This window comes from Streptomyces sp. NBC_01264, from assembly GCF_026340675.1.
Classification (GTDB): Bacteria; Actinomycetota; Actinomycetes; order Streptomycetales; family Streptomycetaceae; genus Streptomyces.
The window spans coordinates 575,377-688,416 of record NZ_JAPEOX010000001.1; the positions used below are offsets into that span (position 1 = coordinate 575,377).

Here is a 113,040-nt window from a genome sequence, read left to right on the forward strand (position 1 = left end):
AACTCCTCTTTTCCTTGACGTGAGTTGGCGCTACGGTCTGGCCCCAACCAGTGGGAGCGAATCCATCGGTCGGCGCGCCGTCACCAGCGCGCCCTCGCTGCGAGGACTCGCTCATGCGACACCCCCCACGCACGTCCGCGCTGCTCACAACGGCAGCGCTCGCGATGGTGAGCTGTTCGCTCGCCGTCACGGGTACGGCCGCAGGGAGCCGCGGCCTCACCCGCCCGCACGATGACCCACTCGGTCGTCGGCCAAGGGGCCGGCGGCTTCCAGGGTTCGGTCACGTCACCGACAACGCCTCCGCGCTGAACGGCTGGAACCTCCGCTTCGGCTTCCCGTCCGGCCGGACCGCCGGTCGGGGATGGGAAACGAAGTGATCCCGGACGGGGCCGGCCGTCACCGCCGTGAACGAGAGCCGGAACGCCACGCTCGGCGCAGGTGCGAGCGTGACCACGGGCTTCATCGCCTCGTGGTCGAGCGTCAGTACGGCGCCCGACGCGTTCACGCTCAACGGAGCCGCCTGCACGTCGGACTCCGGGCCGGGGCCCGATCCGACACACACCCCCACACCCACCGACCCGGTCTCCGGGGCGCGAACCACACCGACACCGTCAAGGGACTGGCCGACCGGGTGCGCGCGCACGGCATGCCCCCGGTCGTCGAACCGCACTGGACGTACGGCCAGTACACCGGCAACTCCACGGGGTGCGCCGACGCGCACGCCTCCTGCCGGAAGCCGATGCCGGACGCCCGGTAAGCCCCCGCGCTCTGGACCTCGCACGCGTTCGCCGACCACGTCCGCAACTCCGGGCCGGCCCTGATCGCTTCCCACGACGGCACCCCCACCGCATTCGGCACCGGGCTGCGCGACCGTCTGCGCGCCCTGAACTGAAAGGCATTCCACGAAATGAGCCGCACACCAGCACTCGCCACGACTCCCCGCACCACCTCCCGTACCACCAGGCGCACCGCCCTGTTGGCGGCCATCGGCCTCGTCACCGCCGCCGGCGCGACGGCCACCGTGTTCGGCACCTCCGCAGGCGCGGCCACCGCGGGCTGCAAGGTCGAGTACCAGATCACCAACCAGTGGAACACCGGGTTCGGCGCCCACGTGATCCTCACCAACACCGGTGACCCGGTGACCTCCTGGACCCTGGAGTGGTCCTACGCGAACGATCAGCAGGTCACCCAGGGCTGGAACGCCACGATCACCCAGTCCGGGGCGGCCGTGACCGCCAAGAGTCTCTCCTACAACGGGAGCCTGGCCACGGACGGTTCGACCTCCTTCGGCTTCAACGGCGCGCACGGCGGGACGAACTCCGTGCCCGCGACCTTCAAGCTCAACGGCGTCACCTGCAACGGCGCGACCGACCCGACCCAGCCCCCGACCACTCCCCCGACGACACCGCCCACCACCCCGCCACCGTCGGGCGGCAAGGCCGACAACCCGTACGCCGGCGCCAAGGTGTACGTGAACCCCGAGTGGTCCGCCAAGGCCGCCGCCGAGCCGGGCGGCACCAAGGTGTCGAACCAGCCCACCGGTGTCTGGCTGGACCGCACCGCCGCCATCGCGGGTACGAGCGGCTCGATGGGTCTGCGCGCCCACCTGGACGCGGCGCTGGCCCAGAAGGGCGGCGGCGAGCTCGTCGTCCAGCTGGTGATCTACAACCTGCCCGGCCGGGACTGCGCCGCGCTCGCCTCCAACGGCGAGCTGGGCCCGACGGAGATCGACAAGTACAAGACGCAGTACATCGACCCGATCGCCGCCATCCTCGCCGACAGCAAGTACGCGGGGCTGCGGATCGTCACCACCGTCGAGATCGACTCGCTGCCGAACCTGGTCACCAACGTCACCGGGCGCCCGACGGCCACGGCCAACTGCGACGTGATGAAGGCCAACGGCAACTACGTCAAGGGGGTCGGTTACGCGCTGAACAAGCTGGGTTCGATCGCCAACGTCTACAACTACGTGGACGCGGGCCACCACGGCTGGCTCGGCTGGGACGACAACTTCGGCGCCTCCGCGGACATGTTCAAGCAGGCGGCGACCGCCGAGGGCTCCACGCTCGCCAAGGTCCACGGCTTCATCGTGAACACGGCCAACTACAGCGCACTGAAGGAGGATCACTTCAAGATCGAGGACTCCGTCAACGGCACCTCCGTACGCCAGTCGAAGTGGGTCGACTGGAACCGGTACACGGACGAGCTCTCGTACGCCCAGGCCATGCGGACCAAGCTGGTGTCCCTGGGCTTCGACGCGAACCTCGGCATGCTGATCGACACCTCCCGCAACGGCTGGGGCGGCACGGCGCGACCGACCGGACCCGGTGCGCCGACCAGCGTGGACACCTACGTCAACGGCGGCCGCTACGACCGGCGCGTCCACCTCGGCAACTGGTGCAACCAGTCGGGCGCCGGCCTCGGCGAGCGGCCGCAGGCCGCCCCGGCGGCGGGCATCGACGCCTATGTGTGGATCAAGCCGCCAGGCGAGTCGGACGGGGCGAGCAAGGAGATCCCGAACGACGAGGGCAAGGGCTTCGACCGCATGTGCGACCCGACGTACACGGGCAACGCGCGCAACGGCAACAGCATGTCGGGGTCCCTCCCGAACGCGCCGCTGTCGGGCCAGTGGTTCTCGGCGCAGTTCCAGGAGCTCATGAAGAACGCCCACCCGGCACTGTGACCCACCCCAGGTGAGCCGCCCACCCCGCTGAGGGGCCGCCGGAGCCGTACGGGAACCAGAGGGCTCCGTACGGCTCCGGCCGCGGCCCGCTCACGGGAGCCTGCGCCCAGGTGGGCGAACTCCTCACAGGGCTCGTGACCGGCACCCGGAAACGGTCGTTGTCCGGCAATGAAGAAGATCATGACCACTGCCGTGCTGGTGGCGTCCGCCCTGAGCCTGGCCGCCCAGGCACAGGCCGCTTCCACGCCGATGCCCGACTTCCTGAACCAGTCCGCCGCGACCGCCCTGCAGTCCGTCGACGCCGGGACGACCGTCGAGATGACGGACCTCAGCGGATCCCAGCGTCCCGTGCAGTGGCCCGCGCAGTGGAAGGTGTGCACCCAGACCCCGGCCGCGGGCGAGGCCATGACCGACAAGGTCAGCCTCGGTGTGGTCAAGGCGACCGAGGACTGCCCCGCGTAGGGGGTGCTCCCGTTCGCAGGCCGGAAGAAGGGGAGCCCGGAAGGCGGGACGGGCTCAGGAGGAGTCCCGCACGATCAGTTCCGTCGGCAGGACCCTGCGCGACTCCTCGCCCCTCCCCGCGTCCGGCGCGGAACCGGCCGCGGATCCCTCCCCGATCCTCCGGAGCAGCAGCCGGGTCATCGTGCGGCCCATCTCCTCGATCGGCTGGCGCACGCTCGTCAGGGGCGGATCCATCAGGCGGGCCACCGCGGAGTCGTCGACCCCCACGAGGGCCACGTCCTCGGGGATGCGCCGGCCCGCCTCGCGCAGCACCCCGCGCGCACCGGCCGCCATCACGTCGGAGGCGGCGAAGACGGCGTCCAGGGCGGGGGCGCGCTCCAGGAGCTCGCGCATCGCCAGCCGGCCGCCCTCCTCGGTGAAGTCCGCGGTCGCCACCAGGGACTCGTCGGGCCGGATCCCGGCCTCGGCGAGCCCCGCACGGTAGCCGCCCAGACGGGCGCGGGCCACGTACATGTCCAGCGGCCCGCTGATGGTGGCGATCCTGCTCCGGCCCCGCCCCACCAGGTGGGCGACGGCCGCCCGTCCCGCGCCGATGTTGTCGGAGTCCACGTAGGCGACGGGCTCGGCCTCCGAGCGCCGCCCGTTCATGACGACCGGCAGTCCCAGCTGCGCGATCCGGTCCGGCAGCGGGTCGTCGCCGTGGACGGACGCCAGCAGGACCCCGTCGACCCGCTGGGCGGCCAGGTAGTCCTCGAACCGCCGGCGCTCGGCCTCGGTCCGTACCAGAGTGAGCAGCAACTGCTTGTCCGCTTCGGCAAGTTCGGCGCTGACCCCGCGGATCAGGTCGAGGAAGTACGGCTCCGAGAACAGCCTGGCCTCGGTCTCCGGGATGACGAGCGCGACCGCGTCAGTCCGACTCCCGGCCAGGGCCCTGGCCGCCTGATTGGGTACGTACCCCAGCTCGGCCACGGCGCGGGCGACCGCTTCCCTGGCCTGCTCGCTCACCCGCGGCGAGCCGTTGATCACCCGGGAGACCGTGCCCCGGCCGACACCGGCCAGGGCCGCGACTTCTTCCAGGGTGGGCCTGCCGTTCTGCCGTCCGCTCACGGTGCTCGAACTCCCCTCGTGCGCTGTCGCGCTCCGGGCCGGTGCGTGCCGGCCGGGCGCGGCTGATCAGGTAGGAAGCGGATCCCGCCCCCATCTCGCGCGGAACACGTTACGCCGCTCCGGCGCACGCAAGGATCACATGGGAGCGCTCCCACACTACTCATGATCCCGCCCCGATGCCATGGCCACCTTCAGAACCCGACGAGGCGGCACCGGAAAGCGGGGGAAGGGACGCACCGAACGCCCTCATGTCACCAATTCGCGTTCATCTCTTGACACCCGCACCCAGCAAGCAGGAACCTTCCGGCAACGACGTGGGAGCGCTCCCATCCCCGGATGCGAGAACGAGCTCCACATCAGGTCCTGGCAGGGCCCTCGCCGAGCCGCGAACAGCCCGCCGGACCTCCTGGCGCACAACGAGCACCACCTTGGACGAGGAGAGTGGAATGCGCACTTCCAGCAGCAGACACGGTCGCGGACACCGCATCGCGGTCAACGCGGTCGCCGCGATCGCCGTCGTGGCGACCGGTACGGCCTTGCTCACCGGCTGCGGCAGCGACGGTGACGACGACGGCAAGGGCGCCGGCGCGGCGGGCGGCGAACAGATCACGCTGCGGATCGGGACCTTCGGATCCTTCGGCTACGACGACGCGACCGGGGCCAAGCTCTACGCCGAGTACACGAAGGCGCACCCGAACATCAAGATCGAGGAGTCGAACGTCGCCGACGGGCAGAAGTACTGGGACACCCTCAAGCTGCGCCTTTCCCGCGACAGCGGTCTCGCGGACATCCAGGCCCTGGAGGTGGGCTACATCGCGGAGGCCACCGGTCCCGCCATGGCGGACAAGTGGACCGACCTCGGCAAGACGGGCGGCGCGGACCTCGGCGCGTTCCTCGACTGGAAGGTCAAGCAGGCCACCACGGGCGACGGCAAGGTCATCGGCCTCGGCACGGACATCGGCCCGATGGCCATCTGCTACAACAAGGACCTCTTCGCCCAGGCCAAGCTCCCGACGGACCGCGCCGAGGTCGGCAAGCTCTGGGCGGGCGACTGGGCGAAGTTCATCGAGACGGGCGAGACGTACAAGGAGAACGCCCCGGCCGGGACCGCCTTCCACGACTCCGCCAGCGGCCTGTTCAACGCGGTGATCTCCAGCCAGCCGGTGCAGTACGCCGACACCAAGGGCGAGCTGGACTACGAGAACAGCCCGGGCGTGAAGAAGGCGTGGGACACCGCCGTGGCGGCGGCGAAGGGCGAACTGACGGGCAAGCTGCGGCAGTTCGACGAGAAGGGCACCTGGAACGCGGCCTTCAAGAACGCGAAGTTCGCCACCGTCGCCTGCCCCAGCTGGATGACGGGCATCATCAAGGACCAGGCGGGCCCGGAGAACCAGGGGAAGTGGGACATCGCCGCGCCGCCCGTGGCCGGCAACTGGGGCGGCTCGTTCCTGGCCGTGCCGAAGTCGGGCAAGCACGCCAAGGAGGCCGCCGAGCTCGCCGCCTGGCTCACCGCGCCGGCGCAGCACGCCAAGGTCTTCGGCGTGAACGGCAACATCCCTTCCACCAAGGACACGCTCACCTCGGCGGCCGTCCAGGACGCCAAGCTGCCGTACTTCGGTGACACCCCGGTCGGCAAGATCTACTCGGAGGCCGCTGCCGGCATCACGCCCGCCCCGATCAGCCGCTGGGACGGCCAGGTGAAGACCTTCCTCACCGACAACGGCATCCTCGACGTCGAGCAGCGCGGCACCGACCCGGCGAAGGCCTGGGACAACGTCAAGAAGCTGGTCGACGACAAGATCGATCAGTAGCGGGCCCGCCCGCGGCCCGTCGCCGCCTGCGGGCGGCGGGCCCCGACCCCGTCCGCATCCCCGTGGACACCGAGCCGTACCCACCACCCGTACGCATCTCCCCGTACGCACCACCCGTACGCACCGACCCGGAAGGACGCCCCCGTGGCCACCTCCGTACGGGCGACGCGCGGCGGCTCCCCGCCGCCCGCCGGCCTGCGCAGCACGCTCCACCGCCTGGACCTGAAGGCCGTCCCCTACGTCTTCGTCGCCCCCTTCTTCCTCACCTTCGCGGCCTTCGGCCTCTTCCCCCTCGTCTACACGGGCTGGCTCTCCCTCCACCGGGTCGAACTCGGCGGCAGCGCGCAGTGGAAGGGGCTGGAGAACTACGGTGCCCTGGCGACCAGCGAGTTCTTCTGGAACGCGCTCGCGAACACCTTCACCATCGGCGTGATCTCCACCGTTCCCCAGCTGCTGATGGCCCTCGGCCTCGCGCACCTGCTCAACTACCGGCTTCGCGGCCGGGGCTTCTTCCGCGTCGCGGTCCTCGCCCCGTACGCCACCTCGATCGCGGCGGCGACGCTCGTCTTCGCCCAGCTCTTCAACACCGACTACGGGCTGATCAACACGGTCCTGGGCTGGGCCGGCTTCGAGCCGGTCGCCTGGGAGTCCTCCAAGTGGCCCGCTCAGATCGCGATTTCCACGATCGTGACCTGGCGCTGGACGGGCTACAACGCACTCATCTACCTGGCGGCGATGCAGGCCGTACCGCAGGACCTGTACGAGGCCGCCGCGCTGGACGGGGCCTCGCGCCTGCGCCAGTTCCTCAGCGTCACCATCCCCTCCATCCGTCCGACGATCCTGTTCACCGTCATCGTCTCCACCAACGGTTCCACCCAGCTCTTCGGCGAGCCCATGCTCTTCGGCGGCAGCGTCGGCATCAGCGGGGGCAGCGGGAACCAGTTCCAGACGCTCAGCCTGCTCATGTACGAGAAGGGGTGGGTGACCGGCGCGCTGGGCCAGGCCTCCGCCATCGCCTGGGTCATGCTCCTGCTCCTGCTGCTCATCGGCGGCGTCCACACGCTGATCACCCGCTCGCACCACAAGCGCAAGAAGTCGGGGAGCTGAGCTCATGGCGCGCACGCTCGACACGCCCACACCCACCCCTACGCCCACGCCCGTACGGACGGCCACGGCCGCCGCCCCGGCGCCCCGCCGCGGGCTGCTGCGCCAGTCGGCCGGCCGTCAGCACCACGCGGGACCGCTGACGTACGTCCTCCTCGGCCTGGCGGCCCTCGTCTCCCTCTTCCCGCTGTACTGGAACCTCGTGGCCGCCTCCCACAGGGGCGAGCGCGTGGTCGAGGCTCCGGCCCCGCTGCTGCCCGGCCCCCGGCTCTTCGACAACCTCGCCTTCGCCTGGAACCAGGTGGACATGGGCGAGGCACTGGTCAACACGACCGTCGTGGCCGGGCTCGTGTCCCTGTCCACCGTCCTGTTCTCCACCCTGGCCGGCTTCGCCTTCGCCAAGCTGCCCTTCAAGGGCCGGGGCGCCCTGCTGGCACTGGTGGTGGCGACCATGACGATCCCGCCGCAGCTCAGCGTGATCCCGCTCTATCAGATCATCACCGGTCTCGGCTGGGTCGATCAGCTCCAGTCGGTCGTCCTGCCCTCGCTGGTCGCCGCCTTCGGCGTGTTCTTCATGCGCCAGTACCTCATCGAGGCACTGCCGGTGGAGCTGGTGGAGGCGGCCCGGATGGACGGCGCGCACAGCCTGCGCATCATCTGGCACGTGGTGTTCCCCGTGGCCCGGCCCGCGATGGCGGTCCTCGGGATGCTCGTCTTCGTCCAGGCCTGGAACGACTTCTTCTGGCCGTTCATCGCGCTGACCCCGGACGGGAATCCGACCCTCCAGGTCGCCCTGGCCGGTCTCGGGGCGGGAGCCCACACGGTCGACCAGGCCGTCGTGCTGACCGGCGCGCTCATCTCCACGCTGCCGCTGCTCCTGGTCTTCGCCGTGCTCGGCAAGCACATCGTGGGCGGGATCACGGCCGGCGCCGTCAAGAACTGACCGGCCGCACCACCTCATCCGGCACCATCATCGAGACCTGCGTTGGGAGCGCTCTCCTATGACCGCGTCCGAGACCCGGCCGCTCACCGCCGTCCGCTCTTTCCCGTCCGGCTTCCTCTGGGGCACGGCCACCGCCGCGTACCAGATCGAGGGCGCCGCCCGTGAAGGCGGCCGGACCCCGTCCATCTGGGACACCTTCTCGCACACCCCCGGCAAGGTCTTCGAAGGCCATACCGGTGACGTGGCGGTGGACCACTACCACCGCTTCCCCGAAGACGTCCGGCTGATGTCCGAACTCGGCCTGGGCGCCTACCGGTTCTCCGTCTCCTGGTCGCGCGTCCAGCCGACCGGACGGGGCCCGGCGGTCCAGAAGGGCCTGGACTTCTACCGCCGGCTCGTCGACGAGCTGCTCGCCGCCGGTGTCACCCCCGCCCTGACCCTCTACCACTGGGACCTCCCCCAGGAGCTGGAGGACGCGGGGGGCTGGCCGGAGCGCGCGACGGCCGAGCGCTTCGCCGAGTACGCGGGCCTGGTGGCCGACGCACTCGGGGACCGGGTGAAGCACTGGATCACCCTCAACGAGCCCTGGTGCAGCGCGTTCCTCGGCTACGCCTCCGGTGTGCACGCCCCGGGCCGGACCGACCCGGTCGCCGCCCTGCGTGCCGCCCACCACCTCAATCTCGGTCACGGCCGCGCCGTCCAGGCCCTGCGGGCGGCGTTGCCCCGGGACGCTCAGGTCGCGGTCTCCCTCAACCTCCATGAGGTGCGTCCCCTGACGCCCTCGGCCGGTGACCGGGAGGCGGCCCGGCGCATCGACGCCGTCGGCAACCGGATCTGGCTGGGCCCGATGCTGGAGGGCGCCTATCCCGAGGACCTGCTCGCCGACACCGCGGGCCTGACCGACTGGTCCTTCGTCCGCGACGGTGACACCGCCACGGTGCACCAGCCCCTGGACCTGCTCGCCGTGAACTACTACACCCCGACGGTCGTCTCGCGGGCGGCGCGGGGGGAGAGCGTGCCGCAGGACGACGGGCACGGCAACAGCGAGCACTCGCCGTGGCCGGGCGCGGAGGGCGTGGCCTTCCACCGGGCTCCGGGGGAACGTACGGCGATGGGCTGGCCGGTCGACGCGAGCGCCCTGTACGAGCTGCTGACCCGGACCGCCGCCCGGTATCCCGGGCTGCCGCTCGTGGTCAGCGAGAACGGAGCGGCGTACGAGGACGAGGTCGGGCCGGACGGCACGGTGCACGATCCGCTGCGCGCCGCCTACATCCACGCCCACCTCGACGCCGTGCACCGGGCGATCGCCGACGGGGTGGACGTGCGCGGCTACTTCCTCTGGTCGCTGCTCGACAACTTCGAGTGGTCGTACGGGTACGCGAAGCGGTTCGGGGCGATCCACGTCGACTACGAGACCCTGGAGCGCACACCCAAATCGAGTGCGCGCTGGTACGCCCGCGTGGCACGGACCGGGGAGCTGCGCGCCCCGTCGGAGTCGTAGGGGGAACGTGGACCGTCCGGCGCCGGAGTACCCCGGTCAGGCGGGCGGCGCGATGGACCGGCCTCGTAAGGAGCGGTGCATCAGGAGCCCGTAGAGGGAGGCCGACACCACGATGCCGACGGGCAGCGAGAGGTCCACGCCGCCCAGGGCCCGGGCGACGGGGCCCGTGTACAGGGTGTCCACGCAGAGGGCGGATGCCGCGATGCCCGCCGTCAGGGCCAGGGCGCCCGCCAGGTTGACGCCCCCGGTGTACCAGAAGGGGCTGCCCGGGCTCTCGTCGGTGAGCGCGGGACCGTCGTAGCGGCAGCCCCGCAGCAGGATGTCGGTCGCGTAGACGGCCGTGCTGGGTCCGAGCACGACGACGGTCAGCTGGAGGAGGTTGCCGACCGTGTCGAGGAAGTTGGAGACGAGGAGCGCGTACAGGGTCACCGCGACCCCGAGCGCTCCGTCGACGAGGACCCCCAGGGAGCGCCGGACGTGGACGCCGGCGGCCTGGAGGGCGAGGCCCGAGCTGTAGGCGGTCATGGCGTTGTTGGCGATCGTGCCGAGCACGATCGCCAACAGGAACACGGGTGAGAACCAGGCGGGCAGGATGCCCTCCAGTCCGGCCTGCGGTTCGGTCATGTCCAGGACGGTCGCGGCGAGGGCGCCCAGTGAGGTGAGGAGGACTCCGGGCAGGAACCCGCCGAGCGCGGTCCAGCCCGCGACGGCCCACGGGGAGGCATCGCGCGGCAGGTAGCGGGAGAAGTCCGCGCTGTTGGTGTACGAGAGCGGGCCCGAGGCGATGAGGGTGAGGCCGGCCGCGAGGGTGGCCCAGAGGGCGACTCCCGTCAGCGGTCGCGCGGGCTGGTGGCCGAGGTCGGCGCGGGTGCACACGTAACCGGCGACGACGGCGAAGGTGACCGTGAGGGCGAGCGCGATCGGGGGGTAGAGCTTCACCATGGTGGCGTGCCCGTAGACGCCGATGGCCAGGGTGAGGGCGGCGATGACCACGACGACGGCGACCTTGACACCGCTGTTCGTGTCGATGCCCGCCTTCTCCACGAGGACGAAGGCGGCGAACGCGGCGGCGGCCAGGTTGAGGGCGATGTAGCAGATGCAGAGCAGCCAGCCGTTGACCGCGATGTTCACCCGGTTGCCGCGGACTCCGTACATCGCCCGAGCGATCACCTCGCTCGGGGTGCCCGAGGCCGGTCCCGAGGCGGCCAGCAGGCCGATCGGCGCCCAGAACAGGCTGCCCAGCACGATGACCGCGACGGCCTGACCCAGGCTCAGGCCCATGAGGATCAGGGCGCCGCCGACCACCATGCTCAGGTAGTTGACGTTCGCCGCGGCCCAGACGGGGAAGAGCTCACGGGCCCGGCCGTGGCGTTCCCGGTCGGGGACGTGGTCGATGCCGTGGGCCTCGATCCGGCCGGGCCGGTCCGTATCCGTGCCCGTTCCCGTGCCCGTGCCCTTGTCCGTACCGGTTCCGGTGCCCGGATCCCTGGATGCCATGGAGCCCTCCGTCTGCGGTCGTACCCACCTGCGATCTTCACGCACCCGGCGAGGGGCGGCGTGCGACGACATCGGCGCACTCGGACGCACTCGGACCGCGGGCGCCCTACGGAGGCCGCACGGAGGGCAGTTGTCGCCTCCGGGTACGGTTTCGGTATGGACGCATACGCAACGAATTCGACATCCGGCGACGCGATCCCGGCAGAGCTGATCAAGGACACCGCGCGGGTGCACCTGGAGAAGCTGGGCGGTGGAGGGCTGTCCCTGGACTCGGTCGCGCAGGACTGCGGCCGTACCGCCGCCGAGGTGCGGGCCCTCTTCCCGCACCGGGACGATCTGCTGACCGCCCTGGTCATCGATGCCTACGACGCGTCCGGCGCCGCCATGGAGCGGGCCCACGAGGAAGCCGTCGGCGTCGGCGCACCTGCGGGTGTACGGCTGCTCGCGGTCACGCGCGCGCTGCGCCGGTGGTCCTTCGGCCACCCCGCCGAGTTCACGCTGATCTACGGATCGCCCGTACCCGGTTACCACGCCCCGCAGGACACCGTCCTGCCCGCCTCGCGCACGCCCGGCGTCCTCGCCCGCATCGTGGGCGCGGCGCTGGAGGGCGGCGAACTGACCCCGCCCCGGCGGACGGTGCCCGGGCCGCCGCTGCTGCTGCCGGCCGCCGTGGAGGCCTTCGGCGGCTTGCCCCCGGAGCCGTTCTCGGACGTCATCGAGCGCGGGATCGTGCTGTGGAGCAGCCTGATCGGGCTCCTGGTGTTCCAGGTCTTCAGCCGCACCCACGACAGCGTCCGCGACGAGGCCGCGTTCTTCGACTACGCCGTCGCCGTGGCGGCCGAAAGCATCGGGCTCGTGGTCCCCCTGGACGGGGACGCCCGCTGAGGACCGGAAGGACGTGACGGGGGGCTCCGACGGAGCGACCCGCGGAGGAGCTTGACGGGGGCTCGGGCAGGGGCTCGGGCAGGGGGCCTTGGCCAGGGCTTTCACGGGCGGGTTACCGTGTCCCTTCATCCGAGGGGGAACACCGATGTCGCACCACACTGGGTGGGGTCACCACCCGAGCCATCCCGTACCGCCGCAGTGGGGAGGTGGCTGGATGCCACCCCCCGCACCTCAGCCGGGGGTCATACCCTTGCGCCCGCTCGATACGGGCGCGGTGCTGAGCGGGGCCTTCGGGACCTTCCGGCGGTACTGGAAGCCCCTGATCGGCGTCATGGCCGCCGTACAGGGGATCGGGATCCTGCTCGTGGCCGCCGCCTTCGCCATCACCTTCTGGGCCACCTACGACCGCTTCTCGGCCCTCTTCGATCTCGGCCCGGGGGAAAGCCCCGAAGGGTCGGACGTGGCCGCCCTCTTCTTGTCCTTCATCCCGGCGGGCGTGGTCCTGCTCGTCACGACGATCGTGGGCGCCGCGATGTTCAGCGCGCTGTGCCCCGCGTTGATCCAGGAGGCGGTGCTCGGCCGCACCGTGACCTTCGGCTCGCTGTGGCGCCGCAGCTGGTCACGGCTGCCGGCGGTGCTCGGCACCGTACTGCTCACCGCGCTGGCCGCGGGCGGGCCGGCGATCCTGCTCTACGCCATCTGCGTCCCGCTGATCATCGTGTCCGCGGACCTGGACGGCTCCGGCCCGCCGGCCGCCTTCTTCCTGCTCCTGCTGGGCACGTTCCTGTTCGCCCCCTTCACGGTCTGGCTCATGACCCGGTTCAGCCTCGCTCCCGCCGCGGCGGTGTGCGAGGGACTCGGCCCCGTCGCGGCCCTGCGGCGCTCTTCGCGCCTGGTCCGCGACGGCTGGTGGAGGGTGTTCGGCATTTCGCTGCTCGGTTACGTCGTGGCGATGGCCGTGGGGTACGCCATCCAGATGCCGTTCAGCTTCGTCGGCGTGTTCGGACTCTTCCCGACCCTGCCGGGGGCGGGTGATCCCGCTCCGGAGCCCAGCGCCCTGGTCTTCGGGTTCGCGATCTACGCCGCGACCACGATGCTCGGCGGGTTCGTCAGCGCGCTGTTCCAGTACAGCTTCCCGCAATTGGTCATCGCCCTGATCTACGTCGACCAGCGGATGCGCAAGGAGAACCTCGCGGCGGCGCTCATCGCCACCGCCTTCCCCGCGCCGTCGGAGACATCGGCGACGGAGCCGGAGAACAGGCCGGAGGTCGGGCCCGGGACCGTGCCCGGGACGGGAAACGCGGCGGACCCCGAGCAGAGCTGAGGAGACCGCGGGCCGGGTGGGCGGGCTCGCGCCTACAATGCTCGAATGATCTTCATTGTGGTCAAATTCCCCGTCAAGTCCGAGTACGTCGAGCAGTGGCCCGAGCTGGTCGCGGAGTTCACGCGGGCCACCCGGGCCGAGTCCGGCAACCTGTGGTTCGAGTGGTCCCGGAGCCTGGAGGAGCCGGACACCTATGTCCTGGTCGAGGCGTTCCAGGACGATGCCGCGGAAGCGCACGTCACGTCCGCGCACTTCCGCAAGGCCCTGGAGACCATGCGCCCGCTGGTCACCCGGACACCGGAGATCGTCAGCACCACCATCGAGGGCGCGACCGGCTGGAGCCGGATGGGCGAGCTCCAGGTCGACTGACGGCCGGGTGCGCGTGCAACACGTTCAACAGGGGCACCCCTTCCCCACCGTTGCCCCCGGACCGTGCAGCCGGTTGATGGATCCGGGAGTGGCGGCACCCTGGCGTCAGCAAGACGCCTGGACAGCCGTACCCCGTTCACCCTTTGGGGCGACATCCCGATGGCCCATCGGCCGTAACGTTTCTCCCGTCATGCTCCTGAGCTGCGGCGATGACGCCGAACCAGATGTCCAGCACATCCGTTCCCCTTCGACTCCGCACCCGCCTTGATCTTGACCCGCCCTACAGTCGTGCCGCTCCCCCGAGATCCCTCCTGAGAGACGTGCGTGACTTCCCTCCTGCCTTGCTCAGAAGACCAGTTGACGCCCCCGGCCACCCGCCCCGCCGCTCCCGCGGCGGTGCTGGAGGGGATCGCCGGTTACGTTCCGCCCCGGGTGGTCGCCAACGCCGGGCTCCCCACGGCATGGGGCGTCGACGACGCCTGGGTGCACCGCCGCACCGGAATCCGCGAGCGGCGCCGGGCCGATCCCGGCGTGTCCACCGGCGAGCTCGCCCTGGAAGCCGGGCGCCGCGCCCTGGCCGTGGCGGGCGGCGCTCCGGTGGACACCGTGCTCGTGGCCACCTCCACCCCGGACCGGCCCATGCCGGCCATGGCCCCGCAGCTGGCCACCCGTCTGGGCCTGGGTGGCGCGGCGGCCTGGGACGTGAACGCAGCCTGCAGCGGCTTCCTGTACGGGCTGGCCACCGCCGCCGGCGCCCTGCTCTCCGGCTGCGCCGACCGGGTGCTGCTCGTGGCGGCCGACCTGTACTCGACCCTCCTGGACCCCGAGGACCGCTCGGCCGGCATCGTCTTCGGCGACGGCGCGGGCGCCGTCGTGCTCCGCCGGGGCCGCGCCGGCGAACCGGGGAGCATCCTGGCCTTCGACCTCGGTAGCGACGGCTCGGGCGACGAACTGATCGAGGTGCGCGGCGGCGGGGCCCGGGAGCGCTCCGCCCCGGAGGCCCACGGCCCCGGCGACCGGCACTTCCGCATGCGGGGGCGCGAGGTCTTCCAGCACGCGGTGACCCGGATGACCCAGTCCTCGCAGACCGTACTGAAGCACGCGGGCTGGTCGCCCGAGGACGTGGACCGGTTCTGCGCCCATCAGGCCAACGCCCGCATCGTGAAGGCCGTCGGGGAGCGCCTGCCCGTCCCCGGTCCGCGCCGGGTGACCAACATCGAGCGGGTCGGCAACACCGGCGCCGCGTCCATCCCGCTCGCCCTGGCCGACGCCGCCTCGCGCGGCGAACTGCACGCCGGGGAAAGGGTGCTGCTCACCACCTTCGGCGCCGGGCTCACCTGGGGGTCGGCCGCCGTGCTCTGGCCACGGCTGGAGCGTGCGGTGCCCGGCATCGAACCGGCGCCCTGAGGTCCCTCCCCGCACCACCGGGCTCTCCCCACGGCCCCGGCACCCCCACCGCGTTCGCCACCCACACCGGAGCGGGGCCGCTTCTCGCTGCCCGCTCGCGATCACCACCCGTCCCGGAAGGACACATCGCCATGCCCCCGGTCCAGACCGTCCTCACCACCGTGCTCACCGAGAAGTTCGAGGTCTCCCCCGAGAGCGTCCTGCCCGACGCCACCCTGGAAAGCCTGGACCTCGACTCGCTCGCCCTCGCCGAACTGGCCCTCGCCCTCCAGGAGGAGCTCGGCGTGAAGGTCGAGGAGCACGAGGCCGCCAAGCGCACCACCATCGCCGAGCTCGTGGCCGTGCTCCACTCCAAGCGGACCGGACAGGACGCCCTGTGACGGGCTCCCCGCGACGCAGCGCCGTCGCCGTCACCGGCCTGGGGCTGATCACTCCGGCCGGGTTCGGCCGCGAGGACAGCTGGGCCGGCGTGCTCCGGGGCCGCTCCACCGCGCAGACCGATCCCGAGCTGAAGGACTGCCCGGTCGACATCTCCTGCCGGATCCCCGCCTTCGCCCCCGACCAGGGGCGCATCGGCGGCCGCAAGGCCTGGCGGATGGGCCGCTTCACGCAGCTCGCGGTCCTGGCGGCCCGCGAGGCCGTGGCCGACGCGGGACTCGACCCCGCCTCCTGGGACGGGGCGCGGGTGGCCGTGGTGATCGGCTCGGGACTGGCCGGCGCCGCCCATCTGGAAACCCAGACCCTGCGCCACCACCAGGGCGGACCCGACCTGGTCTCCCCCTCCCTCATCCCGATGCTCATCCCGAACATGGCCGCCGGCGAGGTGTCGGCCGACCTCGGTGCCCACGGCCCCTCCCTGGCCACCGAGACGGCCTGTTCCTCCGGAGCTACCGCCCTGGCCGTCGCCCGGGACCTGCTGCTCTCCGGGGCCTGCGACATCGCGATCGCCGGCGGCTCGGAGGCCGCCGTGACCCCGGTGGTCACCACCGGGTTCGCCCGGATGGGCGCCCTGTCCGGGCGGGTGGACCAGCCGGCGCTGGCCTCCAGGCCGTTCGCGGCGGACCGGGACGGCTTCGTCATCGCCGAGGGAGCCGCAGTGCTCGTACTGGAGCGGCCGGCGGACGCGGCGGCCCGCGGACGGCGCGGATACGCGCACCTCGCCGGGGCCGGCCTCACCTCGGACGCACACCATCCGACGGCGCCGTCGCCCGGCGGGGAGTACGCCGAGGCGGCCCTGCGGGCAGCGCTCGCCGAGGCCGGGCTGTCCCCGGCCGACGTCGACCACGTCAACGCCCACGGCACCTCCACCCCCCTCAACGACCGCACCGAGGCCGAGCTCATCGCACGCGTCCTGCCGCACGGCCCCAGCGTGACCGCCCCCAAGGGGGTGCTCGGCCACACCCTCGGCGCCGCCGGCGCCGTGGATGCCGCGCTCACCGCGCTCGCCATCCGGGACTCCCGGGTGCCGCCGATCGCCAATCTCACGGCGGGCGGCTCCGGTTGCGGCTCCGGCTCGCCCTATGACATCGACTGCGTGACCGGCACCGCGCGCGAGCAGCGGGTCACCGCCGCCGTCAGTCACTCCTTCGGCTTCGGCGGGCACAACGTGGTGCTCCTCCTCACCGCGCCCTGACCGCGGCCGTCCCCCACCAGCAGAAGAAGAGCTCCGTACCCTTGGCCGTTCACAGTGCCGTCGTCCACGCCACCGTCCACGTACCGGAGGGACGCCAGAGCGTCTCCGCGGTCGAGGACCGCTTCCGGGCGGGCAGCCCGGGCATCCCGATGTCCCGGGGTGTGCTCCAGCACATGTACGGGCTGGCCCAGCGCACGGTGGCCCCGCCCGAGGAGCAGCCCTCCGACCTGGCGGTGCACGCAGCCCGCAGTCTGCTGGAGGAGAGCAGCACCCCGGTCCGGACGGTGGACCTGCTGCTGTACGCCGGCATCCTCGCCGATATGGAGGAACCGGCCACCGCCCATGTGGTGGCGGCCAAACTCGGCCTGGACTGCCCGGTGTTCGACTTGAAGAACGCCTGCAACGGCGTACTGAACGCGCTGGAGGTGGCCGACGCCTTCATCCGGACCGGACAGTACCGGCGGGTGCTGATCACCAGCGCCGAGGTCAGCACCCGCGAGAGCCGCTGGAGCGTCACCGACCCGGACGAGCTGCTGGGCGCCCTGCCGAGCCTGAGCACCGGCGACATGGGCTCGGCGGTGCTGGTCTGCGCGAGCACCCGGCCCGGGATCCTCGGGAGCCGGTTCTTCGCCAACTCCTGGGGCTGGCAGGCGGCGACGCTGCCCAATCCGTACGCGAACCACCGCACGATGGGCCGCCTGGAGATCGACTCGGCCCGGCTCGTGGCCTCCTTCGACGGGATGCCGGCCAAAGTGCGCGGCGCGGTGCGCGAACTCGGTGTGAACGTCGAGGACTTCGACCTCGTCTGCGTGCACCAGCCGTCCGTGCCCTTCACCCGGGTGGCCTGCGGCTGGGTGGGCGTGGACCCCTCGCGGATCCTGTCCACCTTCCCGGCGCACGGCAACGTCGCGACCAACACCATCCCTCTGCAGCTCGCCACCGCTCTGAACTCGGACCGGCTCCACCCGGGCGACCTGGTGGGCATGTTCGGGTTCGCGAGCGGCGCGAGCGCCGGCGTCGTCGTCTGCCGGTGGTGAGCCCGATGACCACCGAACCTCCCGGACCTCCCGAACCTCCCGTACGCATCACCCCGTTGCCGCCCGAGCGGTGGACTCCCGCGCTGCGCGGGCTGCTGGCCGGATCCGCCAAGGACGGGCCGGGCCGGGTGAACCTCTTCGGCACCCTCGCCCACCATCCCGGTCTCGCCCACGCCTGGCTCTCCCTCGCCCGGGTCCTGACCCATGAGGGGACCTTGTCCAGCCGTCAGCGGGAGCTGGTCGTACTGCGCACCGCGCACCGCCGCGGCGGGTCCTTCGTGTTCGACCGGCACCGCGCGGTCGCCGCGGACGCCGGGCTGGACTCCCGGGAGGTGGCGGCGATGACCGCGCCTCTTGCCGAACACCCTTGGTCCGAGGCCGATCTGGCCCTGCTGGAGGCATCCGACGCGCTCGCGGCCGGTGAGCCGCTGGCGCAGCCGCTGTGGGACCGGCTCGCGGGCGGACTGCGCCCCGACCAGCTGATCGAACTGCTGATCCTCGCCGGGCAGTGCGCCACCATGTGCGCCACGCTCGGCGCCCTCCACACCCCGCCCGACGGCGGCCGACCCCCCTCCGGATGAGATCCGCCACCATGACCGTCACCACCACGCCGACCGCGGCCGCCACCACCACCTCCGGGAGCCCGGCCGCGGCCCCGCTCCCCCTGCCCGCCCCCTACGGCTCCTGCCCCTACGACCCGCCGCCCGGCTACACGCAGGCCGCTGCGGGGGCGGCCGTCAGCCGCGCCGAGCTCCCCGACGGCGCCCCCTGCTGGCTCGTGACGGGCCACCAGGAGGTGCGGGCGGTGCTCGCCGACGCCCGTTTCAGCGCCGACGCACGCACCCCCGGATTCCCCTTCCTCTCCCCCGGCCAGCGTCAACTGGCCACCGCTCAGCCCAGTTTCATCCGGATGGACGACCCGGAGCACGCCCGGCTGCGCCGGATGGTCGCCAAGGACTTCCTGACCCGCCGGGTCCAGGAACTACGCCCGGCCGTCGAGGAGGTGGTCGAGGCGGCCGTCGAGGCCATGACCGCCGACGGCCGGCGCAGCGCCGACCTCGTCGCGGACTTCGCGCTGCCCGTCCCGTCCCTGGTCATCTGCCTGATGCTCGGGGTCCCGTACGAGGACCACGCGCTGTTCCAGTCGCTCAGCCGGACCCTGCTCGACAACACCACCGACCCCGGCCGGGCCTCCGGGGCCCACCGCGAGCTGATGGGCTATCTGGCCGGGCTGGCCGAGCGGAAGCGGCGGGATCCCGGGGACGACATCCTCAGCCGGCTCGCCGTACGGCCCGACCTGACCCCTCGGGAAACGGCCTCGCTCGGCTTCATGCTCCTGATCACCGGCCACGAGAGCACCACCAACATGGCGGCGCTCAGTGTCCTGGCCCTGCTGCGCCACCCCGAGCAGGCCGCCCGGCTGCGGGCCGAACCGGCCCTGATCCCCGGGGCGGTGGAGGAACTGCTGCGCTACCTCACGATCATCCACCTCGGCCTCGGCCGCGCCGCCACCGAGGACGTCACGGTCGGCGGAGCGCCGATCCGCGCCGGGGACGGGGTGATCTGCATGCTGTCCACCGCCAACCGGCAACCGGAGCTCTTCGGCCCCCCGGCCACCACGGCGGAGGGCGCCGCGGCCTGCCCCGCCGAGCTGGACGTGACCCGGGACGCGGCCCGCCGGCACGTGGCCTTCGGTCACGGTCCGCACCAGTGCCTGGGCCACACCCTGGCGCGGGTCGAGCTCCAGATCATGCTGGAGGCCGTCCTGCGCAAGCTCCCGGGCCTGTGCCTGGCCGTACCCGAGGACCGGCTCGTGTTCCAACGGGACACCATCGTCTACGGCTTGAGGGAGCTTCCCGTCATCTGGTGACCTTCGCGGACTGGTTCGTGTGCGAGTTGACTATTCCCGCGTCCGCAGAGAACCGAACGGGCCCGCCCGGCGTGATACCCCACACGCAACACGCAATTGCATGCACACGAACGCGGGGGAACACGGGTGGGATTCATCAGGAGGGCCCGAACGGCGGTGCTCGCCGCAGCGGTGACGGGGACGCTGATCGCGGGCACAGTGTCGGCCGGCGCCGCGCAGGCACCGGCCGCAGGCACCACCGCACAGGACGGCAAGGGGGCTCCGGCCGGGGGCCGGGCGAAGAAGGAAGCGAGGCCGTCGGCGACGGTGACCCTGGTCACCGGCGACCGGGTCGTCGTCAAGGGCGACGGCAGCGTCGAGCAGCTGCTGCGCGGCGCGGGCCGTGAGGGGATCGCCTTCTCGGTGCGCCGCGAGGGCGCGTACACGTACGTCATTCCACAGGACGCCCTGCGACTGGTCGCCGACGGGGTGCTCGACCGGCGCCTGTTCGACGTCGCCGGGCTGGTCAGGGACGGGTACGACGACGCGCACCGCACCACGCTGCCCCTGATCGCCGGGTACCGGCGCGACGCCTCGGGGGCCAAGACCTTCGGGGCCGCCGGCGACACACTGGCGGCGGTCGCCCGCGACCGTCGCGAACTGCCCGCGGTGGCGGGCGAGGCGTTCAACGCGCCGAAGGCCGACGCCGCGGCCCTCTGGACGGCGGTCACCGGCCGGAAGGACGCCCGCATGCTGGGCTCCGCGCCCGTACCGCCGGTCGCGCACCTGTGGCTGGACGGCAAGGTGAGCGCCACCTTGGACAAGAGCGTGCCGCAGATAGGCGCGCCCGCCATGTGGAAGGCGGGCTTCACCGGCAAGGGCGTCAAGGTGGCGGTCCTGGACACGGGGGTCGACGAGACGCACCCCGACCTCAAGGGCGTCGAGACCCTGCAGAAGAACTTCAGCAGTTCGCCCGACTCCAAGGACCGGTACGGGCACGGTACGCACGTGGCCTCCACGATCGCCGGGTCGGGCGCGCGGTCGGGCGGCCTCTACAAGGGCGTGGCACCCGGTGTGCAGCTCCTGGACGGCAAGGTCCTCGGCGACGACGGCTTCGGCTCCGACTCCGAGATCATCAGCGGTATGCAGTGGGCCGTGGACCAGGGTGCGACGGTCGTCAACATGAGCCTGGGCGCTCCCGACGAGCCCGGCGTCGACCCCAAGGAGGAAGCGGTCGCCCAGCTCTCCGGCAAGGCGCTGTTCGTGGTGGCCGCCGGGAACGAGGGCGACAAGGCCCGCACGTTGCGGTCGCCCGGCAGCGCCACCGCGGCGCTCACCGTCGGCGCCGTGGACAAGCAGGACCAGCTCGCGGAGTTCTCCAGCCGGGGTCCGACCGCCGATGGACTGGCCAAGCCGGACATCACCGCCCCGGGCGTCGGCATCACCGCCGCCGCGAGCACGCAGGGCACCGATCCCGCTCCCTCCGAGGGGTACGTCGGCATGTCGGGCACCTCTATGGCCACCCCGCACGTCGCGGGCGCCGCGGCCCTGGTCAAGCAGCAGCACCCGACCTGGAGCCCGGCCCGGCTCAAGGCCCTGCTGACCGCCTCGGCCACGCCCAACCCGAAGAACAACGCCTACCAGCAGGGCGCGGGCCGCGTCGACCTGGTCCGGGCCGGCAAGGCCGTCGTCACGTCCACCCCCGGTTCCCTCGCCTTCGGTACGCAGCTCTGGCCGCACGCCGACGACAAGCCGGTGTCGAAGTCGGTCACCTACCGCAACCACGGGACCAAGCCGGTCACCCTGAAGCTGACCACGGCGGGCACCGACCCGTCCGGACGTCCGGCCCCGGCCGGGATGTTCACCGTCAAGGACGCCCAGCTCACCGTCCCCGCCGGGGGCTCCGCGACGACCACCGTCACCGCCGACACCCGCAAGGGCACGGTCGACGGCGCCTTCGGCGGCACCGTACTGGCCGCCGGGGACGGACAGGAAGTGCGCACCGGTCTCGTGGTCGAGCGCGAGGTGGAGTCCTACGACGTCACCTTGAGGCACCTGGACGTCAAGGGCGGGAGCCCGGCGACCTACTACACCACGGTCACCAGGCTCGGCACGGGCTCGGAGGGCCGCTTCGAGGTCCCGTACGACCCGAGCGGCACGGTCGTCCAGCGGCTGCCCAAGGGCGAATACCTGCTGGAGGGCGTCGTCTGGGGCCCGGACTCCACCCTGGGCTTCTTCGTCCAGCCGCTGCTGAAGCTCACCGGGAAGACCACGGTCACCTTCGACTCCCGCAAGGCCAAGCCGTTCGCCGTCACCCCGCCGGACCCGTCCGCGAAGCTGGTGAGTGCCTACACCGGGTTCTACGACGAGGCCGCGAACGTGTCCGACATGTGGTCCACCGACGGGGCGACGAAGATCCTCACTCAGCACCTGGGCCCGGCCACGCCCACGCTGCACGGGCAGTACAACGGCCTGTGGAAGACGCCGGGGGCCGCGGGCAAGAACATCGACTACCGGCTCGCCTTCAACCGTACGGGCACCTGGTTCGACGGGCTCGACCGCAAGCTGACCCTGGCCGACGTCGCCGAGGTGAAGCTCGGGTTCGGTGCCTCGGTCGCCGGGGCGAAGGGCCTGGTCCACGCCACGCCGACGGATTCCGGCGGCTACACCTCCGGAATCCAGGACCCCGCCCAGCAGAGCCTGCCGTACGCGAGCACCCAGTACGTGAGCGCCGGCGGAGGGATGCTCTGGACCTGGGTCGCTTCACAGGTCGACTCCCAGGGGGAGGCGCGCGCCATCTACACGCATGAGTCCCGGTCGTACCAGCCGGGACGGCGCTACACCTTGAACTTCAACACCGGTGTGGTCGGACCCGATCTGAAGGACGGGCAGTACCGGTACCAGGAGGCGACGCGGTACGGCGACTACCTGGACTTCAATGTCGGGCTGTTCAACGACGGCGCCGGCCACGAAGGATATTCCCTCACCACCGGCGGCTTCACCCGGCTGGAGTCCGGCGGCAAGATCATCGTCGAAACTCCGCCGGACGGCTGGCTGAGCGCCAAGGTACCGGCCGGCAAGGCGACGTACCGGCTGACCAAGGAGGCGACCCGCTCCACCAAGGACACCGCGACCAGCACGAAGGTGAGCGCGGTCTGGACGTTCACCTCGGCCCGTCCGGCCACGGACGAACCCGTGGCGCTGCCGCTGTCCACGGTGCGGCTGTCGCCGAAGCTGAGCCTGAACGGGACCGCGCCGGCGGGCGGCGCGCTGAAGGTGCCGCTGGTGCTGGGCGGGGCTGCCGCGAAGGACGGGCAGGTCGCCTCGCTGGCGGTCAGGGTCTCCTACGACGGGGGCAAGACCTGGCAGCTCCTCGCGGTGGCGACGGACGCGCAGGGCGCGCGTTCGGTGACCGTGAAGCACCCGGCGTCGGCCAAGGCGGCGTCGTTCCGGGTGGACCTGAAGGACAAGGCCGGCAACACGGTGCGGGAGACGATCACGAACGCCTACCTGCTCGCTCCCTGACCCGTCGCGTCCCGTACGAGGCTCCGGCCCGGCCCCGCATCCCGCGGGTGCCGGGCCGGACCCGTTCGTGTCACGGCGTGGTGGCGGAGCCCGGTTCGGGCAGCCAGTCGCGGGCCGGGTCGTACTCCAGCCAGCGGCTGCGCCCCGCCTCCGCGGCGAAGGCCTCCAGCAGCGTGTCGAGCAAAGGGTGCCCGCCGTCACCGCGACCACCGTCACCGCGCCACAGCAGCGACCAGGCGTAGAGGGGGGTGGGATCCACCAGCGGAACGGACCGGATGCCCGGGATCCGCGGGAGCGGCGCGTCGGCGGGCATCAGCGCGAAGCGGCGTACGTCCCCGGACAGGCCCGCCAGGAAGTGGTCCGCTCCCAGGTTCGGGCCCTCGGCGTGCTCGCGGACGGCGAACCGCTCGGCGAAGCGGTGCAGGAAGTCCAGCCGGTCGAGGGCGCCCGGGGTCCACAGCACACTGCCCGCCAACTGCCCTGGCCTCAGGGCGGCTTCCCCCGCCAGGGGATGATCCGCGCCGAGGACCACGTCCACCGGCTCCAGCCGCACCAGGCGGTGCGTCAGCCCTTCGGGCAGGGGCGGGTGGACCCGGCCGAAGGCCGCGTCGGTCTCCCCGTGGAGCAGCCCGGCGGCCACAGAAGGCAGATCGCGTCCGTGCCCCCGCTCCAGGGCCGGTTCGGGGGCGTGCGCGGTCAGTTGGGCCAGGGTCCGCATCGGTGCGTACAGGTGGCCCCATACGTCGACCCGTAGCGGCCGCCGTTCCTCCCGTACGGCGGCCAGGGCCCGGTCGGCGGCGGCCAGGGCGCCCCGGGCCGGCTCCAGGAAGCGCCGGCCGGCCTCGGTGAGCCGTACGCCGTGGCCGCCCCGGTCGAACAGCTCGGCCCCGAGCGCCGACTCCAGGCGGGCGATCCGCTTCGACAGGGCCTGCTGGGAGATCGACAGGGTCGTGGCCGCACGCCCGAAGTGCATTTCCTGGGCGGTCAGTACGAAGGCACGCGCCTGTGCGAGGTCCAGATCCACGTCGTTCACCTTAGGCGACAACCGTTGGTTGTCGGCTGGGCGCGGGCGTTGTTGGACGGTCCGCGGGCGCTGCCGCTTCCATGATCCGCATGCAGAGACTGATTCCCACAGGCGATCCGGCGCGTCCGGTGGAGTTCGCCGACGATGCCCAGCCCGTCCCGGCCGTGGACGAGGCCCTGGTCCGGGTGGAGGCGTTCGCGCCGAACCGTGGCGAGACCTTCCTGCTGGAGGACCCGCGGCCGGGGCTGGTTCCCGGGAAGGACGTCGCCGGGCTCGTGGTGCAGGCGGCGGCCGACGGGTCGGGGCCCTCGGTCGGCGCCCGCGTCGTCGGCCATCCGCCGCGGGGCGGCTGGGCGGAGTACGTCGCCGTGCCCACTCACTCCCTGGCCGTACTCCCCGACGGCCTCGACTCCGTCCGGGCCGCGGCCCTGCCGCTGGCCGGCATCACGGCCCTGCGACTGCTGCGCACGGCCGGAAGCGTGGCGGGCCGCCGCGTCCTGCTGACCGGTGCGGCGGGCGGCGTGGGCCACTACGTGACCGAACTCGCCGCCGCCTCCGGGGCGGAGGTCACCGCCGTGACCGCCACCGCTTCGCGCGGCGAGCGGCTGCTCGCGCTGGGAGCGGCCGCCGTCGTGCGCGATGTCGCGGAAGCCCGCGGCCCCTTCGACCTGGTGCTGGAGTCCACCGGCGGCGCCGCCATGCCGCGGGCGCTGGCCCGGCTGGCCGCCGGCGGCACGCTGATCTGGTTCGGCCAGGCGAGCCGGACACCGGTCACGCTGGACTTCTTCGATTTCTTCGCCGGTCCGGAAGGTGCCTCGATCCGGCACTTCCACTACGCCGGAGCCCCGTACGGCGAGGATCTGGCGACCCTGGTCCGGCTGGTGGACCAAGGGCGGCTGCATCCGGAGATCGGCCGGGTCGAGGACTGGGCACGGACCTCCCGTACCCTCGTCGACCTGCGGGAGCGCCGGATCCGCGGCAAGGCCGTCCTGACGACGGGAGCGGCCCGATGAGCGCGTCCGACCTCACTTCCGACCTCGGTCCCGCCTATACCTCCGCGTTCGCCGCCGCGCGACTGACCCGGGCCACCGGGGCCGGGCTCGATCCGCACGCGTACCTGCGCGCCGCGGAAGGGGCCTCCTCCCCCGGTGACTGGAGCGAATCGCTGATCCGCACCGCCCTGCAGTACGTCGACCGCGCACGGCGGGCGGCCGCGTCCGGGGCGCGGGTCTCGGCGGGCGCGTACGAGCAGGCGGCGGCGAGATGGTTCCACTTCGCCACCCTGGCTCCGCGCACCTCCGCGTCCACGGCCACCCGCCACGCACACGCCGCGGCGGAGGCGGACGCCGCCATGGGCCGCGCCCTGGCCCTGCTCGATCCCGGAGCCCGCCGCATCGACGGCCCCTCCTTCACCGGCCGGCTGCGCGGCCCCGCCGACGCACCGTCCACCGTGATCGTCGTCCCCGGACTGGACTCCGGCAAGGAGGAGTTCCACCGGGTCACCGCGGCCCTGCTGCGCAGGGGTTCGGCCGTGTTCGGCATGGACGGCCCGGGACAGGGGGCGCTCGCGGCCACCACGACGCTGCGCGCCGACTACGACCAGGTGATCGGCCAGGTCATCGACGCCCTCTCCCTCGACCGGGTCGGCCTCATCGGCCTCAGCCTGGGCGGCTACTACGTCGCCCGGAGCGCCGCCCTGGACCCACGGGTGGCAGCCGCGGCGGTGGTCAGCGGCCCCCACCGGATCGACTGGGATGCCTTGCCACCGCCGCTGTCGGAGCTGATCGCCCGGCGCGCCGGAGGAGCCACCGCGGCACGCGAGTTCATCGCTCAGGTCGACTTGTCGTCACTCGCGCCGCGCATCGGCTGCCCGCTCCTGGTGGTGGACGGCGGCCGGGACATCGTCCCGGGCGTCACCAACGGAGCCGAACTGGTGCGCCGGGCACCGAACGGCGAGTACCTCCTGGTCCCCGAGGGCGACCACCTCCTCGGCAACGCCCAACCCGACTGGCTCCCCGCCACCACGGACTGGCTCACCAGGGCCCTCACGGCCGGCTCGGCCACGTAGGCCGGCGCGACCGGCCCGGCGGGGGGGCGCTGTCAGGCCTCGGCGCGCAGGTCGGTCAGCTCGTCCGCGATCGCCTTGCGCAGCGGGTCGTGCCGGGGGCCCAGGGCGAACTGTGCGTCGGCCCAGTGGGCGCCGGGGTAGAGCCACACCGGCATGCCCACCAGGTCGGCCGGCTCCCACTCGAACCGTGGCCATACGTGGGCGTGCAGGAAGCCGTCGGTGTTGCCCAGGATTTCCAGGTTGACCCGCCGGAAGGCGGGATCCAAGCGGCGGGACGCCCGCTCGACGGCCTCTCCGAGGTGGTCCATGTCGGACAGGAAGGCCAGCCGTTTCGCCCTGGGCAGGTCGGACAGCCTCTCGACCTTGGGGTCGTCCGCCAGGAGCACCGAGTAGCCTGGCAGGAACTGCACGTCGCCGATCACGGCGAACCCCGCGGTCAAGCGCCTGAGCACCGTGGGGTTCTCGCCGCGCAGCGCGCTTCCGATCCGGTCCGTCCGCCAGTCATGAGTCATGGCCCGAGGCTAACGGGCGTCACGCGCGTCGTGATCGTGGGGGACGCCGGTCCCGCCGACCGGACCGGACCTCCGGCCAGCGGGACCTCGTACGCGGGTCAGGAAATGGTCATGAACCGGGCCGTGCTCGGTACTCCCTCCGCGTTCAGGGCGAAGAGCATGTAGGTCCCCGGCAGGACGACGCCGGGGTCGGCGGGCAGGGACACCGTGTACGTACCCGTTCCCGTGGCCGTGGAGGCGAGGGGGATCCGGCGCTGGTCGTTGTCGGTGGAGTGGGTCGCGGCCGCGGCCCGCATCAGGACGAAGGACGCGGCCGGGGTGGAGGTGGAGAGCGTCAGGGAGGTTCCGGGGTCGGTCGTGGAGGGTACGGTGCCCGTGATCTCGGGGCGTGGTTTCGGCGATCCGTCCGGGTTGAGCAGGTACGGCGGGGTGAAGACGGCACCGTCGGCGTGGTTGGTGGCGCAGTCGCCGCACAGGCCTCCGCCGCCGGAGAAGACCCGGCCGTCCGGCAACAGGTTGGCCACGCTGTGGTAGTTGCGCGGGACGGCCATGGTGGCGAGCGGGGTGAAGGCGCCCGTCGCGGGGTCCCACAGTTCGGGGGTCAGGACCGAGGTCGCGTCGCTGAAGGGGACCGGATAGCCCTGTCCGCCGAAGACGATCACCTTGCCGTCGGGCAGCACCACGCTGTTGGCGAAGGCCCTGGCGTACTCCATGTCCCCGGTGCGGGCGGTTTCGACCTGGGTCCCGGCGATGCTCACGGTGTAGGCGCGACGTGTGGCGGGGGTGTTCTGGTAGGCGGGCGAGCCGCCGAGGGTGAGGAGTTTGCCGATGTCGTAGGCGACGGCGTTGCCCGTCATGGCGTCGGCGCTGTCGGCCCGGTTGCCGGCGGGGGTGATGCTGCCCGTACCGGTGGTCGAGATCCAGTTCATCTGCTTGCTCGGGCCCAGTTGGAGCACCTTGCCGCCCGAAGTGGCGTGCAGCCACATGTGGTTGTCGGCGCGGTAGGGCCCGGCCGGGTCGGCCGTGGAGGCCTGGAGGGCGGGGACTCCCGGGAGCCCGCGCCAGGTCCGGGTGTCCGGCGACCAGGCCTCGGCGGCCTTGTCGCCCGCGGGTCCGCTCCAGGATCCGCCCAGGACGAAGGCCTCGCCGGTGGAGAGCAGCGTCATGGACTGGTAGCCGCGGGGGATGTTCATGTTCCCGGTGGCGGACCAGTCGTCGGTGGCGGGGTCGTAGATGCTGGCCTTCTCCGCGTTGCTGCCCCCGGTGACCAGCACGCGGCCGTCGGCCAGCATGGCTATGCCGGGGCAGAACATGTCGTGCCCGGTGTTGTCGATGCGGCGCTGGGTGACCTTGCCCGTCTTCAGGTCGAGGATCGCCGTCTGGGTGTAGCCGTTGCTGCCGCCGAAGCGGTCCACCGCGTACGCGGACCAGGCCAGGAGTTTGTCCCCCGGCAGGACGGCGGTGGCCACGGGGACCAGGGGGAACCCGGTGATCCGGCCCCAGGATCCGTGGACGGCGGGGGCGGCCGGCCCGCTCAGGCGGATCTCGGCGGCGGAGGTCCAGGGGCCGCGGGCTCCGGCCTCGGTGGTCACGGTCAGCCGTACGAACCGGGCGTTCGCGGTACGGGTGAAGGTGGCGGTCTTGACGGTGTCGTCGTCGCGCCAGGTGCCCGCGGCCACCGGTGTGCCGAAGGCGGCCCCGTCGGTGCTGGTGGTGACGGTGTACGCGCCCGCCCGGCCGTTGGGGCCGTTCGTGCGGGGGTGGTAGACGAGCGCGGAGACCGCGGCCGTGCGGTGCATGTCGATGGTGATGGTGTGCGGCAAGGGGGCCGGGGTGCCGGACCACTTGCTGTGCCAGAGGGTGCCCGTGTCACCGTCGAGGACGTGGGCGGCGCGGCCGTTCTCGCTGCCCGTCTCCTCGTCGCTCGCCGCGGCCGTCCATCCCGTCCGGGCCAGGTCCACGGTGGCCTCCGGGGTACCGGGGTCGCCCAGCAGGTTGATCTCGGCGGCGGAGGTCCACGGGCCGCGGCCGCCGGCCTCGGTGAGCGCGGTCAGCCGTACGAACCGGGCCCCCTGCGGGGCGAACCCGAGCGTCTTGGCGCTGCCGTCGTCCGCGAGCGTGCCGCTCGCGACCGGGGCCGGCCAGTTCACTCCGTCCGCGCTGACACTGAGGGTGTACTCGCCCACGCGCCCGTTGGCCCCGTTGGTACGAGGGGTGTAGACGAGCGCCGAGACGACCGCCGTACGGTGCATGTCGACGGTGATGCTGTGCGGCAAGGGGGCCGGGGTGCCCGACCACTTGCTGTGCCAGAGGGTGCCCGTGTCACCGTCGAGGACGTGGGCGGCGCGGCCGTTCTCGCCGACCGTCTCCTCGTCGCTCGCCGCGGCCGTCCATCCCGTCCGGTCGAGGACGGGGGCCGTCGGCTCCATCGCGTTCGCCGGCGCGACGCCGTGGTGCGGCGACTGCTGCGGCGCCTGCTCGCCGAGGGGCGCGGGGGTGGGGGTCGGGCTCGCGACCCCGAGCCACGGCGTGAAGCCGATCAGCAAGGCGCCGAGTCCGAAGGCGATGAGCAGCCGGGATCTGCGGAGTGCGCGGGCTGAGGCGAGGAAGCGCCTGGACTGCAATCTGACCTCCTGGGGCGAACCGGTATGCCCCACGGAAGATAGGTCAGTACGTCAGCAACTCACCCAAAGCAGAGAGTAGTTGACGCAAAAACGCAGCCAACGGCGCGATCCTGCGGGCAAGGGCGGAAAGCCCTCTAGAGCGGCACCGCACCGTCGGCGGCGAAGGGGCCGCCGTGGCCCGGGACGATCAGGTCCGCCGCGGCGAGCACCCGCAGCCGGGAGGCGCGCAATACCTCGCGGTCCGGGGCCACCGGGTCGTCGGCGGGGCCCTGCGCGTGCCACCACAGGTCGCCGGCGAACGCCACCACGCCGGAGTCCGTTCCGGCCAGCAGGGTGATGTCCTCGTGGCTGTGCCCCGGGGTACGGATCAGGCGCAGGGAGGGGGTGAGTTCGTAGCCCTCGGCGTCCCGGTTCGTCCACTGGTCCCCCTGGTACTCGACCTTGTGGTCGTGCACCCGGGCCCGGGCGAACAGGCCCACGTTCATGGTGTTGTCCGGGTGGTGGTGGCTGAGCACCACGTCGGTGATGTCCTCGGCGCCGAGGCCCAGTTCCGCGAGCGGGCCGAGGATGTCCGCGTGGCTCGCCACCATGCCCGGGTCGAAGATGAAGTGCCGGCCGGCGTCGGCCACGTAGGAAACGGTGGCGGCGACCCCGGGGCCGGTGGAGCCGACGTAGCCGGTGGTGAGGATCTTGTAGACGGCGCTGCGGCCGAGCGGCGCGTCGGTGCGGAGGTCCTGTCCGGTGGCCGTGGTGTCCGCCGCGATGTCTGTCTTCGTGTTCGTCATGGCTGCAATCCTTCCGCGTCGGAGAGGGGCGTACGAGTGGCACACCTGCCAGTGATCGCAGGATTCGTGCCAAACGTGGCAGACTGCCCCCGTGCCCCCTTTCACGACCGTCGCCGCGTACGTCCCGCCGGGTGCCGGCATGCTCGCCGTGGGGATCGTCAGCGAGGTCTTCGGCCCGCACGGACAGGGGCTGCCCGGCTTCGACTTCGCCCTGTGCGCCGAGCGGCCCGGACCGGTCCCCACCGACATCGGCGTACCGCTCGCGATCGAGCACGGCCTCGACCGGCTGGCCGCCGCCGATCTGGTGATCGCCCTGCCGGGGGCGGCTTTCCGTACACCGCCCGGTCCGGCGGTACTCGACGCGCTGGTCGCCGCCCACGGGGGCGGCTCCGTGCTCGCGGCCCACTGCGTCGGCACCTTCGCGCTCGCCGAGGCCGGGCTGCTCGACGGCCTGCGGGCCACCACGCACTGGCGGTTCGCCGAGCTGCTGGCCGACCGCCATCCGGGCGTCGCCGTCGAACCGGACGCCCTGTACATCGACGAGGGCAGGATCGTCACGGGCGCCGGAGCCGCCGCCGGCTTCGATCTGTGCCTGCACCTGCTGCGGCGGGAGCACGGGGCGACGATGGCCAATGCCGTCGCCCGGGACATGGTGCTGCCCTCGCACCGCGACGGCGGGCAGGCCCAGTACCTCGGCGCGCCCGTCCCCGAGGACTGCCGCGACGAGCGGCTCTCCGAGGTGCTCGCCTGGGCCCGCGACCACCTCCACGAACCGCTGCCCGTCACGGAACTGGCCCGCCGCGCCGTGATGAGCAAGCGCTCCTTCGCCCGCCGGTTCACCGCCGCGACCGGCACCACCCCGCACGCCTGGCTACGGAACCTGCGGCTGAGCAGCGCGGAGGAGCTCCTGGAGAGCACGGACCTGCCCGTCGAGGAGATCGCCCGGCGGGTCGGCTACGGCAGCGCGGCGGTCCTGCGCGAACAGTTCGTGCGGCGCAGGGGAGTTCCGCCCCGCTCTTACCGCCGCTCCTTCACGAGCACGCCCTAGCCCTGCTCTCCGGGGCCCGGGCCCCGGTGCACCCCTGTCCTATGATCGCTCCCGTGACCTCCGCGCTGATCCTCATCGACCTGATGCCCCGCATCATCGGGATGCCCGTCGCCCCGCACTCCGGTGACGAGGTGCTGGCCCGCTGCCTCCGGCTGGCCGAGGCCTTCAGGGCGGACGGGCGTCCGGTGGTGCTCGTACGGGTGGAGCGGCCGGGCGTTGCGGAGCAGCCGCCGGGCAGCGGCTTCGCCGACGGGCTGGTACGGGCGGGCGACGTCCTGATCGTCAAGCGGACCGTCGGGGCCTTCCACGGCACCGGGCTGGACGAGCGGCTGCGCGGCCTGGGCGTGGACACGGTGGTGCTCGCCGGGCTGGTCACCACGATGGGGGTCGAGTCCACGGCGCGGGCCGCGAGCGACCACGGCTACGAGCTGGAGTTCGTGGCCGACGCCATGTCCGGCTTCGCCGCCGACGAGCACGAGTTCGCCGTGGAGCGGATCTTCCCCCGGTTCGGGGACGTCCACGAGACGGCCGACTACATCTGATCACCATGAACGACCTGAACGAAGAGACCCGTCCCGCGACCGTTCGCGTGTTCATCGCCCTCGCCCCGCCCGACGACGCGAAGGAGGAACTCGCGCGCGAGCTGGGGCCCGCCTACGCCGCGTACCCGCACATGCGGTGGAACCGCATCGAGGACTGGCACATCACCCTGGCGTTCCTCGGCGAACTGCCGGTCGAGTCCGTCCCGCCGCTGCGGCCGCCGCTCGCGGAGCTCGCGGCGGCGCGCGGTCCCGTACGCCTGGCCCTGAGCGGGGGCGGTCAGTTCGGCGAGCGGGTGCTGTGGAGCGGGATCGACGGGGACCTCGACGGGCTGCACCGGCTCGCCGCCGATGTCCGGGCCGTGGTCAAGGAGTGCGGCATCCTCTTCGAGGACCGGCCGCTGCGACCTCACCTGACGCTGGCCCGCGCCCCCCGCAACGACGCCTCCTCGGCGGTGGAGGCCGCCGCCGGACTCACCGGGTTCGCCGGCCGGCGCTGGCGGACGGAGCGCCTGCACCTGGTCGGGAGCAACATCGGCCGGGGGCCGGGGCCGATCCACTACCGCGACATCGAAGCGTGGGACCTCGGAGGCGGAGAAGTATCTCCTTGACGCTAAGTCACTTAGCGCTAAGCTACTTCCCGACAATCCAATCGGGGGAGAGATCGACGTGGTCAAGGGCATGCGCGAGGAACGGGGGGCGGGCGAACGCTCGCTGCTCCTCGGGGTGGGCATCAGCTCGATCGGGATCGGGCTGTACATCCCCTTCTCGCTCGTCTTCTTCCACCACGTCACCGGCCTCTCCTTCGCCCTCGTCGGCATCGTGCTGACGGCGACCGGCCTGGCCGGGCTCGCGGTCATGCCGCTCGCCGGCTCGGCCGTCGACCGGTTCGGGGCCAGGAAGGCCAACCTGCTGCTCTACGCGGTCCGGGCCCTCGGCTTCGCCCTCTACCCGTTCGCCGGGTCGCTCCCCGCCTTCGCGGCCGTCGCCCTCATCACGGCCCTCGCCGACCGCTCCTTCCCCGTCGTCCAGCAGTCGCTCATCGGGGAAGTGGCCCGGGGCGGCGCCCGCGACCGGCTCCAGGCCTCCATCCGGGCCCTGCAGAACGCGGGCATGGGCGCCGGCGCCCTGGTCGTCTCCGGGGTCCTGGCCCTGTGGGGCACGGACGGGTTCACCTACACCGCCTGGGGCAACGCGGCCGCCTTCGCGCTCGCCGGACTGCTCGTCAGCCGCGTGAAGCCGGTACGGGAGCACGCACACGGCGAACCCGGCGCGGGCGGCGGCTCGGGTGGCGGCGCATCCGGCCCGGCCAGGCGTCCCCCTGCGGGCTACCGGATGGTGCTCGCCGACCGGCCCTTCCTGGGCCTGACCGCGGCCAACTTCCTGACCGCGCTCGGATACTCGGCGCTGTCCGTGCTCTTCCCGCTCTACATCAGCACCTGGCTGCACGGACCCGACTCGCTCACCGGTGCGGCCTTCACCGTCAACACCGCGCTCTGCGCCGGGGTCGGCGTCCTGATCGCGAGCCGGGTCCGCCGTTCCGGAGCCCGCCGCACCCGCGCCGCGGCCCTCGGGGCGCTGCTGTTCGCCGCCGCCTTCGTGGGGCAGATCGTGCTCGGCACGGTCCGGCCCGGACAGACCGCGACGCTGGTCACCCTCCTGGGCATCGTGGTGGTCTACACGGTCGGCGAACTGATCCACAGCCCCTCGGGCGGCGCCCTGTCGGTCTCGGCGGCGCCCGAGGCCGTACGCGGCCGTTACCTCGCCACGTACCAGCTGTCGTACTCCCTGGCCACGGCGCTGGCCCCGTCCCTCTTCACAGGGCTGCTCGCACTCGACGGGCGCCTGCCCTGGGCCTTCCTGACCGTCGCCGCGCTGGGCGCCGCGCTCGCCCTGACCCGGCTGGAGCGCCACCTCCCGGCGGAGGCGGTGCACACCGCGCGGCCGGTGCCGGTGGCGGCTGCGGCATCGGCCGCCGCACCGGGAGCGTCCACCCGTGAGGCCGCCGCGACGGCGACCGCCTGAAAGGCGTGATCAGGCGGGCTGCCACAGCTCGATCCGGTTGCCCTCGGGATCGGTGACCCAGCCGAACCGGCCGACGCCGTCCATGTCCTGGGTCTCGGGCGCGACGTCCGCCCCCGTGGCGCGCAGCTGCGTAAGCATCGCGTCCAGGTCGCGGACCCGGAAGTTGAGCATGGTCTGCTGGGCGGGGGACCCGAAGTAGTCGGTCCCGGACTCGAACGGCGCGAACACCGTCGGCCCGGCTCCCTGACGCCACAGACCGTGCTCGTCCGAGTCCAGCCCCAGGCAGTCCCGGTACCAGGCGCCCAGGGCCGCCGGATCCGCGGCCCGCATGAAATAGCCACCGATTCCCAGCACACGTTCCATACCGCGATCCTGCCAGGACGCCGCCGGAATCCCTTGCCGAGCACGCCCGGCACCGCGGGGTTCGTTCCGGTCCCGGCTTCGGGGACCGGCAGGGGCCCGGCATCCCGGACTCAGCCCCGCCCCGGACCGGCCGTCAGGGTCGTGTGGAAGCGGTAGCGGTCGGCGCGGTAGACGACGTGGTTGTACTCGCAGGGGCGGTCGTGCTGGTCGTAGGTGAGCTGCTCGATGTGCAGTACGGGAGCGCCCTCGTGCAGGTCGAGCAGGGGGGCCTCGTCCGGTGGGACGAGGGCCGAGTGGACGGTGTAGCTCGCGCGGGTGGGGACGACGCCGCGCTCGGTGAGCTCGGTGTACAGCGAGGCGGTGGTGTAGTCGGGGCCGCCGATGCCCGGGGCGCGCTCGGCGGGGACAAGGGTGACGGAGTGGCACATGACCGCGTCGTCGAAGAGGCGCACCCGGTCGAGCTCGAAGATCTGCGCCCCCGGCAGGACCTGAAGGGTTTCCGCCTCTTCGAAGTCCGCCGGGCGAAGCCTGGCGGCGATCACGCGGGCGGTCGGGGTGAACCCGAGCCGGCGGCTGTATTCCTTGAGCCCGCCGATCAGCTCCGAGGTGTGCTCGAAGGCCGGCACGGCGCCGGCTCCGGCGCCGGCCGTGACGTGCCAGCCGGCCCGTTCCGCCGACCCGATCCGGCCCTCCTCCTGGAGCACGTGCAGCGCCTTGCGGAGCGTGACCCGGCTGATGCCGAGACGCTCGCAGAGGTGGCGCTCCGAGGGGAGGCGCGTGCCGGGGGCGAGGCCGCCGGCGGCGAGGGCGTCGGCGATCGCGTCGCGCGCCTGCACGTGGACGGGCCCCGACCCGTCCCGAAGGACGGGTCGCAGCTCGAGAGACTGGTTCACCCCTCCAGTATTCACCTCGGCAGACCATCTCCATACCAGAAATGGACCAGAAGAATGAGCCCCCATCGGGCCCCGGCCAGTCAACAGACCTGGGCCTAGTGGACCTTCGGCCGGGTTCCGGCCCTCTCACGTGGTCTAGTTTTGGTCTATATCTGGTCCATGCCCCTACGGGAGGAAGCGCACGGATGAGCAGCCGACGGGGTGACCACGTACCCCGGATCAGCCTGGCGACCGGCAAGCTGACCGCCGCCTCCCGGCAGCACCACATCGTCGAGACCGTCTGCCGCGAGGGGTACGCCTCCCTCGAACGGCTCGTCCGCGAACTGGACGTCAGCGCGATGACCATCCACCGCGACCTGCGGCTCCTGGACTCCCGGGGCCAGGTGCGCCGGGTCCGCGGCGGCGCGGTCGCCCCCTGGATGACCACGGCCTCGTGACCATGACGAACGCCGCCCGCGGTCCCCATCGGGACCGCGGGCGGCGCGTCAGGCCCTGCCGCGTGCGGCGCCGACTAGTCGGTGCCGGACTCCATCGCGGCGCGGTCCAGCAGCTCGTCGTCGCCGGAGACCTCGCCGCGCGAGGCGATGGCCTCGGCGCCGCCCTCGGGCATGGCGCCGATCAGACCGGAGCCGGGCGCCTCGACGGCGCCGATCAGCGCGGGGTGCGTGGTGCCGACGATGCCAAGGCCGGCGTACTGCTCCAGCTTCGCGCGGGAGTCGGCGATGTCGAGGTTGCGCATGGTCAGCTGGCCGATGCGGTCAACCGGGCCGAACGCCGAGTCCTCGGTGCGCTCCATGGAGAGCTTGTCCGGGTGGTAGCTGAACGCCGGGCCCGTGGTGTTCATGATCGAGTAGTCCTCGCCGCGCCGCAGGCGCAGCGTCACCTCTCCGGTGATCGCCGTACCGACCCAGCGCTGCAGGGACTCGCGGATCATCAGCGCCTGCGGGTCCAGCCAGCGGCCCTCGTACATGAGGCGACCGAGGCGCCGGCCCTCGTTGTGGTACTGGGCGACCGTGTCCTCGTTGTGGATCGCGTTGACGAGGCGCTCGTACGCGGCGTGCAGCAGGGCCAGGCCCGGAGCCTCGTAGATGCCGCGGCTCTTCGCCTCGATGATCCGGTTCTCGATCTGGTCCGACATGCCCAGGCCGTGGCGGCCGCCGATGGCGTTCGCCTCCATGACCAGGTCGACGGCGGTGGCGAACTCCTTGCCGTTGATCGTGACCGGGCGGCCCTGCGCGAAGCCGATGGTGACGTCCTCGGTGGCGATCTCGACCGAGGGGTCCCAGAACCGGACGCCCATGATCGGGTCGACGGTCTCCACACCGGTGTCGAGGTGCTCGAGGGTCTTCGCCTCGTGGGTGGCGCCCCAGATGTTGGCGTCGGTGGAGTAGGCCTTCTCGGTGCTGTCGCGGTAGGGCAGCTCGTGGGCGAGCAGCCACTCCGACATCTCCTTGCGGCCACCGAGCTCGGTGACGAAGTCCGCGTCGAGCCACGGCTTGTAGATGCGCAGGTGCGGGTTGGCGAGCAGGCCGTAGCGGTAGAACCGCTCGATGTCATTGCCCTTGAAGGTCGACCCGTCGCCCCAGATCTGCACGTCGTCCTCGAGCATCGCGCGGACCAGCAGGGTGCCGGTCACGGCGCGCCCGAGGGGCGTCGTGTTGAAGTAGGCACGACCGCCCGAGCGGATGTGGAACGCGCCGCAGGCGAGAGCCGCCAGGCCCTCCTCCACGAGCGCCGCACGGCAGTCGACCAGGCGCGCGATCTCGGCGCCGTACGCCGTGGCCCGCGCGGGAACCGACGCGATGTCGGGCTCGTCGTACTGGCCGATGTCGGCGGTGTAGGTGCAGGGGACGGCACCCTTGTCGCGCATCCAGGCGACGGCGACGGAGGTGTCGAGGCCGCCGGAGAAGGCGATTCCGACGCGCTCGCCGGTGGGCAGGGAGGTGAGAACCTTTGACATGGGATGAGTATGCGCGATGATGCATGTTCATGCAAAATCCGGGGCCGTGGAAGTTTTGGCCCAGGGACGGCGTGCCGTCATTCTGACGCGCGACCGGGTTTGCGGCGAGTCCGGCGGAGCGCCCGGGGGCACCCCGCCGGGCCGCGGCACGAGGTGGTTCAGGCGGCCGGCGGGGCGAAGGGACCCCCGGCGGCGAAGGCGTGGCGGGCGAAGTTCCGGGCGATGCGCACATGGCCCTCGGAGTCGGGGTGCAGGTCGTCGGGCAGCGGCAGTTCGGCGTGGTCCGCAGCCCCGTAGAGGTCACGTCCGTCGAGGTAGTGCAGGTGCGGGTCGTCGGCCGCCCGCTGCGCGACGATCCCGGCGAGTGCGTCGCGGACGACGTTGAGCGTCAGCCGCCCGGCGGCCCGCTCGGCCGGGTCGCCCAGCGCCTTGAACCGCAGGGTCCCCGTGCTGAAGTCGGTGGTGAGGGGGCCCGGGGTGTCTTCCTGGATCGGACACAGGATGGGCGAGACGACCAGGAGCGGCGTCGCCGGATGGCCCTCGCGGAGGGTGTCGAGGAAGCCGTGGACCGCGGGCGCGAAGGCGCGCAGCCGCATCAGGTCCAGGTTGACGATGTTGATGCCGATCTTGACGCTGATCAGATCGGCGGGGGTGTCGCGCATCGCGCGGGCGGTGAAGGGGTCCAGCAGGGCGCTGCCGGAGAATCCCATGTTGACCAGGTCCACGGCGCCCTGCGCCGCGGCCAGGGCCGGCCAGGTCCCGGTGGGGCGCGCAGCGTCCGAGCCGTGGCTGATGGAGCTGCCGTGGTGCAGCCACACCCTGCGCCCGCTGTCCGGCGCCGGTGTGACGGGGGCGTCGGTGCGCAGCGCGATCAGCTCGGCGATCTCGGTGTGGGGGAGCCAGATCTCGACGAGCTTGTCCCGCGCGGGCAGGTCCGCGAAGCGGGCGGTGCCGGGCGGCCCCTCTTCGAGTTCGACCGCCTGGGTGGCCAGGTCGAGGGTGCGGATCCTGCCGCCGGGCACGGTCGCCCGGGCCGTGACCACGCCGTCGACCACGAGGTCGTACGCGCCGTCCGGCGAGGCCGGGAAGCCCCGGTAGGCCCGCTTCGTGGGCAGGGCGTCGAGCTCGATGACGGTGGCCCGGGTACGGAAGACCAGGCGCACGCCGGACGGGCGGGCCTCGGCCGTGGCCAGCTGGTCGTCGGGGATCTGCGGGCGGACCCGGGCGGGCAGCCGGTGGGGCAGCAGGCCGTGCGCGGTGCGTTCCGCGTCGGCGGCGCCGCGCAGGAGGTCCTCGGTGACCGGCGTGGTGATCGGCGTGGTGATCGGGTCTCGGTCGGTGGTCATCGCCTCAGCCTCGTCGCGATCGGGTCGGGTCGGGTCGGGTCGGGCAGTTACTCGGCCACTCGGTTACGCAGCATCGCGTCGAGCGAGTCCACCATCCAGTCCCAGGACTCCTGGGGGTCCACGGCGGTGTGACTGAAGCCGCCGCCCAGCTCCAGGCTGACGTAGCCGTGGAAGACGCTGCCGAGCATCCGGACCGCGTGGGTCTGGTCGGGTTCCGTCAGGTCGTAGCCGCGCAGGATGGCCCGCGTCATCTGGGCGTGCCGGACGCCCGCGCTGGCGGCCGCGGTCTCGGGGTCGAGCCGGAGCCGGGCGGCGTCGTAGCGGCCGGGATGTTCCCGGGCGTAGTCCCGGTAGGCGTCCGCGAAGGCGGCCAGGGCGTCCTTGCCGGCCCGCCCCGCCAGGGCGGCCGCGACCCGGTCGGCCAGTTCCTCCAGGGCGAACAGGGCGATCCGGGTCCTGAGGTCCTGGGAGTTCTTCAGGTGCGAGTAGAGGCTCGCGACCTTGACGTCGAACCGCCGGGCGAGCGCCGAGACGGTCACCTGCTCGAAGCCGACCTCGTCGGCGAGTTCCGCGCCCGCCCGGGTCAGCCGCTCGGTGGTCAGTCCTGCTCGAACCATCATGTGCCTCCTAGCTGGCGATAGCCATTATGCGTTTGCCTAAAACCTTTAGGCAAATTAGCCTGCTGTTATGAAGCCGTTGACCGAGCAAGAGATCCGTGCCGCCTTCGTGAACTGCACCAAGGGCGAGGCCAAGCGCCTGTCCGTCCCCCGCGATCTGGCCGAGCGCCCGTGGGAGGACCTGGACTTCCTCGGCTGGTGGGACCCCAAGGCCCCCGAGCGCGCCTACCTGGTCACCGAACTGGACGGCCGCCCGGTCGCCCTCGCGCTGCGCTCCTCCGGCGCGGCCCCTTCCCAGGCCCGGCGCAGCATGTGCGCGCTGTGCCTGACCACGCACACCGGGGGCGTCTCACTGATGGTCGCGCCGAAGGCGGGCAAGGCGGGGCAGCAGGGCAACTCCGTGGGCGCGTACATCTGCGGCGACCTCGCCTGTTCCCTCTACGTACGGGGCAAGAAGGACGCGGGCCCCGGTGCGCGGCTCCACGAGTCGCTCACCCTGGAGGAGAAGATCCAGCGGACGGTCGCGAACCTCGCCGCGTTCTTCGCCAACGTCACGGCCGGCGCCAGCGCCAACGCATCGGCCTGAGCACGCACCCGCGCACCTGCACGCCTGAAGCGCCCCTCCCCTACTCCGTACGAGCCCTCTTCGGTACCCGTTCGGCCCCATGGGCCGAGTTCATGATCATCAGGCTGCCCGGAAATCGTTTTGATGCTGCCATCCGGCCGAAGGCGATCTGGGAGGGCTGCGTGGCGCGCATGCTGTCATCGACACACCGTGGAGGACCCGGGCGACGGGGCAGGACGTGGACCGCGGCAGGGGCGGTGGCCGGCCTGGTCTTCGTCGTCGCCGCCGCGCCGCAGTCCGCGTCGTACTCCGGGGACGTGCATCAGACCGGCGGCGAGCACGCCGGATCCGTCGAGCTCCTGGTCGGCCGGGTGCTGGAGGACGGGGGCCGGCAGTGCGCGATGGACGCCTTCCGGGCCGGGCTGTGCGGCGGGCTGGAACAGCAGCTGGTCCGGGCAACCGCCAGCGGGGCCGGCTCCGTGGTGCGCGACCCCTCGTCCCGCGGCGCGGCCCGGGCGGCGGCGCACACGGTCGTCCTGCCCACGGACGCGGCCAGCCCCCTGGAGATCACCCTCGCCGGACCGGGACTCCTCACGTACGTCACCGTCCACGACGGTCACGGCCGCTACGTGGGCGGCGCCCTGGGCGCCCGGGGGCACCACTGGGGCAACACCGAACCGCTGCGGGCCGGGGAGACCTACACCGTCCGGGTCGGCGCCCAGGACGCGGCGGGCACCCCCGTCGGCGTGACCATGGCGTTCCGCACCGCGGCGGCGGCGCAGGACGACCGGCTCACCGCGGAGTTCGGGCCGCGCCCCGGCACGTACGGGGCCGGGCAGATCGTGACGGCCTCTCTGAGCAGCCCCGTCCCCGCCGCCGATCCCGCCGCGCGGGTCCGGGTGGAGCGGGCCCTTCAGGTCACCTCGGAACCGGCTGTCGAGGGGGCCTGGCACTGGGTCGACGACTCGACCCTGCACTACCGGCCCCGTACCTACTGGCCCGCCCACGCCGTGGTGCACGTGGTCAGCGGTCTCGACGGGATCGAGGTCGGGGACGGGAAGTACGGCGGCCCCTCGGAGTCCCTGCGGCTCACCATCGGGGACCGCATCGAGGCGATCACCGACGCCGCCGCGCACGAGATGACCGTACGGCGCAACGGCCGGACCGTCCGGACCATCCCGGTGACCACCGGCAAGGCGGGGTTCCTGACGCGCAGCGGCATCAAGGTCGTGCTCGGCAAGGAGCGCAAGGTGCGGATGCGCGGGGACTCGGTGGGCATCAAGCGCGGTACCAGCGAGTTCTACGACCTGCCCGTCTTCTACGCGACCCGGGTGACCTGGAGCGGGGAGTACGTGCACGCCGCGCCCTGGTCGGTCGACGCGCAGGGCGAGGAGAACGTCAGCCACGGCTGCACGGGCATGAGCACGGCCGACGCGGCCTGGTTCTTCGACATGGTGCGGGAGGGGGACGTGGTGTCGGTGCTGAACAGCGGCGGTGAGCCGATGGCCCCCTTCGCCAACGGGTTCGGGGACTGGAACCTCGACTGGAACGCCTGGCTGGCCGGCAGCGCCCTCGCCGCCCGCACCGACGCCCCGCTCGCCTCCCCCTCCACCCCCGCCTCGGCACACGGCCCGTCCCGCCTGCTCCCCCTCACCTGACGGGGCCCGTTTCCCGACGGGACCGCAGGAAGATCGGCCAAGGACCCCCGCCGGCTTCGGCCGGCGGGGGTCGTAGAACCGTCCCGCCAGAACTGGTCAGGGTGACCGGGGAATTGTCCCCGCCCTGAATAAGGACGGTTTGGGCGGCCCCGGTACTGCGACCCCGCTGCGTCTCAGGCGCCGGGGCGGCGGGCCGCGCCGTAGGCCGTCAGGGCCGCCGCGAGGTGGCGGGCGCCCGTGGGGTCGGTGGCGTCGTGTCCGGTGAGGAGGCGGATGCGGCCCAGGCGGTAGGTCAGGGTGTTGCGGTGGACCGTGAGGGCCTCGGCGGCGTCCGCGCGCCGGTAGCCGGCCGCGATGAACTCCCGCAGCGTGGCGATCAGATGGGGCTGGTCCTCGAGGGGTGCCAGGACCCGGGCCAGGGCGTCGCGGGCGGGGCCCGGCTGTACGAGCTGGTACTCGACGGCGAGGTCGGCCAGCCGGTAGAGGCCGGGCGGGCGCCCCAAGTCCTCGGCCAGGGAAAGCACTTCGGAGGCCTCGGCCTGGGCCCGCGGGATCGATCCGTGGTCCTCGGCGACGGCGGCCGCCGCCGTGCACCGCAGTGCGGCCGCCGTGTCGAGGCGGGCGAGCAGGCGCCGGGTCGCTCCGTCCGGGGCGGCGGCCGGGCCGGTCGGGTCCGCCGGGGCGTGCGGGCCGAGCGGGCCGAGCGGGACCAGCAGGACGCCTCCTTCGCCCTTGAAGGTGGCAAGTACCTCGGGGTTTCCGTCCAGTTCGGAGCGCAGGGCGCGCAGGATGCGGTTCGTCGCGCCGCCGGGTGCCTCCGGCAGCCGCAGGACGACCACCTCGTACCGTTCGGCGAGGGTGCGCCCGTACCGTTCGGCGGCGCGCCGGGCCGGGCGGCCCGCGAGCAGGACTCCGGCGAGGTTGCGGCCGTGTTCGCGCTGTTCCCAGTCGAGGTCGGCCTGTTCACGCAGGTATGCCTCGGCGACCTTGGGCATGACCTCGCCGAGGAACGCGAGCAGGCCCGTGACCAGGGCGTACGGGTCGGCGACGGGGTCCGGGCCAGCTGCGGCGAGCTCCCAGGCGCGGCGGGCGCCCAGCGGGTAGACCCGTAGCACCGCCTCCAGGGGGACCCCGTCCCGGGCCCGTTCGGCACCCCAGGCGACGGGAGCGGCCAGCTCGGCCTCGGTGGGCGCCCGCCCTTCGGCGACGGTGGTGAAGAACAGCTTCAGCACGGCTTCGGTGTTGGCGACCAGGTCGCCGCCGAGGACGCTGTCGGGCAGCAGCCGGTAGGCGGGGATGTCGGCGGTCAGCCGGGAGGCGGTCTCGGCCGCCATCTCCGCCATCCGGGGCAGCAGTACGGCGGCGAGCCCGGGCGCGGCGGTGAACCGGCCTTCCGGCGAGCGGACTTCCGCCCCTCCCGCCGTAGCGCCCGATTCCGGAACCGGCGCACCGCCCGCCGTAGTGCCCGCCGTACCGCCTGCGTCGTCCATCCCCGTGTCGTCCATCCTCGCATTGTCACCGTGCACAAACGCGAGAGGAAGCATTCTGCGCGTACCGCCAGGGGACAGGGGCCGCGCGCCGGAGCATTCTGTGCAGTCCGACCAGTGCATGACCCCCCGTCAGGAGATCTCGTATGGCTCGCCGTACCCGTGCGTCGCGCACCCGCACCCTGCTCGCCAGGGCCGCCCTCCCGCTGGCCCTCCTGCTCGGCGCCGCCTTCCCGGCGCACGCCGCAACCGAGGGCGTCACGGGAGGCGGGGTCAACGACTTCTCCTGCCGGCCCAGCGCCGCGCACCCCGAGCCCGTGGTGCTGCTCCACGGCACCTTCGCCACCTGGTACGAGGACCTCAACGTCCTCCAGCTCGACCTCGCCGCCCGCGGCTACTGCACCTTCGCCCTGACCTACGGCGCCTACGACGGCTTCCCGCTCGTCGGAGGCCTCAAGCCGGTGGCCGTCTCCAACCTGGAGATCAAGGAGTACGTGGAGAAGGTGCGCGGCGCGACCGGCGCGGCCAAGGTCTCGGTCGTCGGCCACTCCGAGGGTGGGCTGCAGGCCCTCTACCTCGCCAAGATGCAGGGCATCCAGCCCCACATCAAGGCGGTCGTGGCCATCGCTCCCCCGACCCACGGCACGAACGCCGCCGGGCTGCTGGACCTGGGCGACAAGCTGATCGGCCGGGCGACCATGGAGAAGATCGTGACCACCATCGGCATCCCGGTGCTCGCCGACGAGGTGCCCGGCGGTCCCGCGATCCTGGCCCTCAACAACGGTCCGGTGGCCCAGCCCGGGATCGCGTACACCGTCATCACCTCGCGCTACGACGAGCTGGTGACCCCGACCGAGACGGCGTTCGTCCGTGAGCCCGGGGTCAAGAACCAGTACGTGCAGGACTTCTGCCCCTTCGACCCGGTGGGCCACATCGCCGAGGCCTACGACCTGAACGTCTGGCACATGGTCCGCAACGCCCTCGACCCCCGCCGAGCCACCCCGATCCTGGTCTGCGCGGTCGGGTCGCCCGGCTAGGGGGTGCGTGTGGCCGTGATCAAGGGATGGTCCGGATGAGGTCCTTGATCACGACCATGGCGGCGCGAAGGTGCGGGATCATGCGCTCGACGGTGTTCGGCACCCGGGCCGGAAGTCAGGAGGGGGCCGAGGCGTCTTCCTCGTAGGAGAGAGTCGACTCCCCCCGTACGTCCATGTAGAAGTCGGAGACGAGAAGCCACTCTCCGTCCGCGCGATGGAACACCCTGAACGCATACGTCCTGCGCAGGGGCAGCGCGGATCCCGTCACGGTCTGCTGCCCCTCGCGCTCGGTGTAGGTCTTGACGATCACGACGTCATCGGTCACCCAGCGAAGTTCCGACCGGGGAGATCCCACCGGGGTCCCGGCCAGGAACCGGGGATCCGCGAAGAGCCTGCGCAGGTGTCCGACGATGGCATCGCGGCCTTGAAAGGTCTTGCCGACCACGTTGGTCAGGTCGGCATCCTGGGCGTACACGTCCACGAAGGCCTCTGCGCCGTGCTCCTCCCGCCCAGGGGCAGAGGCGGGAGCGATCTTGCTGATTTGGCTCCGGATCAGCTCTTCATCCCGCTTGCGGTGCCGCGTGGCGTCGCGTCCGTGCTGTGGTCCGGACCCCTCTGGCCGGGCCCCGCGATCCCACTGAAGGACGTCCGTCCATTCGTTGCCGGGTCGGCGGCGCAAAGCCGGTGTCCGTTGGGTGGCGGGGTTGCCGAGGCACACGATGAGCTCGGGCCGGACGGGCTCGGGCAGGCCGAGCAGGGTGGCGGCCGCCGTCCGGCTGAACGAGGTGACCGGTCCTGCACCCAGCCCCAGGGCGTGCGCCGCGAGGAGCATCGTCGCGGAGGCCGTCCCTACGTCGACGTACGGTGCCGGGGTGGCCCGGGTGAAGCCGAACGCTCCGGCCCGATCCCAGTCGATGCACACCACGACCGCGGCCGTGGGAGCCTGGAGCATCCCGGGCGAGACCATCCGCAACGCGCGGAGCATCGCGGGTCGCGTGACGACGACGTACCGGTGGATCCGGCGGTTTCCGGCGCGCGGCGCGTAGCGCGCGCTGTCGACCACGGCTTCCAGGTCCTCCTGATCGACGGGAACCGTGGTGAGGGCGCGGACCACACGGCGGGTGCGGATCGCCCGGATGACGGGGTCGGCTTCGGCGCCTTCTCGGCTCTCGTTCATACGGTTTGGGTTTCGGTCAGCCCCAGACGGGTCAGCAGGTGCTCGGCCAGCGTCCGGCACAGGTCATCGACCTGGGCGGCGTACGCATCCGGGTCGCCGGCCTGGACGGCAGTGTCGCCGGCTTGCCGCTCGATCTCGGCGAGCAGGGGCAGTAGTCCCTCGCCCGCCTGCGGGGTGATCATTCCGGCGAGCCGGCCGGCTGCGGTGAGCAGACGCTTCGGCGCGTTTTCCGCGGCCTCGCTCATCTGAATACTGGCGGCCGTCACCAGATAGGCCAGGAGCTCGACCGCATCCTCCTCTGAGAGAACGAGCGCGGCCGCACGCGCCTGCGGAGGCGGCGTGGGTGCTGCGGGCTTGGACGGCATAGCCTCAGCATTCCACCGGGGCGCCGGCCCGGCATCTCCAAGCCGCAGCGGCGCCACGTGTCCATGGAGTTCCGCGGCACGCGCGGCCGCGCCGATCCCGCCGTTCGACGGCGCGTCCCCTCACTCGGCTGCGGACCGCGCGCGGCGATGGGATACGGCCATGACGAGGACGGACGCCGCGAGGATGGCCGCCCCTCCGATGCGCAGTATCACCTCGTACGCCTCCTCAGGGGCTCGTTCGGGCGTCAGCGCCGCGATCGCGGCGGCCGCCGATGCGAGGGCGATCCCACCCAGCGTGATCAAGAACGTCAACAGCACGCCCGACGCCTCACCGGCCCGAGCCGGGTCCACGACCTGCTGGGTCGCAACGCTCGAGTAGGTCCAACCGAGTCCAAGGCCGAGGCCGCACCAGGCGAACACGGGCACGTACAACCACCAGGCAGTGGTGTGACTGAGCGCGATCATGCCCGTCCCGGCGATCGCACCGGCCAGCACCATCACCGCGGTGGGGCGCATGTGCCGCCCCAGTCGGGCACCCAGCGGACCGCTCAAGGCCGTGAGGAGCGCGGGGGCGAGGAACACGACGCCCGCCATCAGCGGGGACAGCCCGCGTACCCCCTGAAGGTAGAGCGTGGTGAGGAAGACGGTGACGACGAAGCCCATGTTGGCGACCGCTCCCATGCCGGTCACCATCACATAGGGAGCGTTGCGGAACAGCCGGAGGTCGACCAGCGGGTGCCGTGTGTGGCGCTCCCGCAGGAGGAACAGAACTCCGGCCACCGCCGCCACCGTGAACAGCGTCAGGGTGCGGGCATGATCCCAGCCCCACGCGCTGCCGCGCTCCACGGCCAAGGTGAGCGCGGCGAGCGCGCACACGATCGCGCAGCAGCCGAGCACATCAAGCTGTCGGGGCGCGGAGGCGTCGCGCGAGTCGGGCACGTACAGGGCGGAGACGAACAGGGCCAGCGCGCTCAGCGGAGCCAGCAGCCAGAAGATCCAGCGCCACCCCGGTCCCTCGGTAAGGCCGCCGCCGACGAACGGGCCGAGGGCCGTACCGATGTTGGCGATCCCGAAGACCGCGCCCAATGCGCGGGCGCGGGTCTCGTCCGGAAAGGCGTTGCTCACGACCGCGACGGACACCGGGAAGACGATGCCCGCACCGACACCCTGCACGATCCGCGCAGCCACCAGCGGGCCGAGGCCTTGAGCCAGCGCACACCAGACGGACGCGGCAGCGAAGATCGCCGTGCCGGCCAGCAGGGCGCCCCGGCGCCCGAACACGTCCCCCAGTCTGCCGCCGATGATGAAGCAGCAGCCGAGGGCGAGCATGTAGCCGGAGAGGGTCCACTGGGCGGCCGATGCCGTGACACCGAATTCGTCCGCGATACCGGGGATGGCCAGGTTGAGCGCGAAGAAGTCGAGCTGGATGCCGAACAGCGCTACCGCAGCCGCGACGAGGGACCCGATCCGTGCGGCCTTCGGCGACCGTCTGCCCATGGGCAGACCTCCTCTCCGGCGGCGGCGGCGTACTTCCCATTGTCGGTCGGGGCGCCCGGGGCCGCAGCGCGGGCGCCGGCGGGGCAGCGCACGCCCAGGTTCGGACATGGCGGCCGTCTGCGGCCTCGCCCGAGGTTAGGGAAGCGGCCCGCCCCGGGCCGTGAGCCACAGCGAGTACCACTCCTCGTGACCCAGGTCCGGGGCCCGCAGCGCGGCGTCGCGGCAGGCCCGGATGCGCTCGGGGCGGCCGGTGCCGATGACGGGGGCGATCCGGGCCGGGTGGCGTTGCAGCCACCACAGCAGGATCGTCTCCGGGGTCGTGTCCTTCGCCTTGGCCAGGGCGCGCAGGTGCTCGGCGGTCGCGTGCTCCCCCACGCTCGACTCCCGTCCGGTGAAGCGTCCTTGGGCCAGGGAGCCGTAGGCCTGGAGGCGGACCCCGTTCGCCGTGCAGTACTCGACGGTGCTGGACGGGAATCCGACGGCCGCCGAGGCCGGGGTGTTGACGAGGACCCCGTCCTCCAGCCAGTCCCGCCGGTCCAGGCTCATTTCCAGCTGGTTGGCGACGAGCGGCAGGTCGAGCTGGCGTTGCAGGTGCGCGATCTGCGCGGCGTTCATGTTGGAGACGCCGAACCGCTTCACGAGGCCCTGGCGGTGCAGCGAGGTGAGTGCCTCGGCGATCTCCGCCGGGTCCGCCAGGGGGTCGGGCCGGTGCAGGAGCAGGACGTCGATGACGTCGGTGCGCAGCCGCGCGAGGCTCTCCTCGACGCGGCTGACGATGCTCGCGCCCCGCAGGTCGTAGATGCCGGGGCGGTCGCCTTCGGCGAGCCGGATGCCGCACTTGGTCTGCAGCGTGATGCGCTCGCGCAGGCCGGGGGTGCGGGCCAGCACCTCGCCGAAGACGGCTTCCGCCTTTCCGTGCCGGTAGATGTCGGCGTGGTCGAACATCGTGATGCCGCTGTCGAGGGCGGCCTCGATCGCCGCCTCGGCCTCGTCGATGTCCTCGGCCCGGTACGGGCCGGGCTCCCAGCTCCCGCCGAGAGCCATGCAGCCGTAGATCAACCGGTTGTCGTCCGTCGCTGGTTCCGTGATCGCCATGCGGTCACCCTACGAGGCGGACGCCTTCCACAGCACCCGGGTCCCGGCCAGGATCACCAGCTCTCCGGAGGGGCGCAGCAGCAGGCGCGCGCCGGGGTGGCCGCCGGTTCCGCTGGACCAGACCGTGCCGCCGTCGGCGTCGCGCACGAGCAGTTCGCCGTCCTGGGTGAGCACGGCGTCGCGGCCGACGCCACCGGTGTACGTACGCCAGGTACGGGCGCCGCCGGCGTCGAGCAGGGCGAGGTCGCCCGAGGCGTCCAGGGTCAGCCGGGCCTTGCCCGCGTCGAGGACGTCGCCCGGGCGCAGGACCGAGCCGGTGTGGAACTCGATGGAGGCGTCGAGCTGGCCCTTGGCCAAGGCGCGCAAAACGGGGAGGGAGGGGCTGAAGGCGTAGACCGATCCCTCGGTGCGGACGAACCGGCCGAAGTGGAGGGTGTTGGCCCGGCTGCCGGTGCCGTCCGCCGAGGGGGTTTCGAAGGCGATGGCCGAATCGGGGCCGAGCACCGGGTCGCAGCCGGCGCGCGGGTTGCGGCCGGCCGGGAAGTCGGGGTCGTTCACCCACTTGCGCATCACCAGCTCGAACTGCCCCACCAGGTCCGACTGGTGGCAGACGAAGACCAGCCCGCGCTCGGCCTGCGGACCGTGCTCCTCGCCCAGTTCGGGCTTGTAGACGGGGCCGTACGGGATTCCGCGCCGCATCAGTCGCCGCGCGTCGAGCTCCGCCTGGGCCACCGGGGGGCGGCCCGGGGTGAGGACGAGGCCGCCGCGCGGGTTCCCCTTGCGGATGTGCGCGAAGAGCGGCATCCCCCAGCCCTGCGGGTCCTGGCCGTAGTCGAGCCCGGCGTCGGGGTGCTTGCCCGGCGCGGGCAGTTGCTCGGCCGCGGGACACAGGGAGACCGGCATGCCGCCCGGCCAGCGGCCCATCAGGCGGGCTCCGAGCCATTCGCGGCCGGCGTCGGCGGGCGCGGCGCCCGCGCGCTGGAGATCGGAGAGGCGCAGGGCGACCTGCGTCCACCAGCCGGGCACGTCCTGCGCGAGGCGGCGTACCACCTGGAAGGCCCCGCCGGTGGCCCAGGCGGGCAGACCCGTGGGGCGCTTGTTCACCCGCTCGGGGCCGACCACGAACTCGCCCGCGGGGATCAGCCGGGTTCCGGGCTTGCCGAGCACGCCGGAGGCGTCGGCCGGGTCGGGCTCGTCGAAGCCCCGTACGCCGGGCTGGCTGATGCAGTCGAGGAAGCCGAAGTGCTCGTGCCCGCGCAGCTCCCCGGGGAGGGTGGCCCCGTCCTGGCGGAACAGGACCGTCACGCCGTCCGCGGCGGCGGCCGCGCGGTGTTCGGCGACGGCGGTGGCGAGGCGTTCGGGCTGGTCGGCGGCGAGCGTGAGGACCACGTGCACCGCGCGGGCGGGCTCCTCGGCGCCGAACAGCCAGGACTGCGGGGCGCTGGTTCCGGTGTCGCCGAGCAGCTGCGCGCGGGCCGCGGAGCCCTGGGTGAAGGCCTCGGCGCTGGACCCGGCCGGGGCGGCGGGGAAGGGCTCCTTGCCCGACAGCAGGCGCAGCCCCGGATGGGTCAGGCCGATCCCGGTCCACAGGGTGGCCATGGATTCGGGGTCGATGCCGCCCCTCAGCCGGCGGGCCCTGCTGAAGGCCCGGTTGAAGCGGGCCACTTCCTCGGTGGTGGAGATCGAGGGCAGCAGGCGGGTCAGCCAGCTCCGGGCCTTGACGGCGTCGCCGAAGTGGAGGAAGAGGAAGCAGGCGTGGTCCTTGCGGAACCCGGCGAGGATGTCGCCCTGGGACTCGCGGTCGGTGCGCAGCGGAAGGGGAGCGGGGGCGGTGTCCCTCCGCGCGGGCTCCGCGTCCGGGCCTGCCGCCGGGCGGGCCGGTGCCTCGGCGGCCCACGCCGTGGGCGCGAGGCCCGCGGTGAGACCGGCGGCGGCGAGGGCCGCCGCCTGGACCACGGTCCTGCGGGCGGGTCCGGTGTGGGGGCAGCCCGGGGGCGGCGACGGGGCGAGGACCATCGGCTTGCTCCAAGTGGCGTGGGGAGGGGGGAGGGGATCACGTCTGGACAGGGCGCGGAGGCGCGGGACCCCGGGGCCGGGCAACGGGCCACGGCAGCGCATAGGACCGCACCGCGGTGCGGCGCACGGGGAGCGGGGGCCGGCTCAGATGCCGCGCGCGGTCACGAACGCCGTGCAGGGCGACGGGTCCCCTTGCGCGCGCGGGGCTTTGACGCGGGTGAGCCGGAGGGGCGTCGGGCCTGCGCACCCGCGGGCGCCGCCCGTCCCCGCGGCGGCGAGGCCCCGGCGCGACGCCGGCGGCCGGCCGACCGCGTCCCGCGCGTCGTCGACGGGCTTCGGCGGAGCCACACGGTGGCCCGGCTTCGCGGCATCCCTCGCGGTGGGGGCGGCGGATGGGACGGAGAGAACGACGGCGACAGCCATGGGGCCGGGGACTCCTCAATGCGGGGGCCGACGGGCAGCACGCGCTGCCGGTGATCCACACACTCGGTGATCAACGCCGTGCGCGCGCGCCGAGGGCCCCGATGGAGTGATGCGCTGCTGTCGGTCCGTCACCCGTAGGCACCAGAAGCCGGTCTGTCGCCCCGTCCGGACGGGGCGGGACAGGCGGCGCCCCCGGGCGGGGGGCGGCGCCGGGCCGGGCGGACGCGAGGCCCAGCGGCCCCGGGGCCGGGCAGACGCGGCGCCCGGCGGACACGACGCCGGCGCACGCCGGGCCCAGCAGACACGGGACCCGACGGACACGGGGCCGAACCGACCCGGCGCCCGGCGGACGCATGGCCCAGCGGCCCCGGGACCCGACGGACCCGGGGCCGGACCGACGCGGGGCCCGTCGGACGCGACGCCGGGCTGATGCTGGGCCAGGCGGACACGAGGCCCAGCGGACGCCGGACCGGGCAGACACGAGGCCCAGCGGACGCGACGTCCGGAAGACGCGCGGCCGGGCCGACGGGAGTACGCCGGGCCAGGCGGACGCGAGGCCCAGCGGCCCCGGGGCCGGGGCCGGGCAAACGCGCCGCCCGGAAGACGCGAGGCCGGGCCGAACCGCGCGACGCCCGGATGGCGCCGGGCCGGACCGACGCGACGCGGGACCTGGCGGGCGTCGGGCCGGGCCGGCGCGGCGCCCGGTCGGCGGGGCGGCGGTCAGGACTCAGCCGTGAGTGTCCGCCGGTAGGTCAGCGCGGGACGGCCGTCCAGGACCGTCTCCCCCAGTACCGTGAATCCGGTCCGCCGGAGCACCGCCGCCGAGGCCGGGTTGTGCAGGGCGGCGGACGCGGTGAGGGATCCGAGCCCGTACTCCGTGGCAGCGAGCCGGCAGACCTTCCGGACGGCCGCGGTGGCCGCGCCGCGGCCCGCCGCCCGTTGACCGATCCGGTAGCCGAGGTCGGCGGCGCCGTCCGCCAGGTCCACCAGGTTGACGCGCCCGATCAGTTCTCCGGAGGTGTCCAGCACCAGATGGAACTGGCACGTGCCCGCCTCCTGTTCGGCGAGAAGGGCGCGGTGGCGGGCGCCGAACTCCGCGAAGTACGCGTCCCCGCGGTCCGGTACGGAGCGGGCGAAGTAGGCCCGGTTCTCCCGCTCGAAGGCCCGCAGGGCATCTTCGTGAGCGGCCCGCAGGCGTTCGAGTCGCAGCATGCCGGGCAGGATATACAGGCTGCTCGGACGCGTGCCCGCGCATCTGCGGGGGGCCGGGACGGCTACCGGGCAAGGGGTGGGAATGAAGGCGGGAACGGTCACCAGGGTCACCAGGGGCGTCGCATCCGCGGTGATCGTGACGGCGGGCCTGAGCGGCTGCACGACCGGCGCCGAAGCGGGCCGTAAGGCGGCCGACTCGGCGCGGACGCTGGTCTCGACGCTCACGAAGGCCTCCGACCAGGCCGCCGGGGCGGGCTCGGCCGAGGTTGAGATGAGCGTGACGATGCCCGGCACGGGCGGCAGGCCGGTCCGGCTGAACGGCCTCTACTCCTGGGGCAACGGCCTCGCGGTGGAGGCGGAGATGCCGGCCGAGGACCTCCGGATGGAGGACCTGGTCGCCGACGGCACGATCACGTACCGGCTCGTCCAGGGGGCGTACTACTACGGCATCGACCCGGCGCCGAGCGGCCCCTACGCGGGCAGGACCTGGCTGAGGATCGAGGCCTCGGCCGTGCTCGGCGAGCGGGGCGCCGCCGGGATGAACGCGGGCGACAACGACCCGACGGCCGGACTGAAGTCGCTCAAGTGGGCCGACGAGGTCACCGAGATCGGCCGGGAGGACGTCAACGGAAAGAGCTCCGTCCACTACCGGGCCACGGTTCCGGTGGACAGGATGGGCGACGCCGGAGCCGCGTTCGGCGCGGCGGGCGGGGGCGGGGGCGGCGCGACCGAGCTCGTCTCGGACGTCTGGGTCGACGACAAGGGCATGCCCTCGCGGCTGAACCAGACCCTCGGGAGCGTGATCGTCGACATCGACTTCCTCTCCTTCGGCGTGGTGAAGGAGATCGCGGTGCCGCCGGCCGCGGACACGGCCGACATCACCGAGGCCGTCAGGAACGGCGGCACGGCGCGGGGCTGACACGCGCCGGGACCCGACAGGCGGTGCGGGACAGGCCGTGCGGGACAGGCGGTGCGTGCGCGCGTACGGACCGCTTCCGTTCCTACACTGACCCCCGTACGCACCTCCCCCGCAGGCCACCGCCGGCCACCCGCACGTACGAAGGACTCCCCCATGGCAGCCGAGACGCCCAACGCCACCGACGCGTACGGCATCCCGGTCCTCCCCGCATCCTCCGACGCCGTCCGGCGCAAGCGCCGGGCGATCGTCGGCGCGGCCGCCGCGGAGTGTTCCTCGCCGAGGGGTACGCGGCCGCCTCCATGGACGCGATCACCAGCCGCTCCGGGGTCTCCAAGGCGACGGTGTACAAACACTTCGGCACCAAGGAGCGACTGTTCCTCGCCGCCATCGGCGGCATCCTGCGCGAGACCTACGCGGACCTCGAACCGGGCGGCTCCGCCCTCGTGGAGGCCGCCGATCTGCGCGCCGCCCTGATCGCCCTCACCGGCGACTGGGCCACCCTCCTGCTGCGCCCCGACATCATGGCGCTGCGCCGCCTGGTGATCGGGGAGACCGGCCGCTTCCCCCAGCTGGGCAGGCTCTGGTACCGGGTCACGTACGACATGTACAACGGGCCTCTGGTCGAGGCCTTCACCGAGCTCGGCCGGCGCGGAAGGCTCCGCGTCCCCGACCCCGGGCTCGCCGTCCGGCAGCTCGTCGCCGCCACCGTCGGCGTCCCGCAGCTGGAGCACACCTTCGTCCCCGGCACCGGGACCGACCCGGCGGAGCTGACCCGCGTCGTCACCTCGGGCGTCGACCTCTTCCTGGCCCGCTACGCGGCTCCGTAGGCGCGCGGGGCGCACCCCGCTCCGGGCGTACGGAGCGGGGTGCGCGGGTCAGCGGTCCTGCGAGAGCCCGTACAGCTCGGCGAAGGTGCCGTCGAGGGCGGTCAGTTCGGCGAAGGTGCCGGTCTCGATGACCCGGCCCTTGTCCAGGACGATGATCCGGTCGGCCAGACGGCAGTTCTCCATCCGGTGGGTGACGATCATGGTGATCCGGTCCTCCTTCATCTCCTGCAGCCCGGTGAAGATCCGGTGCTCCCCGCGGGCGTCCATCGCCGAGGTGGGCTCGTCCATGATCAGCAGCCGGGGCCTGCGGTGGAAGGCGCGGGCGCACGCCAGGCGCTGCCACTGGCCCCCGGACAGTTCGTGGCCGCCCCACAGGGAGCGGGCCAGGAGCGTGTCGAGGGCGCGCGGGTAGCCCTGGACCGCCTCGCGCATGCCGACCGCGTCGAGCGCCTCCCACACCGCGTCGTCACCGCGGCCGCCGGGCTGGCCGAGGGTGACGTTGTCCCGCACCGTGAACGGCCACTGCGCGTAGGACTGGGCGACCAGCCCGACGTGGGTCCACAGGGTCCGCTGGTCGTGCGCCCGGGTCGGGGTGCCGTCCCAGTACGCTTCCCCGTCGCTCGGGACCGTGAGGCCGGTCAGCAGGCGGATGAGGGTGGACTTCCCGGCGCCGTTCTCGCCCACCACCGCGATGATCTCGCCGCGGGACAGGGACAGGCTGACCGGGCCGAGCGCCGGGGTGTCCTTGCCCGGGTAGGTGTACGAGACGTTCTCCAGGCTGATCTTCTCCGGCGGCCCCGCCTCCACGCCGCCCCGGGTGACGGCCAGTTCGCGGGCCTGCTCCAGGAAGAGGCGGTAGTCCTCCAGGTAGAGGGCGTGCTGGAACATGGCGGCGCCGTAGACGACCAGGCTGGAGAGGGCCGAGGCGGAGGTGCGCATGGCGACGATGGCGGTGCCCGCCGCCGCCAGGGCCATGGAGCCGGCCAGGACCAGCGCGCCCAGCGCGGCCCAGGTACCGAGCTGGAAGAGGCCGCCGAGGGCCGCGGCGAGGAGCGAGACCCTGAGGTAGCGCGGGGCGGAGCCGACGAGTTCGGCGTCGATGCGGGCGCAGACGGCGGCGTACCAGGCGTGCGCGTGGGGGCGCATGGAATTGCAGCGCAGCTCGTCGCCGAGCTTGTGGGTGGTGAGGTACCAGCGCATCATCCCGCGGATGTTGCGGGAGGCGATCGTCTCGTTGTGGAGGGCGTAGTCCAGGCGTGCGGCGATGACGGCGCCCACGCCGCGCGGTACGACGGAGAGCAGGAGCAGCGGCATCAGGACGGGGTGGACGACGGCGAGGACCCCGGCCACCGCCACGAGGTTGACCAGGCCGTTGACGAAGGCCATCGCGTCCTTCACGAGCATGGAGGAGCGGGCCGCGCCGATCTCGGCGGCTTCCGAGCGGTCGGAGAACGCGGGCTCGTCGTAGGCGGACACCTCCACGTCCATGTGGGCGTCGACCATGTCGAGGTCGGCCGTGGTGGCCAGGCGCGGGGTGAGCCGGCGGGCCGCGCTCCCGGACACGATCTGGGCGGTCGTACCGGCTCCGGCGGCGACGGCGGCCACGGCCAGCGGCCAGGCGGCCTCGGAGAGGCGCTCGCCCGCGCCACCGCCGGTCAGGAGCGGGCCCATCGCTCGGGCGACGGCCCCGAGGGAGGCGGCCGTACAGACCCCGGCGAGGATCTGCCCCGCCAGCAGCCGGGTCGCGGAGGCGGGGTCCAGCCGCCAGGCCATCTGCGCGGTCTGCGTGAGGGCGGCGGGCAGCCGCGCGGCCATCGCGCGGAGCGAGAGCTGCTCCATGGTCTTCTGGTGCGCGCCGAAGGCGAAGGTGAACTCGGGCGGGTCGAACTCGGGCGGGTCGGCGGGCGCCTGCTCGTCTGGCGCCGGTTCGCCCTGGGTGCTGCGTGCCGTCTTCTCAGCCACGTGCGGCTCCTTCACGTCGTCGTAGAACAGCGGAGGTTCCCGCCGGACGGCGCCGCTCCGAGGCATGGCGGAGCGGGGCCGCGGTGCGTCCCGGGGAACCCGTTGGGTGGTCGAGTGAGGGAGTACATCCGAGCCCGGAGCGCGGAGTAGCGAGAACCGGCCTTCGTCGCGGACGGGCGGGGACGGGCCCGCGAGGCACGCGGGGAGGGGGGTCCGGAGCGGGCCCGGGGGCCAGAACGGCCTGATCCCGACGGAGCGCGGGGGAAATGCCTTGCACTCCCCCGGCTCACGCCGGAGGGCGGATCCGGAGGGCCGCCGGAGGGGCCGGTCGTCGACAGGGTGAAGTTCCCCTGAATTTCGCCCCGGCGACCGGACGGCGCACCACGGACCGTCACCGGGCGCGTACAGACTGCTTCCGAGTGTGCGGGAGTTGACCCGCCGGCGGATCGGGGGCGTTGATGGAGGAGTTCGGGCGGCGCCGGTTCCTGGCCCGGGCCGCGGGAGCCGCCGGGGCGGCCGTCGGCGTCAAGGCGCTCACCGGAACGTCGGCGGCCGCCACCGCCGCGGCGGACGACGCCGCGAGCGCGGCCGGGTACGTGGACGTACAGCTGCTGCACATCACCGACCTGCACGGCTACCTGTCCGCTCCCCCGGCCCGGGATGCCGTCATCACCGGCGCGGGCGGCCGTACGTACACGGTCGGCGGGGTCGCCTACATGGCCACCCATCTGGCCCGTTTGCGGGCCGGACGGGCCAACTCCTTCTTCTTCGCGCCCGGCGACCTGTTCTCCGGCTGGGAGTTCCCCGCCTTCACCCTCGCCGACGAACCGACCATCGAGGCTCTCAACCGGCTCGGCCTGGACTTCGCGACCGCGGGCAACCACGAGTTCGACCGCACCCCCGGCTTCCTGAGCCGGCACATGGAGCAGGGGATCCCCTACGAGGGGGCGGGGCAGAGCAACACGTTCCCGGACTCGGGCGGCGCCCTCTTCCACGGCGCCGACTTCCGCTACTACAGCGCCAACGCCGTGTCCACGGCGAGCGGGGAGACGGTGCTCCCCCCGTACAACATCGAGTACGTGGACGCCCCGGGAGGGCAGCGGCTGCCCATCGGCTTCATCCACCTGACGGTCACCGGCAGCGAGACCTTCGGGAACTCCTTCCAGCCCGGCCTGACCACCCTGGACCAGCTCGCCTCCGCCAACCTCTGCGCCGCCCGGCTCAAGTCCCTGGGGGTGGGCGCGATCGTGCTCAGCATGCACGACGGGGCGGTCGCGGGCACCGACTTCGATTCCGGCAGCGAACCGAGCGGTCCGGCCTACGAACTGGCGCTGCGCGTGTCCCCGGACATCGACGCGATCGTGACCGGCCACTGGCACTGCGCCTTCAACATGATGCTCCCGGATCCCACCGGGCGGCCGAGGCCCTTCGTCGAGGCCGGCTGCCACGGGCAGATCATCGGCGAGATCACCCTGCGGCTCGACACCGCCACCGGTACGGTCGTCCGCGAGCTCACCAGCTCCGTCAACCACCCCAACACCCGTGATGTGGACCCCGATCCGGCGCTCAAGGAGGTCGTCGACCACTGGACCGGTTACGCGCGGCTGCACGGGGCGGGCGTCATCGGACGCCAGCGCGCCTCCTTCCGCCGCGCGCTCTCCCCGGCCGGGGAGTCCACCATGGGCAACCTCGTCGCCGACTGGGCGCTGTGGGCCGCACGGCAGGAGCCCGACTCCTTCGACACCAGCCCCCGGCCGGACCGCTCCGGCGCCGACCTGGCCCTCATCGCGGTCGCCCCGCGCGTGGGCCGCAGCGTGATCAACACCGATCTCCTCGCCGGTCCCGCCCTCGACGACCCCGTCAGCTTCGAGCGGGCCTGGCGGGCCGTCGGCTACGGATGCCCGCTGGTCAGCGTCGAGGTGAGCGGGCTCCGGCTCCACGACGCCCTGGAGCAGCAATGGGCGCTGAACGCCTCCGGCGTGCTGACGTACGCCCCGCTCGCGGTGTCGGACAACGTCCGGTACTCCTTCGACGCGGCGGGGCCCGTCGGGGACCGGGTGGCTCCGGGCGACGTGCTCCTCGATGGTGTCCCGCTGCGGCCGGAGGCCTCGTACCGGGTCGTGACCACCTCGTACACGCTCACCGGGCAGGACGGTTACCCGGCCCTCGGCGACCACCGGGAGCCGGCCCGCCACCGGCGGGACACGGACAGCTTCCCGGCGTACGTCGCGGCCCTGGGCACCCTGGAGGCCGTCTCCACGGGCCGGGTCTCCGTGAAGCCCGCCGCGCTCTTCGACCCCCCGGGCCGCGAAGGCCGGCTGGTGACCCCGCACGAACCGGTGCCGGGGATCCCCGCGCCCGTCGCGGCGGAGGAGGAGGCCGCGCGGGACGCGGGGCGCCGGCCGGTCTGCTGAGCGGGCGCTCCCGGGGAGCAGGGCGCCGTCAGGGGCCGAGCGGGAGCGTGGCGACGAGGCGGGCGCCCTTCGGGGAGTCCCGGACGGCGAGGGTGCCGCCGAGGCGCAGGGCGATGTCGCGGGCGATGGCCAGGCCCAGCCCGGTGCCGCCCTCGTCGCGGGCGCGGGCGTCGTCGAGCCGGGTGAAGCGTTCGAAGACCCGCTCGCGGTCGGCGGGCGCGATGCCCGCTCCGTCGTCGGCCACTTCGAGCACGGCCTCGTCCCGGAACCCGTCGACGCGCAGGAGGAGGGTGACGCTCCGTTCGGCGTGCCGGCCGGCGTTGTCCAGCAGGTTGGTGACGAGCCGCGACAGCCAGATCGCGCTGCCGCGGACCGCGATCCCGGGGGCGATGTCCGCCTGGACGGGGACCCGTCCTCCCCGGCGCGCGCGGGCCGCTTCGCGGACCACCTCGGTGAGGTCGACGGCGGTGGCCGGCGGCGGCTCCGAGGTGTCGAGGCGGGCGAGCAGGAGCAGGTCGGCCGCCAGGTCCTGGAGCCGTACGGTGTCCTCCAGCGCGCCGCTGACCAGTTCGCCCCACAGTTCGGGATCCGGGTGGGCCTGGGCGACCTCCAGCTGGGTGCGCAGCACCGTGATCGGGCTGCGCAGTTCGTGCGAGGCGTCGGCGATGAAGCGGCGCTGGCGGATGCCGGCGGCCTCCAGCCGGTCCAGGGTGGCGTTCATCGTGACGGCGAGCCGGGCCACCTCGTCGCGGGTGGCGGGAACGGGCACCCGGCGGTGGAGTTCGCGGTCGCCGATCTCGGCGACCTCGGCGCGGATCGCCTCGACGGGCCGCAGGGCCCATCCGGTGACCCGCCAGGTGATCAGGGCCACGACCAGGACGAGCAGCGGCACCACGACGGCCAGCACCGCCATGATGGTCGCGTCGGCGGTGTCGGCGTCCCGGAGCGAGGTGCCGGCGTAGACCGTGACGAGGCCCTTCTCAGTGACGGTGGTGACCTGTACGACGCGCTGGCGGTGTTCCTGGCGGACCCGGCCGCCCTTCCAGGTGTCGCGGACCGTGCCGGGCACGGCGGGCGGTTCGGGGACCAGGGCGGGGCGGCCGGAGAGGTTGGGACTGGCCGCGAGCACCCTGCCCTGCCCGTCCACGACCTGGATGAAGTCCGATTCGTGACCCGGGGCCGGTACGGGCCCCAACTGCCCGGTGGCCACCAGCGCGGCCACCTTGACGGCCCGCCGTTCGGCGTCGGCCTGGGCGCTCATGGTCATGTTGGTCTCCAGGGCCCCGAGCAGGGCGACGGAGGCGACGCCGAGTGCCAGGGCCACCACGGCGGACGCGCCGAGGGTGGCCTGGGCGCGCACGGACCGCGGCCGGAGCCGGGACGCGGCCCGGCGTAGGCGGTGCGTCAGCGCGCGGGGGCGCACCCGGTCCTCGTGGGCCTCGCCGCCTTCACCGCCCTGGTCGGCCTGGTCGGCCTGCTCGGCCCGGTCGGTCTCAGCCACCGTCGGCCGCCAGCCGGTATCCGGCGCCGCGGACGGTTTCCACCGCGGCCCGGCCGAAGGGCGCGTCTATCTTCCGGCGCAGGGCACTGACGTGGACCTCGACGACGTTGAGGTCCCCTTCGTAGGCGGCGTCCCAGACGTGTTCGAGGATGTCCCGCTTGGGTACGACTTCGCCCGCCCGGCGCGCCAGGTGCACGAGCACGGCGAACTCGCGCGCGGTCAGCCGGGCTTCGACGCCGCCGCGCGTGCAGCGCTGCCGGGCCGGGTCGACGAGGAGGTCGCCGAACTCCATGACCTGCGGGCTGCGCCGGCCGGTGCGCCGGATCAGGGCGCGCAGCCGGGCCACGAGGACCACGTAGGAGAAGGGCTTCGAGAGGAAGTCGTCGGCTCCGGTGTCCAGCGCCTCGGCCTCGTCGTACTCGCCGTCCTTGGCGGTGAGCATGAGGATGCCGGACTCGCAGCCGTCCGCGCGCAGCCGGGCGCAGACCCGGTAGCCGTTGAGGCCGGGCAGCATGATGTCGAGCACGATGGCGTCGTAATCGTGCTCTCCGGCCATCCACAGGCCTTGCGGGCCGTCGTGTGCCGTGTCCACGGTGAAGCCCTCGGCCCGCAGACCACGTTGCAGGGCGGCGGCCAGCCGCCGCTCGTCCTCGACCACCAGTACGCGCATGGTGCAAGGTTCTCAGGTCGCGCCGCGGGCTTGCTGAAGGGTTCTTCAGCTCGCTTCAGCGAGGCTTCAGCATCCTGCTCGCAGGATCGGCCGAGCCGGGCACGCCGCCCGGAGAACCCGAGGAGCATCCAGATGACTCAGTCCACTCCGCAGCCGCCCGAGTTCCCCCCGGCCGCCGGTCCCGTCGAGGGCGGCGGCGAGGGCGGCGGCGCCCCGACCGGCAAGGCGGTGGGGCGCGGCGCCCGGATCGCCCGCTTCACCCGGTTCGCCCGTGAGGGCCGGGGCCGCTGGGTGGCGCTCGGGCTCGTCGTGGTGGCGTCCGCCGGAGCGGGCGCCGCGGTGGTGGCCGTGGCGGACCACGAGCACGACGTCCGCCGCACGCGCGCGGAGCGGGTGTGGGACCGGTTCGACGTCGAGCGGGAGGGCGGCGGGAAGCTGACGGCGCCGCTGCCCGTGCGGCCCGGGAAGCCCGGCAGTCCCGACGAGCCCGGCAAGCCCGGCCTGCGGGGTCAGAAGGCCGAGCGGTTCGCCTTCCCGCCGGACGGGCCCGACGGGGTGCCCGGCGGCGAGGAGGGGTTCGCCGTGGACGGGCCCGGCCGGGCCCCGGTACCGCTTCCCGCGCTTCCGGCGGCGCAGGCCCTGGAGAAGGCGGAGGCCGCCGTGCCCGGCGGCAAGGCCGAGGCGCTGCGCGTGGTCGCCCAGGAGGGCGGCGGGAGCGCCTGGCGCGTGGTGGTCCTGGGCTCCGACGGGGTCCGGCACGCCGTGACCCTGGCCGGCACCGACGGCGCGGTCACGGGCAACACGGTCGTGGGGAAGGGCGCCGGAGCGGCCCGCTGAGCGGATGCGGGCCCGCGCCCGGTGTCCCGTACGGCCGCGACGGCGGTACGGGACACCGGGCGGGCGGCGGTACGGGACACCGGGCGGCCGTCCGGGGCACCGGGCGGGCGGCGGTCCGCCGGTGAGCCCCTGTCAGGAGGGAAGGTCCAGCAGCCTGGCCGCCGTCTCCCGCATCTCGATCTTGCGGATCTTGCCCGTCACCGTCATGGGGAACTCCTCCACCACGTGGACGTGGCGCGGGATCTTGAAGTGGGCCAGCCGGCCCTCGCAGTACGCGCGCACGGCCTCGGCGGTCAGGGGCTCGGCGCCCTCGCGCATCCGCACCCACGCCATGAGCTCCTCCCCGTACTTCGGGTCGGGCACGCCGATCACCTGGACGTCCAAGACGTCGGGGTGGCCGTGCAGGAACTCCTCGATCTCGCGCGGGTACAGGTTCTCACCGCCGCGGATCACCATGTCCTTGATCCGCCCGGTGATGCTCAGGTATCCGTCCCCGTCCATGACGGCGAGGTCTCCGGTGTGCATCCAGCGCGCCGCGTCGACGGCTTCGGCGGTGCGCTCGGGCTGGTCCCAGTAGCCGAGCATGACCGAGTAGCCCCGGGTGCACAGTTCGCCCGGTTCGCCGCGCGGGACGGTCCGGCCGGTGGCCGGGTCCACCACCTTGACCTCCAGGTGCGGTCCGACGCGGCCCACGGTCGACACGCGGCGTTCCACGGAGTCGTCCACGCGGGTCTGGGTGGAGACCGGGGAGGTCTCCGTCATGCCGTAGCAGATGGACACCTCGCGCATGCCCATCCGTTCGATGACCTCCTTCATCACCTCGACCGGGCAGGGCGAGCCCGCCATGATGCCGGTGCGGAGGCTGGAGAGGTCGTAGCTCTCGAAGTCCGGGTGGGCCAGCTCGGCGATGAACATGGTGGGGACCCCGTAGAGCGAGGTGCACGCCTCCGCCTGGACGGCGGCCAGGGTGGCACCCGGGTCGAAGGCGGGCGCGGGAATGACCATGGCCGCGCCGTGGCTGGTGCAGGCGAGGTTCCCCATGACCATGCCGAAGCAGTGGTAGAAGGGGACCGGGATGCAGACCCGGTCCTGTTCGGTGTAGTGACACAACTCGCCCACGAAATAGGCGTTGTTGAGGATGTTGTGGTGCGAGAGGGTCGCCCCCTTCGGGAAGCCGGTGGTCCCCGAGGTGTACTGGATGTTCACGGCGTCGTCCGGACTCAGCGCGGCCTGGGCGCGCAGCAGTTCGGCCCGGTCGGCGCGGCGGGCGCGTTCCTGGAGGGAGTTCCAGAGCGGGCCGTCGAGCAGGGCGGTGAACTCCAGGTCCGGACAGCGCGGTCCGACCTCCTCGATCATCGCCGCGTAGTCGGAGGTCTTGAACCGGTCCGCCGCGACCAGCAGCCGGATCCCGGACTGGCGCAGGACGTACTCCAGCTCGTGCGACCGGTAGGCCGGGTTCACGGTGACGAGGACCGCGCCGATCCTGGCGGTGGCGTACTGCACCATCGTCCACTCGGGACGGTTGGGGGCCCAGATGCCGACCCGGTCCCCCTTCACGATCCCGAGGTCCAGCAGGCCGAGCGCGAGGGCGTCCACGTCCGCGGCGAACTGCGCGTACGTCCACCGGCGCCCGGAGGCCATGTCGACGAGGGCGTCCCGGCCGGGGAACCTGCGGACGGCGCGGTCCAGGTTCTCACCGATGGTGTCGCCCAGCAGCGGCACCTCGCAGGCCCCGGACGCGTAACTCGGCTCGACGGACGACTCGGATGGCACGGACGACGCGGACGACACATGGACCCCCAGGGTTCGGTGGCGGGCACCGGGGCCCCATCGCTCCGGCGCCCCCTCATGATCCACGCGGCCCGCGGCCGGGGCCAGCCCCCGGCGGGCGGGTGACCCGAGCCCACGCTCGCGGCCACCCGCCCGGGTCCGCGTACGCCCTACGCGGGCAGGGCGAGCAGGAGCAGGGGGCTGGTCGTCGGCTGCGGCGACCCCCCGGCGGGCTCCAGCGTCAGGCCGACCGCCGTGGCCGTACCCAGGCCTCCGTCCAGCACGGCCGCGCCGTCGCCGGTGAGGAAGCCGGCCGGGCGCATCGTGCCGCCGTCGGCCAGCCAGAGCTGGTACGTGTGGCCCTCCCCCGCGGCCGGCAGCCGGTCGGTGAGGAACACGGCCCGGTCCCGGGCGGCGGAGGTGACCACCGTCGCGGCGGCTCCGCCGCTGGTGCGGCCGTGGACGGTACGGGCGTCCGGGGCCGTGACCACGGCCCGCAGCTCCTGCCCGCGCGCCTCGGCCTGCCGGGCCTCCTGCCGGGCCCGGTCCGCCTGCCCGCTCTCGTGGAGCGCGGCGCCGCCGAAGAGCGCCGCCCCGACGAGGGAGGCGGCGACGACGAAGGCACCGGCCTTGCGCGGGAGCCGGTCCAGGAATCCGGCCGCCCGGTGGACGCCGACCCGCGGGGGCACCTGGCGGACGGTCCCGATGCGGGCGAGCACCTCCGCCTTCAGCTGCGGCGGGGGCACGAGGGCCACGGCGGCCGCCAGCCGGCCGGCCGTGGCGGAGAATTCCGCGACGTCCCCGGAGCACGGCGCGCAGCGGGCCAAGTGCCTGGAGAACGCCTCCTGTTCACCCGGCTCGAGCGCGTCCAGTACGTAGGCCGCGGTGAGGGTGTGCAGTTCTTCGTCGTGCTTCACGTGGTCACCCCCATGCAGTCGCGCAGGCGGATCAGTCCGTCACGCATCCGGGTCTTGATCGTGGGAAGAGGAGTCTGGAGGGTCTCGGCGACCTCACGGTAGGTCAGCCCCTGGTAGTAAGCGAGGGTGACGGCCTGACGCTGGAGCTCGGTCAGCCGGCGCAGGCAGCGTTTGACCTGGTCGCGTTCCAGCCGGGTCTCCACCTGTTCGCTCACCTCGTCGAAGGGCCGTTCCTGGCCGCGTACGCCCACGTCGTGCTCGCGGTTGGCCGAGGCCTGCGCGGAGCGGACCCGGTCCACCGCCCGACGGTGGGCGATCGTGGCCACCCAGGCCATGACGCTCCCCTGGTCGGGGCGGTAGCGGGCGGCCTGGCGCCACACGTCGATCATCACCTCCTGGGCGACCTCCTCCGACTGCGCGCGGTCGCGCACCACCTTGACGGCGATGCCGAAGACGGTTCCGGCCACGGAGTCGTACAGGGCGGAGAAGGCGTCCTGGTCGCCCTGGGCGACGCGCGCCATCAGCTCCGCGAGCTCGGCCGCGGCCGATCCGGGTCCGGGGCCCGGGCCGCTGCCGGGGCCCGGGCCGGGGAAGGGCAGCCTCTCGGGGTTCACCTGAGCGGCCCCCCTGTACGGCCGGGCCCGGGCGGGCATCCCGGTACCGCGAGTGGTTCGCGCCGGTCCATCCATCGCATGAACGATCCTTCGTGGCAGGCGCACCCGTTCCCCGTCCGCCGGGGTCGCGGTGCGCGCCGGTCCTTGCTGTCTCACCCTGTCTTCGGAGCCGGTCCGCGAACGGATTGGCCGACATGCGCGCGAGAGGGCATCCATTCGGGGGAACCGTGCCCCCGGGACCAAACCGCGCCGCGGGTCCGGACCGAACGAGGGCTGCAGGCCCGGTTCCGGGTCCGCCGCGCGGTGGGCCACGGAGCGAAAAGGCCACGCGGTCCGCCGCCGCACAGCCAGCAAGGAGAACTCTCGTGTCGCGTGTCCTCAAGACTGCCGCACTCGCCCTCGCCTCGGGCGCCCTTCTCGTGGGCGGGACCTCGGCGGCCTCGGCCGACGCCGGAGCCCAGGGCATCGCCGCCTACTCCCCCGGGGTCGGCTCGGGCAACCTGATCCAGATCCCGATCCACATCCCGATCAACGCGTGCGGCAACTCCATCAGCGTGATCGGGCTGCTCAACTCCTCCTTCGGCAACACCTGCGTCAACGCCTGACGCAGGACCCGGGCCGCGGTCTCCGGCCCGCCGCCGGCAACGGGGCGGCGGCGGGCCGGTGGTCCTCCGGACCGGCGGGGAGCGGGTCACCGCTCCTGAGCGCCGCCGGGCCCCGGAGGCCCCGCGCGGGCGGTGGCCGTCGGCGCCGCCGCCCGCGTGCGGGGGCCGTTACGGCGTGCTGCCATACGGCCCCCGCCCAAAGGTCAACACGTCGACGGATCTTCACTTGATCGGATGTCCGGCCCATCCGGAAGCGATCCCGCGCCGAATGAGGGTCGTGAGCATCAACCGAAGGACAGTCGAGCGCGGCGCCCTCGCCGCGGCGAGCGGCCTGCTGGCGGGTTACGCGGCCCTGGCCGTCGCCGAGCTGACCGCGTCCCTGGTGCGGCCGCAGGCCGGACCGGTCACGGTGATCGGCGGGGCGGCCATCGACCGCACTCCGGCGGCGCTCAAGGATTTCGCCATCCGTACCTTCGGCGAGAACGACAAGCTGGTCCTCCAGCTCGGCATCCTCGCGACCGTCGGCCTCCTGGCGGCCCTGCTGGGGCTGCTCGCCCTGCGCCACCGCCGTACGGGGGCGGCCGGCGTACTGGCCTTCGGCGTCATCGGCGCCGCGGCCGCCCTCGGCCGGCCCGACGCGGCCGGGGCGGCGGACGTACTGCCCTCGCTGGTGGGGGCCGCGGCCGGTGCCCTGGTGCTGTACCTGCTGGTGGGAAAGGTGGGCGCCGCCGCCCGGCCAGGAGGAGCCGACCACACGGCGCCGGACGGCGCCCCTGACGCAACCGGGACCGGAGCCCGCGACACCGATCCCCCATCCGCCTGGAACCGGCGCGGCTTCCTCCTCGCGGCCGGCATCACCGCGGTCGCCTCCACCGGCGCCGGCGCCCTCGGCCGGGCCCTAACCGGCCGGCGCGGCCAGGGCGCCGCCGCCTCCCGAAGCGCCGTACGCCTGCCCGCTCCCGCTTCGCCCGCCACGCCGATTCCGGCCGGGGCGGCCCTGCGGATCCCCGGGGTCAGCGCCTTCACCACACCGAACAAGGAGTTCTACCGTGTGGACACCGCCCTCGTGGTCCCCAAGGTCGACGCCGACACCTGGCGGCTGCGCATCCACGGCAAGGGCGTCCCCCGCCCGCGCTCCTACTCCTTCGCCGAGCTCCTCCAACGCCCGCTGATCGAGCGGGACATCACCCTCACCTGCGTGTCGAACGAGGTCGGCGGCCCCTACGCCGGCTCCGCGCGCTGGCTCGGCGTACGCCTGTCGGACCTGTTGCGGGAGGCCGGTTTCCAGGCGCCGTCCCGCGGGGGCCGGGCCGACCAGCTGATCGCGCGCTCGGTGGACGGGATGACGCTGGGCACCCCCGTCGAGGAGGTCATGGACGGCCGGGACGCGATGCTGGCCGTCGGCATGAACGGCGAGCCGCTCCCCTTCGAGCACGGCTTCCCGGTCCGCATGGTCGTACCCGGTCTCTACGGCTACGTATCCGCCTGCAAGTGGATCCGGGAGATCGAGCTCACCACCTTCGACTCCTACGACCCCTACTGGGTCAAGCGCGGCTGGGCCCGCCGGGCGCCGATCAAGACACAGGCCCGGATCGACGCCCCCAAGCCCTTCGCCCGGATCACGGCCGGGACCGTGACGGTCGCCGGGGTGGCGTGGGCCCAGCACCGCGGCATCGAGCGGGTGGAGGTCCAGGTCGACGACGGGCCGTGGCAGGAGGCCTCGCTCGCGGCGCAGGCCACCACCGACACCTGGCGCCAGTGGTCCTTCGACTGGAAGGCCGCGCCCGGCGGACACCGCCTCACCGTCCGTGCCACGGACGGCCGCGGCGAGGTCCAGACCGAGCTGCGGACCCGGACCATTCCGGACGGCGCGAGCGGACGGCACGGCGTGTTCGTGACGGTCGGCTGACCGAACCGACCCCCGTTCCCGACCACTTCACACACTTTCTTCCTTCCTTCCGTATGCACCAACCCATTCTCTGGAGAACACCATGAGCGCCCTTCGTTTCCGCCGTACCGCCCTCGCCGTCGCCACGGCAGCCGTGCTTCCCTTCGCGCTGGCCGCCTGCTCCGACTCCGGCTCCGGCAAGGACGCGGCCGCCGGTTCGACCGCCGAAGCGAGCGCGGACACCTCCTCACCCGCCGCTGACGCCTCGGCGCCGATGACGTCGGACGGCCCCTTCGGCGCCGCGTGCGCCGGTGTTCCGAAGGAAGGCGCGGGCAGCTTCGACGGGATGGCCAAGGACCCGGTCGCGACCGCCGCGTCCAACAACCCGGCGCTGTCCACCCTGGTGGCGGCCGTCAAGCAGGCCGGGCTCGTCGACACGCTCAACAACGCCAAGGACATCACGGTGTTCGCGCCGACCAACGACGCCTTCGCGAAGATCCCGAAGGCCGACCTCGACAAGGTCCTCGCCGACAAGGCCACCCTCACCAAGATCCTCACGTACCACGTCGTCGGCGAGAAGCTGACGCCGAAGCAGCTGGAGAACGGCTCCTTCACCACGCTGGAGACCGGGAAGGTGACCACCGCCGGCTCCGGCGAGTCCTACAAGGTCAACGGCACGTCCAATGTGGTCTGCGGCAACGTGCCGACCGCGAACGCCACCGTGTACATCGTGGACACGGTCCTGATGCCGAAGTAGCCGTGGCACCGAACCGGTGACCCGCAGGGGCGCCGGTCGTTGTAGAAGCGGTCAGCGAAGTGGCCCCGGGAGTCCCGGACCCGTCCTCAGGGTCCGGGACTCCATGCTGTGTACACCGGTCCATCACGTGCACGGCACATGTGGCACCGGATTGGACAAGTGGCCGATGTTACTAACACCATGGCCCCGCAAGTTCGCGGCTGCGCAGGGGGGCAAACCGCTCGTTCCACGTCCCTCCGCACGGACCGTCCGTCCCCGCCACACCCCTGGAGAGACTTCGCCATGAGCTTCGGCGACCCGAACAACCCCTACGGCCAGCAGCAGCCCCCGCAGGGTCAGCCCGGCTACCCGCAGCAGGCACCGCAGGGCGTCCCCCCGCAGTACGGCTACCCGCAGCAGCCCGCGGGCGTCCCCCCTCAGCAGCCGTACGGCGCGTACCCGCCGGCCGGGATGCCGGGTGGCATGCCGCCCGTGCCGGGCGCCGGAATGCCGCCGCTGGCGCACTGGGGCCTGCGCGTCGGCGCGACCCTCCTCGACGGTCTGATCATCGCGGGACCGATGTACGCCCTCGGCTTCATCGACCTCGCCATGGCCGACGACTCCAGCTCCGCCGGCCCGGGCGTCTTCTTCCTGATCGGCTGGCTCTACGCCCTCGGCATGGGCATCTTCCAGCTCTACAAGGAAGGCTCGACCGGCCAGTCGATCGGCAAGAAGGTCGTCGGGATCAGCGTCCGCCGCGAAGCGGACGGCAACGTCCTCGGTTTCGGCATGGCCTTCGTGCGCAAGCTCGCGCACTTCCTCGACGGCATCGCCTGCTACATCGGCTACCTGTGGCCGCTGTGGGACGAGAAAAAGCAGACCTTCGCCGACAAGGTGTGCAGCACCGTCGTCATCGTGGTGCCCAAGGGCTGACACGCCCTGGCGTCGGGGCCCGTCCGGATTCCGGGCGGGCCCCGACGCGTTGGCTACGGCTTGGGGAGCGTGCAGCCGGGGCGGTTCAGGTCGATCGCGTTACCGGGGCCCACGCAGGGGACGACGATGTAGGTCTGCTGCGCGTAGTTGATGCCCTGCCTAACGGTGACGGCGCCGTTCGCGTCCACCTCGCACGGGTTGTTCACCGTGCACGACTCACCGTCCTCGTTGCCCGTGTTGTTCACGGCGACCACCTTGCCGGTCGTCGTGTCGATCACCGGGGAGCCGGAGGTCCCGCCGATGGTGTTGCAGGCCGGGGTGTAGCGCAGGGAGTCCTTCCAGGTCCACTCCCCCTCCTTGAGGCGGTAGGCGAACCCGTCGACGTTGCAGCTGTACGTTCGCTTCCAGTACCCGGACACCACCTTGATCGAGGTGCCCTGTACCGGGTGGGCGTCGTTCAGGGTGAGCGCGTTGATGCCGTACTGGCTGCTGATCTGCGCGTAGGTCTTGGTCAGTTGGTAGATCGATATGTCGGTGTCGGTCATCGTGGCGTACGAGATCTTGCTCGCGCGCAGTGTCGCGACTTTGGAGCCCGCGGCGTTCAACAGCGAGAAGGTGCGGCTGGACGCCTTGTCCTTGACGACCTGTCCGGCCGCCGGCATGCCGGACTCCAGACAGTGGCCGTTGGACAGGACGAGGGCGGGGTCGGAGGGCTGCGAGCTGGGCACGCGGACGACCGAGCCGGAGCAGTTGCTGAGCGCGACCGTACCGGCGAAGTTGACCGCGACGGCCTGCGCTGACGTGTCCCGGGGTGTCTGGGCCACGGCAGGCGAGGCCACCGCTCCGGTGAGGAGCAGTGCGAACGCGGCGCCGGCGAGAGGCTTGTTCATGTGGGGGTTCCCCTCTGGGTGACAATGCGACCGAAGATCCTTCGGTTGTCATGCGCATTGTTGGGACCCAGGGCTCAACCCACAAGAGGGCCTTGGTGGTTCAGCCTTTTCAAGGGAACGGCCGTATTCCGCCTTGTGCCGGCGCCGCGCCGGCCGGCAAGCGGAGTCTCAGGCGAAGGTCACCACGGCGTCGCGCAGGGCGACGGTGGCGTGGCTCTCCTGGAAGCTCTGGTCGGAGACCAGGGTCAGCCGGGCCGTGGACCGGAACTCCGGCAGAGTGGTGGAGCCACAGGACACCATCGTGGTCTTGAGCTTGGCCACGGTCACGGCGAGCCCCTCGTCGAGGTCGCCGGCGTACGGGACGTAGCCGTCGACGCCTTCCTCGAAGATCAGGCCCTGGCCCCCCTGCCCGTAACGCTGCCAGTTGCGGGCACGGTTCGAGCCCTCGCCCCAGTACTCCTTCACGAAGCCGTCCCGGGTGGGCAGCTTGGCTCCGGCCGCCTGGTCGAAGCGGGCGAAGTAGCGCCCCATCATGACGAAGTCGGCCCCCATCGCCAGTGCCAGGGCCACGTGGTAGTCGTGCACCAGCCCGCCGTCGGAGCAGATCGGCACGTACTCGCCCGTGCGGTCGCGGAAGGCGTCCCTGGCGGCGGCGACGTCCAGGACCGCACTGGCCTGGCCGCGGCCGATGCCCTTCTGGTCGCGGGTGATGCAGATGGAGCCGCCGCCCACGCCGACCTTGACGAAGTCCGCGCCGGCCTCGGCGAGGAAGGTGAACGCCTCGCCGTCGACCACGTTGCCGCCGCCGGTCGGAATCTCCGGGTAGTACTTCTTCACCCAGGTCAGGGCCTGCGCCTGCCAGTCGCTGTAGCCGTCGGAGGAATCGAAGCACAGGGCGTCCGCGCCGGCCTTCAGCAGGGCGGGAACACGCTCCCGGTAGTCGTGGGTGTTGATGCCCGCGCCCACCCGCACGCGGACGCCGGTGTCGCCGATGGCGCCCGTGTCGCCGGTGACGAATCCGGCCTTGTGGTCCTTCACTTGGCGGACGGCCGCGGCCTGGTCCTGGATCGACCGGTTGTGGTGCAGGAAGCTCAGACCGCCGTTGCGTGCGAGCGCGACGGCGAGTTCCGGCGTACTGACGGCCTGCATGATCGCGGAGGTGAAGGGGGAGCCCAGTTCGATCGCCGACCGCTCTCCGACGACGTGCCGCACCAGGGGCGTTCGCAGATCGACCTTCGCGGGCGAGCAGTCGGTCCGGGTCCGGCCCGGCAAGAGCAGGAATTCGTTGAACGTCCTCGATACCTCGGCGATGACCTGTGCCACTCGTTCCTCCTGCCCCGTCGGCCGGAACCCGACGTCCGGCCGTGAAGGCCGCCCCGTGTTCCAAGACCCGGGCAGGCAGGTTCCGGCACGGCAGCCGCGGAGGTGGCACGCGCTGCGGCAGAGCCCTGACCTGCCCGCGGCTCGCACCGGAGGCGGTCGTTGACGTGGCACCTTAGCGACTGCCCGGCCGCTGCGCGAAATCACGTCCTCTTCGACCCCGACGGTGATCGCCGGTCGCGGAGGAATCCGTCCGCGGACATGGTGGCGGGCCCCGCACCCGGAGGGTGCGGGGCCCGAGGCCTGCCGTTCGCGCGCGGGGCGGTCCGTACGGTCAAGCCGTACGGGTCGTGCCCGGGCGCTCCCAGCGGTAGAACTCCTGGGCCATGGCGTCCTTCGGACTGCGCCAGGTCTCCGGGTTGTGCGGGCTGACGTAGGCGGTGAGCCGGTCACTGAGCTCCCGGAACTCCGGGTGGCCGGTCACGTCGGCGATGGCCGGGCCGGGGGGCCGGTCCGACTCGATGAAGTGCATGTACACGTCGCCGAACTGGAAGAGGCTGCGGCGGGTGACCCCGACGAGGTGCGGCAGCTCGCCCGCGTCCGAGGCCGCGAAGAGCTCAGCGATGTCGGGGGCGGACTGCGGCGCCATGCGGGCCACGATGAGGGCGCGGTGCATCCGGTGTGCTGCCTTTCGTCTCAGACGCGGCTGGCCGCGGGCGTGCGGCTCTCGCGTTCGCGCTGTTCGATCTTGTCCCGGATCAGTTCCAGCTGGACCTTGGAGTTCCGGTTGATGTTCGCCGTCATCCAGTCGTCGTCGACGGGTGCCGTCGGCTTCATCGCGAAGTCCTGGGTCCACACCATCCGGGTGCCGCCGGGGACCTCGAAGTACTGCCAGTGGATGTCCATGTGCTCGAACGGGCCGGTCTCGACCCGGCGGGCGCGCACGGTGCGGGTGACGGGGTCGGGGGTGCGTTCGGAGACCCAGCTCCACACGGTGCCGTTCTCGTCGGGGTGCATCGTCAGGCGGAAGCGGGTGGTGGGCCCGTCCTCCTCCAGGATCTCCAGCGAGGCGTACTCGCTGAACAGCCCGGGCCAGCTGGGGAGATCGTTGGTCATCTCCCAGACGGCCTCCATGGGCGCCTTGACGACGATCTCGTTCTGGGTGTGTCCTGCCATCTCAAGCTCCGGTCATGAGGCTGGTGTTGACGAGGTCGAGGAACTCTTTGGGGGTCTTGCAGCGGTCCGCGTCGGTGGGCAGGGCCCGGCCGCGCTGGTTCTCCAGCAGCCCGACGATGCCGAGCAGGCCCAGCGAGTCGAGGCCGTAGTCGTCGAACAGGGAGTCCGGTCGGTTCTTCATGTCGGCCGGGTCCACGGTGATGCCGGCCCCGGACTTCATCAGGGCGGCCAGCTCCTCGACGGTCAGTCGTTCGGACATGAGCGGCTCCTTCTGTCTCTAGGAGGGGATCTGGATGACGAGCGCGGCGTTGGAGCCCATGAGGCCCCTGCTCAGCACGAGCGCGGTGCGCAGCTGTGCCGGGCGGGCGCTGCCGGTCACCACGTCGAGGTCGTGGCACACGTCGAACACGTTCGGCGTGGGCGGGACGATGCCGTGCTCCAGGGCGAGCACCGCGGCTGCGGTGTCGAGGGCGGGGGCCGCGCAATAGGCCCGGCCCGTCCCGGTCTTGGGTGCCGTGACCGGCACCTTGCGGCCGTGCGCTCCGAGGGCGGAGAGGACCGCGGCCGCCTCGGCCCGGTCTGCTTCCGGGGTGCCGAGCGCGTCGGCGAAGACCACGTCGACCTCCTCGGGGGCGCAGCCCGCGTCCCTCAGGGCGCCCTTGATCGCGTGGGCCAGGCCCTCGGCGGACGCGTCGGCCCGTTCGGGGTGGTGCGGGCCGGTGAAGGTCGCCGCGTGCCCGGCCAGCAGGGCCCGGACGGACGCGCCGCGGCTCCGGGCCGCCCGCTCCTCCTCGACGAGGAACATCGCGCCGCCCTCGGCGGGGACGAAGCCGCAGGCCTTCTCGGTGAAGGGCCGGTAGGCCCGCTCCGGGTCCTCATGGGTGCTCAGGGCCTCGTAGCCGAGCTGGCAGACGATGGAGTACGGGGCCAGGGGCGCCTCGGTGGCTCCGACGAGCATGGCCTTGCTGCCCTGGTGGATGGCCCGGGCGGCGTGCGCGAAGGCGTCGAGTCCGCCCGCCTCGTCAGCTGCGACGACCCCGCAGGGGCCCTTGAGGCCCCTGCGGATGGAGATCTGCCCGGTGCTGGCCGCGTAGAACCAGGCGATGGACTGGTACGGGCCGACGTAGCGCGGGCCCTGGCCCCACAGGTGCTGGAGCTCGCGCTGGCCGAACTCGCCGCCGCCCGATCCGGCGGCGGTGACCACGCCGACCGAGAAGGGGTCGTCCTCGTAGTCGGCGCGGCCGAGCCGGCCGTCCTCCAGGGCGAGGTCCGCCGCGGCGAGGGCGTGGTGGGTGTAGCGGTCGGTCTGGACGAGGTAGCGTTCCTCCACCATCGAGGCCGGGTCGAAGCCCTGTACCTCGCCCGCCACGCGCAGCGGGAGGTGTTCGCAGCCCTCGCGGGTGACGCGTCCCAGGACCGAGGCGCCCGACTGAGTCGCCTTCCAGAAGGCCTCGGCGCCGATGCCGTTGGGGGCGACGACTCCGATGCCGGTGATGACCGTACGGACGCTCACGAGACCACCTCCTCCTTGCGCTCATCGGGGCGGGTCATGACGACCGCGGACTGGAAGCCGCCGAAGCCGCTGCCGACGGAGAGCACGTTGCGCAGGGTGCGCTCGCGGGCGACGCGCGGGACGTAGTCCAGGTCGCATTCGGGGTCGGGGGTCTCGTAGTTGGCCGTGGGAGGGACGACCTGGTGGGTCATCGCCAGGACGCAGGCGGCCAGTTCGATCGCCCCGATGGCGCCGAGGGAGTGCCCCACCATGGACTTGATGGAGGTCATCGGCGTCTTGTAGGCGTGGTCGCCCAGGACCTTCTTGACGGCCGCGGTCTCGTGGCGGTCGTTCTGCTTGGTCCCGGAGCCGTGCGCGTTGACGTAGTCGATCGCGCGGGCGTCGGTCCGGGCCTGGGCGAGGGCGGTTTCGATGGCGCGGGCCATCTCCAGGCCCTCGGTGGTCAGGCCCGTCATGTGGTGGGCGTTGCCGAAGGTGGCGTAGCCGCCGATCTCGCAGTAGACGGTCGCGCCGCGCGCCCGGGCGTGTTCCAGCTCCTCCAGGACGAGGACGGCTCCGCCTTCGCCCAGGACGAAGCCGTCGCGGTCGGCGTCGAAGGGCCGGGAGGCGTGGGCGGGGTCGTCGTTGTTGGGAGAGGTGGCCTTGATGGCGTCGAAGCAGGCCACGGTGATCGGCGAGACGGGCGAGTCGGAGGCGCCGGCGATGCAGACGTCCATCTTGCCCTCGGCGATGGAGTGGAAGGCGTAGCCGATCGCGTCGAGTCCGGAGGTGCAGCCGGTGGAGACGGTCTGGACCGGTCCGCGCGCTCCCGTCTTCTCCGCGACGGCGGAGGCCAGGGTGGCCGGGGTGAAGGCGCGGTGCAGGTGGGCCCCGGCGAGCCGGTGGTCCACGTCCCACCAGTCGCCCGACTGGCTGACGGCCACGTAGTCGTTCTCCAGGCGGGTGGTGCCGCCCACGGCGGTGCCGAGGGAGACTCCGGTGCGCCAGGCCTGGTCCGTGGTGAGGTCGAGTCCGGCGTCGCGCACGGCTTCGGCGGCGGCGACCAGCGCGAACTGGATGTACCGGTCCGCGCGGGCCGCCTCCTCGGCGCCGAGGCCGTGTGCGGCGGGATCGAAGTCGACCTCCGCGGCTATCCGGGAGCGGAAACCGGTCGGGTCGAAGAGGGTGATGCCGCGGGTCGCCGTACGGCCGTTGGAGAGCAGCTCCCAGAAGGCGGAGGCGCCGATCCCACCGGGGGCGACGACGCCGACCCCGGTGACGGCCACGCGTCGGCGGGTCACGAGACCGCTCCCGCGCGGTCCGGCGGCCGCTCCCAGGCGGAGCCTTCCGGGTGGACGGCCTCCTCGGTGTCCACGTGCCCGAGCTTGGGGTCGGGGGCGAGGGGTCCGAGGTGGAAGACCATGCGGGCCTCGGTGCCGCCGACGTTGCGGAACCGGTGGCGCACGTTCATCGGGACGAGGAGTCCCTGGTCGGTGAGGAGCGGGTGGGCCTCGCCGTCGAGGTCGACCTCCAGCTCGCCGGCGACCACGTACACGAACTCCTCGGAGTACGGGTGGTAGTGCTCGGCGATGTGCTCGCCCGGCGCCATGACGGCCAGGCCCATGAAGCCGCTGGTGCAGCCCACCGAGGTCGGTGTGAGGACGGCCCTCAGGTCGCCGCCGCGCCGCGTGTTGGGCTGCGTCTCGCTGAGGTCCACGATGTGCGGTGGGCTTTGTCTGGTCATGGCGGGGGTTCCTCCTGGCAGTGGGGAGCCTGGACGGGGCTGATGGGTGGGGGGTCCTGTGGTTCCGGGGGGGGCGCCGCGGGCTACTTCTCGGCGGGGGCCCGGCGGTCGGTGATCAGGCTCATGGTGTGGCGGACCGCGGACGCGGCGGCCCCCTCGGACCCTGCGGATCCGTCGAACCCGTCGGGGGGTCCGGCCATCAGGCGGGCGAGGACGGCCGCCTTGCGCGGTCCCTTGACGCCGAAGGCGGTTTCCAGCCCGGCGCCGTGCGGGCTGCGCACGTCGATGAGGCGTACGACGATGTCGTCGCGCTGGAAGATGCTGCTGCTCACGGTCGGGGCGTCGGGCCGGTGGGCCGCTTCCTCGTCCTGCCGGGCGAGGAACCGGGCCAGTGCCGGTCCGCAGCCGGGCTTGGCCGGGTAGAACAGCGCGTGGCGCCGTACGTCGGGGCGGTCCGCGGCGCCGGCCTCGCGGGCGGCGACGTGGTGGACGGCCGGGAGCGCGGCCTTCATGAAGAACATCCGGGCGGACTCGGGGTTGCCGAGGTCGCGGTCCTGTTCGAGGTGGGGGTTGATGGCCTCCTCGACGGCCCGTACCTCGGGCTGCTCGGAGACGTGCCGCAGGGCCGACATCAGGTCCCCGCGGACCTCCACCGTACGCACGACGCGGTTGCCGTGCATGAACAGCGTGGTGCGGCAGAGCCGGGTGTGGCCGTCGACGTCGGCCGCCGGGGAGGCGTAGCTGGAGAGGAGGGCCGCGACCTCCTTCTCACTGCCGGGCTTGACCGTGAAGGTCAGGGCGTGGCGGACGATGTCGGCGCCGAGCCGGGGCGCTTCCTGCAGCCGGGCGCCCCTGGGCCGCTGCGCGTCCTGGTAGCCGCGGCCGGTCTCGCGCAGGACGGTGTACTTGAGCGGGCGCATCGCGCGGGCGCAGGCGCCGAGCGGGCGGACCTGTTCGGCGTGGTGCTCGCTGTTGACCCAGGCGAGGTACTGCGGTGCGCTCTCCCACTCGCTGGTGATGAGCCACTGGGAGGGGTTCTCGAAGGACTGGCAGAGCTGGTCGCTGATGTGGCCCGGTTCGGACGCGATGTCGTGGCGCAGTTGCTCGTACGCCTCGAAGAACCGCTGCTGGGCTCCCTCGTGGAGGTCCATCAGCAGGACGACCCGGAGCATGGATCCGTCGAAAGCGGACTGTGACACCCGTTCGGACAGGGTGGTCGTCATCTGCTCACTCCTTCGTGAGGGCCCTGAGGGAGGGCGGGGATGTTCATCGCGTACGGACCCTCGTCCGTCATCGGCGCCGGCGCCCCGGTCCGGCGGCCGTCGCGGGGACGGCAGGCCGGCGTGTCTTCGGGGGCACCGCTGTCGCTCATCGTCATCCGGGTGCGGACGTAGCGCTACATCTCCGGATCAAGCGGGTGACAACCGGCGTATCTCCTGGGCTTGGCCGGCGATCGGGGGCATAAAAGAGTGCACTCCCCCCACACAGATTCAGGAGCTCGCAGCTGATGGAAGACACGGCAGATGTTCGCGTACCGGTTCTCGTCGTGGGCGGCTCCCTCGTGGGTCTGTCCACCTCGCTGTTCCTGAGCCGCCACGGCATCAGGCACCTGGTAGTGGAGAAGCACGCCGGCACCTCCGACCACCCGCGCGGGCGCGGTATCAACGCCCGGACCATGGAGCTGTTCCGGGTCGCCGGGGCGGAGGGCGCCATCCGGCAGGCGGCGTCCGCCCTGGAGAACAACATGGGCATCCTGCAGACGCAGTCCCTGCTCGGCGGCGACCACAAATGGCTGGTCAAGGCCATCGACCCGGCCGGGGCACTCAGCAAGTTCAGCCCGAGCGCCTGGTGCGTGTGCAGCCAGAACAACATCGAGCCGATCCTCGCCGCGCAGAGCCGCGCGCAGGGTGCCGACGTGCGGTTCTCGACCGAGCTGATGAGCTTCGACCAGGACGAGACCGGGGTGAACGCGCTGGTCAAGGACCGGGAGACCGGGGAGCACATCACCGTGCGCGCCGACTTCGTGATCGCGGCGGACGGCCCGCGCAGTCCCGTGCGCGAGCAACTGCGCATCCCCCAGACGGGCAGCGGCGAGCTGTTCCACAACGTCAGCGTCACCTTCCGCTCGCGGCGGCTCGTCGAGGTCCTGGGCGACCTGCGGTTCATCGTCTGCTATCTGATGAAGCCCGGTGCGGACGGGGCGCTGCTGCCGGTGGACAACGACACCCAGTGGGTCTTCCACCTCCCGTGGCACCCGGACCAGGGGGAAACCCTGGAGGACTTCACCGAGGAGCGGTGCAGGGAGCAGATCCGGGCCGCGATCGGCGTGCCGGACCTGGACGTGGAGATCGGCGGAAAGGCCCCCTGGCACGCGGCGGAACGGATCGCCGAGCAGTACTCCTCCGGTCGGGTGTTCCTGGCCGGCGACGCGGCCCACGAGATGTCCCCCACCGGCGCGTTCGGCTCGAACACCGGTATCCAGGACGCGCACAACCTGGCCTGGAAGATCGCGGCGGTCCTGAACGGATCGGCGGGCACGGGCCTGCTGGAGACCTACGGCGCGGAGCGCCACCCGGTGGCCGTGGCGACCGCCCAGCGCGCCTCCGCCCGTTCGGCGGAGCACAGCCACCCGGGGTACGCGCCGCCGCCCACGATGGGCGGCGGACCGGGCAGCGGGGTCCTGACGACGGCGATGGCCTACGCCTACCCGAGCGGCGCCTTCGTCGGCGCCTCACCGGACCGGCCCGTCATCCCGGAGGGGATGCGCATGAAGGGCGATCCCGGCACGCGGGCCCCGCACATGTGGCTGACCCGGGCCGACGGCGAGCGGGTCTCCACGCTGGACCTGTACGAGACCGCGTTCGTGCTGCTCTGCGGCGCGGGCTCCCCGTGGCAGGCGGCGGCCGAACGGGTGGCCGAGCGGCTGTCGGTGAAGCTGGACGCCTACGCCATCGGGTCCGCCGGCGCTCCCGGCACGGATCTGGTGCAGGAGGAGGGCGCCGACTGGAGCGAGGTGCACGCCATGTCCCCGGAGGGCGCCGTACTGGTGCGACCCGACGGGTTCGTCGCGTGGCGCTCGCAGGGTCCGGCGGCCGATGCCCAGGCCGCGCTGTCCGAGGCGCTGTCCACGGTGCTGCGCCGGGCCTGAGCGGCCCGTACGCCGAGTGGTCCCCCTGCCCCCGGCCCGTAAGCGGGCCGGGGGCAGGGGCGTTCATGGGTGCTGCGGAACCGTGCCGGTCCGAACCGTGCCGGACCGGTCCGTCCCGTGCCGGTCCGCGTCAGCCGCAGGCCCAGCAGCCCGCCCAGCAGCCGGAGCCGTGGTGCGCGGGGGCCGGGCGGCGGGCGGCCCGGGCGGGGGCCGTCCCCGCTCCGGCGGAGTTGCGGCGGGCGAAGCAGGCGACGACCACCGCGATCGCGGCGAGTTCCTCGGGAGCGGCCACGCCCTTCTCCACACGGATCAGGCTGGTCATCGGGACCATCGGGGCTATCGGAGCGTCCTTCAGCATCGGCTCGGCCTCTCGCACAGGCGGATAGCGGGACCCCCCTCGCGGAATCCAAGGACTCCGGACGCTGCCGACGCTAGCGGGGCGCGACACGCCCGGCACGCCGGGCAGTTGCGCGAAACCGCAGGTCGCGGCCGCGCCGACCGGGTGACGCCGGGGCTGTTCGTGGCGCGCGCCGATTGGGCCGTCGGAGTGGCGGGCCCCGGGAAATCCCGGTGCGGACGGCTCGGGGGGCGGCCTAGGGTGAGGGGATGAGCACCCGTACTTTCCGCATCACCGTCCGCGGGTCCTTCGACGGCCTCACCGAGGAGCAGCGTGCCGCGCTCCTCGCGGACGCCGCCGGGCACGACATGCTGACGGCCGAGTTCACTCCCGAGGGGCACCTCACGTACGACGTGGCGGCCCGGCCCTTCTTCACCTTCCGGTTCCTGGCGGAGGGCGAGGCCGAGGAGGACATCCTGGACGCGACCGCCCACGCCGAGCTCGCGGCCGAGACCTGGCTGACGGAGCACGGGTACGGCTTCAAGCGCATGAGCTCGCAGGCCCAGGACCTCACGCTGGCCCCCTTGAGCAAGCGGCAGCGGCAGGCGGCCGCGCGGGGGGACTCCTGAGCGGAGGCCCCGCACGGCCGCCCGTGGGGAGGGGCCGGCTCAGCGGGCCTGGCACTTCTTCCAGGAGAAGTGGTAGACGCTGTTGATGCTGCCGTCGGTGGAGTCGAGCGCCATGTAGCTGGTCGTCGACGGGTCCGAGGTGCCGACCTCGGCGCGCAGCTCGGTGTTGATGTTGAAGTTGCGCTGTTCTCCGCAGGGGGCGAAGACCAGGGCCTCGATGCCCGTGGTGTCGGTGGCCTGCCAGTTGTCGTCGAGCCGGCCCTGGAACTTGTGGGTGCGGTAGTCGGTCTGCTTCATGCCCTGGAAGTAGTAGCTGGCCTTCTGGGTGCCGATCGCGCCCTGCTGGAGGCTGCCGAATCCCCGGTAGTCCACCTGGGCGACGGCGTAGGTGTACCCCTGCGGGACGTGGACGAGCAGGGAGAGCAGGCAGTTCTTGCGGCCGTCGGTCGGGGCGCTGTTCCCGCCCGCCATGGCCAGGTACTCGCTGTAGGTCACGGTGAAGGCCGAGTTGTCCTCGGCCACGGCGACGGTGGCGCTGCCCGGCCGGCAGCCCGAGCCGTTGACCGTCGCGACGTCGACGGTCACCCGGTCCTCCGGCGCGGCGGGTGCGCCGGGGCTGCCCGCCGCTCCGGCGGCGGAGACGGGCAGGAGGGCGAGGAGGCCGCCGGTCGCGAGGACGGCGCCGAGCGCGGTGCGCAGTGTTGTGATCACCCGGCCATGGAAGCGCTCCGTACCGCGCCGATCGGTGAACGGGTGCGCGGCCTCACTCCGATGGCCGGGCCCTTTCACCGGAGAAACGTTCGGGCACGGCTGCGGGCAGGGCCGAACGGCTCATCGGCGGAATACGGAGCACGTCGGACCGTCCTGTTCCTCCCGGTATTTCCTATGATGAGCGGCCTACGGAACCGCCCGCGCCGAGGAGCCCCATGCGCCGCCTGCACCGGTCCGCCCTGCTCTCCGCGACCGCGGTGGTCTGCGCCCTGATCCTGTCGACCGCACCGCCCGCGGCGGGGGCGCCGGGACACGGCACGGACGGCGGCACCGCCGGCGGAACCGTCGGCGGAACCGACACGGCCGAGGCCGCCGTGATCGGCGTCGGCCACGCGCGCGCCCACGCCGAGCTCCGCCGGGCGGCCAAGGGCGCCGTGGAGTACCCCCAGGCCCGGCGCAGCGCCAGCCTGGCCGCGCTCGCCGCATCGCAGCGCGAGTCCAACGCCGCTGTCGAGGCGGCCGTCTCGGGCCGGTTCGCCGAGTACTTCCCCTCCCCCGATTTCGGCGTGCACGTCGCGCTGCTGCCGACCGGCAAGGTGCTGCTGTTCTCCTTCTCGCGGGTGGAGACCGACCCCACCAAGGAGACCGGCCCCACGGACCGGATCGGACCGGCGAACGCGGGCCGCGCCTACCTGTGGGATCCGGCGAAGGGGACCGGCGCCCGGGCGTTCCGGAAGGTCACCCCGCCCGTCGTGCTGATGCCCGACGGTACGCACGCGCCGCGCCCGGCGCCGTTCTTCTGCGCCGGCCACTCCTTCCTGCCCAACGGGATGCTCGGGGTGTTCGGCGGCAACACGGGCGGCAAGGGCGGCAGCGGGGCGAAGCTGTCCTTCGTCTTCGACCCGTGGACCGAGGGCTGGTACCGCAACCGCGACATGGCGGTGGGCCGCTGGTACCCCTCGGTGGTGACCGGCGCGGACGGCCGCCAGATCATCATGTCGGGCCAGTCGGAGCGCGGCACGGGGACGCCCACCCCGGTGGTGGAGCGGTTCCCCGCGCCGGGGCAGCCGGTGCCCTGGCGCCCGTACGACATCCCGCTGGACGCCCCCGTGCAGCGGATGCGGTTCGACGCGCCGTTCCGCAACGACTACCCGCACCTGTTCTCGCTGCGCGACGGCAAGATCTACGGCCTGGGGCGCGACGCCGACCAGCAGTGGCTCTTCGACACCCGCACGCAGACCCGTACGGACCTGCCCAGGCGGCCCGCCGACTTCCGGGGCTACGGCTCCGCCGTACCGCTGCCGGCGGGGTTCGACGGACCGGACTCGGTGCTGGTGCTGGGCGGGGATCCGCTCGACCCGAACACCTACCGGCTGTCGGGCGGCGCCTGGACCACCGAGGAGCCGCGCGCCTTCGGCCGGACCCAGGACGACACCCTGATCCTGCCGGACAGCACGCTGCTGACGGTCAACGGGGCGAAGGACACCCGGGACTACGGGTTCGGGCCGTTCAATCCCAAGGCCGACCTGAAGTTCCGCCGGACCGAACTGCGGGGCGCCGACGGGCGGTGGAGGCTGGGGCCGGCCCAACGGCTGCCGCGGGGCTACCACTCCAACGCCCTGGTGCTGCCGGACGGCCGGGTCATGGTCACCGGGGACGAGCTCCAGCAGATCGCCAACGACCCGGACATCAAGGACGGCATGGACGGCTCGATCGAGATCTACGAGCCCGCCTACCTGCACCGGGGCGCCCGGCCCGTACTGGACCGGGTCCCGGCGGGCGAGATCGCCCACGGCGCGGAGTTCTCCGTGGAGAGCTCGACGGCCGTCGGCGTACGGCGGGCCGTGCTGCTGGCGCCGACCACCGTCACCCATGCGGTGAACACCAGCCAGCGCCATCTGGAGCTGCGGATGACCGGCGTCCGCGGCCGCACGATCGGACTGCGGGCGCCGGCCACTTCGGCCGACGCCCCGCCCGGGTACTACATGCTGTTCCTCCTCGACGCGAAGGGGGTTCCCGGTACGGCGAGGTGGATCAAGCTCGGCAGGCGGTGAACCCGCCTGCCTTCGTGGAGGCGGCGGCCTAGCCGCCGTTGATCAGGAACTGCGATCCGGGTTCGATCAGGATGTTGCCCTGGGCGGATCCGGTGATGGTCACGTTGGACAGGGTGGCGTTGCCGCGCGCTCCGCCCATGGCCAGGATTCCGGACCCGTTGTTGGACTTGCTGATGGTCACGTTCGTGATCTTGACGTCGGCCATGACCCCGCCGCCGGTCTTGAACTGGATCCCGTCGTAGGTGGAGTCGTGGATGTCGGTGTCGCGGATGACGACACCCGGGATGGGCAGGTTCGACGGGAACAGGGTGATCGCGCCGAACTCCTGGTCCTCGTTCCAGAACGCGCCGCCGGTGCGGAAGAGGCCGTTGCCCGCGATCAGCGTCTGCCCGGAGAAGGGCAGCGGGTCGTGGTCGGTGGCCAGCATGATGCCGGGGTAGTTCATGGTGTCGTAGATCAGGTTGTTCTCGATGGTGTTGCCGTAACCGCCGTAGATGGCGATGCCGTTGGCGCGCCAGGGCAGCTGGATCGTGTTGTTGCGGAAGTGGTTGTCGTGACCGATGTCGATGGACTGGTCCTTCACGTACTTGCTGGACCACACCGCGAGGGCGTCGTCACCGGTCGTGCGGAAGGAGGAGTTGAAGACGGTGGAGTTGCGGGTGCCGTTGGCGAAGTTGATGCCGTCGGCGTAGGTGTCGCGGATCCGCACGCCGTTGAACTCGATGCCGTCGCCGGGACCCCACAGGGCCGGGATGTTGTCGTAGTCGCGGCCGACCCAGACACCGACGTTGGCGTGCTCGATCCACACGTTGGTGATCTTCGTGTTCTTGCCGAAGCGCCCGTTCAGGCCCACGCCGCCCTCGGCGTTGCCGTCCCCGCCGCGGATCCGGCCCGATCCGAAGATGGCGATGTCGGAGATCTGCGTGTTGTCGTCGATCTCGAAGCCGAAGTTGCCCTCGTGCGGGTGGTTGATGCCGCCTGCGTTCTGCGGCTCGGTCAGGGTGTAGAGCTGGGAGTGCCACATGCCCGCGCCGCGGATGGAGACGTTGCTGATGCCCACCTGGTTGAACTGGCCCCGGTTCAGCGGGTCGTCGGTGAGGATCTTCTGCTCCTGGCGCCACTGGCCCTGCGGGATCCAGACGCAGGCGATCTGACCGTTCTGGTCTGCGGTCACGGCCTTCTGGATGGCGAGCGTGTCGTCGATGCCGTCGTTCGGGATCGCGCCGTAGTCGGTGATCGAGGTGCACTCGGCGGGCTTGGCCGCCGCCGGGGCCACCTGCTCCAGGTCGATCAGGTCGATGACGTAGTACGAGGCCGTGTCGCCCGCGTCGCGCTGGAGGCGGAAGGTGGTGCCGGGCGGGTAGCTCTGCGCGAGCAGGGCGTGCGACTCGTCGAAGAGCCTGCGGGCGTCCCCGCCGGGGGTGTTGGTCAGGCCCTCGGGGCTGTCGGTGCTGCCGTAGAGCCAGCTGTGCTTCGAGGAGAGGTTCAGCTTCTGGGCGAAGCTGCCGTTGACGTACAGGCTGATCGTGGCATCGGCGCCGCCGCCGTTCGCGGCGTCCGGGATCGAGTTGCGCACGACGATGGAGTTGGCCTGGTTGGTGGAGGTGAACTGCACGTACTGGCCGGCCGAGGAGAGGCGTACGGACTCGCGGCCCGAGGACTCGGTGGCGAAGTTGGTGTGCCCGAAGGTGCGCTTGGCGTCGCTCTGCAGCAGGGTGCCGGTGTAGCTGCCGGCCTCCGCCTCGTACTCGGTGTACGGGAGCGCCGCCCCGCGGCCGACGACCACGGCGCGGGAGGTGCTGTTGTTGGTCTCGTTGGTCTCGGCGACGAGGCCGGTCCCGTCGGCCGTGGCGGTGAGGGTGGCTCCGCCGCTGACCGCCGTCCAGGTGCCGTTGATCGGCACGTTGACGGTCTCACCGGCGGCGATCGCCGGGGTGGGGCCGTTCAGGGTGGTGGCGCCTGCCACCAGCCGGGTGACGGTGCCCGCGCTCACCGCGCTGGTGCCCCGGTTGCGGACGGCCACGGTGAAGGAGACCGGGGCGCCCACGGCCGGGTTGGCCGGGTTGGTGGCGATGGAGAGGGCTTCCAGGTCGGGGCCCGGTGCCTGGCCGACCACGAGCTTCGCGGTGGCCGTGCGGCTGTTGTTGGTGTCGTTCTGCTCGGGGACGGTCCCGGCCGGGTCCACGACGGCGGAGACGGTGTAGCTGCCCATCGGGCGCTTGCCGACGGCGACCGGGACGGTGGCAGAGGCTCCGGCCGCGAGGGCTCCGACCGGGGCGCTGCCGGCGACCGCGCCTTCGAGGCTGACGTTGACGGTGGTGGCCGGGGAGGCGACCGTACCGGCGTTGCGGACGGTCGCGTTGACCGTGACGGCGTCGCTCTCGGAAGGACTGGCCGGGGACCAGGCGAGGTCCGTGACCGTCAGGTCCGGGTTCGGGGCGGCGGCGCCGATGACCTGGAACTCGGCGGCCTGTCCGCCGCCGGCCCCGGTGTTGCCGGAGAACTTCAGCTGGACGTCGGCGAGCCGGCCGGTGACGGGGACCGTCACGGTGTTCTGGTTGCCGCCCGGGCTGAACGCGTAGTCGGCGCGGGCCTTCAGCGTGGTGAACCCGCTCGCCGACTGCTCCCGGCCCAGGACCTCGAAGCTCTGGGTGCGGTTGCCCCAGGCGGGGTCGGGGTTGAGCTTGAGGACCACTCCGGTGACATCGGCGTTGGAGCCGAGCTTCACGGTCAGCGTGGACTGCTGACCGCCGGCCTCCCAGTAGCTGGTGACGCTGTCGTCGTTGGCGTTGGCCGCGACGAACGACTGGGTGGTCGAGGAGGCCTCGATGGGCTTGCCCTTGGCGAGGTTCACGCCGACGGGGGGCGTGCCCGGGTCCCCGGGATCGCCGGGGTCACCGCTGCCGTTGGCGGAGTACACCTCGAGCTCGGATATCTGCGCGGCCTGCCAGCCCGTGTTGGCGGTGACGCTGACCCGCACGTAGCGGACCGTCGCCGCGGTGAACCCGATGGTCACCGTGTTGGACTGGGCGGGGTTGAACACCCTCCCCGCCGAGGCGGACAGGGTGGTGAAGGTGTTCCCGTCGGCGCTGCCCTGCACGGTCAGCGTCTCGGTGCGCGTCTCCCAGCCGGCGGGCAGCTTCAGCACCACCTGGTCGATGGCGACGCTGCTGCCGAGGTCCACCTGCACCCACGTCGGGAAGGTGCTGCCGGGCCCCTCCCAGTACGAGCCCTGGTTGCCGTCGGTGACTCCGGCGGCCCCGTATCCGCCGAGGGATCCGCTCGCGCTGACCGACTTGCCCAGGGCGATGTTGGGTCCGCCGGCGGCGGCCGCGAAGGTGGCCGGCAGGAGTCCGACCGACACCAGTCCCGCGACCACCGAGCCGGCCACCATCAGCCGGCCGCTTTGCTTCCATCTCATGCTGTCCTCTGTTCCATGAGGGGACCCCGGCCCGACGCAGCCGCGCCTGCCGCAAACTTGCGTAGCGTTATTAATTTTTTGAGTGATCTGATCGCAGTTATGCGGCCATGGCGCCACAGGTTTCTAGCAGATGACGACTTTGTCAACGCTTTGCGCACAGAGGGGAGTTCGGAGGGCTGCTGGGAGGGGGGATCGGAGGGGGCTTCGGAGGGGGCTTCGGAGCGGGCTTCGGATCACACCCCGGGCCAGCCCCGCTCCAGGTGGTCGAAGGCGGTGTCCAGCGCGCGCCGCGGGTCCGGCCGCATGCCCGCCAGGTCGGGAATCTCCAGCACGTAGCGGGCCAGGATCCGCAGCGAATCGTCCCCGGCCGGGCGTCCGCACTCCTCGGCGATGACCTGGGCCAGGGCCTCCTCGCAGCCCGTCCACATCCGGCGGGCGTAGGCGCGCAGGGCGGGCGTGACGACGACGAGCCGCGTCTTGCTCAGGAGCTGCGGCGGCGGGTTCGGGTCGAAGGGGCCGCGGCCGGCGAAGAACGCGCGCAGGGCCGCCAGGACCGACACCCCGTCGGCCCGGCCGCGTACCGCCAGGGCCAGGGACTCCTCCCGCTCGGCGCCGTCCTCCAGGATCAGCGCCTCCTTCCCGCCGGGGAAGTGTGCGAACAAGGTCGTCAGTGCCGTGTCGGCGGCCTCGGCGACCTCGGCGACCTTGACCTGGTCGAAGCCCTTCTCCAGGAAGAGCCGCAGCGCGGCGTCGGCGAGCGCCTGCCGGGTTGCGGCCTTTTTGCGTTCGCGTCGCCCGGGGCCGTCCGGTTCTGCCTCTGTCTTGTCGATGCGCGTCATGGGACCAGCATAGAGCCGCTCCCTAGTCACTATGAAAGTGTATCGATTGCACTTTCATAGTCATTGTGTTCTTCTGGGGAGGAAGCCGCCGCGGCTCACCCCCCCTCCCTCCCGATCCAGGAGCAGCCATGTCCTCCGTAGCTGAAATCCGGCCCCCACAGCTCCCCCGGCGGCTGCTGCCGCGCGCCGCGCAGGCCGAGCCCGCCGGCCACGGCGCCTGACCCGCACGCCGCCACCGCCCGCACGCCGCCACCAACCACACTCCCCCGCACTCGAGCTCACCCGAGGAGACCACCATGACCACTCACCACCCCATCGCGATCATCGGCGCCGGACTCGGCGGCCTCACCCTGGCCCGCGTCCTGCACCTGCACGGGATCGAGGCGGCCGTCTTCGACCTCGACGCCTCGCGCACCGCCCGCGACCAGGGCGGCATGCTCGATCTGCACGAGGAATCCGGCCAGGCCGCCCTGCGCGCGGCCGGACTCCACGAGGACTTCCGCGCGCTCGTCCTCCCCGGCGGCCAGGCCATGCGGATCCTCGACAGCCGCGCGGCCGTCCACGTCGAACACGCCGACGAGCAGGACGGCGAGGACCACGGCCGTCCCGAGGTGCACCGCGCCGCACTGCGCGACCTGCTGCTGGACTCGCTGCCCGCCGGGGCCGTCCGCTGGGGCGCCAAGGCCACCGGGGTACGGGCCCTCGGTGACGGCGTCCACGAGGTGGTACTGGCCGACGGGTCCACCTTCACCACGGACCTGCTCGTCGGCGCGGACGGCGCGTGGTCGAAGGTCCGCCCGCTGGTCTCGTCCGCGCTCCTCCGGTACTGCGGCCTGTCCTTCGCCGAGGCGCACCTGTACGACGCCGACGTCCGCCATCCCGCGAGCGCCGCCCTGGTCGGCGGCGGGATGATGTTCGCGCTCGGCGAGGGCCGGGGACTGCTCGCCCACCGGGAGCCGGGCGGCGCCCTGCACGTCTACGCGGCCCTGCGGACCGCCGAGGACTGGGCCGTGGGGTCCGCCCCGGCGAAGGAGGCCGTGCTGGAACGGTTCGCCGGGTGGGACCCGCGACTGCGGGCGCTCGTCGCCGACAGCGACGCCCCTCTCGTGGGCCGGCCGATCCACGCGCTGCCCGTCGGCCACCGCTGGGCCCGCACCCCCGGCGTGACCCTGATCGGCGACGCCGCGCACCTGATGTCCCCCTTCGCCGGGGAGGGCGCCAACCTGGCCATGCTCGACGGCGCCGAGCTCGCCGCGGCCCTCCTGGCCCGCCCCGGTGACCGTGAGGGCGCCCTCGCCGCCTACGAGGAGGCGCTGTTCCCGCGCTCGGCGGCCGCGGCCGCCGAGTCCGCGGACAATCTCGAGCTGTGCTTCGGGGCCGACGCCCCCCTGGGCCTCGTGGAGCGGATGGCCTCCTACGCGGGCTGAGCCCGGCCCGCCGTCCGGGGACCCGGGCGAGGCGGACCACCGCCGCGCACCCGAAGCTCCGTAGCACGATGTCGCGCTCCCCCGTCATCAACACGGCGTCGTACGGGCCCAGTTCGGTGGGGACGCCGTCGACCTCGGCCGTCCCCTCCAGGGCGACGACCAGCAGGCTCTCGCCGGGCCGGACGGCGAGCGCGAGGTCGCCCCGTACGACGGCGGTGTCGGCGCTCACCGCGCCCCGGCGGTACATCACGTTGAAGTTCACCACCGGCCCGGCCAGCAGGCGGCAGTCCGTCGGTTCGTCCCCGGGGAACCGCTGGGGCTCGTACCGCCGGTCCACGAGGCGTCGTACGCCGCCGATCGCGAGGTCCATGCCGGCCCCCTCCGCGAGGGTGAGCGTGCGGTCGACGCCGGGGAAGACGGAGAAGGCCCCGTCGGCGGCGACCTCGGCGAGGCTGACCCGCCAGTCGAAATCGTCCGTCCCGGAGCCCTCGGGTCCGGCGGCGATCTCGCGGGTCACGCCCCCGCCGTTCTTCCACCGGGCGGCCGGACGATCGGCCGCCCGCAGGATCCGGATCGCTTCTTCGCTGGTCATGACACCCTTCCGGGCCCGGGGAGATCCTTTCCGCGCCCGGTCGAGCCTATCCAGCCGACGGCCGGCCGGGGTGTTCGGCCCACGGTGAGGTCGTCGCCGTGGAACGGGTAGAGCCGCCCCCGGGCCCTGCCGCGTGTGCGGCGGGACCCGGGGGCGGCTCGGTGGTGGCGCGACGCGACGCCGCTCCGGTGCGGACCGGTCAGGCGCCGGCCTTCGCGGTGGTCACCGCGACGGCGGCCGGCTCGGATTCCACGGACGCGGACCCGGCGGGCTCGGACCCGGCCGAGGCTGCCACCGGAGCGGCGACGGCTGTCCGCGGGCCGTGTGCCCCGCGCAGGCCGATCCCGCTGATCACCGCGACCAGGCCGAAGGCCACGGCGCCGATGGCGAAGGTGAGGGTGAAGCCGGATTCGGCCGGCAGCGCGGGAACACCCGCCGGGAGGTGTTCGATCGTCTTCGAGGCCAGGATGGTGGTCACGATGGCACTGCCGATCGCGCTGCCCGTGGAGCGGGAGATCGAGTTGATGCCGTTGGCGATGCCGCTCTGGTGGTGCGGGACGCTCGACATGATCACGGCGGGCATGGCCGCGTAGCCGAAGCTGACGGCCGCGCCGACGATGAGGCCGGCACCGATCACCGAGGCGGTGTGGCCGTGGTCCAGGGCCAGCCAGCCGAAGCCGGCGGCGCCGAGGGCCGCTGCCACGGCCAGTGCGGCGCGCGGCCCGCGGTGGCGGACCAGCTGTCCGCCGATCGGCGAGGCGAGCAGCGAGACGATCGCGCCGGGCAGCAGGAACTCCACGGAGGCGCGCAGGATGGAGGCGTCGAACCCGTAGCCGGTCAGGGCCTTGGGCATCTGGACGAGGTAGGAGACGCCCAGGAAGTTCGCGAACATGCCGAAGCCGACGAGGATGCCGGCCAGGTTGGCCATCAGGACCGGACGGTGGACGAACATCTTCATGTCGACCAGCGGCTCGCGGACCTTGAGCTCGGTGAACACCCAGACGGCGGTCATGACGACGGCGCCGGCGAAGCTGCCCAGCGTACGGCCGGAGGCCCAGCCCCACTCGTGGCCCTGGGAGATCGGCAGCAGGAGGAGCAGCAGGGCGATGCCCAGGGTGAGCGCGCCGAGGAAGTCCGTACGTCCGCCGGTCTTGTGCTTGGTCGCCGGGACCAGGAACACGACGGCGAGCAGGGCGATCACGGCGAAGCCCGTGGCCATCCAGAAGGCGTTGCGGTAGTCGGCGTCGCTGCCGGAGGTCAGCAGGCCGGTGGCGACGAGCGCGAGGCCGCTGCCGAACGCGAGGGTGCCGCTGACCAGGGCCATCGCTCCGGGGAGCTTCTGCGGGCGGACCTCCTCGCGCAGCACGGAGAGCGCCAGCGGGAAGATCGCGGTGGCGGCGCCCTGGAGGACGCGGCCGAGCAGGAGCAGGGGGAGCGAGGACGCCAGCGCCGCGATGACGGAGCCCGCGACCATGACACCGAGTACGGCCACCAGCGTCGGCTTCTTGCCGTGCTGGTCACCGAAGCGGCCGAGCAGCGGGGTGAAGACGGCGGCGGACAGCAGAGTGGCGGTGGTCACCCAGCTGACGTTGGCGGTGGTGGTGCCGAGATCGCTGCGGATCAGTCCGAGGATCGGGACCGGCAGCGTCTGCATCATCGACACGACCATGGCGGCCAGGCTCAGCGCGAAGACGATGACCGTCTCGTTCCGGTGGCCGCCGGCCCGGGTGGTGGCAGTGGGGGTGGGGCTCATGACAGGGAAGACCTTCTCAGTGCTTCAGATCGCAGATGTTTGACGTCATCAAGTACTTCGACTCCAGCAGACGGTAGACCTCAATAGTTAAGGTGGTCAAGTAAAAGGTTGATAATGTGAAGCACCTTGAGTACGCTCCGAGGCATGAGCGCCACCACCCCCCACGCCGTCCCGACCAAGCTGGAGCTCCTGGAGCTGCTCGCCGCGATCGGCACCGCCCAGTGGCGCGATTTCGCGGGGGCCGCCGCCCACCACGGCCTCACGTCCACGCAGGCGAAGGTCCTCGCACAGCTGAACGGCCCGCTCCCGATGCGCGGCCTCGCCACCCTGCTGGTGTGCGACGCCTCGAACGTGACCGGGATCGTGGACCGGCTGGAAGCCCGCGAGCTGGTGCGCCGCGAGCCCGATCCCGCGGACCGGCGGGTCAAGAACGTCGTGGCCACGGACGCGGGCCGCGAGGTGATCCGCCGGGTGCGCGAGGAGATGCAGGCCACGCACGGCGCCCTCGACGTCCTGGACGACACCGAGCGCGCGACGCTCCACGCCCTGCTGGAGCGGCTGCGCCCGACCCTGGAGAAGGACGCCTGAGACCGGTCCGGAGCCGCCTCTCGCGAACGCGTTGGCCAGGGGAAACACCACCTGACAGACTGCAACCGGCTTCAGAACATTCCAGGAGGACGCATGTCAGAAGAATCAGACACCCCGCAGAACGAATCGCCGGCCGAGGAGGCCAAGCGCAAGTTCAAGGAGGCCCTGGAGCGGAACGCCGCCAATGCCCAGTCGCAGCAGGCGCACCAGAGCCGGGCGAAGATCCAGGGCGCCGGCGGAAACCCCGGGGGCAAGAACAAGAAGGTCCGCCGCAAGACCGGCTGACCGACGCGGCGTCGCGCTGTCGCGCCGCCGCCCTGCCGACGCCGACGGGATCCGGGACCGCACACGGTCCGGATCCCGTCGGCGTCGGCACCCCCTCCCGGCGCACGGGGCGCGAACCCGGGGCGCACGCGCAGGGCCGCACCCGGGGCGGGGGGATCCGCCGGCCCGCCCGGCCCGGCAGCGTTCGGTCAATCGGCCGATGCCGGACCGCACCTGCGGAGTGCAAGGTTGAGCCACTCGGGTGATGGGTGATAACCCCCGGTGTCCACGGCAGTTGAGCAGCTCGTCCCGCCGAGGGCAGCTATCTCATGCGACAGTGCGACAGAAGAAGGATCCCCCACATGCTCAAGAAGTTCATGGCCACCGCAGCCGCCACCGCAGCCGTTCTGGGTGCCGGTGCCGCCGTAGCCTCCCCGGCGATGGCGATCGGCAACGACAACGGCGTCAACACGGTCAACGGCAACGACTCCTCGCAGCTCTACGGCAACCAGGAGACCTCCGGCTCCATGAGCCCGCAGATGGCCGCCATCCAGGGGTCCCTGAACAAGCTCTGTGTCGGCCTGCCCGCGAAGGTCAACGCCCAGTCGATCCTGGCGCTGATCAACGTCGGCGTCCAGGACATCCCGATCGCGTCCAACCCGCAGAACCAGCAGTGCGCGGAGAACTCCACCCAGGCCAAGGGTGACGAGACCGCTTCGCACATCCTGGACAACATCCCGATCCTCGCCGGCAACCTCTCCGCCGGTAGCTGACCCTTCAACGGAGCGCTGGCGCACCACCCTTCGGGGCGGGGCGCCGGCGCTTCGTTTTGGTCTAGACCTTGACAGGTCCAGACCATTCTCGCTTCAGTGGGCCCAGGTGCTCCCCGCCCGTTGCCCCCCACGGCAACTCCCCCCACTGAAGGAGAACTTCCGTGACATCCATCCTGCGCCGCCGCGCCCTCTCGCTGGCCGCCACCGCCGCGGCCGTCCTCGGCTTCGCCGTGGCCCTCCCCTCCTCCCCCGCCGCCGCGGCTCCCGCCTGCGTCGGCGCGTGGGCCGGCTCCGCCGTCTACACCAACGGCATGAGCGCCTCGTACGGCGGCCACAACTGGCTGGCCAAGTGGTGGACCCAGGGCGAGACCCCCGGCACCACCGGCCAGTGGGGCGTCTGGTCGGACCAGGGCGCCTGCGGGGGCGGCGGGAACCCGAACCCGGACCCGACCACTCCCAACCCGTCCGGATTCGTGGTCAGCGAGGCCCAGTTCAACCAGATGTTCCCGAACCGGAACCCCTTCTACACGTACAACGGCCTGGTCGCGGCCCTGTCCGCCTACCCCGGCTTCGCCACCACCGGTGACGACACCGTCAAGCGGCGCGAGGCGGCGGCCTTCCTGGCCAACGTCTCGCACGAGACCGGCGGGCTGGTGCACATCGTCGAGCAGAACACCGCCAACTACCCGCACTACTGCGACGCGAACCAGCCGTACGGCTGTCCCGCTGGGCAGGCCGCCTACTACGGGCGCGGACCCATCCAGCTGAGCTGGAACTTCAACTACAAGGCCGCCGGCGACGCCCTCGGCATCAACCTCCTGGCCAACCCGTACCTGGTGGAGCAGGACCCGGCCGTCGCGATGAAGACGGCCCTCTGGTACTGGAACACGCAGAACGGCCCGGGCACGATGACCGCCCACGCCGCCATGGTGAACGGCGCGGGCTTCGGCGAGACCATCCGCTCCATCAACGGCGCCCTGGAGTGCAACGGCGGCAACCCGGCGCAGGTGCAGAGCCGGATCAACTCCTACCAGGGCTTCGTCCAGATCCTCGGCACGACCCCGGGGAACAACCTGAGCTGCTAGTCAGCGCGGACGGAGCGTGGTGGCCAGCTGGGCCCGGGACCGGACGTCGAGCTTCTGGTAGATCCGGGTCAGCCGGGCCTCCACGGTCTTCACGCTGACGAACAGCTTCGCGGCCGCCTCCTGGTTGCTGGCGCCCTGGGCCACCAGCACCGCGAGGCGGGCCTCCGCCTCCGTGAGGGCGGCCAGGGGCCGGGCCCCGCCACCGCCCTCGCTCCCGGACGGGGAGCGCTCCCGCGCGAGCTCCGCCCACGGGGTCGCGCCGGCGCGGGCGAAGGCCTCGGCGGCCGCCGCGAGGGCGGCGCGGGCGGGCGCGCGCCGCCGGCGGCGGCGCTCCACCCGGGCCAGGGCGAGCAGCGTACGGGCACGCTCCAACGGCAGTTCGAGGCCCGCGAACCGCTCGGCGGTGTCTTCCAGCAGGGCGACGGCCGCCTCGGCCTCGCCGTGCGCGGACAGGCACAGCCCCCGGGCCCGGTCCAGGGCGGCGATCACGCTGGTGCGGCCGAGCCCGAGGGCCGTCGTACGGACCCGGGCCTGCAGCTCGGCGGCCTCATCGGGCGCGTCCGCGGCGACCAGGGCTTCGGCGAGCTCTCCGTGCCAGCGCAGGATCGAGGGGTCGACCACCTGCTGGGCGGCCTCCAGTTCGGCCACGCGGCGCAGGGTGGCGACGGCCTTCGCGGCCTCACCCGTGGCCAGTTCGACCAGGCCGAGCACGTACAGGCCGCGGGAGAGGAAGATCTGGTCATGCTCCTCCTCGGAGGCCTGGATCCCGCGCCGGGCGTATCCGGCGGCGCGCGGGAAACCGCCGCCCATGGCCTCGGCCATCGCGGCGACGTACCAGGCGGGACCCGGCGAGAGGCCCGCCTCGACCGTCAGACGCAGGGCGTCGCGGGCGTGCGCCGTGGCGGCCGCGCACCTGCCCCGGCGCAGTTCCACCTCGGTCAGGCTGCGCAGCACTTCGAAGACGTCCTCGGCGGATCCGGTGCGCCGCACCGCGGGCAGCAGCACGAGGAGCTGGCGTCCGGCGTCGGCGAGCCGGTCGTCGAAGAGGGCGTGGCGTACGGCGAGGTACTGCGGGGCGTTGCGCATGCCCAGCGGTACGTCGGGGGCGGGCAGGGCGAGGGCCTCGGCGAGGATCTCCTCGGCGTCCCGATCACCGAGGATGCGGCCCATCCGGGCCCGCACGGTCAGCGCCATGGCCTCCGCGACCTGGTCGCCGCCGCTGCGGGCCAGTACGCCGGCCTGCGCGGCGGCGTCCCGGGAGAGGACGGGGTCGCCGTCGCAGAGGTTGTGCTTCCAGGCGAGCCGCAGCCGGATCGCGGCCTGCAGGGCGGGGTCTCCCTCAGCGTCGGCCGCGGCGTGCGCGAAGGTCTCGTCGAGGGACCCGAGGGCCTGCCCCTCGGCGTCGATGACGGCGAGGCGGGCCCGCACCCGGTCCGCGGGCGAGGCGTCGCGGGCGAGCACGGCGCGGGTGGCGCGGCGGGCCAGGTCGGCGCGGCCGGCCCAGCCCGCGTCCTCGGCGGCGCCGACGAGCCGGGCGAGCTCCTCGCCGGGCAGGTGGCCGGGGGTCCGCTCGGCCGCGAGCAGCCCGAGCTCGGCGGCCAGGGCCCGCTGGCCCCGACGTCTGCAGGAGGCGGCGGCCCCGGTGATCTCGGCGGCGAGCGCCTCGTCGGGGGCGTCCACGGCCAGCGCCCGGTGGCGTACGGCCTGGACCGGGTCGTCGACGGCGGCGGCCAGTGCGGCGTGCCCGGCGGCGCGTTCGGGCCAGCCCGCGTCGGCGGCCAGAGCGGTCGGCAGGGCCCCGGCGATGAACCGGATGGTGCCGTCCTCCTCCACGGTGAGCAGGGCGGCCCGTTCGGCCGCGGCGAGCTCGGCCTCGGCGTCGGGCCGGCCCGCCCGGCGCAGCAGCGCGGTGGTGGGGCGTGCGGCGAGGGCGGCGAACAGCAGGGTGCGCCGGGCCTGGGCGGGGACGACCCCGAGCAGTCGGCGGGCCACCTCGCGGGCCTGTCCGGAGACGGGCAGCGGATCGGCGTGGTGGGCGCCGCCCTCGCGGGAGCCGGCGGCTTCGGCGAGGGAGTGGCCCAGCGCCAGGGCGAGGCGCGGGTTGCCTCCGCTGGCCTGGTGGATGCGGCCGGCGAGGCGGGCCGGGAGCCCGCGGCGCACCAGTAGTTCGGCGACCTCGTCGGTGCCGAGCGGGGGTACCCGTATCCGGGGGGTGTCCGGTCCGCACAAGGACTCGCTGAGCGGGGCTCCGCCCTGGACGCACTCGGCGGCGAGGACCCGTACCCGCGGCGGGGTCAGGCGCAGGGCGAAGCGGAGCAGGTCGGTGCTCTCCACGTCGAGCCACTGGGCGTTGTCGAGCGCGAGCAGGACGGGTCCGCGGGCGGCCAGGGTGCGCAGCACCTCGACGACGGCGAGGCGCAGGGCGACGTGGTCCCGGCCGGCCCGCGGTGCGTCGGTTTCGCGCCGCAGGAGGGCGATGGCGGTGCGCTGCGGTCCGGAGAGGCTGTCCAGCGCGGTGGCGGGCACGGAGGCGAGGAGGGCGGCGGCGGCGGCTTCGGGTATCCACCGGTCGGTCGCTCCGGGAGCGAGGCCCAGCACGGTCTCGTGGCGCAGCGCGGCGGCCTCGGTGAGGGCGCGCAGCACCTCGGTCTTGCCGGAGCCCGCGGGCCCGGTGAGCAGGACGCGTCCGTGCGTGGTCAGCGCACGGTCGACCGCCTTGATCAGTTCGCCGTGTCCGACGGGCGGTTGTCCGCCCGTCGTGTCAGCGTGCCCCGTCGCCACCCCCACGCACAGCCACCAGCCTCTCGCTCGCCCGCTCCTGTGGCCTTCCTGTGAGACGCGACAATACGAGGTCGGATGCCCGGCGGGCCGGGATTGTGACGCAGATTCCAGTCACGTGACAGGAAAACCCGCCGGACCTGCCGATACGTGGGGTATCGGCAGGTCCGGCGGGCTCGTCTGGTCCGTACTATCGCCCCGTCAGGGGTGGTTCGGGTGCGATCGGGACCGGCCTCAGAAGCCGAGGCTCCAGGAGTCGATCTTGCCGGTGTCGCCGCCGGCGTTGTCGTTGACGCGCAGCTTCCAGGTGCCGTTCGCGACCTCGGAGGAGGCGTTGACGGTGTAGGTCTGGTTGATGTTGTCGGCGCTGCCGCCGGTGCGGTTGTGGACCGTGTAGGCGGTGCCGTCGGGGGCGATCAGATCGACCTTGAGGTCACCGATGTAGGTGTGGACGATGTTCACGCCGACCTTGAGGGCGGCGGGGGCGTTGCCCGTGACCCCGCTGGCGGTGATGGGGCTCTCCACCGTGGCGTTGTCGGCGATGGCGACGTCCGCGGTGTTCTCGAAGGACGGGGTGGTGGGCGTGGAGGTCACGGCCGTCACGGTCGCGGCCGCGTCGGCGAGACCGGTGCCGCAGCCGCCGGTGCAGGTGCCGGCCAGCGGGCGGGCGTTCGTCTTGATGGCCGACTCGACCTGCGCCGGGGTGAGCGAGGGCTTGGCGGAGACGAGGAGCGCGGCGAGGCCCGCGATGTGCGGGGCGGCCATGCTGGTGCCCTGGTACGGCTTGTAGATCTCGGCGCCGGGGGTGGTGGCGCCGTCGTTCAGGATGGAGAGGATGCCGTTCTCCGGGGTGGTGACGGTGCCGGGCGTGTCGGTGCCGCGGCGGGTCTCACCGCCCGGGGCGGACACGTCGATGATCGTGCCGTAGTTGGAGTAGAAGGAGCGGTCTCCGGTGCGGTTGGTGGAGGCCACGTTGATCACGTTGTTGCAGCTGGCGGGCGAGAAGCCGGACGCGTTCGCGTTGCTGTTGCCCGCGGCCACGACGACGGTGGTGCCGCGGCCGACGGCGGCGTTGATCGCGTTCTGGTAGGTGGCGGTGCAGGCGCCCGAGCCGCCGAGGGACATGTTGATCACCTTGGCGGGGGTGGCGTTCGCCGGGATGCCCGAGACGGAGCCGCCGGAGGCCCAGGTGATGGCGTCGACGATGTCCGAGGTGGCACCGCCGCACTTGCCGAGCACGCGGACGGGCTGGATCTTCGCGCCGTACGCGATGCCCGCGACGCCCTTGGCGTTGCCGGTGGCCGCCGCGATGGTGCCGGCCACGTGGGTGCCGTGCCAGGAGGAGCCGCTGGCCGTGGAGCCGGTGCCGCATTCGCCGGCTGCGCTCCAGTCTCCCTGGTCGGCCGGGTTGTTGTCACGGCCGTTGCCGTCGCGGGCGGCGGTGGAGCTGGAGATGAAGTCGTAGCCGGCCACGATGTTGGGGGCCACGTCGGAGTGGGCCACGTAGCCGGTGTCGATCACGGCGACCGTGACGCCGGAGCCGGTGGTCTTGTCCCACGCCGCCGGAACGTTCATGCCGGCGGTGGGCTCGAAGAGGTCCCACTGCTTGGCGTACTCGGTGTCGTTGGGGGTGACGGCGAGGGCGTAGGCGCGGGAGTCGGGCTCGACGTAGGCGACGTCGGGGTCGGCGCGGAACTGGGCCATGACGGCGGCCGCGTCGGACGGGGCGCCGAGGGTGACGAGGGCGGCTCCGGTTCCGAGGCGGCGCTCGAACTTCGCCTTCTTCGAGGCCTTCTTGCCCTTGGCGGCCACGTCGGCGGCGGCGGCGGAGTTGGAACCGGCCTCGGCGGCCGAGGTCTTGTAGCCGACGATGAGGTTCTCGGCGGGGGCCGCGGCGGTGGGGGCGCCGGCGGCGGGGAGGGTCCGCGCGGCGGGGGCGGGATCCGAGGCGGACAGCGCCATGGAGGTGGTGGCGGTGCCGGCGAGCAGGGTGACGGACATCGCCACCACGGATATGAGCCGGCGTCGTCTGGATGCGTGCACGGTGTTCCCTTTCGCGGGCCGCCACAGAACGGGCCTGGACGGCCGGTTGGTGCAGTGTGGGAGGTTGACCGGCGGCCGCGGGGCCGGAACGGGCTGGTCAGGCCCGCCCGGCCACCGCTGCTGCACACCACGTCGTCGCCCGCCGCAGCGTCGGGGCTAGGCAACCGTGGCACCGGCGAAGGACCGACCTGCAGCTTCACGCCATGTGGGGTGGGCGCGGGGACTGTTCGGAACGGGGAGGATCGCCGGTGGGCAGACAGTAGGCAAAGCCGGGATGAACGCGATACGGGGAAAACCCTTGTCCGCACCCTGCGGGGGCCGTCGTAGGGTGGCCGGAACCCCCGGCGGGCCGCCGGTGAACGGCCGTCCGGGACAAAACGACGAGGAGGTCGGGAACGTGGCTGAGCTCTACCCGCCGGTCGAGCCCTACGACAAGGGGATGCTCGACGTCGGCGACGGCAACGTCATCTACTGGGAGGTCTGCGGCAATCCGGACGGGAAGCCCGTGCTCGTGGTCCACGGCGGCCCGGGGTCGGGGTGCTCCGAGAACGCCCGCCGGCTCTTCGACCCGGCACGCTACCGGGTGGTCCTGTTCGACCAGCGCGGCTGCGGCCGCAGCACCCCGCACGCGAGCGATCCGGCGACCGACATGCGGCACAACACCACCGGGCACCTGGTCGCCGACATGGAGCGGCTGCGCGAGCACCTCGGCATCGGCCGCTGGCTGCTGTACGGCGGCTCGTGGGGCTCCACGCTGATCCTGGCCTACGCCGAGCGGCACCCGGAGCGGGTCTCCGAGATCGTCATCGCGGCCGTCACGACCACCCGGCGCTCGGAGATCGACTGGCTCTACCGCGGCGCCGGCCGGTTCTTCCCCGAGGCGTGGGAGCGCTTCCTCGCCGGATCGGGCGTCGCGCGCGACGGCGACCTCGTCGGGGCCTACGCGCGCCTGGCGGCCGATCCCGACGAGGAGGTCCGGGCGAAGGCCACGGCGGACTGGTGCGCCTGGGAGGACGCGGTGCTCTCCGGCGAGACGAAGGGCGCCTCCCAGCCGTACACCGGCCGGCCGCCGGCGGCCCGGGTCGCCCTCGTCCGGATCTGCTCGCACTACTTCTCGCACGGTGCGTGGCTGGAGGAGGGCGAGCTGCTGCGCGGGGCCCACCGGCTGGCCGCGATCCCGGGCGTCCTGATCCACGGCCGGCTCGACATGGCAGGCCCCCTCGGCACGGCCTGGGAACTGTCCCGCGCCTGGCCCGGTGCGGAGTTGACCGTGGTGGAGGAGGCGGGACACATGGGCGGAACGGCCACCCTCGACCACGTGCTCGGCGCCCTCGACCGGTTCGCGGGCTAGGCCGTCCCTATCGGGTCCTGCCCGGCCCGGCTGAGACGCGCCCAGGAGGCCTGGTGCCGCCCGGTGGGACCGGCTCAGGCCCCTCGCGCGTCCGACGGCGGATTGAGCTTGCGGAAGTACGTCCAGCTGGTCTCGTTCGGCTCCGTCCACTTCTCGGGCGCGTGGGCGAACTCCGGGTGGCGGGCGGCGATGTAGGCGCGGGTCCGCTCCGGAACCTCCACGTAGGAGGCGAGTTTGCGGCCCCGGCAGTGGAAGGTGAGCCCGCCGGGGAGCGCTCCCTGTTCCATCCAGGGCAGCCAGGGCGACATCCGGGTCCAGGACATGGTGGAGGGCACGCTGGGCTCGTCGGTGGTGAGGACCGAGGCGGGGGCGAAGAACTGGAAGAGCTCCAGGGCCCGGTAGGTGTCGTCGGCCGAGTTCGCCGGGTACTGCGCCACGGGCAGCGGGGACGGGTAGGCGAGCGGGATCTCCAGGCTGAAGCAGACCTGGTCGCCCAGTTCGGTCATGGGGACCGGGAAGGGGCGCCACTTCTGGTTCGCGGGATCGTTCCAGACGTGGATCACCGGCTTGTCCTCCCAGGTCTCCAGGATCTCGCGCGTCAGCGGGTCCAAGTAGAAGGCGGCCTCGCGGGTGAGGAGTTGGTAGGTCCCCGGCGTCTCGTCCTCCACCAGCCGTGCCACGTTCAGGCCTTCGAATCCGAGGAGGCGCCGGTAGGGCTCGCCGGGAGCCCAGGCGTGGACGTCTCCGGTCCACCAGAAGGTGACCTCGGATCCGTCCAGGGAGGCACGGGTACGGGCGAGGGCCTGCAGGAGCTGTTCGGGTGTCATACCGGGCCACTCTGCGCGGTCGGCCCGGACCGGGCAAGAACCGGACCGGCCATGCGGGGGCCCGGCAGTGGCCGGACGGCGGCTCGGCCGGCGGAAAAACCTTTCCGCAGCCCGGTCCGGTCGATCTAGTCTTCGACCCATGCCATCGACAGTTCGACTCCTGATCCTCATCACCACCCTCCCGGGCCGCGGCCGGGAGCAGTGGGAGGCCTACGAGCGCCTCGCGCCGGTCGTGCGCGCCGAGGAGGGTTGCCTCCGCTACGACTTGCATCCGGTGAGCGGCGATCCGGACCGGTTCGCCCTCATCGAGGAGTGGTCTTCCCGGGCGGCCCTCGCCGCGCACGACGTCACCCCGCACATGATCGAGGCGGACGCGGCGAGCCCCTCGTTCCGCGCGGGACCCGCGGAGGTGATCGAGCTCGACGCGGCGCTGCCGGTCTGAGCCGGTCCCCCGGCCGGGGGGGGGCTTCGTCCGTGCGCCTGCCGGTCTCACCCGGGGGGTGCGCCCGGGCCGAGGAGTTGGATCTCGCGGGCGGCACGCGGGGAGTGGACACCCCGGTTGAGGGCTTCGGCGTACCGCAGTTCGGCGGCGGCCTCCCGCTCCCGGCCGCCGAGCCGGTACAGCCGGGCCCGTTCCACGTGGGTGAGCATGATCGCGCGTTCCTGCTGGGCGGGGCGGGACGCCAGCGAGGCGTCCAGCGCGGCGTGGGCCGCGGGGTGGTCCCCCAGCAGGCCGAGGACCACCGCGCGCTTGAACTCCAGGGCGGCCGGGCGGTACGTGTGGAAGGGGTCCGGCTCGCCGACGGCGGCTCCCTGCGCCCGGTCGGCGGCGTCGAGCCAGGCGAGGGCCTCCGCGCGGTGCCCCAGGGCAGCGTGCACCTGGGCCGCCTGGGCGGCGACGAAGGCCCGTACGGCGTCGGGGGCGCGCGGGGCGATCTCCAGCGCCTGGCGTACGTAGGAGAGCGCGACGGCCGGCTGGTTCTGGTCGAGGGCGTCCTGGCTGAGCATGCGCAGGGCGATGGCCTGGGTGGAGGGCTCCCCCGCCAGCTCGGCGAGGGCGGCGGCCCGGCTCAGGGTCCGCCGTGCCTCGGCGAAGGAGCACTGGTCGGCGTAACTGCGGGCCAGGAGCAGCACCGTGCGCGCGGCGTGGCCGATCTCCAGGGCGGACAGGGAGCCTTCGTCCCCGGTGGTGGTCAGGGCCGTACGGAAGGTGCTCTGGAGGTACGCGAGGAGTACGGGCGCGGTGGCGTCCCCGCCGAGGGCGTCGACCTGGCCGGTGAAGAAGCTCTCGGCGGCCCGGCGCAGCTCGGTGTGCGACAGGGCCGGGACCTGGCCGGCGTCGGCCTCGAGACGGCGGGGCTCGGCACCGGACCCCAAACCGGGCTCGGAGCCGGCTCCGGGTGCGGGGCCGGGTTCGGCGCCGGGCCCGGGGCCGGGCCCGGGGCCGGGTTCGGCTCCGGGTGCGGGGCCGGGTTCTGAACCAGTTGCGGCGCCGGGTCCGGAAGCAGCGCCGGGTCCGGAACCAGACCCGCTGCCGGGTTCGGACCCGGCTCCAGCTCCGGAACCGCCCCCGATGCCGCCGCCCTGCGGGCCCCCGCCCGCGCGGGCGGCCCCGGGCGCGGATCCGGCGCGTTCGCGCTGTCCGGGGACCCTGGGCGCCCCGCCGCCGCCGCGGGGCCTGCGGTGCGGGTGCAGGCCGGGCACGGTGGCGAGGAGCTCCGCCGCCAGGGCGTGCGGTCCGGGCGCCGGATCGCGGCCGGAGGGGTCGGTGCCCGGACGGCCCGAGGCGGTGTGGTTGATGCCGGTGTGGCCCAGGCCGGCCCGGTGCATGCCGATGTCGGCCGGGCTCACGGGCCGGTCCAGCCGGGCGGCGAGGATCTCGCAGAGCAGGCCGGGGACGGGATCGCGCGGGGTGCTGCCGCGCAGCCAGTGGGCGACCGAGGTCCGGTCGTACCCGGTGGTGAGTCCGACCGACCGCGCGCTCGTGTTGAGCCGCCGGGCCAGGGCCTCGTAGGTCCAGCCGGTTTCCCTGATCAGGCGGTGCAGGAGGTGGTTGGCAGCGGGCACGGCGGTGGTCCTTCCTTGCGATGCGGGTCGCTCAAGAAGGCTGCTTCGCCGTATGAACAGCCAAACGGGGGCAAAGGTTGCGGGCCCCGGGCCGCCGGGCCCGCGCGTGCTGCACCTTCAACGGATTCCGGAGCCCCGGCGGGGCGGTGCCCGCTGTGCGGACGCCAGGTTGACGCAGGCGGGGGTGGGCGGCAACGGTGACCCGCATGGGGAACGAACGCCGACTGCTGACGCTGCTGATCTGCCTGGTCCTGGGCGCCGGGCTGACCGCCGCCGTCCTGGGCGCCGCGCGCGTGGGCGGTCCGCGCACGCCGGCGGCGGGGACGGGTCCCGTGCCCTCCGACTTCGTGGACTTCCGGGAGGTCCCGCCGGGGCCCGCCGAGCCCGTCGCGGCCGGTCCGCAGGCCTCCACGGGCCGGGTGTCGGTGGATTGCGGCCGCAACGCGGAGGGCCACTACAACGAGGACAACCTCGTCGTCTCCCCCGGACTGCGCTCCGGCGCCCACCACACGCACGGCTACGTCGGGAACCTGTCCACGGACGCCTTCTCCACCGATGCCTCCCTGGACGCGGCCGCCACCAGTTGCGCGGGCGGCGACCGTTCCACGTACTACTGGCCGGTGCTGCGCCGCACCGACCGGCCGGGCGCCCGGCCGCACGAGGGGACCGCGGGCCACGGGAACGCGGGCACGATCCTGCCGGAGGCCACGGTGTCCGTGGAGTTCCTCGGCAGCCCGGTGAGCAAGGTGGTGGCGATGCCCCGGTTCCTGCGCGCGATGACCGGTGACGCGGTGGCCTTCACCGCCGGCTCCGACGAGGACGTGCGGGCCCGCTGGGGCTGTTCGGGCTCCCCCGACCGGTCCACCACCCGCTATCCGCGCTGTCCCGAGGGCGAGCGCCTCACCCGTACGCTCACCTTCCCGAGCTGCTGGAACGGCCTGGACACCACCAGCCCCGGGCACCGCGCGCACCTGCGCTTCCCGGCCGCGAACGGGGCCTGCCCCAAGGACACCTTCCCCGTACCGCGGCTGCGGATCTCCCTCGCCTACGAGGTGCCCGCGGGGGCGCCCCTCGCCCTCGACTCCTTCCCCGAGCAGCGGCACAGCCCCAGGACCGACCACGCGATGTTCGTGAACGTGATGACCGGCCCGCGGATGGACGAGGTCGTGGACTGCCTCAACCAGGGCCGCACCTGCCGTACATGAACGGCACCGCGCACCAGCGGCTCCCGGGTGACGCAGGTCACGTGAACCGGGTGCCCGTCCGTGGCGTGTTGTGACCGCACCACGTAAGCGAGAAAGACGGAGAGGGTGAGATGGCCGGACCACTGTGGCCCCGCACTCGGCGGGGCTCGACCGAAGAGGCACTGATCAAGTCCGTGTACGAGGAGCACGGTCACGCCCTGCTCGCGTACGCGACCCGGCTGACCGGGGACCGGGCCGCGGCCGAGGATGTCGTCCAGGAGACCCTGATCAGGGCCTGGCGCCACTCCGAGGTCCTGGTGAACGGGAAGGGTTCCGTACGCGGCTGGCTGCTCACGGTGGCCCGCAACATCATCACCGACCGGTACCGGGCGAAGGCGGCCCGGCCGCCGGAGGTCTCGGGATCGCCGGCCCATCCGCCGGTGGAGGCGGACCACGCCGACGCGGTCGTGGACACGATGACCGTGCTGGGCGCCCTGGACCGGCTGTCGCCGGAACACCGCGACGTGCTGACGGAGTTGTACTACCGCCAGCTGAGCGTCGCCGAGGCCGCGGACACCCTCGGCATCCCCGCCGGCACGGTGAAATCGCGCTCGCACTACGCGCTCAAGGCGCTCAGAGAAGTCTTCAGGGACAGCACACGCTCGGGCGGCCCGTCTCCGCGGCCCGGCGGACTGCAGGAGGTGGTGGCATGAACGGGCAGCGGCACGAGGAGGAACTGCTCGGCCCGTACGTTCTCGGCGTCCTGGACGACGCGGAGGTCCGCCGGGTCGAGGAACACGTGGACGGCTGCGTGCAGTGCCGTCAGGAGGTGACGGCTTTGCGCGAGATGGAGGCGGCGCTGGGCGAGGTGCCCCCCGAGGCGTTCCTCGACGGCCCGCCGCAGGGCGGGGACCTGTTGCTCCAGCGCACCCTGCGCCAGATGCGCCAGGAGGTCGACGGGGCGCGCCGGCGCCGGACCGCCTTCACGGGACTGGCCGTGGCGGCCTCGCTGACCGCCGTCTTCTGGGCCGGGACGCAACTGGGCGGCGGGAAGACCGAGGTCGAGGCCCGGCCGCTGCCCACGGTCTCGGCCCTGCCCTCGCCGCCGGCGGCGGGGACCAAGGTGGCCTCCGCGACGGATGCGGGCACGGGCGCGCGGATGACCGTACAGGTGACCCCCGCGGCCAAGTGGGTCAGGGTCCACGCGGCGGTGACGGGTGTCCCGGCGGGCGAGCGCTGCCGCATCGTCGTGGTCTCCCGGGACGGTACGCGCACCACGGCGGGCGGCTGGGTGGTGGGCACCGCGGAGCACGGCGAGGGCAAGGGCGCGGCGCTGGACGGCTCGGCGGCGGTGGATCCGGCGGACGTCCGGGCGATCCTGGTGGAGAACGAGTCGGGCACGGCGTTCGTCTCCGTACCGATGCCCGCGTAACGGCACGGCGGCCGGTCGCCGAACGTGACGGAGCCCGGGAGCATGTCCAGCTCCCGGGCTCCAGCTTGCCACCCATTTGCGCACACCGGCGGCGTTTAAGAGCCGCGGGTCATCTTGAGATCGACGTGTTCTGCCGTTGAACTACAGCGCCATGCAAGAGGCGCCGAAGGGACTTGAACCCCTATCCGTCAATGTTCGCCCGCGCTCGGTCGATCCGGTGTTCGGCGGCGAATACTGAGACTGGAGCGAGAATCTGAGATTTACGGGGCCGCCTCTGCCGGCTTGGGCCACCCCCGCACGTGTGCGGGGGGAGGGATTCGAACCCCCACCTGACACCCCATGATCAGCTTCAACATCAGTTTCAGCTTGCGCTCATCGCGCACCCCCCGCTCGCGACGGGGGGCGAATGTGGGGCTACCCGAAGAGGTAGCCGAATACCGCGTCACCGATCCGCTGGTCGGTGACCTCGGTGTTGTTCGCCTCCTCGCGGGCGAACTTGACGGACTGCTGGAGCTTCTCGACCCGGTCGAGGAGCTCGTTGACCCGCCGGGCGGGCAGCGCGCCGGAGAACTTCACGGTGGTCCAGTAACCGACCGCCACGTCCTCGTAGTACACCTCGACCTGCGCCGGGTGCTTCTCCGTGGCCTCCGCCTTGACGTGGTTGCGCGGGACCTTCTTCGTGCGGATGGTCCGCACCGCGTCCGTCTTCCAGGCGTCCGTCGAGGGGTCCAGGTTCCACGATTCGGAGGCGTCGAGCACCGGCAGCTTGCGCACGAAGGTGTGCAGGTCGGTGAGCTGCTTCTCCAGGAACAGCAGGTACGGGACGGGCACCTGCGGCAGCAGGACCCTGCCGTCGACCACCACGTCCGCGACCGCGGACCGGTTCGCCCAGTCCTTCGTCGCGGTCACGTCGAAGAGCCGGGTGAGCGTCGAGGCGGTCGCCCGCAGGGCGTCCTCGGCCTTGATCTGGACCCGGGTGGACTCGGGCGGGAGCTGCTCGCCCTCCTCGTCCTTGGGCTGGTAGGTCCGGGAGATGCCGGCCAGCAGGGCGGGCTTCTGCACGTCCTGGTGAGCCTGGGTGAGCTCCTGGAGGGCCTTGGACTTGACGCCCTTTTCGACTGCGATGATCTGATTCAGCTTCGGCACACGCCGAACCTAACAACCGTGCCCCGCAAGCACATCCGATTAAAACGGCCGCTTAAGACGGCCGCCCTCCGCCCCCTCCTGCACCGAGGGGGCGGGGCACCCCGGTCAGGACAGGCGGACCGGGAGGTCGAAGAGGTCGTTCTGGGTGAGGATCGGCTTGTTGCGGAGCTCGGCCGGGGCGACGGCCAGGGTGAGGTCCGGGAACCGGGCGTAGAGGGCCGGGAGGGCGACCAGGGCCTCCAGGCGGGAGAGGGCCGCGCCGGGGCAGACGTGGGGGCCGTGGCCGAAGGAGATGTGCCGGTTCGGGGTGCGGGCGGCGTCGAACTCCCCCGCCGTCTCGCCGAACTGGGCCTCGTCGCGGCCGAGCGCGCCGAAGGAGACGATCAGCCCCTCGCCCTTGGGCAGGATCCGGTCACCCACCTCCACGTCCTCGGTGGCGAAGCGGATCAGGACGTGCGAGGTGGGGCTGGACCAGCGCAGGGTCTCCTCGATGACGTTCTCCCAGGAGACCTCGCCCTTGAGGACCAGGTCGCGCTGCTCCGGGTGGGTCTCCAGGGCGACGACCGCGTTGACGATCAGGCTGATGGTGGTCTCGTGGCCGGCGGCGACGATCAGCTGGAGGGTGTTGGTGATCTCCTCCGTGCTGAGGTGGTCGCCGTCCTCCGAGGCCTCGATGAGGGCGCTGGTGAGGTCGTCGCCCGGGTTCTCGCGCTTGGACTCGACGATGCGGGAGAACAGCGCGCCGAGGTCCGCCATCATCTGCGGCACCTCCTCGGGGAGCGTCTGCGTCGAGAAGAACTTCTCGAACAGGGCCTTCAGGCGCGGGTGTTCCTCGGCGTCGACACCCATCAGGTCGCTGATGACGTTCATCGGCAGCGGGTACGCGAACTGCGCCTTGAGGTCCACCGTCTCGCCGGCCGGCAGCGCGGCCAGCTTGTCGAGCATCCCGGTGGTGAGCGCCTCGATGCCGGCGCGCAGCTTCTCGACCCGGCGCACGGTCAGGGCCTGCGCGACCAGGGTGCGCAGCCGGCGGTGGTCCTCGCCGTCCACGGTGAGCATCGAGCGGCCGGGGTTGGCGAGGCCGATCAGCGGCCAGTCCATCGGGATCTCGCCGCGCTGCCAGGCGCCCCACACGTCGATGTCCTTGACGATCCGGGGATCGGTGAGCAGCTTGCGCGCCTCGGCGTGGTGCGTGACGGCGTACACCGGCACATCGCCGGGGAGGACCACCTGGACCAGGGGGCCCGCGGCGCGCAGCGCGGCGCTCTCGGCGGCGAGGTCGGCGACGAAGGGGTCCAGGACGATGGCCGCGGGGCCGGTGTGGTCGATCGGGCACGTCATCGGGTGGCTCCAAGGGCGGGGGTCGGGGTGTAGGTCACGGGAAGGGTGGTGAGGCCGCGCAGCCAGGGCGAGGGGCGGCGGGCCAGGTCCGCGGCGGGCACGGCGAGGTCCACGTCGGGCAGCCGGTCGAGGAGCACCTCGATGCCGGTGCGCGCGATGACCTCGGCGACCTCCTGGGCGGGGAAGGGACAGCGGTGTTCGCCGTGCCCGAAGGAGAAGAAGGCGTTGTTGCCGCCGGTCAGCTCTCCGGCGTCGGTGCGTACGTGCGGGTCCGTGTTGGCGGCGCCGATGCCGAGCAGGACGAGGTCCCCGCCGGCGATGCGCTGTCCGCCCAGGTGGGTGTCGCGGGAGGTCCAGCGGCCGGCCACGTTCTGGGTGGGGGTGTCCTCCCAGAGCACCTCGTTCATGGCCTCGCCGACGCTGTGCCGGCCGCCCGCGAGGGAGGCGGCGAAGCGGTCGTCGGTGAGCATGAGGCGCAGGGAGTTGCCGATCCAGTCGGCGGTGGGCTGGTGGCCCGCGGCCATCATGACCATGAGGTCCTGCGCTACCTCCTCCACGGTGAAACCGGACCGGTTGGCGAGCATCCGGGAGACCACGTCGGGTCCGGGCTCGGCGAGCTTGGCGGAGAGCAGCGCGAACATCGACTCGGCGAGGTGCTGCTGGCCTTCCAGGGCGCCCTCCCGCCCGTTGATCATGTCGTTCATGGCGCGTACGAGTCCGGGGCCCTGCGCGTCGGAGAACCCGTAGAGGCGGGCGAGGACGCGTAGCGGGAGCAGTATCGCGTACTCGCCGACGATGTCGCAGGATCCCTTGCCGCACAGTTCGTCGATCAGCTCGTCGGCGAACCGCTCGGCGTGCCCCTTGAGTTCGAAGGGGTCGACGGCTTCGAGGGCCTCGGAGATGACGGCGGCCCGCTCTCGGTGGCGTTCGCCGACGGTGTAGAGGATCGACGGCTGGCGCCGGCCGATCATCGGGAGCAGCGGCCAGTCCGCGGGGATGCGGTCCCACTGGTTCCACAGCTCGGAGTCCCGGGAGAAGAGCACGGGGTCGCTGGTGACCTGGTGCAGTTCGCGGTAGCCGAGGACCAGCCAGGCCGGCACGTCTCCGTCGAGGACGACCGGGGCGACGGCGCCGTGATCGCGCCGCATCTCGCGGTACAGGTCGGCGGGGTCGGTCTGGAACCGGGGTCCGCCGAGGTAGACGGGCTGGTGCTCGGGGGCGGCGGGGCAGGTCACGGGGTGGGCTCCGGGGTCTGGGACGGGGGGCTCTGCCGGCGGCTCGGCCGGGTTCTCGACAGCGCGGCCGTCCGGAGGTGCTGGACGAGGGAGATCAGGACCTGCTTGCTGGACTCCCGGGAGCGGGCGTCGCAGAACACCAGCGGGATGGCGTCGGGCAGGTCCAGGGCGGCCCGGATCTGCTCCGGGGTGTGCTCGGGGCCGCCGAAGTCGTTGCAGGCCACGACGAAGGGCGTGCCGTGGTGTTCGAGCCGGTCGATGGCGTACCAGGAGTCCGCCAGGCGCCGGGTGTCGACGAGGACGACCGCGCCGAGGGTGCCGGAGAAGAGCCGGTCCCACAGGAACCAGAACCGCTCCTGGCCGGGGGCGCCGAACAGGTAGAGCACGTTGCGGGCGTCGAGGGTGATGCGCCCGAAGTCGAAGGCCACGGTGGTGGCGCTCTTCCCGGCGATCCCGTGGGTGTCGTCCACGGCCTCACCGGCCTTGGTCATGGTCTCCTCGGTGTTCAGCGGGCGGATCTCGCTGACCGAGCGGACCATCGTGGTCTTGCCGACGCCGAAACCGCCCACGATGACGATCTTCAGCCCGTTGTCGGCCGTGCTGCGCAGCGCCTGGCGGGGCCGCAGCGGTTCGGCCTGGGCGGGCGGTGCGCTCGCCGGGGACGCGGCTTCGGGGATCGTCGCGTCAGAGATTGCGGAGTCCAACGAGCACCTGCTCCAGGATGTCGGGGTCGGTAAAGCTGTACGCCGAGTTCGCCGTACGCGGGTGCCGCGCGCGGATCCGTCCGGTGGCGAGCAGGTCGGCCAGCAGGATCCGTACGATCGACACCGGCAGTCCGAGCTCGGCCGCGATCTCCACCACGGCCGTCGGGAACTGGCACATCCGCAGGATCGCGGCGTGCTCGGACTGCATGCCGGGCACCGGATCGCTCTCGGCAACGACCAGGGTGACCAGGTCGAAGACATCGGATCCGGATCGGCTGCGGCCACCGGTGAGGGTGTAGAGCCGGTCCGGCGAATCGTCCCGGCCCGGCCGGGTCCGGCTCATCCCCGGGGCCTGGCGATGAGGTGTTCGCCGAGCTGCTCGACCAGTTCGGACATGTTGTGGCCGACCAGTCCGGCGTCGGCGTCCTCGTTCGCGACGAGCGCCAGGTGCGCCCCCTCGCCGGCCTCGACGATGAACAGGATCCCGCCGTAGAACTCGGCCATGGCCGAGCGGACTCCGCCGGTGCCGTCGCCGAACTCGATGGACGCCCCGTGGGACAGGCTCTGGATGCCGGCGGCGATCGCGGCGAGCTGGTCGGCCTGGTCGACGGAGAGCTCGGGGGTCCGGCACAGCTTGAGGCCGTCGCGGGAGAGCACGAGGGCGTGCCGGGCGCCCGGTGTGCGCTCCAGGAGCCCTTCCAGGAGCCAGTTGAGCGTCTCGTCGGTGGTGAAGCCGGTCATGATCGCGTGTTGCCTTCCGGGTCTGTGGTGGGCGCGGGCTGCTGCTCTTCGCCGGGGCCGCCCGGGGCTCCGGCGTCCGCTGTGCCCGGGGCCGCGGAGCCCCGGACGGCCTGGCGGAAGCTGCCGAACCGCGCGGCCGACCGGGACGCCCCGCCGGGAGCGGAGGCCGTGGCCAGGGCCGTGTCCGTACGGGGATCCGTGGCCGCGCCGTCCGTGCCCTCGCGGTGGGCGGCCGCCATGGTCCGGCCGCGGCGCCGCTGGGGCAGGCCGCTGTCGCCGAAGTGCGGGTGCTCGCCGGTGGATTCGGACGCGGCCCCGGGGTCGGCTGCGCCGGGAACCGCGGTCCCGTCGTCCACCGCCGTACGGTCCTGCGCGCGGGCGGCGGCTTCCTGACCGCCGGCGGTGTCGTGCCTGGCCTCGGGCTCGGGCCCGGGCCCGGCCGCAGCTTCGGCCCCGGCGGGCGCCTGCGGCGCGACCCGGGCGGCCGGCTGCGCGGGGACGGCGAGCGGCGCGGCGGGGGCTTCGGCGGCCGTGCGGCTGATCAGCTCCTGCGGGAGCATCATCAGGGCGCCCGTACCGCCTCGTGCGGAGGGCCTGAAGGAGACGGTCAGTCCGTGCTTGCGGGCGAGCCGGCCGACGACGGCGAGACCGAGCCGGGTCCCGGAGAGTCCGGCCAGGTCCAGGGACGATGCGGTCACGGCCTGTTCGGCGCGGCGCAGCTGGACCTCGCTCATGACGAGGCCGCTGTCCTCGACGGTGATGACGATCCCGGACGGCACCTCCTCCACGTAGACGTGGACCTCGGCGGTCGGCGGGGAGAAGTTGGCGGCGTTGTCGAGGAGTTCGGCGAGTGCGTGCATGACGCCCTCGGCCGCGTGCCCGGCGACGGCGGCGTCGCTGGTGGAGTGGAGCCTGACCCGCTGGTAGCCGCCGATGCGGCCCATCGCGCCGCGCAGGATCGACTCCATCACGATCGGCTTGGCCCAACGGCGGCCCGAGCGCGCCCCGGTGAGCACGGCGATGGAGTCGGCGAGGCGGCCGGCCTGGGCGGTGCGGTGGTCGAGGTGGAGCAGGTCGCCGAGGACGTCCTCGTCGGCGTGCCGGTGCTCCATGTCGCGCAGGTCGGCGAGCATCCCCGTGGCCAGGGCCTGCATCCGTCCGGCGGCGTTGGCCGCCGCGGCCATGGCGGCGGCGCGGCCCGACTCGGCGCGGCGCAGCTCTCCGCCGAGCCGCTCGCGGGAGGCGTTCTGGGCGGCGGCCAATCCGTCGAGTTCGGCGGCGTGCGTGCCCGCCAGGTGCTCCAGCGCGGCAGCGTGCCCGGCCGTCAGCCGCTCGAGCACGGCGGCGTGTTCACCGGTGAGACGGGAGCGTTCGGCGGTGTACGCGGCCGTGTCACGGGTCGAGTCGGCGATCATCCGGGCGATGTGCCCGTCACGGGCGGCCAGTTCTGTGCTCAGTGCGGCGATCCGGGCGCGCTGGACCCGGGAGGTGCGCGTGCACCAGGTCACGGCGAAGGCCGATACCGCGAGCAGCAGGACGCCCGCGCCGGCGAACCAGCCGAGGGCGGTGGCGATGGACGACGGGGCCGCGGCCACCGCCGCCGTGGTGAGCGCGCCACCGGCGACTGCGGTGATCAGCAGGGCCAGCGCGGAGGGGCGAAGGGGGGAGGGCGACGCCGTCATCAATCAAAGCCTCATACCGGGCGTAAATGGAGGAGAAGGTTCCTGGCAACGAGGCATCACTATAGGAGAGTTGTTGATCGCTTTGGGCAGCCCCTGACAAGTTTTCCACTCAACCGAGAGCAGGAAGTGTCCTTCTGTGACGCTTTGGACGGAAGCGAGATCACCGGTTCGCGACATCCGGTCCGCCCCATCCCAGTGGCCGGACAGCGGCCGGACGGCGGACGGACGGTGGCCCTCCCGCGAAACCCGTCCGGGCGGAGCTCCTGCGGGGTTGCTGCGTACACGGACCGATCATCACATTGCGGCCCATGACATCCTGTGACGTCACAACTCGCCGGACGGGATCGGCGGACGTCCGGGGAATTTGGGGAAGGTCCATGAGGCTCTGCTTCCTGGTGGAGGAGCACTATCGCCGCGACGGCATGCCGAACGAGGTGGTCCGGCAACTGAAGGCCTGGGGCCACCGGGTGGACGTGCTGCGGCCCGGCGGTTCGCTGCTGCGGATGAGCGAGGTGGTGGACGCCGGAGCCCATGACGCCTGGGTCCTCAAGACGGTGTCCGGCGGGCCGGGGCTGACCCTGCTCGAAGCCGCCGCCTCGGCCGGGGCGACCACCGTCAACGACGCCCGCGCGATCCGGGGCGTACGGGACAAGGCGCTGGCCGCCGCCATCGGGCGCGGCCGGGGACTGCCGCTGCCGCCGACCTACGCGGCGGCCCGGCCGGAGCTGCTGGCGCAGATCCCGGCGTCGGACTACCCGCTGGTCGTCAAACCCGCCGACGGCAGCTCCGGGCGGGCCGTCCACCTGGTCTCCTCGCCGGAGCGGCTGGCCTCGATGCTCCCCGAACTGACCGGCGAGGGCCTGCTCGTCGCCCAGCCGTACGTCCCGAACTCGGGCACCGACCTCAAGGTGTACGCCGTCGGCGGTGAGCTCTTCGCCACGGAGCGCCGCTCCCCCCTGCATCCGGACACCTCCGTCCCGGAGCGCCTCGTGCCGCTGTCCGCGGAGATCGCGGAGATCGCCGCCCGGGTCGGGGAGGTCTACGGCCTCGACCTGTACGGGGTGGACGTGCTGCTGGGCCCCCACGGGCCGGTGGTCGTGGACGTGAACGACTTCCCGAGCTTCCGTCAGGTCCCGGACGCGGCGGCCCGGGTGGCCCGCGCGGTACTGGACCTCGCGCGGGGAGCCGGTTCGCGCCCCTGCCCCGAAACCGGATCCTCCCTGGCGCGCCGGCCCGGTCGGGCCGTGTCGATCCCCGTCCAGGCCACGGCCGTCACAGGGGCCGTCACCCCGGCGGCGGCCGTCACCCCGGCCGGCCCCACGGGAGAGCCCGTATGAGGATCGGCCTGATCACGGACAACCCCGGGCATCCGCTGCTCTCGGCGACGGCCGGACTCCTCCGGGCCGCCGGGCACGGAGTGGAGCTGCTGGATCCCGGCGCACCGGACGCGGCCCTCGCCGCCCCGGCCGACGCGTACCTCCTCAAGGCGCACACCCCCTCCGGCCTGGAACTGGCCCGGCGCCTGGAGCGGCTCGGGGCCCCGGTGGTGAACTCCGCCGCGGCGACCACGCTCTGCCAGGACCGCACCCTGATGGCGGAGCCGGCGGTCCGGGCCGGGCTGCCGTTCGCGGTAACCCGTACCGTCGGCGCGCTCGGGCGGTGGGCGGCCGGGGTCGCACTGGACTCCCCCGTCGTCGTCAAGAGCCGCCACAACCGCCGCGAGGACCTCGTGGCCCGGGTCGAGGACACGGTCCACCTCGGGGAGTTGGCGCAACGCTGGCCCGACGAGCCGGTGGTGGTGCAGGACTTCGCCCCGAACAGCGGCTGGGACCACAAACTCTGGGCGATCGGAGACCGCGTCTTCGCGGCCCTGCGCCGTTCGGAACTCTCCCCGGAAGGCCGCGGCCCGACCCTGCCCCTGTCCTTGCCCGACCTCCCGGAGGGATGGGCCGATCTGACCCGCCGGATCGGCGAGCTCTACTCCCTGGACGTCTACGGCGTGGACATCATCGCCACGGCCGACGGCTCCCCCCTCATCGTGGACGTCAACGCCTTCCCCGGCATCCGGGACCAGCCGGGCGCCCCCGAGGCCCTGGCGGACCTCGCCCTGAGCCGCGCCAAGGGCTGAACCCCTCCCGTACGACGCCCGGGTGACCGGGGACCGTCATGGGCGCGTCACGGAACCGCCACAGCGCCGTGC

The 113,040-nt window shown here is 72.7% G+C and carries 101 protein-coding genes and 2 pseudogenes; 50 read left to right on the plus strand and 53 right to left on the minus strand.

Annotated features, from left to right (window positions below; all coding sequences use genetic code 11):
- Nucleotides 1-280: 280 nt before the first annotated feature.
- A complete protein-coding gene (locus OG435_RS02620) occupies nt 281-511 on the minus strand; it encodes a hypothetical protein (RefSeq protein WP_266875066.1) in 231 nt (76 codons plus the stop codon).
- Between OG435_RS02620 and OG435_RS50335 the strand changes: the two genes are divergently transcribed.
- The 3 genes from OG435_RS50335 (at nt 405) to OG435_RS02635 (ending at nt 3,145) form a co-directional block, all read left to right on the plus strand.
- On the plus strand, nt 405-821 hold the full coding sequence (locus tag OG435_RS50335) for a hypothetical protein (protein ID WP_353962770.1): 417 nt from the start codon (nt 405-407) through the stop codon (nt 819-821). The two genes, OG435_RS02620 and OG435_RS50335, sit on opposite strands and share 107 nt — an antisense overlap.
- Nucleotides 822-907: 86 nt before the next feature.
- Nucleotides 908-2,683 (plus strand): glycoside hydrolase family 6 protein, encoded by a 1,776-nt coding sequence (locus OG435_RS02630; RefSeq protein ID WP_266875068.1) that lies wholly within the window; start codon nt 908-910, stop codon nt 2,681-2,683.
- Between the two features lie 180 nt (nt 2,684-2,863).
- On the plus strand, nt 2,864-3,145 hold the full coding sequence (locus tag OG435_RS02635) for a hypothetical protein (protein ID WP_266875069.1): 282 nt from the start codon (nt 2,864-2,866) through the stop codon (nt 3,143-3,145).
- Between the two features lie 54 nt (nt 3,146-3,199).
- Here OG435_RS02635 and OG435_RS02640 read toward each other — a convergent pair whose 3' ends face one another.
- Complete coding sequence (locus OG435_RS02640; RefSeq protein ID WP_266875070.1) at nt 3,200-4,252, minus strand: LacI family DNA-binding transcriptional regulator; 1,053 nt, start codon at nt 4,250-4,252, stop codon at nt 3,200-3,202.
- 446 nt (nt 4,253-4,698) lie between these two features.
- Here OG435_RS02640 and OG435_RS02645 point away from each other — a divergent pair, with 446 nt between their 5' ends.
- From OG435_RS02645 to OG435_RS02660, 4 genes are all read left to right on the plus strand, one after another.
- Nucleotides 4,699-6,063 carry an ABC transporter substrate-binding protein gene (locus OG435_RS02645; RefSeq protein ID WP_266875071.1) on the plus strand — a complete coding sequence of 455 codons (1,365 nt, stop codon included), beginning with the start codon at nt 4,699-4,701 and terminating at the stop codon, nt 6,061-6,063.
- A 144-nt stretch (nt 6,064-6,207) separates the two neighbouring features.
- Nucleotides 6,208-7,170, plus strand: coding sequence for a carbohydrate ABC transporter permease (locus tag OG435_RS02650; protein WP_266875072.1), 963 nt, complete (start codon nt 6,208-6,210; stop codon nt 7,168-7,170).
- A 4-nt stretch (nt 7,171-7,174) separates the two neighbouring features.
- Nucleotides 7,175-8,110 (plus strand): carbohydrate ABC transporter permease, encoded by a 936-nt coding sequence (locus tag OG435_RS02655; protein ID WP_266875073.1) that lies wholly within the window; start codon nt 7,175-7,177, stop codon nt 8,108-8,110.
- Between the two features lie 58 nt (nt 8,111-8,168).
- Nucleotides 8,169-9,611 (plus strand): GH1 family beta-glucosidase, encoded by a 1,443-nt coding sequence (locus OG435_RS02660; protein WP_266875074.1) that lies wholly within the window; start codon nt 8,169-8,171, stop codon nt 9,609-9,611.
- Between the two features lie 36 nt (nt 9,612-9,647).
- Here the strand turns inward: OG435_RS02660 and OG435_RS02665 are convergent, their stop codons facing one another.
- Entirely contained in the window at nt 9,648-11,108 is a 1,461-nt protein-coding gene (locus tag OG435_RS02665) for a purine-cytosine permease family protein (protein ID WP_266875075.1), read from the minus strand.
- A gap of 156 nt (nt 11,109-11,264) precedes the next feature.
- On the opposite strand from OG435_RS02665, the gene OG435_RS02670 reads away from it, so the two are divergent.
- The 10 genes from OG435_RS02670 to OG435_RS02715 all read left to right on the plus strand — a co-directional run bounded on the left by OG435_RS02670 (nt 11,265) and on the right by OG435_RS02715 (nt 23,137).
- A complete protein-coding gene (locus OG435_RS02670; RefSeq protein WP_266875076.1) occupies nt 11,265-11,993 on the plus strand; it encodes a TetR-like C-terminal domain-containing protein in 729 nt (242 codons plus the stop codon).
- 250 nt (nt 11,994-12,243) lie between these two features.
- Nucleotides 12,244-13,317, plus strand: coding sequence for a hypothetical protein (locus tag OG435_RS02675; RefSeq protein ID WP_266875077.1), 1,074 nt, complete (start codon nt 12,244-12,246; stop codon nt 13,315-13,317).
- Nucleotides 13,318-13,362: 45 nt separating this feature from the next.
- On the plus strand, nt 13,363-13,686 hold the full coding sequence (locus OG435_RS02680; protein WP_266875078.1) for a putative quinol monooxygenase: 324 nt from the start codon (nt 13,363-13,365) through the stop codon (nt 13,684-13,686).
- 357 nt (nt 13,687-14,043) lie between these two features.
- On the plus strand, nt 14,044-15,093 hold the full coding sequence (locus OG435_RS02685; RefSeq protein ID WP_266875079.1) for a beta-ketoacyl-ACP synthase 3: 1,050 nt from the start codon (nt 14,044-14,046) through the stop codon (nt 15,091-15,093).
- A 131-nt stretch (nt 15,094-15,224) separates the two neighbouring features.
- Nucleotides 15,225-15,473 (plus strand): phosphopantetheine-binding protein, encoded by a 249-nt coding sequence (locus OG435_RS02690; protein ID WP_266875080.1) that lies wholly within the window; start codon nt 15,225-15,227, stop codon nt 15,471-15,473.
- Nucleotides 15,470-16,726, plus strand: coding sequence for a beta-ketoacyl-[acyl-carrier-protein] synthase family protein (locus OG435_RS02695; protein ID WP_266875081.1), 1,257 nt, complete (start codon nt 15,470-15,472; stop codon nt 16,724-16,726). Before OG435_RS02690 ends, OG435_RS02695 begins: the two co-directional genes overlap by 4 nt.
- A gap of 41 nt (nt 16,727-16,767) precedes the next feature.
- Complete coding sequence (locus OG435_RS02700; protein ID WP_266875082.1) at nt 16,768-17,763, plus strand: 3-oxoacyl-ACP synthase III family protein; 996 nt, start codon at nt 16,768-16,770, stop codon at nt 17,761-17,763.
- 5 nt (nt 17,764-17,768) lie between these two features.
- Complete coding sequence (locus OG435_RS02705) at nt 17,769-18,344, plus strand: carboxymuconolactone decarboxylase family protein (protein WP_266875083.1); 576 nt, start codon at nt 17,769-17,771, stop codon at nt 18,342-18,344.
- On the plus strand, nt 18,341-19,633 hold the full coding sequence (locus OG435_RS02710) for a cytochrome P450 (protein WP_266875084.1): 1,293 nt from the start codon (nt 18,341-18,343) through the stop codon (nt 19,631-19,633). The genes OG435_RS02705 and OG435_RS02710 overlap by 4 nt, the downstream gene beginning before the upstream one ends.
- Nucleotides 19,634-19,759: 126 nt before the next feature.
- The gene (locus tag OG435_RS02715) at nt 19,760-23,137 is read left to right on the plus strand and encodes a S8 family peptidase (protein ID WP_266875086.1); all 3,378 of its coding nucleotides are present in this window, start codon (nt 19,760-19,762) and stop codon (nt 23,135-23,137) included.
- A gap of 70 nt (nt 23,138-23,207) precedes the next feature.
- Here OG435_RS02715 and OG435_RS02720 read toward each other — a convergent pair whose 3' ends face one another.
- Nucleotides 23,208-24,161, minus strand: a complete 954-nt coding sequence (locus OG435_RS02720) for a LysR family transcriptional regulator (protein ID WP_266875087.1) — start codon at nt 24,159-24,161, stop codon at nt 23,208-23,210.
- Between the two features lie 89 nt (nt 24,162-24,250).
- Between OG435_RS02720 and OG435_RS02725 the strand changes: the two genes are divergently transcribed.
- On the plus strand, nt 24,251-25,174 hold the full coding sequence (locus OG435_RS02725; RefSeq protein ID WP_266875088.1) for a zinc-binding dehydrogenase: 924 nt from the start codon (nt 24,251-24,253) through the stop codon (nt 25,172-25,174).
- Nucleotides 25,171-26,229 carry an alpha/beta hydrolase family protein gene (locus OG435_RS02730; RefSeq protein WP_266875089.1) on the plus strand — a complete coding sequence of 353 codons (1,059 nt, stop codon included), beginning with the start codon at nt 25,171-25,173 and terminating at the stop codon, nt 26,227-26,229. The genes OG435_RS02725 and OG435_RS02730 overlap by 4 nt, the downstream gene beginning before the upstream one ends.
- A 32-nt stretch (nt 26,230-26,261) precedes the next feature.
- On the opposite strand, the gene OG435_RS02735 is transcribed toward OG435_RS02730, so the two are convergent.
- The 3 genes from OG435_RS02735 to OG435_RS02745 form a co-directional block, all read right to left on the minus strand.
- On the minus strand, nt 26,262-26,741 hold the full coding sequence (locus OG435_RS02735) for a diadenosine tetraphosphate hydrolase (protein ID WP_266875090.1): 480 nt from the start codon (nt 26,739-26,741) through the stop codon (nt 26,262-26,264).
- Between the two features lie 98 nt (nt 26,742-26,839).
- Nucleotides 26,840-29,365 (minus strand): discoidin domain-containing protein, encoded by a 2,526-nt coding sequence (locus OG435_RS02740; RefSeq protein WP_266875091.1) that lies wholly within the window; start codon nt 29,363-29,365, stop codon nt 26,840-26,842.
- A gap of 134 nt (nt 29,366-29,499) precedes the next feature.
- Nucleotides 29,500-30,150 (minus strand): MBL fold metallo-hydrolase, encoded by a 651-nt coding sequence (locus tag OG435_RS02745; protein ID WP_266875092.1) that lies wholly within the window; start codon nt 30,148-30,150, stop codon nt 29,500-29,502.
- 139 nt (nt 30,151-30,289) lie between these two features.
- On the opposite strand from OG435_RS02745, the gene OG435_RS02750 reads away from it, so the two are divergent.
- The 4 genes from OG435_RS02750 to OG435_RS02765 are packed head-to-tail and all read left to right on the plus strand — an operon-like array spanning nt 30,290 to nt 33,762.
- Nucleotides 30,290-31,198: a GlxA family transcriptional regulator gene (locus OG435_RS02750; protein WP_266881505.1), complete on the plus strand. Its 909-nt coding sequence runs from the start codon at nt 30,290-30,292 to the stop codon at nt 31,196-31,198.
- A gap of 53 nt (nt 31,199-31,251) precedes the next feature.
- The gene (locus OG435_RS02755) at nt 31,252-31,740 is read left to right on the plus strand and encodes an isochorismatase family protein (RefSeq protein WP_430625562.1); all 489 of its coding nucleotides are present in this window, start codon (nt 31,252-31,254) and stop codon (nt 31,738-31,740) included.
- 5 nt (nt 31,741-31,745) lie between these two features.
- Nucleotides 31,746-32,348 carry an RNA 2',3'-cyclic phosphodiesterase gene (gene thpR / locus OG435_RS02760; RefSeq protein WP_266875094.1) on the plus strand — a complete coding sequence of 201 codons (603 nt, stop codon included), beginning with the start codon at nt 31,746-31,748 and terminating at the stop codon, nt 32,346-32,348.
- 58 nt (nt 32,349-32,406) lie between these two features.
- Entirely contained in the window at nt 32,407-33,762 is a 1,356-nt protein-coding gene (locus OG435_RS02765; RefSeq protein WP_266875095.1) for an MFS transporter, read from the plus strand.
- A 9-nt stretch (nt 33,763-33,771) separates the two neighbouring features.
- On the opposite strand, the gene OG435_RS02770 is transcribed toward OG435_RS02765, so the two are convergent.
- Both OG435_RS02770 and OG435_RS02775 read right to left on the minus strand, forming a co-directional pair.
- A complete protein-coding gene (locus tag OG435_RS02770) occupies nt 33,772-34,125 on the minus strand; it encodes a VOC family protein (RefSeq protein ID WP_266875096.1) in 354 nt (117 codons plus the stop codon).
- Between the two features lie 110 nt (nt 34,126-34,235).
- Nucleotides 34,236-35,018 (minus strand): GntR family transcriptional regulator, encoded by a 783-nt coding sequence (locus tag OG435_RS02775; RefSeq protein WP_266875097.1) that lies wholly within the window; start codon nt 35,016-35,018, stop codon nt 34,236-34,238.
- A gap of 185 nt (nt 35,019-35,203) precedes the next feature.
- Here OG435_RS02775 and OG435_RS02780 point away from each other — a divergent pair, with 185 nt between their 5' ends.
- A complete protein-coding gene (locus OG435_RS02780; RefSeq protein WP_266875098.1) occupies nt 35,204-35,455 on the plus strand; it encodes a DeoR family transcriptional regulator in 252 nt (83 codons plus the stop codon).
- Between the two features lie 74 nt (nt 35,456-35,529).
- On the opposite strand, the gene argG is transcribed toward OG435_RS02780, so the two are convergent.
- The 3 genes from argG to OG435_RS02795 all read right to left on the minus strand — a co-directional run bounded on the left by argG (nt 35,530) and on the right by OG435_RS02795 (nt 38,941).
- Nucleotides 35,530-36,978: an argininosuccinate synthase gene (gene argG / locus OG435_RS02785; protein ID WP_266875099.1), complete on the minus strand. Its 1,449-nt coding sequence runs from the start codon at nt 36,976-36,978 to the stop codon at nt 35,530-35,532.
- Nucleotides 36,979-37,136: 158 nt separating this feature from the next.
- Entirely contained in the window at nt 37,137-38,324 is a 1,188-nt protein-coding gene (locus OG435_RS02790; RefSeq protein WP_266875100.1) for a GDSL-type esterase/lipase family protein, read from the minus strand.
- Nucleotides 38,325-38,371: 47 nt separating this feature from the next.
- Nucleotides 38,372-38,941: a TetR/AcrR family transcriptional regulator gene (locus OG435_RS02795; RefSeq protein ID WP_266881506.1), complete on the minus strand. Its 570-nt coding sequence runs from the start codon at nt 38,939-38,941 to the stop codon at nt 38,372-38,374.
- Between the two features lie 70 nt (nt 38,942-39,011).
- On the opposite strand from OG435_RS02795, the gene OG435_RS02800 reads away from it, so the two are divergent.
- Nucleotides 39,012-39,527, plus strand: a complete 516-nt coding sequence (locus OG435_RS02800) for an FBP domain-containing protein (RefSeq protein ID WP_266875101.1) — start codon at nt 39,012-39,014, stop codon at nt 39,525-39,527.
- Between the two features lie 380 nt (nt 39,528-39,907).
- A complete protein-coding gene (locus OG435_RS02805) occupies nt 39,908-41,164 on the plus strand; it encodes an Ig-like domain-containing protein (RefSeq protein ID WP_430625741.1) in 1,257 nt (418 codons plus the stop codon).
- Between the two features lie 173 nt (nt 41,165-41,337).
- Here the strand turns inward: OG435_RS02805 and OG435_RS02810 are convergent, their stop codons facing one another.
- On the minus strand, nt 41,338-42,669 hold the full coding sequence (locus OG435_RS02810; protein ID WP_266875103.1) for a helix-turn-helix domain-containing protein: 1,332 nt from the start codon (nt 42,667-42,669) through the stop codon (nt 41,338-41,340).
- Between the two features lie 128 nt (nt 42,670-42,797).
- Here OG435_RS02810 and OG435_RS02815 point away from each other — a divergent pair, with 128 nt between their 5' ends.
- Nucleotides 42,798-43,688: an esterase/lipase family protein gene (locus OG435_RS02815; protein WP_266875104.1), complete on the plus strand. Its 891-nt coding sequence runs from the start codon at nt 42,798-42,800 to the stop codon at nt 43,686-43,688.
- 115 nt (nt 43,689-43,803) lie between these two features.
- Here the strand turns inward: OG435_RS02815 and OG435_RS02820 are convergent, their stop codons facing one another.
- The 7 genes from OG435_RS02820 to OG435_RS02850 form a co-directional block, all read right to left on the minus strand.
- On the minus strand, nt 43,804-44,865 hold the full coding sequence (locus OG435_RS02820; RefSeq protein ID WP_266875105.1) for an SgcJ/EcaC family oxidoreductase: 1,062 nt from the start codon (nt 44,863-44,865) through the stop codon (nt 43,804-43,806).
- Entirely contained in the window at nt 44,862-45,230 is a 369-nt protein-coding gene (locus OG435_RS02825; RefSeq protein WP_266875106.1) for a DUF6092 family protein, read from the minus strand. The genes OG435_RS02820 and OG435_RS02825 overlap by 4 nt, the downstream gene beginning before the upstream one ends.
- A gap of 120 nt (nt 45,231-45,350) precedes the next feature.
- The gene (locus tag OG435_RS02830; RefSeq protein ID WP_266875107.1) at nt 45,351-46,727 is read right to left on the minus strand and encodes an MFS transporter; all 1,377 of its coding nucleotides are present in this window, start codon (nt 46,725-46,727) and stop codon (nt 45,351-45,353) included.
- A gap of 135 nt (nt 46,728-46,862) precedes the next feature.
- Nucleotides 46,863-47,822: an aldo/keto reductase gene (locus OG435_RS02835; RefSeq protein WP_266875108.1), complete on the minus strand. Its 960-nt coding sequence runs from the start codon at nt 47,820-47,822 to the stop codon at nt 46,863-46,865.
- Between the two features lie 9 nt (nt 47,823-47,831).
- Nucleotides 47,832-49,838, minus strand: coding sequence for a peroxidase (locus OG435_RS02840; protein ID WP_266875109.1), 2,007 nt, complete (start codon nt 49,836-49,838; stop codon nt 47,832-47,834).
- A gap of 144 nt (nt 49,839-49,982) precedes the next feature.
- A complete protein-coding gene (locus OG435_RS02845; protein ID WP_266875110.1) occupies nt 49,983-50,261 on the minus strand; it encodes a hypothetical protein in 279 nt (92 codons plus the stop codon).
- Between the two features lie 720 nt (nt 50,262-50,981).
- Nucleotides 50,982-51,473, minus strand: a complete 492-nt coding sequence (locus OG435_RS02850) for a GNAT family N-acetyltransferase (protein ID WP_266875111.1) — start codon at nt 51,471-51,473, stop codon at nt 50,982-50,984.
- Between the two features lie 82 nt (nt 51,474-51,555).
- Here OG435_RS02850 and OG435_RS02855 point away from each other — a divergent pair, with 82 nt between their 5' ends.
- Nucleotides 51,556-52,392, plus strand: coding sequence for a hypothetical protein (locus tag OG435_RS02855; RefSeq protein WP_266875112.1), 837 nt, complete (start codon nt 51,556-51,558; stop codon nt 52,390-52,392).
- Nucleotides 52,393-52,658: 266 nt separating this feature from the next.
- Nucleotides 52,659-53,219, plus strand: a complete 561-nt coding sequence (locus OG435_RS02860; protein WP_266875113.1) for a TetR/AcrR family transcriptional regulator — start codon at nt 52,659-52,661, stop codon at nt 53,217-53,219.
- Between the two features lie 48 nt (nt 53,220-53,267).
- Here OG435_RS02860 and OG435_RS02865 read toward each other — a convergent pair whose 3' ends face one another.
- Nucleotides 53,268-55,181, minus strand: coding sequence for an ATP-binding cassette domain-containing protein (locus tag OG435_RS02865; RefSeq protein ID WP_266875114.1), 1,914 nt, complete (start codon nt 55,179-55,181; stop codon nt 53,268-53,270).
- Between the two features lie 458 nt (nt 55,182-55,639).
- Between OG435_RS02865 and OG435_RS02870 the strand changes: the two genes are divergently transcribed.
- Nucleotides 55,640-57,595 (plus strand): bifunctional metallophosphatase/5'-nucleotidase, encoded by a 1,956-nt coding sequence (locus tag OG435_RS02870; RefSeq protein ID WP_266875115.1) that lies wholly within the window; start codon nt 55,640-55,642, stop codon nt 57,593-57,595.
- A gap of 28 nt (nt 57,596-57,623) precedes the next feature.
- On the opposite strand, the gene OG435_RS02875 is transcribed toward OG435_RS02870, so the two are convergent.
- Together OG435_RS02875 and OG435_RS02880 are read right to left on the minus strand one after the other, a co-directional pair.
- Entirely contained in the window at nt 57,624-59,096 is a 1,473-nt protein-coding gene (locus OG435_RS02875; protein ID WP_430625563.1) for a sensor histidine kinase, read from the minus strand.
- Nucleotides 59,089-59,766 (minus strand): response regulator transcription factor, encoded by a 678-nt coding sequence (locus tag OG435_RS02880; protein WP_266875116.1) that lies wholly within the window; start codon nt 59,764-59,766, stop codon nt 59,089-59,091. Before OG435_RS02880 ends, OG435_RS02875 begins: the two co-directional genes overlap by 8 nt.
- Nucleotides 59,767-59,898: 132 nt before the next feature.
- Here OG435_RS02880 and OG435_RS02885 point away from each other — a divergent pair, with 132 nt between their 5' ends.
- Nucleotides 59,899-60,603: a PepSY domain-containing protein gene (locus OG435_RS02885; RefSeq protein ID WP_266875117.1), complete on the plus strand. Its 705-nt coding sequence runs from the start codon at nt 59,899-59,901 to the stop codon at nt 60,601-60,603.
- A 132-nt stretch (nt 60,604-60,735) separates the two neighbouring features.
- Here the strand turns inward: OG435_RS02885 and OG435_RS02890 are convergent, their stop codons facing one another.
- The 3 genes from OG435_RS02890 to sigK all read right to left on the minus strand — a co-directional run bounded on the left by OG435_RS02890 (nt 60,736) and on the right by sigK (nt 63,904).
- Nucleotides 60,736-62,376 (minus strand): AMP-binding protein, encoded by a 1,641-nt coding sequence (locus OG435_RS02890; protein ID WP_266875118.1) that lies wholly within the window; start codon nt 62,374-62,376, stop codon nt 60,736-60,738.
- Between the two features lie 167 nt (nt 62,377-62,543).
- Nucleotides 62,544-63,290 carry an anti-sigma factor gene (locus OG435_RS02895; RefSeq protein ID WP_266875119.1) on the minus strand — a complete coding sequence of 249 codons (747 nt, stop codon included), beginning with the start codon at nt 63,288-63,290 and terminating at the stop codon, nt 62,544-62,546.
- A complete protein-coding gene (gene sigK, locus OG435_RS02900; RefSeq protein WP_430625564.1) occupies nt 63,287-63,904 on the minus strand; it encodes an ECF RNA polymerase sigma factor SigK in 618 nt (205 codons plus the stop codon). The genes OG435_RS02895 and sigK overlap by 4 nt, the downstream gene beginning before the upstream one ends.
- 365 nt (nt 63,905-64,269) lie before the next feature.
- Between sigK and OG435_RS02905 the strand changes: the two genes are divergently transcribed.
- The 4 genes from OG435_RS02905 (at nt 64,270) to OG435_RS02920 (ending at nt 68,066) form a co-directional block, all read left to right on the plus strand.
- Nucleotides 64,270-64,509: a chaplin gene (locus OG435_RS02905; RefSeq protein ID WP_266875120.1), complete on the plus strand. Its 240-nt coding sequence runs from the start codon at nt 64,270-64,272 to the stop codon at nt 64,507-64,509.
- Nucleotides 64,510-64,777: 268 nt separating this feature from the next.
- Nucleotides 64,778-66,418 (plus strand): molybdopterin-dependent oxidoreductase, encoded by a 1,641-nt coding sequence (locus tag OG435_RS02910; RefSeq protein ID WP_266875121.1) that lies wholly within the window; start codon nt 64,778-64,780, stop codon nt 66,416-66,418.
- Nucleotides 66,419-66,500: 82 nt separating this feature from the next.
- Nucleotides 66,501-67,154: a fasciclin domain-containing protein gene (locus tag OG435_RS02915; protein ID WP_266875122.1), complete on the plus strand. Its 654-nt coding sequence runs from the start codon at nt 66,501-66,503 to the stop codon at nt 67,152-67,154.
- Between the two features lie 282 nt (nt 67,155-67,436).
- On the plus strand, nt 67,437-68,066 hold the full coding sequence (locus tag OG435_RS02920) for an RDD family protein (RefSeq protein WP_266875123.1): 630 nt from the start codon (nt 67,437-67,439) through the stop codon (nt 68,064-68,066).
- 53 nt (nt 68,067-68,119) lie between these two features.
- Here the strand turns inward: OG435_RS02920 and OG435_RS02925 are convergent, their stop codons facing one another.
- The 9 genes from OG435_RS02925 to OG435_RS02965 all read right to left on the minus strand — a co-directional run bounded on the left by OG435_RS02925 (nt 68,120) and on the right by OG435_RS02965 (nt 75,911).
- Nucleotides 68,120-68,956 carry a trypsin-like peptidase domain-containing protein gene (locus tag OG435_RS02925; RefSeq protein ID WP_266875124.1) on the minus strand — a complete coding sequence of 279 codons (837 nt, stop codon included), beginning with the start codon at nt 68,954-68,956 and terminating at the stop codon, nt 68,120-68,122.
- 168 nt (nt 68,957-69,124) lie between these two features.
- Nucleotides 69,125-70,279, minus strand: a complete 1,155-nt coding sequence (locus tag OG435_RS02930; RefSeq protein ID WP_266875125.1) for an IMP dehydrogenase — start codon at nt 70,277-70,279, stop codon at nt 69,125-69,127.
- Nucleotides 70,280-70,610: 331 nt separating this feature from the next.
- The gene (locus OG435_RS02935; protein ID WP_266875126.1) at nt 70,611-70,952 is read right to left on the minus strand and encodes a TcmI family type II polyketide cyclase; all 342 of its coding nucleotides are present in this window, start codon (nt 70,950-70,952) and stop codon (nt 70,611-70,613) included.
- A gap of 20 nt (nt 70,953-70,972) precedes the next feature.
- Nucleotides 70,973-71,452: an SRPBCC family protein gene (locus OG435_RS02940; protein ID WP_266875127.1), complete on the minus strand. Its 480-nt coding sequence runs from the start codon at nt 71,450-71,452 to the stop codon at nt 70,973-70,975.
- Between the two features lies 1 nt (nt 71,453).
- Nucleotides 71,454-71,711 (minus strand): phosphopantetheine-binding protein, encoded by a 258-nt coding sequence (locus OG435_RS02945; RefSeq protein ID WP_250743221.1) that lies wholly within the window; start codon nt 71,709-71,711, stop codon nt 71,454-71,456.
- An 18-nt stretch (nt 71,712-71,729) separates the two neighbouring features.
- Nucleotides 71,730-72,965, minus strand: coding sequence for a ketosynthase chain-length factor (locus tag OG435_RS02950; protein ID WP_266875128.1), 1,236 nt, complete (start codon nt 72,963-72,965; stop codon nt 71,730-71,732).
- Entirely contained in the window at nt 72,962-74,245 is a 1,284-nt protein-coding gene (locus tag OG435_RS02955) for a beta-ketoacyl-[acyl-carrier-protein] synthase family protein (RefSeq protein ID WP_266875129.1), read from the minus strand. Before OG435_RS02955 ends, OG435_RS02950 begins: the two co-directional genes overlap by 4 nt.
- Nucleotides 74,242-74,688 carry a cupin domain-containing protein gene (locus OG435_RS02960; RefSeq protein WP_266875130.1) on the minus strand — a complete coding sequence of 149 codons (447 nt, stop codon included), beginning with the start codon at nt 74,686-74,688 and terminating at the stop codon, nt 74,242-74,244. The genes OG435_RS02955 and OG435_RS02960 overlap by 4 nt, the downstream gene beginning before the upstream one ends.
- 83 nt (nt 74,689-74,771) lie before the next feature.
- Nucleotides 74,772-75,911 (minus strand): SchA/CurD-like domain-containing protein, encoded by a 1,140-nt coding sequence (locus tag OG435_RS02965; protein ID WP_266875131.1) that lies wholly within the window; start codon nt 75,909-75,911, stop codon nt 74,772-74,774.
- A gap of 284 nt (nt 75,912-76,195) precedes the next feature.
- Between OG435_RS02965 and OG435_RS02970 the strand changes: the two genes are divergently transcribed.
- Nucleotides 76,196-77,836 (plus strand): FAD-dependent oxidoreductase, encoded by a 1,641-nt coding sequence (locus OG435_RS02970; RefSeq protein ID WP_266875132.1) that lies wholly within the window; start codon nt 76,196-76,198, stop codon nt 77,834-77,836.
- Nucleotides 77,837-77,966: 130 nt separating this feature from the next.
- Here the strand turns inward: OG435_RS02970 and OG435_RS02975 are convergent, their stop codons facing one another.
- Nucleotides 77,967-78,194: an acyl-CoA carboxylase epsilon subunit gene (locus OG435_RS02975; RefSeq protein WP_266875133.1), complete on the minus strand. Its 228-nt coding sequence runs from the start codon at nt 78,192-78,194 to the stop codon at nt 77,967-77,969.
- A 248-nt stretch (nt 78,195-78,442) separates the two neighbouring features.
- Between OG435_RS02975 and OG435_RS02980 the strand changes: the two genes are divergently transcribed.
- Nucleotides 78,443-78,802 carry a DUF6204 family protein gene (locus tag OG435_RS02980; protein WP_266875134.1) on the plus strand — a complete coding sequence of 120 codons (360 nt, stop codon included), beginning with the start codon at nt 78,443-78,445 and terminating at the stop codon, nt 78,800-78,802.
- Between the two features lie 39 nt (nt 78,803-78,841).
- Here OG435_RS02980 and OG435_RS02985 read toward each other — a convergent pair whose 3' ends face one another.
- A complete protein-coding gene (locus OG435_RS02985; protein WP_430625565.1) occupies nt 78,842-79,513 on the minus strand; it encodes a DUF4360 domain-containing protein in 672 nt (223 codons plus the stop codon).
- 215 nt (nt 79,514-79,728) lie between these two features.
- On the opposite strand from OG435_RS02985, the gene OG435_RS02990 reads away from it, so the two are divergent.
- Entirely contained in the window at nt 79,729-81,567 is a 1,839-nt protein-coding gene (locus tag OG435_RS02990; RefSeq protein WP_266875135.1) for a glyoxal oxidase, read from the plus strand.
- A 28-nt stretch (nt 81,568-81,595) separates the two neighbouring features.
- Here the strand turns inward: OG435_RS02990 and OG435_RS02995 are convergent, their stop codons facing one another.
- Entirely contained in the window at nt 81,596-84,988 is a 3,393-nt protein-coding gene (locus OG435_RS02995) for a CARDB domain-containing protein (RefSeq protein ID WP_266875136.1), read from the minus strand.
- A gap of 233 nt (nt 84,989-85,221) precedes the next feature.
- A complete protein-coding gene (locus tag OG435_RS03000; protein WP_266875137.1) occupies nt 85,222-85,827 on the minus strand; it encodes a TetR/AcrR family transcriptional regulator in 606 nt (201 codons plus the stop codon).
- A 296-nt stretch (nt 85,828-86,123) separates the two neighbouring features.
- Between OG435_RS03000 and OG435_RS03005 the strand changes: the two genes are divergently transcribed.
- A complete protein-coding gene (locus OG435_RS03005) occupies nt 86,124-87,254 on the plus strand; it encodes an FAD-dependent oxidoreductase (RefSeq protein ID WP_266875138.1) in 1,131 nt (376 codons plus the stop codon).
- 73 nt (nt 87,255-87,327) lie between these two features.
- Here the strand turns inward: OG435_RS03005 and OG435_RS03010 are convergent.
- Nucleotides 87,328-87,846: pseudogene (locus tag OG435_RS03010) on the minus strand (HutD/Ves family protein); the annotation flags it as partial.
- 199 nt (nt 87,847-88,045) lie between these two features.
- The gene (locus tag OG435_RS03015) at nt 88,046-89,599 is read right to left on the minus strand and encodes an MFS transporter (protein WP_266875139.1); all 1,554 of its coding nucleotides are present in this window, start codon (nt 89,597-89,599) and stop codon (nt 88,046-88,048) included.
- A 144-nt stretch (nt 89,600-89,743) separates the two neighbouring features.
- On the opposite strand from OG435_RS03015, the gene OG435_RS03020 reads away from it, so the two are divergent.
- The 4 genes from OG435_RS03020 (at nt 89,744) to OG435_RS03035 (ending at nt 92,309) form a co-directional block, all read left to right on the plus strand.
- Entirely contained in the window at nt 89,744-90,187 is a 444-nt protein-coding gene (locus OG435_RS03020; protein ID WP_266875140.1) for a MarR family winged helix-turn-helix transcriptional regulator, read from the plus strand.
- 93 nt (nt 90,188-90,280) lie between these two features.
- Nucleotides 90,281-90,472, plus strand: a complete 192-nt coding sequence (locus OG435_RS03025; RefSeq protein WP_243333056.1) for a DUF5302 domain-containing protein — start codon at nt 90,281-90,283, stop codon at nt 90,470-90,472.
- 341 nt (nt 90,473-90,813) lie between these two features.
- On the plus strand, nt 90,814-91,224 hold the full coding sequence (locus OG435_RS03030) for a rodlin (RefSeq protein WP_266875141.1): 411 nt from the start codon (nt 90,814-90,816) through the stop codon (nt 91,222-91,224).
- Between the two features lie 173 nt (nt 91,225-91,397).
- Entirely contained in the window at nt 91,398-92,309 is a 912-nt protein-coding gene (locus tag OG435_RS03035) for a glycoside hydrolase family 19 protein (protein ID WP_266881510.1), read from the plus strand.
- On the opposite strand, the gene OG435_RS03040 is transcribed toward OG435_RS03035, so the two are convergent.
- Together OG435_RS03040 and OG435_RS03045 are read right to left on the minus strand one after the other, a co-directional pair.
- Nucleotides 92,310-95,096 carry a helix-turn-helix transcriptional regulator gene (locus OG435_RS03040; RefSeq protein ID WP_266875142.1) on the minus strand — a complete coding sequence of 929 codons (2,787 nt, stop codon included), beginning with the start codon at nt 95,094-95,096 and terminating at the stop codon, nt 92,310-92,312. It abuts the gene before it with no gap.
- Nucleotides 95,097-95,321: 225 nt separating this feature from the next.
- Nucleotides 95,322-97,088, minus strand: a complete 1,767-nt coding sequence (locus OG435_RS03045; RefSeq protein WP_266881511.1) for a S8 family peptidase — start codon at nt 97,086-97,088, stop codon at nt 95,322-95,324.
- A gap of 439 nt (nt 97,089-97,527) precedes the next feature.
- Between OG435_RS03045 and pip the strand changes: the two genes are divergently transcribed.
- Nucleotides 97,528-98,481 carry a prolyl aminopeptidase gene (gene pip, locus OG435_RS03050; protein WP_266875143.1) on the plus strand — a complete coding sequence of 318 codons (954 nt, stop codon included), beginning with the start codon at nt 97,528-97,530 and terminating at the stop codon, nt 98,479-98,481.
- A 74-nt stretch (nt 98,482-98,555) separates the two neighbouring features.
- On the opposite strand, the gene OG435_RS03055 is transcribed toward pip, so the two are convergent.
- Nucleotides 98,556-99,308 carry a DUF1838 family protein gene (locus OG435_RS03055; RefSeq protein WP_266875144.1) on the minus strand — a complete coding sequence of 251 codons (753 nt, stop codon included), beginning with the start codon at nt 99,306-99,308 and terminating at the stop codon, nt 98,556-98,558.
- A gap of 139 nt (nt 99,309-99,447) precedes the next feature.
- Here OG435_RS03055 and OG435_RS03060 point away from each other — a divergent pair, with 139 nt between their 5' ends.
- Nucleotides 99,448-99,750 (plus strand): putative quinol monooxygenase, encoded by a 303-nt coding sequence (locus OG435_RS03060; RefSeq protein ID WP_266875145.1) that lies wholly within the window; start codon nt 99,448-99,450, stop codon nt 99,748-99,750.
- A gap of 47 nt (nt 99,751-99,797) precedes the next feature.
- Here the strand turns inward: OG435_RS03060 and OG435_RS03065 are convergent, their stop codons facing one another.
- Nucleotides 99,798-101,375, minus strand: coding sequence for a tetratricopeptide repeat protein (locus tag OG435_RS03065; RefSeq protein ID WP_266875146.1), 1,578 nt, complete (start codon nt 101,373-101,375; stop codon nt 99,798-99,800).
- A 206-nt stretch (nt 101,376-101,581) separates the two neighbouring features.
- On the opposite strand from OG435_RS03065, the gene OG435_RS03070 reads away from it, so the two are divergent.
- The 3 genes from OG435_RS03070 to OG435_RS03080 all read left to right on the plus strand — a co-directional run bounded on the left by OG435_RS03070 (nt 101,582) and on the right by OG435_RS03080 (nt 103,991).
- Nucleotides 101,582-102,580 carry a DUF1996 domain-containing protein gene (locus OG435_RS03070; RefSeq protein WP_266875147.1) on the plus strand — a complete coding sequence of 333 codons (999 nt, stop codon included), beginning with the start codon at nt 101,582-101,584 and terminating at the stop codon, nt 102,578-102,580.
- A gap of 110 nt (nt 102,581-102,690) precedes the next feature.
- The gene (locus OG435_RS03075; RefSeq protein ID WP_266875148.1) at nt 102,691-103,272 is read left to right on the plus strand and encodes a sigma-70 family RNA polymerase sigma factor; all 582 of its coding nucleotides are present in this window, start codon (nt 102,691-102,693) and stop codon (nt 103,270-103,272) included.
- Nucleotides 103,269-103,991, plus strand: a complete 723-nt coding sequence (locus tag OG435_RS03080) for a zf-HC2 domain-containing protein (protein ID WP_266875149.1) — start codon at nt 103,269-103,271, stop codon at nt 103,989-103,991. The genes OG435_RS03075 and OG435_RS03080 overlap by 4 nt, the downstream gene beginning before the upstream one ends.
- A gap of 302 nt (nt 103,992-104,293) precedes the next feature.
- Here OG435_RS03080 and OG435_RS03085 read toward each other — a convergent pair.
- The 8 genes and pseudogenes from OG435_RS03085 to OG435_RS03120 all read right to left on the minus strand — a co-directional run bounded on the left by OG435_RS03085 (nt 104,294) and on the right by OG435_RS03120 (nt 110,840).
- Nucleotides 104,294-104,381: pseudogene (locus OG435_RS03085) on the minus strand.
- Nucleotides 104,382-104,405: 24 nt separating this feature from the next.
- Nucleotides 104,406-105,137 carry a hypothetical protein gene (locus OG435_RS03090; RefSeq protein ID WP_266875150.1) on the minus strand — a complete coding sequence of 244 codons (732 nt, stop codon included), beginning with the start codon at nt 105,135-105,137 and terminating at the stop codon, nt 104,406-104,408.
- Between the two features lie 105 nt (nt 105,138-105,242).
- Complete coding sequence (locus OG435_RS03095) at nt 105,243-106,478, minus strand: cytochrome P450 family protein (RefSeq protein WP_266875151.1); 1,236 nt, start codon at nt 106,476-106,478, stop codon at nt 105,243-105,245.
- Nucleotides 106,475-107,713 (minus strand): cytochrome P450, encoded by a 1,239-nt coding sequence (locus tag OG435_RS03100; RefSeq protein ID WP_266875152.1) that lies wholly within the window; start codon nt 107,711-107,713, stop codon nt 106,475-106,477. The genes OG435_RS03095 and OG435_RS03100 overlap by 4 nt, the downstream gene beginning before the upstream one ends.
- Nucleotides 107,710-108,417, minus strand: coding sequence for a GTP-binding protein (locus OG435_RS03105; RefSeq protein ID WP_430625566.1), 708 nt, complete (start codon nt 108,415-108,417; stop codon nt 107,710-107,712). The genes OG435_RS03100 and OG435_RS03105 overlap by 4 nt, the downstream gene beginning before the upstream one ends.
- Nucleotides 108,398-108,760, minus strand: a complete 363-nt coding sequence (locus OG435_RS03110) for a DUF742 domain-containing protein (protein ID WP_266875153.1) — start codon at nt 108,758-108,760, stop codon at nt 108,398-108,400. The genes OG435_RS03105 and OG435_RS03110 overlap by 20 nt, the downstream gene beginning before the upstream one ends.
- Nucleotides 108,757-109,158, minus strand: coding sequence for a roadblock/LC7 domain-containing protein (locus OG435_RS03115; protein ID WP_112451677.1), 402 nt, complete (start codon nt 109,156-109,158; stop codon nt 108,757-108,759). The genes OG435_RS03110 and OG435_RS03115 overlap by 4 nt, the downstream gene beginning before the upstream one ends.
- On the minus strand, nt 109,155-110,840 hold the full coding sequence (locus tag OG435_RS03120; protein WP_266875154.1) for a sensor histidine kinase: 1,686 nt from the start codon (nt 110,838-110,840) through the stop codon (nt 109,155-109,157). Before OG435_RS03120 ends, OG435_RS03115 begins: the two co-directional genes overlap by 4 nt.
- A gap of 377 nt (nt 110,841-111,217) precedes the next feature.
- Between OG435_RS03120 and OG435_RS03125 the strand changes: the two genes are divergently transcribed.
- The gene (locus OG435_RS03125) at nt 111,218-112,177 is read left to right on the plus strand and encodes an ATP-grasp domain-containing protein (RefSeq protein WP_266875155.1); all 960 of its coding nucleotides are present in this window, start codon (nt 111,218-111,220) and stop codon (nt 112,175-112,177) included.
- Nucleotides 112,174-112,968, plus strand: coding sequence for an ATP-grasp domain-containing protein (locus OG435_RS03130; protein WP_266875156.1), 795 nt, complete (start codon nt 112,174-112,176; stop codon nt 112,966-112,968). Before OG435_RS03125 ends, OG435_RS03130 begins: the two co-directional genes overlap by 4 nt.
- Nucleotides 112,969-113,040 lie beyond the last annotated feature (72 nt).

What these genes read in the sequence shown, in the direction of transcription:
- OG435_RS03025 (WP_243333056.1), top strand. Translation starts at nt 90,281, where the DNA reads ATGTCAGAAGAATCAGACACCCCGCAGAACGAATCGCCGGCCGAGGAG.
- OG435_RS03130 (WP_266875156.1), top strand. Translation starts at nt 112,174, where the DNA reads ATGAGGATCGGCCTGATCACGGACAACCCCGGGCATCCGCTGCTCTCG.
- OG435_RS02945 (WP_250743221.1), bottom strand. Translation starts at nt 71,711, where the DNA reads ATGTCCGAACGACTGACCGTCGAGGAGCTGGCCGCCCTGATGAAGTCC.
- OG435_RS02655 (WP_266875073.1), top strand. Translation starts at nt 7,175, where the DNA reads ATGGCGCGCACGCTCGACACGCCCACACCCACCCCTACGCCCACGCCC.
- OG435_RS02980 (WP_266875134.1), top strand. Translation starts at nt 78,443, where the DNA reads ATGAGCACCCGTACTTTCCGCATCACCGTCCGCGGGTCCTTCGACGGC.
- OG435_RS02825 (WP_266875106.1), bottom strand. Translation starts at nt 45,230, where the DNA reads ATGCCGTCCAAGCCCGCAGCACCCACGCCGCCTCCGCAGGCGCGTGCG.
- OG435_RS02940 (WP_266875127.1), bottom strand. Translation starts at nt 71,452, where the DNA reads ATGGCAGGACACACCCAGAACGAGATCGTCGTCAAGGCGCCCATGGAG.
- OG435_RS02975 (WP_266875133.1), bottom strand. Translation starts at nt 78,194, where the DNA reads ATGCTGAAGGACGCTCCGATAGCCCCGATGGTCCCGATGACCAGCCTG.
- OG435_RS03115 (WP_112451677.1), bottom strand. Translation starts at nt 109,158, where the DNA reads ATGACCGGCTTCACCACCGACGAGACGCTCAACTGGCTCCTGGAAGGG.
- OG435_RS02990 (WP_266875135.1), top strand. Translation starts at nt 79,729, where the DNA reads ATGCGCCGCCTGCACCGGTCCGCCCTGCTCTCCGCGACCGCGGTGGTC.
- OG435_RS02850 (WP_266875111.1), bottom strand. Translation starts at nt 51,473, where the DNA reads ATGCTGCGACTCGAACGCCTGCGGGCCGCTCACGAAGATGCCCTGCGG.
- OG435_RS02845 (WP_266875110.1), bottom strand. Translation starts at nt 50,261, where the DNA reads ATGGCTGTCGCCGTCGTTCTCTCCGTCCCATCCGCCGCCCCCACCGCG.
- OG435_RS02670 (WP_266875076.1), top strand. Translation starts at nt 11,265, where the DNA reads ATGGACGCATACGCAACGAATTCGACATCCGGCGACGCGATCCCGGCA.
- OG435_RS02735 (WP_266875090.1), bottom strand. Translation starts at nt 26,741, where the DNA reads ATGACTCATGACTGGCGGACGGACCGGATCGGAAGCGCGCTGCGCGGC.
- OG435_RS03020 (WP_266875140.1), top strand. Translation starts at nt 89,744, where the DNA reads ATGAGCGCCACCACCCCCCACGCCGTCCCGACCAAGCTGGAGCTCCTG.
- OG435_RS02915 (WP_266875122.1), top strand. Translation starts at nt 66,501, where the DNA reads ATGAGCGCCCTTCGTTTCCGCCGTACCGCCCTCGCCGTCGCCACGGCA.
- OG435_RS03005 (WP_266875138.1), top strand. Translation starts at nt 86,124, where the DNA reads ATGACCACTCACCACCCCATCGCGATCATCGGCGCCGGACTCGGCGGC.
- OG435_RS02965 (WP_266875131.1), bottom strand. Translation starts at nt 75,911, where the DNA reads ATGACGACCACCCTGTCCGAACGGGTGTCACAGTCCGCTTTCGACGGA.
- OG435_RS02680 (WP_266875078.1), top strand. Translation starts at nt 13,363, where the DNA reads ATGATCTTCATTGTGGTCAAATTCCCCGTCAAGTCCGAGTACGTCGAG.
- OG435_RS02730 (WP_266875089.1), top strand. Translation starts at nt 25,171, where the DNA reads ATGAGCGCGTCCGACCTCACTTCCGACCTCGGTCCCGCCTATACCTCC.
- OG435_RS02805 (WP_430625741.1), top strand. Translation starts at nt 39,908, where the DNA reads ATGGACGCCTTCCGGGCCGGGCTGTGCGGCGGGCTGGAACAGCAGCTG.
- OG435_RS02710 (WP_266875084.1), top strand. Translation starts at nt 18,341, where the DNA reads ATGAGATCCGCCACCATGACCGTCACCACCACGCCGACCGCGGCCGCC.
- OG435_RS03120 (WP_266875154.1), bottom strand. Translation starts at nt 110,840, where the DNA reads ATGACGGCGTCGCCCTCCCCCCTTCGCCCCTCCGCGCTGGCCCTGCTG.
- OG435_RS02705 (WP_266875083.1), top strand. Translation starts at nt 17,769, where the DNA reads ATGACCACCGAACCTCCCGGACCTCCCGAACCTCCCGTACGCATCACC.
- OG435_RS02665 (WP_266875075.1), bottom strand. Translation starts at nt 11,108, where the DNA reads ATGGCATCCAGGGATCCGGGCACCGGAACCGGTACGGACAAGGGCACG.
- OG435_RS02750 (WP_266881505.1), top strand. Translation starts at nt 30,290, where the DNA reads ATGCTCGCCGTGGGGATCGTCAGCGAGGTCTTCGGCCCGCACGGACAG.
- OG435_RS02935 (WP_266875126.1), bottom strand. Translation starts at nt 70,952, where the DNA reads ATGCACCGCGCCCTCATCGTGGCCCGCATGGCGCCGCAGTCCGCCCCC.
- OG435_RS02690 (WP_266875080.1), top strand. Translation starts at nt 15,225, where the DNA reads ATGCCCCCGGTCCAGACCGTCCTCACCACCGTGCTCACCGAGAAGTTC.
- OG435_RS02810 (WP_266875103.1), bottom strand. Translation starts at nt 42,669, where the DNA reads ATGGACGACACGGGGATGGACGACGCAGGCGGTACGGCGGGCACTACG.
- OG435_RS03110 (WP_266875153.1), bottom strand. Translation starts at nt 108,760, where the DNA reads ATGAGCCGGACCCGGCCGGGCCGGGACGATTCGCCGGACCGGCTCTAC.
- thpR (WP_266875094.1), top strand. Translation starts at nt 31,746, where the DNA reads ATGAACGACCTGAACGAAGAGACCCGTCCCGCGACCGTTCGCGTGTTC.
- OG435_RS02960 (WP_266875130.1), bottom strand. Translation starts at nt 74,688, where the DNA reads ATGACCAGACAAAGCCCACCGCACATCGTGGACCTCAGCGAGACGCAG.
- OG435_RS02920 (WP_266875123.1), top strand. Translation starts at nt 67,437, where the DNA reads ATGAGCTTCGGCGACCCGAACAACCCCTACGGCCAGCAGCAGCCCCCG.
- OG435_RS02795 (WP_266881506.1), bottom strand. Translation starts at nt 38,941, where the DNA reads ATGGTTCGAGCAGGACTGACCACCGAGCGGCTGACCCGGGCGGGCGCG.
- OG435_RS03070 (WP_266875147.1), top strand. Translation starts at nt 101,582, where the DNA reads ATGGGGAACGAACGCCGACTGCTGACGCTGCTGATCTGCCTGGTCCTG.
- OG435_RS02660 (WP_266875074.1), top strand. Translation starts at nt 8,169, where the DNA reads ATGACCGCGTCCGAGACCCGGCCGCTCACCGCCGTCCGCTCTTTCCCG.
- OG435_RS02780 (WP_266875098.1), top strand. Translation starts at nt 35,204, where the DNA reads ATGAGCAGCCGACGGGGTGACCACGTACCCCGGATCAGCCTGGCGACC.
- OG435_RS03045 (WP_266881511.1), bottom strand. Translation starts at nt 97,088, where the DNA reads ATGTCCGTCACCCTGCTCGCCGGCACCGCCACCACCTCCATGGCGCTG.
- OG435_RS03000 (WP_266875137.1), bottom strand. Translation starts at nt 85,827, where the DNA reads ATGACGCGCATCGACAAGACAGAGGCAGAACCGGACGGCCCCGGGCGA.
- OG435_RS02770 (WP_266875096.1), bottom strand. Translation starts at nt 34,125, where the DNA reads ATGGAACGTGTGCTGGGAATCGGTGGCTATTTCATGCGGGCCGCGGAT.
- OG435_RS02870 (WP_266875115.1), top strand. Translation starts at nt 55,640, where the DNA reads ATGGAGGAGTTCGGGCGGCGCCGGTTCCTGGCCCGGGCCGCGGGAGCC.
- OG435_RS02995 (WP_266875136.1), bottom strand. Translation starts at nt 84,988, where the DNA reads ATGAGATGGAAGCAAAGCGGCCGGCTGATGGTGGCCGGCTCGGTGGTC.
- OG435_RS03125 (WP_266875155.1), top strand. Translation starts at nt 111,218, where the DNA reads ATGAGGCTCTGCTTCCTGGTGGAGGAGCACTATCGCCGCGACGGCATG.
- OG435_RS03080 (WP_266875149.1), top strand. Translation starts at nt 103,269, where the DNA reads ATGAACGGGCAGCGGCACGAGGAGGAACTGCTCGGCCCGTACGTTCTC.
- argG (WP_266875099.1), bottom strand. Translation starts at nt 36,978, where the DNA reads ATGTCAAAGGTTCTCACCTCCCTGCCCACCGGCGAGCGCGTCGGAATC.
- OG435_RS03015 (WP_266875139.1), bottom strand. Translation starts at nt 89,599, where the DNA reads ATGAGCCCCACCCCCACTGCCACCACCCGGGCCGGCGGCCACCGGAAC.
- OG435_RS03055 (WP_266875144.1), bottom strand. Translation starts at nt 99,308, where the DNA reads ATGACACCCGAACAGCTCCTGCAGGCCCTCGCCCGTACCCGTGCCTCC.
- OG435_RS03075 (WP_266875148.1), top strand. Translation starts at nt 102,691, where the DNA reads ATGGCCGGACCACTGTGGCCCCGCACTCGGCGGGGCTCGACCGAAGAG.
- OG435_RS02885 (WP_266875117.1), top strand. Translation starts at nt 59,899, where the DNA reads ATGACTCAGTCCACTCCGCAGCCGCCCGAGTTCCCCCCGGCCGCCGGT.
- OG435_RS02815 (WP_266875104.1), top strand. Translation starts at nt 42,798, where the DNA reads ATGGCTCGCCGTACCCGTGCGTCGCGCACCCGCACCCTGCTCGCCAGG.
- OG435_RS02835 (WP_266875108.1), bottom strand. Translation starts at nt 47,822, where the DNA reads ATGGCGATCACGGAACCAGCGACGGACGACAACCGGTTGATCTACGGC.
- OG435_RS03060 (WP_266875145.1), top strand. Translation starts at nt 99,448, where the DNA reads ATGCCATCGACAGTTCGACTCCTGATCCTCATCACCACCCTCCCGGGC.
- OG435_RS02820 (WP_266875105.1), bottom strand. Translation starts at nt 44,865, where the DNA reads ATGAACGAGAGCCGAGAAGGCGCCGAAGCCGACCCCGTCATCCGGGCG.
- OG435_RS02830 (WP_266875107.1), bottom strand. Translation starts at nt 46,727, where the DNA reads ATGGGCAGACGGTCGCCGAAGGCCGCACGGATCGGGTCCCTCGTCGCG.
- OG435_RS02645 (WP_266875071.1), top strand. Translation starts at nt 4,699, where the DNA reads ATGCGCACTTCCAGCAGCAGACACGGTCGCGGACACCGCATCGCGGTC.
- OG435_RS02790 (WP_266875100.1), bottom strand. Translation starts at nt 38,324, where the DNA reads ATGACCACCGACCGAGACCCGATCACCACGCCGATCACCACGCCGGTC.
- OG435_RS02630 (WP_266875068.1), top strand. Translation starts at nt 908, where the DNA reads ATGAGCCGCACACCAGCACTCGCCACGACTCCCCGCACCACCTCCCGT.
- OG435_RS02855 (WP_266875112.1), top strand. Translation starts at nt 51,556, where the DNA reads ATGAAGGCGGGAACGGTCACCAGGGTCACCAGGGGCGTCGCATCCGCG.
- OG435_RS02970 (WP_266875132.1), top strand. Translation starts at nt 76,196, where the DNA reads ATGGAAGACACGGCAGATGTTCGCGTACCGGTTCTCGTCGTGGGCGGC.
- OG435_RS02725 (WP_266875088.1), top strand. Translation starts at nt 24,251, where the DNA reads ATGCAGAGACTGATTCCCACAGGCGATCCGGCGCGTCCGGTGGAGTTC.
- OG435_RS02745 (WP_266875092.1), bottom strand. Translation starts at nt 30,150, where the DNA reads ATGACGAACACGAAGACAGACATCGCGGCGGACACCACGGCCACCGGA.
- OG435_RS02840 (WP_266875109.1), bottom strand. Translation starts at nt 49,838, where the DNA reads ATGGTCCTCGCCCCGTCGCCGCCCCCGGGCTGCCCCCACACCGGACCC.
- OG435_RS02800 (WP_266875101.1), top strand. Translation starts at nt 39,012, where the DNA reads ATGAAGCCGTTGACCGAGCAAGAGATCCGTGCCGCCTTCGTGAACTGC.
- OG435_RS03030 (WP_266875141.1), top strand. Translation starts at nt 90,814, where the DNA reads ATGCTCAAGAAGTTCATGGCCACCGCAGCCGCCACCGCAGCCGTTCTG.
- OG435_RS02880 (WP_266875116.1), bottom strand. Translation starts at nt 59,766, where the DNA reads ATGCGCGTACTGGTGGTCGAGGACGAGCGGCGGCTGGCCGCCGCCCTG.
- OG435_RS02635 (WP_266875069.1), top strand. Translation starts at nt 2,864, where the DNA reads ATGACCACTGCCGTGCTGGTGGCGTCCGCCCTGAGCCTGGCCGCCCAG.
- OG435_RS02925 (WP_266875124.1), bottom strand. Translation starts at nt 68,956, where the DNA reads ATGAACAAGCCTCTCGCCGGCGCCGCGTTCGCACTGCTCCTCACCGGA.
- OG435_RS03095 (WP_266875151.1), bottom strand. Translation starts at nt 106,478, where the DNA reads ATGACGTGCCCGATCGACCACACCGGCCCCGCGGCCATCGTCCTGGAC.
- OG435_RS02910 (WP_266875121.1), top strand. Translation starts at nt 64,778, where the DNA reads ATGAGGGTCGTGAGCATCAACCGAAGGACAGTCGAGCGCGGCGCCCTC.